Origin of the sequence: Chitinophaga varians, assembly GCF_014529945.1 — a bacterium.
Classification (GTDB): Bacteria; Bacteroidota; Bacteroidia; order Chitinophagales; family Chitinophagaceae; genus Chitinophaga; species Chitinophaga varians.
The window spans coordinates 1-115,343 of the sequence record NZ_JACVFB010000002.1; the positions used below are offsets into that span (position 1 = coordinate 1).

At 48.8% G+C, this 115,343-nt stretch carries 92 protein-coding genes and 4 tRNA genes (1 of these 96 running past the window's edge); 50 read left to right on the forward strand and 46 right to left on the reverse strand.

The genetic code is table 11. The features are described 5' to 3' along the window. Positions 1-858: 858 nt before the first annotated feature. The 3 genes from truA to ICL55_RS07760 form a co-directional block, all read right to left on the reverse strand. Positions 859-1,620, reverse strand: coding sequence for a tRNA pseudouridine(38-40) synthase TruA (gene truA / locus ICL55_RS07750; protein ID WP_188095773.1), 762 nt, complete (start codon positions 1,618-1,620; stop codon positions 859-861). A 109-nt stretch (positions 1,621-1,729) separates the two neighbouring features. Beyond that, positions 1,730-3,196: a proline and serine-rich protein 1 family protein gene (locus ICL55_RS07755; RefSeq protein WP_188095775.1), complete on the reverse strand. Its 1,467-nt coding sequence runs from the start codon at positions 3,194-3,196 to the stop codon at positions 1,730-1,732. Between the two features lie 36 nt (positions 3,197-3,232). After that, on the reverse strand, positions 3,233-3,730 hold the full coding sequence (locus tag ICL55_RS07760; protein WP_188095777.1) for a biotin/lipoyl-containing protein: 498 nt from the start codon (positions 3,728-3,730) through the stop codon (positions 3,233-3,235). 136 nt (positions 3,731-3,866) lie between these two features. Between ICL55_RS07760 and ICL55_RS07765 the strand changes: the two genes are divergently transcribed. Beyond that, complete coding sequence (locus tag ICL55_RS07765) at positions 3,867-6,410, forward strand: M1 family metallopeptidase (RefSeq protein WP_188095779.1); 2,544 nt, start codon at positions 3,867-3,869, stop codon at positions 6,408-6,410. 57 nt (positions 6,411-6,467) lie between these two features. Here the strand turns inward: ICL55_RS07765 and ICL55_RS07770 are convergent, their stop codons facing one another. The 4 genes from ICL55_RS07770 to ICL55_RS07785 all read right to left on the reverse strand — a co-directional run bounded on the left by ICL55_RS07770 (position 6,468) and on the right by ICL55_RS07785 (position 9,338). Continuing rightward, positions 6,468-7,382, reverse strand: a complete 915-nt coding sequence (locus ICL55_RS07770; protein ID WP_188095781.1) for a DUF1835 domain-containing protein — start codon at positions 7,380-7,382, stop codon at positions 6,468-6,470. Positions 7,383-7,409: 27 nt separating this feature from the next. Further along, on the reverse strand, positions 7,410-8,180 hold the full coding sequence (locus ICL55_RS35395) for a TPM domain-containing protein (RefSeq protein ID WP_188095783.1): 771 nt from the start codon (positions 8,178-8,180) through the stop codon (positions 7,410-7,412). A 36-nt stretch (positions 8,181-8,216) separates the two neighbouring features. Then, positions 8,217-8,675 (reverse strand): TPM domain-containing protein, encoded by a 459-nt coding sequence (locus tag ICL55_RS07780; RefSeq protein ID WP_188095785.1) that lies wholly within the window; start codon positions 8,673-8,675, stop codon positions 8,217-8,219. Between the two features lie 84 nt (positions 8,676-8,759). Beyond that, positions 8,760-9,338 (reverse strand): LemA family protein, encoded by a 579-nt coding sequence (locus ICL55_RS07785; protein WP_188095787.1) that lies wholly within the window; start codon positions 9,336-9,338, stop codon positions 8,760-8,762. A gap of 389 nt (positions 9,339-9,727) precedes the next feature. Here ICL55_RS07785 and ICL55_RS07790 point away from each other — a divergent pair, with 389 nt between their 5' ends. The 5 genes from ICL55_RS07790 (at position 9,728) to ICL55_RS07810 (ending at position 16,062) form a co-directional block, all read left to right on the forward strand. Continuing rightward, complete coding sequence (locus tag ICL55_RS07790) at positions 9,728-10,192, forward strand: response regulator (RefSeq protein WP_188091163.1); 465 nt, start codon at positions 9,728-9,730, stop codon at positions 10,190-10,192. A 130-nt stretch (positions 10,193-10,322) separates the two neighbouring features. After that, complete coding sequence (locus ICL55_RS07795; RefSeq protein WP_188095790.1) at positions 10,323-11,693, forward strand: dipeptidase; 1,371 nt, start codon at positions 10,323-10,325, stop codon at positions 11,691-11,693. Between the two features lie 96 nt (positions 11,694-11,789). Further along, positions 11,790-12,191, forward strand: a complete 402-nt coding sequence (locus ICL55_RS07800; RefSeq protein ID WP_188095792.1) for an RNA-binding S4 domain-containing protein — start codon at positions 11,790-11,792, stop codon at positions 12,189-12,191. A 77-nt stretch (positions 12,192-12,268) separates the two neighbouring features. Continuing rightward, positions 12,269-13,492 (forward strand): diaminopimelate decarboxylase, encoded by a 1,224-nt coding sequence (gene lysA, locus ICL55_RS07805; RefSeq protein ID WP_188095794.1) that lies wholly within the window; start codon positions 12,269-12,271, stop codon positions 13,490-13,492. Between the two features lie 224 nt (positions 13,493-13,716). Continuing rightward, positions 13,717-16,062 (forward strand): hypothetical protein, encoded by a 2,346-nt coding sequence (locus ICL55_RS07810; protein ID WP_188095797.1) that lies wholly within the window; start codon positions 13,717-13,719, stop codon positions 16,060-16,062. 52 nt (positions 16,063-16,114) lie between these two features. Here the strand turns inward: ICL55_RS07810 and ICL55_RS07815 are convergent, their stop codons facing one another. Both ICL55_RS07815 and ICL55_RS07820 read right to left on the reverse strand, forming a co-directional pair. Further along, positions 16,115-19,762, reverse strand: coding sequence for a BamA/TamA family outer membrane protein (locus ICL55_RS07815; RefSeq protein ID WP_188095799.1), 3,648 nt, complete (start codon positions 19,760-19,762; stop codon positions 16,115-16,117). Continuing rightward, the gene (locus ICL55_RS07820; RefSeq protein ID WP_188095801.1) at positions 19,759-20,610 is read right to left on the reverse strand and encodes a hypothetical protein; all 852 of its coding nucleotides are present in this window, start codon (positions 20,608-20,610) and stop codon (positions 19,759-19,761) included. Before ICL55_RS07820 ends, ICL55_RS07815 begins: the two co-directional genes overlap by 4 nt. Before the next feature lie 123 nt (positions 20,611-20,733). Between ICL55_RS07820 and ICL55_RS07825 the strand changes: the two genes are divergently transcribed. The 5 genes from ICL55_RS07825 to ICL55_RS07845 are packed head-to-tail and all read left to right on the forward strand — an operon-like array spanning position 20,734 to position 26,469. Beyond that, entirely contained in the window at positions 20,734-21,981 is a 1,248-nt protein-coding gene (locus tag ICL55_RS07825) for a Pycsar system effector family protein (protein ID WP_188095804.1), read from the forward strand. Positions 21,982-21,987: 6 nt separating this feature from the next. After that, positions 21,988-23,979, forward strand: coding sequence for a polyphosphate kinase 1 (gene ppk1, locus ICL55_RS07830; RefSeq protein WP_188095806.1), 1,992 nt, complete (start codon positions 21,988-21,990; stop codon positions 23,977-23,979). Positions 23,980-24,007: 28 nt separating this feature from the next. Further along, the gene (locus ICL55_RS07835) at positions 24,008-24,517 is read left to right on the forward strand and encodes a thioredoxin family protein (RefSeq protein ID WP_188095808.1); all 510 of its coding nucleotides are present in this window, start codon (positions 24,008-24,010) and stop codon (positions 24,515-24,517) included. 7 nt (positions 24,518-24,524) lie between these two features. Then, a complete protein-coding gene (locus tag ICL55_RS07840) occupies positions 24,525-25,034 on the forward strand; it encodes a DUF4442 domain-containing protein (protein ID WP_188095810.1) in 510 nt (169 codons plus the stop codon). Between the two features lie 28 nt (positions 25,035-25,062). Then, positions 25,063-26,469, forward strand: a complete 1,407-nt coding sequence (locus tag ICL55_RS07845) for an MBL fold metallo-hydrolase RNA specificity domain-containing protein (protein WP_188095812.1) — start codon at positions 25,063-25,065, stop codon at positions 26,467-26,469. A gap of 112 nt (positions 26,470-26,581) precedes the next feature. On the opposite strand, the gene ICL55_RS07850 is transcribed toward ICL55_RS07845, so the two are convergent. After that, the gene (locus ICL55_RS07850) at positions 26,582-29,749 is read right to left on the reverse strand and encodes a ligand-binding sensor domain-containing protein (RefSeq protein WP_188095814.1); all 3,168 of its coding nucleotides are present in this window, start codon (positions 29,747-29,749) and stop codon (positions 26,582-26,584) included. Between the two features lie 160 nt (positions 29,750-29,909). Beyond that, complete coding sequence (locus ICL55_RS07855) at positions 29,910-30,650, reverse strand: SDR family oxidoreductase (protein ID WP_188095816.1); 741 nt, start codon at positions 30,648-30,650, stop codon at positions 29,910-29,912. Positions 30,651-30,728: 78 nt separating this feature from the next. Here ICL55_RS07855 and ICL55_RS07860 point away from each other — a divergent pair, with 78 nt between their 5' ends. Further along, positions 30,729-31,118, forward strand: coding sequence for a winged helix-turn-helix transcriptional regulator (locus ICL55_RS07860; RefSeq protein ID WP_188095818.1), 390 nt, complete (start codon positions 30,729-30,731; stop codon positions 31,116-31,118). On the opposite strand, the gene ICL55_RS07865 is transcribed toward ICL55_RS07860, so the two are convergent. The 5 genes from ICL55_RS07865 to ICL55_RS07885 form a co-directional block, all read right to left on the reverse strand. Further along, on the reverse strand, positions 31,096-34,146 hold the full coding sequence (locus ICL55_RS07865; RefSeq protein WP_188095820.1) for a DEAD/DEAH box helicase: 3,051 nt from the start codon (positions 34,144-34,146) through the stop codon (positions 31,096-31,098). The genes ICL55_RS07860 and ICL55_RS07865 overlap by 23 nt on opposite strands. Before the next feature lie 338 nt (positions 34,147-34,484). Continuing rightward, positions 34,485-34,556 (reverse strand) — tRNA-Glu (locus tag ICL55_RS07870). A 92-nt stretch (positions 34,557-34,648) separates the two neighbouring features. Further along, the gene (locus ICL55_RS07875) at positions 34,649-35,332 is read right to left on the reverse strand and encodes a DUF1345 domain-containing protein (RefSeq protein WP_246496196.1); all 684 of its coding nucleotides are present in this window, start codon (positions 35,330-35,332) and stop codon (positions 34,649-34,651) included. An 80-nt stretch (positions 35,333-35,412) separates the two neighbouring features. Further along, on the reverse strand, positions 35,413-36,090 hold the full coding sequence (locus ICL55_RS07880; protein WP_188095822.1) for an SMI1/KNR4 family protein: 678 nt from the start codon (positions 36,088-36,090) through the stop codon (positions 35,413-35,415). A gap of 168 nt (positions 36,091-36,258) precedes the next feature. Then, a tRNA-Glu gene (locus ICL55_RS07885) sits at positions 36,259-36,330 on the reverse strand. Between the two features lie 140 nt (positions 36,331-36,470). On the opposite strand from ICL55_RS07885, the gene gap reads away from it, so the two are divergent. From gap to ICL55_RS07900, 3 genes are all read left to right on the forward strand, one after another. Next, a complete protein-coding gene (gene gap, locus ICL55_RS07890) occupies positions 36,471-37,487 on the forward strand; it encodes a type I glyceraldehyde-3-phosphate dehydrogenase (RefSeq protein WP_188095824.1) in 1,017 nt (338 codons plus the stop codon). A gap of 163 nt (positions 37,488-37,650) precedes the next feature. Then, positions 37,651-38,841 (forward strand): phosphoglycerate kinase, encoded by a 1,191-nt coding sequence (locus ICL55_RS07895; protein ID WP_188095826.1) that lies wholly within the window; start codon positions 37,651-37,653, stop codon positions 38,839-38,841. Between the two features lie 93 nt (positions 38,842-38,934). After that, entirely contained in the window at positions 38,935-40,353 is a 1,419-nt protein-coding gene (locus ICL55_RS07900) for a cation:proton antiporter domain-containing protein (RefSeq protein WP_188095828.1), read from the forward strand. A gap of 155 nt (positions 40,354-40,508) precedes the next feature. Here the strand turns inward: ICL55_RS07900 and ICL55_RS07905 are convergent, their stop codons facing one another. The 9 genes from ICL55_RS07905 to ICL55_RS07945 all read right to left on the reverse strand — a co-directional run bounded on the left by ICL55_RS07905 (position 40,509) and on the right by ICL55_RS07945 (position 48,517). Further along, positions 40,509-41,777 (reverse strand): lytic transglycosylase domain-containing protein, encoded by a 1,269-nt coding sequence (locus tag ICL55_RS07905; RefSeq protein WP_188095830.1) that lies wholly within the window; start codon positions 41,775-41,777, stop codon positions 40,509-40,511. A gap of 10 nt (positions 41,778-41,787) precedes the next feature. After that, on the reverse strand, positions 41,788-43,233 hold the full coding sequence (gene gatA / locus ICL55_RS07910; RefSeq protein WP_188095832.1) for an Asp-tRNA(Asn)/Glu-tRNA(Gln) amidotransferase subunit GatA: 1,446 nt from the start codon (positions 43,231-43,233) through the stop codon (positions 41,788-41,790). 51 nt (positions 43,234-43,284) lie between these two features. Next, positions 43,285-43,518 (reverse strand): Sec-independent protein translocase subunit TatA/TatB, encoded by a 234-nt coding sequence (locus ICL55_RS07915; protein WP_246496197.1) that lies wholly within the window; start codon positions 43,516-43,518, stop codon positions 43,285-43,287. Between the two features lie 200 nt (positions 43,519-43,718). Then, complete coding sequence (gene rplS, locus ICL55_RS07920) at positions 43,719-44,066, reverse strand: 50S ribosomal protein L19 (RefSeq protein WP_078670224.1); 348 nt, start codon at positions 44,064-44,066, stop codon at positions 43,719-43,721. Between the two features lie 152 nt (positions 44,067-44,218). After that, entirely contained in the window at positions 44,219-44,890 is a 672-nt protein-coding gene (gene trmD, locus ICL55_RS07925; protein ID WP_188095834.1) for a tRNA (guanosine(37)-N1)-methyltransferase TrmD, read from the reverse strand. 37 nt (positions 44,891-44,927) lie between these two features. After that, a complete protein-coding gene (gene rimM / locus ICL55_RS07930) occupies positions 44,928-45,452 on the reverse strand; it encodes a ribosome maturation factor RimM (RefSeq protein WP_188095837.1) in 525 nt (174 codons plus the stop codon). Between the two features lie 92 nt (positions 45,453-45,544). Further along, on the reverse strand, positions 45,545-46,003 hold the full coding sequence (rpsP, locus tag ICL55_RS35540) for a 30S ribosomal protein S16 (protein WP_078670222.1): 459 nt from the start codon (positions 46,001-46,003) through the stop codon (positions 45,545-45,547). Between the two features lie 108 nt (positions 46,004-46,111). Then, a complete protein-coding gene (gene ffh, locus ICL55_RS07940) occupies positions 46,112-47,437 on the reverse strand; it encodes a signal recognition particle protein (RefSeq protein ID WP_188095839.1) in 1,326 nt (441 codons plus the stop codon). 213 nt (positions 47,438-47,650) lie between these two features. Further along, positions 47,651-48,517, reverse strand: coding sequence for a sigma-70 family RNA polymerase sigma factor (locus tag ICL55_RS07945; protein ID WP_078670220.1), 867 nt, complete (start codon positions 48,515-48,517; stop codon positions 47,651-47,653). A gap of 363 nt (positions 48,518-48,880) precedes the next feature. On the opposite strand from ICL55_RS07945, the gene ICL55_RS07950 reads away from it, so the two are divergent. After that, complete coding sequence (locus tag ICL55_RS07950) at positions 48,881-49,261, forward strand: START-like domain-containing protein (RefSeq protein WP_169222820.1); 381 nt, start codon at positions 48,881-48,883, stop codon at positions 49,259-49,261. Here the strand turns inward: ICL55_RS07950 and ICL55_RS07955 are convergent, their stop codons facing one another. Continuing rightward, positions 49,262-49,876: a hypothetical protein gene (locus tag ICL55_RS07955; protein WP_188095841.1), complete on the reverse strand. Its 615-nt coding sequence runs from the start codon at positions 49,874-49,876 to the stop codon at positions 49,262-49,264. Positions 49,877-50,077: 201 nt separating this feature from the next. On the opposite strand from ICL55_RS07955, the gene ICL55_RS07960 reads away from it, so the two are divergent. The 3 genes from ICL55_RS07960 (at position 50,078) to ICL55_RS07970 (ending at position 53,959) form a co-directional block, all read left to right on the forward strand. Then, positions 50,078-51,535, forward strand: a complete 1,458-nt coding sequence (locus ICL55_RS07960) for an LptF/LptG family permease (protein ID WP_188095843.1) — start codon at positions 50,078-50,080, stop codon at positions 51,533-51,535. A 12-nt stretch (positions 51,536-51,547) separates the two neighbouring features. Then, positions 51,548-52,219, forward strand: coding sequence for a phosphatase PAP2 family protein (locus ICL55_RS07965; protein WP_188095845.1), 672 nt, complete (start codon positions 51,548-51,550; stop codon positions 52,217-52,219). Between the two features lie 117 nt (positions 52,220-52,336). Then, the gene (locus tag ICL55_RS07970; protein ID WP_223151388.1) at positions 52,337-53,959 is read left to right on the forward strand and encodes an ArnT family glycosyltransferase; all 1,623 of its coding nucleotides are present in this window, start codon (positions 52,337-52,339) and stop codon (positions 53,957-53,959) included. Positions 53,960-54,110: 151 nt separating this feature from the next. Here the strand turns inward: ICL55_RS07970 and ICL55_RS07975 are convergent, their stop codons facing one another. After that, entirely contained in the window at positions 54,111-54,836 is a 726-nt protein-coding gene (locus ICL55_RS07975; RefSeq protein WP_188095849.1) for a superoxide dismutase, read from the reverse strand. Between the two features lie 500 nt (positions 54,837-55,336). Here ICL55_RS07975 and ICL55_RS07980 point away from each other — a divergent pair, with 500 nt between their 5' ends. The 6 genes from ICL55_RS07980 (at position 55,337) to ICL55_RS08005 (ending at position 61,027) form a co-directional block, all read left to right on the forward strand. Next, on the forward strand, positions 55,337-56,059 hold the full coding sequence (locus tag ICL55_RS07980; protein ID WP_188095851.1) for a hypothetical protein: 723 nt from the start codon (positions 55,337-55,339) through the stop codon (positions 56,057-56,059). Positions 56,060-56,076: 17 nt separating this feature from the next. Further along, on the forward strand, positions 56,077-57,195 hold the full coding sequence (locus ICL55_RS07985; RefSeq protein WP_188095853.1) for a ThiF family adenylyltransferase: 1,119 nt from the start codon (positions 56,077-56,079) through the stop codon (positions 57,193-57,195). A gap of 13 nt (positions 57,196-57,208) precedes the next feature. Further along, the gene (locus tag ICL55_RS35400) at positions 57,209-59,380 is read left to right on the forward strand and encodes a sensor histidine kinase (RefSeq protein WP_188095855.1); all 2,172 of its coding nucleotides are present in this window, start codon (positions 57,209-57,211) and stop codon (positions 59,378-59,380) included. A gap of 15 nt (positions 59,381-59,395) precedes the next feature. Continuing rightward, positions 59,396-60,493, forward strand: coding sequence for a sensor histidine kinase (locus ICL55_RS07995; protein WP_188095857.1), 1,098 nt, complete (start codon positions 59,396-59,398; stop codon positions 60,491-60,493). Further along, complete coding sequence (locus tag ICL55_RS08000) at positions 60,477-60,896, forward strand: response regulator (protein WP_078670208.1); 420 nt, start codon at positions 60,477-60,479, stop codon at positions 60,894-60,896. The genes ICL55_RS07995 and ICL55_RS08000 overlap by 17 nt, the downstream gene beginning before the upstream one ends. A gap of 55 nt (positions 60,897-60,951) precedes the next feature. Next, positions 60,952-61,027: transfer RNA gene (locus tag ICL55_RS08005), tRNA-Ala, on the forward strand. Positions 61,028-61,114: 87 nt separating this feature from the next. On the opposite strand, the gene ICL55_RS08010 is transcribed toward ICL55_RS08005, so the two are convergent. The 7 genes from ICL55_RS08010 to ICL55_RS08040 all read right to left on the reverse strand — a co-directional run bounded on the left by ICL55_RS08010 (position 61,115) and on the right by ICL55_RS08040 (position 71,858). Continuing rightward, positions 61,115-62,110 (reverse strand): terpene synthase family protein, encoded by a 996-nt coding sequence (locus ICL55_RS08010; protein ID WP_188095859.1) that lies wholly within the window; start codon positions 62,108-62,110, stop codon positions 61,115-61,117. Between the two features lie 218 nt (positions 62,111-62,328). Then, positions 62,329-64,083, reverse strand: a complete 1,755-nt coding sequence (locus tag ICL55_RS08015) for an ATP-binding response regulator (protein WP_188095861.1) — start codon at positions 64,081-64,083, stop codon at positions 62,329-62,331. Positions 64,084-64,384: 301 nt separating this feature from the next. Continuing rightward, positions 64,385-65,971 (reverse strand): hybrid sensor histidine kinase/response regulator, encoded by a 1,587-nt coding sequence (locus ICL55_RS08020; protein ID WP_188095864.1) that lies wholly within the window; start codon positions 65,969-65,971, stop codon positions 64,385-64,387. A 44-nt stretch (positions 65,972-66,015) separates the two neighbouring features. After that, a complete protein-coding gene (locus ICL55_RS08025) occupies positions 66,016-66,603 on the reverse strand; it encodes a chemotaxis protein CheB (RefSeq protein ID WP_246496198.1) in 588 nt (195 codons plus the stop codon). Between the two features lie 19 nt (positions 66,604-66,622). Beyond that, positions 66,623-67,450: a CheR family methyltransferase gene (locus tag ICL55_RS08030; protein ID WP_343067726.1), complete on the reverse strand. Its 828-nt coding sequence runs from the start codon at positions 67,448-67,450 to the stop codon at positions 66,623-66,625. Between the two features lie 3 nt (positions 67,451-67,453). Continuing rightward, a complete protein-coding gene (locus tag ICL55_RS08035) occupies positions 67,454-67,828 on the reverse strand; it encodes a response regulator (RefSeq protein ID WP_188095866.1) in 375 nt (124 codons plus the stop codon). 1 nt (position 67,829) lies between these two features. Next, positions 67,830-71,858, reverse strand: a complete 4,029-nt coding sequence (locus ICL55_RS08040; protein ID WP_188095868.1) for a response regulator — start codon at positions 71,856-71,858, stop codon at positions 67,830-67,832. A 141-nt stretch (positions 71,859-71,999) separates the two neighbouring features. Here ICL55_RS08040 and ICL55_RS08045 point away from each other — a divergent pair, with 141 nt between their 5' ends. After that, entirely contained in the window at positions 72,000-72,407 is a 408-nt protein-coding gene (locus tag ICL55_RS08045; RefSeq protein ID WP_188095870.1) for a response regulator, read from the forward strand. Between the two features lie 281 nt (positions 72,408-72,688). Next, positions 72,689-74,983: a tetratricopeptide repeat protein gene (locus ICL55_RS08050; RefSeq protein WP_188095872.1), complete on the forward strand. Its 2,295-nt coding sequence runs from the start codon at positions 72,689-72,691 to the stop codon at positions 74,981-74,983. A gap of 156 nt (positions 74,984-75,139) precedes the next feature. Here the strand turns inward: ICL55_RS08050 and ICL55_RS08055 are convergent, their stop codons facing one another. After that, positions 75,140-76,363, reverse strand: a complete 1,224-nt coding sequence (locus ICL55_RS08055; protein ID WP_188095874.1) for an ROK family protein — start codon at positions 76,361-76,363, stop codon at positions 75,140-75,142. Between the two features lie 210 nt (positions 76,364-76,573). Between ICL55_RS08055 and ICL55_RS08060 the strand changes: the two genes are divergently transcribed. The 10 genes from ICL55_RS08060 to ICL55_RS08105 all read left to right on the forward strand — a co-directional run bounded on the left by ICL55_RS08060 (position 76,574) and on the right by ICL55_RS08105 (position 87,228). Next, the gene (locus ICL55_RS08060) at positions 76,574-78,433 is read left to right on the forward strand and encodes an FAD-dependent oxidoreductase (RefSeq protein WP_188095876.1); all 1,860 of its coding nucleotides are present in this window, start codon (positions 76,574-76,576) and stop codon (positions 78,431-78,433) included. 11 nt (positions 78,434-78,444) lie between these two features. Beyond that, on the forward strand, positions 78,445-79,377 hold the full coding sequence (locus ICL55_RS08065) for a DUF4434 domain-containing protein (RefSeq protein ID WP_188095878.1): 933 nt from the start codon (positions 78,445-78,447) through the stop codon (positions 79,375-79,377). Positions 79,378-79,380: 3 nt separating this feature from the next. Further along, positions 79,381-80,586: a n-acyl-d-glucosamine 2-epimerase gene (locus ICL55_RS08070; protein ID WP_223151390.1), complete on the forward strand. Its 1,206-nt coding sequence runs from the start codon at positions 79,381-79,383 to the stop codon at positions 80,584-80,586. Positions 80,587-80,588: 2 nt separating this feature from the next. Further along, entirely contained in the window at positions 80,589-81,833 is a 1,245-nt protein-coding gene (locus ICL55_RS08075) for a sugar MFS transporter (RefSeq protein WP_188095880.1), read from the forward strand. After that, positions 81,830-82,726 carry a DUF1501 domain-containing protein gene (locus ICL55_RS08080; RefSeq protein ID WP_188095883.1) on the forward strand — a complete coding sequence of 299 codons (897 nt, stop codon included), beginning with the start codon at positions 81,830-81,832 and terminating at the stop codon, positions 82,724-82,726. Before ICL55_RS08075 ends, ICL55_RS08080 begins: the two co-directional genes overlap by 4 nt. A 170-nt stretch (positions 82,727-82,896) precedes the next feature. Further along, positions 82,897-82,978 (forward strand) — tRNA-Leu (locus tag ICL55_RS08085). 226 nt (positions 82,979-83,204) lie between these two features. Then, positions 83,205-84,584: a trigger factor gene (gene tig / locus ICL55_RS08090; RefSeq protein ID WP_188095885.1), complete on the forward strand. Its 1,380-nt coding sequence runs from the start codon at positions 83,205-83,207 to the stop codon at positions 84,582-84,584. Beyond that, positions 84,574-85,278: an ATP-dependent Clp endopeptidase proteolytic subunit ClpP gene (gene clpP, locus ICL55_RS08095; protein WP_188095887.1), complete on the forward strand. Its 705-nt coding sequence runs from the start codon at positions 84,574-84,576 to the stop codon at positions 85,276-85,278. Before tig ends, clpP begins: the two co-directional genes overlap by 11 nt. Positions 85,279-85,535: 257 nt before the next feature. Continuing rightward, positions 85,536-86,777: an ATP-dependent Clp protease ATP-binding subunit ClpX gene (clpX, locus tag ICL55_RS08100; protein ID WP_188095889.1), complete on the forward strand. Its 1,242-nt coding sequence runs from the start codon at positions 85,536-85,538 to the stop codon at positions 86,775-86,777. A gap of 136 nt (positions 86,778-86,913) precedes the next feature. Then, the gene (locus tag ICL55_RS08105; RefSeq protein ID WP_188095891.1) at positions 86,914-87,228 is read left to right on the forward strand and encodes a YtxH domain-containing protein; all 315 of its coding nucleotides are present in this window, start codon (positions 86,914-86,916) and stop codon (positions 87,226-87,228) included. A 70-nt stretch (positions 87,229-87,298) separates the two neighbouring features. Here ICL55_RS08105 and ICL55_RS08110 read toward each other — a convergent pair whose 3' ends face one another. The 6 genes from ICL55_RS08110 to porX form a co-directional block, all read right to left on the reverse strand. Next, positions 87,299-88,177, reverse strand: coding sequence for a c-type cytochrome (locus ICL55_RS08110; protein WP_188095893.1), 879 nt, complete (start codon positions 88,175-88,177; stop codon positions 87,299-87,301). 443 nt (positions 88,178-88,620) lie between these two features. Next, on the reverse strand, positions 88,621-89,760 hold the full coding sequence (locus ICL55_RS08115; protein ID WP_188095895.1) for an acyl-CoA dehydrogenase: 1,140 nt from the start codon (positions 89,758-89,760) through the stop codon (positions 88,621-88,623). An 11-nt stretch (positions 89,761-89,771) separates the two neighbouring features. Next, positions 89,772-90,734, reverse strand: coding sequence for a ComEA family DNA-binding protein (locus ICL55_RS08120; protein WP_188095897.1), 963 nt, complete (start codon positions 90,732-90,734; stop codon positions 89,772-89,774). 66 nt (positions 90,735-90,800) lie between these two features. Then, positions 90,801-91,562: an MBL fold metallo-hydrolase gene (locus ICL55_RS08125; protein ID WP_188095900.1), complete on the reverse strand. Its 762-nt coding sequence runs from the start codon at positions 91,560-91,562 to the stop codon at positions 90,801-90,803. A 7-nt stretch (positions 91,563-91,569) separates the two neighbouring features. Further along, entirely contained in the window at positions 91,570-91,890 is a 321-nt protein-coding gene (locus tag ICL55_RS08130; protein ID WP_168871360.1) for a hypothetical protein, read from the reverse strand. A gap of 133 nt (positions 91,891-92,023) precedes the next feature. Beyond that, positions 92,024-93,577 carry a T9SS response regulator signal transducer PorX gene (porX, locus tag ICL55_RS08135; protein WP_188095902.1) on the reverse strand — a complete coding sequence of 518 codons (1,554 nt, stop codon included), beginning with the start codon at positions 93,575-93,577 and terminating at the stop codon, positions 92,024-92,026. A 343-nt stretch (positions 93,578-93,920) separates the two neighbouring features. Here porX and ICL55_RS08140 point away from each other — a divergent pair, with 343 nt between their 5' ends. The 10 genes from ICL55_RS08140 to ICL55_RS08185 all read left to right on the forward strand — a co-directional run bounded on the left by ICL55_RS08140 (position 93,921) and on the right by ICL55_RS08185 (position 104,870). Beyond that, positions 93,921-95,147 (forward strand): HD domain-containing protein, encoded by a 1,227-nt coding sequence (locus tag ICL55_RS08140; RefSeq protein ID WP_188095904.1) that lies wholly within the window; start codon positions 93,921-93,923, stop codon positions 95,145-95,147. 87 nt (positions 95,148-95,234) lie between these two features. Beyond that, on the forward strand, positions 95,235-96,284 hold the full coding sequence (lpxD, locus tag ICL55_RS08145; protein WP_168871357.1) for a UDP-3-O-(3-hydroxymyristoyl)glucosamine N-acyltransferase: 1,050 nt from the start codon (positions 95,235-95,237) through the stop codon (positions 96,282-96,284). A gap of 36 nt (positions 96,285-96,320) precedes the next feature. Next, the gene (locus ICL55_RS08150; RefSeq protein WP_246496199.1) at positions 96,321-97,739 is read left to right on the forward strand and encodes a bifunctional UDP-3-O-[3-hydroxymyristoyl] N-acetylglucosamine deacetylase/3-hydroxyacyl-ACP dehydratase; all 1,419 of its coding nucleotides are present in this window, start codon (positions 96,321-96,323) and stop codon (positions 97,737-97,739) included. A 5-nt stretch (positions 97,740-97,744) separates the two neighbouring features. Further along, entirely contained in the window at positions 97,745-98,545 is an 801-nt protein-coding gene (gene lpxA / locus ICL55_RS08155) for an acyl-ACP--UDP-N-acetylglucosamine O-acyltransferase (protein WP_188095906.1), read from the forward strand. Next, positions 98,529-99,149 carry an ABC transporter ATP-binding protein gene (locus ICL55_RS08160; protein WP_188095908.1) on the forward strand — a complete coding sequence of 207 codons (621 nt, stop codon included), beginning with the start codon at positions 98,529-98,531 and terminating at the stop codon, positions 99,147-99,149. The genes lpxA and ICL55_RS08160 overlap by 17 nt, the downstream gene beginning before the upstream one ends. 56 nt (positions 99,150-99,205) lie before the next feature. After that, the gene (locus ICL55_RS08165) at positions 99,206-100,507 is read left to right on the forward strand and encodes an MFS transporter (protein WP_188095910.1); all 1,302 of its coding nucleotides are present in this window, start codon (positions 99,206-99,208) and stop codon (positions 100,505-100,507) included. Positions 100,508-100,609: 102 nt separating this feature from the next. Further along, positions 100,610-101,449, forward strand: coding sequence for an MBL fold metallo-hydrolase (locus ICL55_RS08170; protein WP_188095912.1), 840 nt, complete (start codon positions 100,610-100,612; stop codon positions 101,447-101,449). Between the two features lie 54 nt (positions 101,450-101,503). Next, positions 101,504-101,884, forward strand: a complete 381-nt coding sequence (locus ICL55_RS08175) for a co-chaperone GroES (protein ID WP_223151392.1) — start codon at positions 101,504-101,506, stop codon at positions 101,882-101,884. A 269-nt stretch (positions 101,885-102,153) separates the two neighbouring features. Continuing rightward, positions 102,154-103,704 (forward strand): helicase HerA-like domain-containing protein, encoded by a 1,551-nt coding sequence (locus tag ICL55_RS08180; protein WP_188095915.1) that lies wholly within the window; start codon positions 102,154-102,156, stop codon positions 103,702-103,704. 119 nt (positions 103,705-103,823) lie between these two features. Beyond that, positions 103,824-104,870, forward strand: coding sequence for a Gfo/Idh/MocA family oxidoreductase (locus tag ICL55_RS08185; protein ID WP_188095917.1), 1,047 nt, complete (start codon positions 103,824-103,826; stop codon positions 104,868-104,870). Positions 104,871-104,950: 80 nt separating this feature from the next. Here ICL55_RS08185 and ICL55_RS08190 read toward each other — a convergent pair whose 3' ends face one another. Together ICL55_RS08190 and ICL55_RS08195 are read right to left on the reverse strand one after the other, a co-directional pair. After that, complete coding sequence (locus ICL55_RS08190; RefSeq protein WP_188095919.1) at positions 104,951-106,852, reverse strand: RecQ family ATP-dependent DNA helicase; 1,902 nt, start codon at positions 106,850-106,852, stop codon at positions 104,951-104,953. A gap of 35 nt (positions 106,853-106,887) precedes the next feature. Then, complete coding sequence (locus ICL55_RS08195) at positions 106,888-108,996, reverse strand: heavy metal translocating P-type ATPase (protein ID WP_188095921.1); 2,109 nt, start codon at positions 108,994-108,996, stop codon at positions 106,888-106,890. 131 nt (positions 108,997-109,127) lie between these two features. Here ICL55_RS08195 and tsaE point away from each other — a divergent pair, with 131 nt between their 5' ends. Then, a complete protein-coding gene (tsaE, locus tag ICL55_RS08200) occupies positions 109,128-109,565 on the forward strand; it encodes a tRNA (adenosine(37)-N6)-threonylcarbamoyltransferase complex ATPase subunit type 1 TsaE (protein WP_188095923.1) in 438 nt (145 codons plus the stop codon). Between the two features lie 40 nt (positions 109,566-109,605). Next, positions 109,606-110,823, forward strand: coding sequence for an alanine dehydrogenase (locus ICL55_RS08205; protein WP_169222864.1), 1,218 nt, complete (start codon positions 109,606-109,608; stop codon positions 110,821-110,823). Between the two features lie 78 nt (positions 110,824-110,901). Here ICL55_RS08205 and ICL55_RS08210 read toward each other — a convergent pair whose 3' ends face one another. From ICL55_RS08210 to ICL55_RS08220, 3 genes are all read right to left on the reverse strand, one after another. After that, on the reverse strand, positions 110,902-111,696 hold the full coding sequence (locus ICL55_RS08210; RefSeq protein ID WP_188095925.1) for an undecaprenyl-diphosphate phosphatase: 795 nt from the start codon (positions 111,694-111,696) through the stop codon (positions 110,902-110,904). A 79-nt stretch (positions 111,697-111,775) separates the two neighbouring features. Then, the gene (locus ICL55_RS08215; RefSeq protein ID WP_188095927.1) at positions 111,776-112,057 is read right to left on the reverse strand and encodes a DUF3098 domain-containing protein; all 282 of its coding nucleotides are present in this window, start codon (positions 112,055-112,057) and stop codon (positions 111,776-111,778) included. A 28-nt stretch (positions 112,058-112,085) separates the two neighbouring features. Beyond that, complete coding sequence (locus ICL55_RS08220; protein WP_188095929.1) at positions 112,086-112,958, reverse strand: cell division protein FtsX; 873 nt, start codon at positions 112,956-112,958, stop codon at positions 112,086-112,088. Positions 112,959-113,221: 263 nt separating this feature from the next. Here ICL55_RS08220 and leuS point away from each other — a divergent pair, with 263 nt between their 5' ends. Beyond that, a protein-coding gene (gene leuS, locus ICL55_RS08225; protein WP_188095931.1) for a leucine--tRNA ligase crosses the window boundary here: on the forward strand, positions 113,222-115,343 show its 5' portion. Its footprint extends 644 nt past the window's final position; only the first 2,122 of its 2,766 coding nucleotides appear in the window; it begins with the start codon at positions 113,222-113,224; its stop codon lies off the right edge, out of view.

The following is a 115,343-nucleotide window of genomic DNA, read 5'->3' on the forward strand; positions in this document are numbered from 1 at the left end:
GGCCGTACATCTTATCATTTCAATTTCGCAACTTCGCTTTCCGTTTGTTGCCCCGTTATCGTTGGGGTTGCAAAGGTAAGCAACTTTTCATTTCTACCAAATCTTTTTTCAAGATTTTTTATTTTTTCTTTTCGAAGAACAGTCAGCGCAAATACACTGCTATTCATTATTTGCAGCGATGCGCTGCTAATTCCGAAAACGTAAAAATGAAGTATGTGAAGAGCTTTTGTGTGCGTGCTTTCTATCAAAGCGGAGCGCAAAGGTAGGCGGATTTTTCATACTTCCAACTTTTTTACTGAACTATTTTTTCAATAAACGACAAAACACTTTACCACAAAGGGTTTCATCGGTAAAAATTTTTATCAGTGAATTGAAAAATGAGATCATAAATGACGACATCCACCAAAAAACATCCGTTGTTACCCCATTAGGCGTTCCCGTTATATGTCACGCGGTATGGCCGCGTTATGTAATCGCGTGGTATGCTCTCGTTATGTAGCGGCGTTATTAGGTCGCGGGGCAAGGTGTGTTGTATCGTTCCGTTGTATGACCGCGCTATGTGGTCTCGTTGTATGATCGCGTTGTATGATCGAGTTGAATGGTCGCCTTGTATGATCGCGTTGTATGGTCGCGTTGTATGATCGCGTTGTATGATCGCGTTGTATGATCGCGTTGTATGATCCGTTGTATGATCGCGTTGTATGATTGCGTTATGTTGTCCCAGGGCTTACGCCCTGGGCTATGATGTTATTCAAGCTCTTTCGCAGGAAGGTGCCATTATGGAACCACCTTTTTCGGTCAGGCCCTTTCCTGATATCATAAATCACAGATCTTATATCATAATACCATCGTTATATCTTACCTGATGAAGGATACCGGCTCCAGCAATCCTTCCGGATAACGTACGGTCATCAGGAACAGCCCCTGCGGGGGCACCGCAAAATCTGCACGGGTACAATCCCGGCTTTCAATCGCTGCCCGGAATTCGGGGATCGTCAGCTTCCCGCGACCCACCCGCAGCATCGTGCCCACCAATCCGCGCACCATCCCCCGTAAAAACCGGTTGGCGGTAACGTTATAGATGATACGCTCTCCTTCTACTGTCCAGAAAGATTCCTCTATGGCACAGATAAATGTCCTTACCTGCGTGTTCCGCTTGGAGAAAGTAGTGAAGTCACTGTATTCACGAATAATGCCGGCAGCTTCCTGCAACGCCTCTATATCCAGCTTATAAGGGAAGAAATACCCACGGTCCTGCATAAACGGATCCTTGTGGGTATACAAGGTATATTCATAAGAACGGCCCAATGCGGCAAAACGGCTGTTGGCATCTTCCGGTACCCGATACACCCCTTTCAGCACCACGTCGGCCGGCAAAATAGCGTTGATCTTGTACAGGAACTGCGGATGTAGCGGCACATCTGTATCAAAATGCAGGAAGTTTTGCCGGGCGTTCACCCCTGCATCTGTCCTGCTGGAACCAGTACTTTCAATCTTCTCCCGGAGCAACAGGCTCAGGGCCCTGTCTACCTCCGCCTGCACGGTGTGTGCATTCTCCTGTACCTGAAAACCACTGTACTGCGCACCTTTATAGGCCACTTCTATAAAATATCTGTTCATCGGGGGCGAAAATAATACAATTAAAAAAAATGAGCGAAGATGGGTCATCTTCGCTCATTCATCGGCCGAAGGCCAATTTATTTGTTTATATATCCATTTCCTCATTGGGCTATTTGTGCAACATCGCCCTGAAACGGCCTTTATAATAGCTTTCCGTCAGCAGCGATTCCAGTGATCCGTACTTCTCTGTATCGTAGGTTTTAGCGTAAGCCAAATCCAGCAAGCGATAACGGGCCTCATCGGAGCTTACCAACAGCGCCAGGGATTTCACCTGCGCGGTCTCAAGACAGTAATTGCGGGTAGACTTGCGGAATACATCAATCATGGTCTCATCAGACTTAGCGCTTACGAACTTCCGTAACACCTTGCGGAAGGTCGCTTCATCCATCACATTACCGCAGTCAGTATTGATCAGACGGGTACCGGCATCTTTCTTTTCGGTTGCTTCGGCCACCGCATCGTCATTTCTCTTCTTCTTTCTGGCAGGCGTTTCTGCGCCGACTGCCACGCCATAACCACTGGAGTCCGTGATGATATTGTTCGGATGCTCGGTGTCATCAAACAGCTTTCTTTTCTTTTTCTTTCTTACCGGCGCCTCCTCTGTAGCAGGCAGCTCAACTGCCGGGGCGGTGGTTTCTACCGGAACGGCGGCAGGAGCCGGAGTGGGTGCGGGCACACTTGCCTTACCTTCCTCCTGGAATTCGATGAAATCAGGATCTCCTTCCCTTTTCTTATGCTTTTTCTGCTTTTTCGGCGCAGGCTGCTCTTCTGCTTCCTGTTTAGGCTGATCGGCAACAGCCGCTTCACTGGCGGCAGCCTTGCTTTCTTCTGCCATAACAGACTTCAGTATATCCTGCTCTTCTTCGGAAAGAGGTTCCCGTTCTGCTTTATGTTTTTTGCCACGAGGCTTTTTCACCACTGTTTCTTCCGCCGGGGCGGCAGCTCCTTCAGTTGGTTTAACCGGCGCTGGTACGGCTTCTACCACTGGTTCTTCCCGGTCATCACCGGATACCACCACTTTATCAAGCGCGGAGGAAAATGCATTACCGGATTTAGCGGAAGATGGCTTACCCGGACCTGTTACCGTCGCTTTATGCGAGAAGGTATCTTCCAGCTCTTTCTGAAGGTTGCCCATCATCTCTTTACGGGTAGTATCTTCCGGGGCATTGGCCGCCACCGCTTCGGGAGCGGTTTCCTGTGCCGCTGCTGTGGCAGCGCTGCCATCGCCATTGTCGGCCTTGATTTCCCGGAATGTCTGCAGGTTATATAAGGCGCCTTTCTTCAGCAGGAAGCCCTGGTCATTTTTGGCGATCCGTACATGGAATTTCTGTTCCTGTGCAGGGCCTTCGCTCTGGGCATACCCTATAGACATTGGTACGGTGCCGCTTTCCAGCTTCGGAAGGATAATATATCCTCTTTCTGTAGAGCTCAGTACCTGACCATTTACCTTTACATAAAAAGGCTGGCCTTTTTCACTTTGTATATATACATAATGCTGCTGTTCCTGTGCCCATGCCTGGCCACAACAAAACAAACATGCCAGTAAGTATAATACTGTCCTGTATTTTAGAAGCATACTAAAAATTGGTATAAAACTGTCCTTACGCAAATATTATTCCAGTACGATCAGCACCTCCCCTTTTTCCACGGCGGTGCGCTCTGCGACTTTAATTTCCCTGACAACGGCATCTGAGGTGGCCTTGAATACATTCTCCATTTTCATGGCTTCCAGAATCAGCACCGGATCTCCTTTGTGGATAGCCTGTCCGGGGGTAACCAGCACCTTCAGTACCAGTCCCGGCATCGGGGCCTTGATATCATTCACTTTTTTTGCCAGGGCGTCTTTAATACCCATTGACGCCAGCAGCTGGTCTATCGGTTCTTCAATTGCTATCTCATACTGCTGTTGATTGATCTGCAGGGTCACGGTTTTGCTCTCTCTGTCCACCTTCAGCACCTGGGCCTGGTAGCTGTTGCCGTCCATAATGATGCTGTAATCACCTGAAGGCACCTGTACCGCTGACCAATCTACCGCCTGCCCGTTGCAGGTAAGGGTAGAATCCTGACTGATACTGAACGCAGACTTGCCGTTAACTGTTGCTTTGATCATAATTGCTGTATTTATTAGCCACTTGGTTCTGACAAAAATAGCATTTTTAACCACTTGGCTCATTATAAGGCCATTTGTTTAAATTTGACGCTTTATATAAGCAGAAGCTGATATATTTAATCAAAACAGTTTTTACATGAATCAATACTTGAAGCGGTCCCTGCTGGGTGTGCTGATCGGAGGGATGGCTGGCCTGGGTGCTACTACTTCCCTGATGGCACAATCCGGGAAAGCGGCCACCGATGATCCGGCCCTGAAGATCTACAGAGCGGCGGCCACCAAGGTCAATGACCTGGTGCATACTAAACTGGACGTACGGTTTGATTACCCTAAAAGGTACCTGTATGGTAAGGCCTGGATTACCCTGAAACCCCATTTCTATGCTACAGACTCCCTCACCCTCGATGCGAAAGGCATGGACATCCATGAAGTGGCCGTTGTAAAAGGTGGCAAAAACACACCGCTGCACTACAGCTACGATACCCTGCAACTGCACATCAAACTGGATAAAAAATATACTGCGACTGAGTCATATGTCATCTATATCAGTTATACCAGCAAGCCCAATGAACTGAAAGTGAAAGGCAGCGCCGCCATCACTGATGCCAAAGGCCTGTATTTTATTAACCCCGACGGTACCGAGCCCAATAAACCCACGCAGATATGGACACAGGGCGAAACAGAAGGCTCCTCTGTATGGTTCCCTACTATCGATAAAACCAATCAGAAGTGCACCCAGGAACTCAGCATGACCGTTCCCCAGAAATACGTGACGCTCTCCAACGGTAAACTGGTAAGTCAGAAAGCCAACACCGACGGCACCCGCACCGATACGTGGAAGATGGACCTCCCCCACTCTCCCTACCTGTTTATGATGGCCGTTGGTGACTACGCCGTTGTAAAAGACAAATGGAAAGGCAAGGAGGTGAACTACTACCTGGAAAAACCGTTTGAGAAATATGCGAGAAACATTTTTGGTAATACACCGGAGATGCTCTCCTTCTACTCCAATATACTGGGATATGAATACCCGTGGGTGAAGTATTCCCAGATAACCGGCCGTGACTATGTGTCTGGCGCCATGGAAAACACTACTGCCACCCTGCACGGTGAATTCCTCCAGAAAACAGACCGCGAACTGCTCGACAATAATAACTACAACGAATGCGTGATCGCACACGAACTGTTTCACCACTGGTTTGGTGACCTGGCCACCGCCGAATCATGGAGCAACCTTACCGTCAACGAGTCTTTCGCCGATTACAGCGAATACCTCTGGCTCGAACACAAATACGGAAAGGATGCTGCCGATGAGCACAGCTACGATGCCGCCATGTCTTATCTCTCCATGGTGCAGTACTCCGGCGATAAAGACCTGGTACGTTTCTACTACCACGACAGGGAAGACATGTTCGACCAGATCACCTATCAGAAAGGCGGCCGTATCCTTCACATGCTGCGTAATGCTGTCGGGGATTCTGCCTTCTTCAAATCACTCAACCTGTACCTGAAGACCAACGCCTTTAAAGCTACCGAAGCTCATCAGCTGCGCCTGGCCTTCGAAGAAGTGACCGGTCGCGATATGAACTGGTTCTTCAACCAATGGTATTTCGGTCAGGGTTTCCCGGAACTGGACATCAGCTACAAATACAACAACAATAAAGTCACCGTTATTATCCAGCAGATCCAGAAGGAAGCCAAGGTATGGCAACTGCCGCTCGCTATTGATATCTACAGCGCTGGCAAGAAAGAACGTTACAACGTTACAGTGGCCAACCGGGTAGACTCCTTCACTTTTGCCTATACCACCCAACCAGACCTGGTGAATGTAGATGCAGACAAGGTAATTCTTGCCAAGAAAGATGACCACCGCGATTTCTCCACTTATGTTTATCAGTATGCCCAGGCGCCGCAGTACCTGGACCGCCGCGTGGCCATCGAGGCAGCCACAGAAGAGCAGAGCCGCAATCCGGAAGCCATTAAGCTGCTGGTGCAGGCGTTGAAAGATAAATATCACGGGCTCCGTACATTGGCAGTTTCCTCTCTCAACCTGAAACTGCCGGCCGTAAAAACCGCTGCCGTACCGGTATTGGTGGAAATGGCCAAACAAGATCCCAGCACGCTGACCAAAGCCGCTGCCATCAAACAACTGGGCGATCTGAAAGATGCACAATATATCGCACTGTTTGAAGCCGCCACCAAAGACAAGTCTTATGCCGTGGAAGCCGCTGCGTTGGAAGCGTTGTCAGAGCTGGACCTTAACAAAGCCTATGGCATCGCCAAGCAGCTGGAAAAAGATACCAAAGGCAAACTGGTGAGCGCTATTGCCGGCGTATATGCCCGTCAGGGTAACCCGGACGATATCAATTTCGTGGCCACCAAATTCGACGAAACTTCCGGCCAGGACAAGCTGAATGCCGCATTCGACTATCTCGGCTTCCTTTCCAAAATCAACAACACCACTGCCGTACAGCGTGGCGTAGATCAGGTGAAAGCCATGACCGTGCAGTTCAACAACAGTCAGGTAAACAGCTATATCAGCAACTGGTTACAGGAAATAGCCCGGAAGAAAGACAGTGATGCCACCGCCGTTAGCGGCACTGATCGCGAGGGACTGCAACAGCAGGCTGCGTATATGCGTAAAGCTTCTGATGCCATCCGGACAGCTATCAAAGAATAGTTATTCACAGCACCATAAAACAAAGAGCGAAGGCCGGTTGGTCTTCGCTCTTTGTTTTTATTCTTTTTTCCCGATCCTTTGTTTCACCGGGTCCCACCACCAGGATGATTTAGCCATCCTGACACCGCCCAGCCAGCGGTGTTCCAGCGGAACGTAATCGAGATAATGTTCTTCATTGTTCAATACTTCACGCCCAAGGGCGGTGATGCCAATCATCTGGGCATCTTCCTCTATTACCCCGGCACGTTGCATCCTTTGCACGAGCAGGTCCAGCTGAAAATCGCCGAAGCCATAGATCCACAGTTCATCCCAGAAAGCAATGTAAAGGTCATAGCTCCTGTAGCGGCCCATGGATAGCTTCTGCAGGAAAAATTTTTCGATGGCACTGAGTCCGTTTTCCAGATTGGGAAACCGCTGCAGATGCGCCTGGATAGCTGCGGGCAGATGTTTGAGGTTACCTGCCGGCATGTGGGAGATAGCCTCCAGCTCCAACGGAGTGTCCGCACAGTAGGCGTCCCAGGCATCGAGTGCATGTTGGATATCTGCCGGTTGCAGCAGGACCCTCTCTTCCAGTAACCTCGGGAAGTCTGTCGCTTCCCGATGATGGGGCAGATCAACCAGGCTTACAGGCGGGAGGGTGTCGAGATTGGTTTTAAGGTAATGGATAATGAAGAGGAGATTGATTTGGCAGAAGAGGTCTGCTTCAAACCAGAGTACGATTTCATCAAATGAGCCGGAGTTTTTTAATTTCTCCAGCTCATGTACTACGTTAGTAAAATAAGTTTGTTTATCGATTCCGTAATGAAACTCGAGATGTTTGGCGCGGCTTTCAAAAAACGTATCAGCGTTTTTAGTGACTTTCACTTTGCCTTCGCTCATCATTTCCCTGCACACCACCACACCTCCTCTCAGTTTGCTTTGCCTTAGCAAGGATAGCGTAGCATCTCCGTTTAACACATACATGAATGACATATCTCAATTTTTCAAAGGTTTTCAGTATTACCAGCTGCCGCTGGCGCCTCCACCGCCGCCGGAACCGCCACCAAAGCCTCCGAATCCGCCGCCACCGCCGCCGCCGGACCAACCTCCTCCGCCACCGCGTCCGAAGCCGCCCATGCTGCCGATAACCGGCCATATCCAGCCTCCGCGCCTGTTGTAAGTGGTACCACCGCCACCACCGCCGCCGCGGCTGATAATGGATATAATGATCACAATTACCAGGATGAGGAGGAAAATGGCGCCCGGGCTGATACCCGGTTCGCTTTTTCGCGGATCTCCTTTATATTCTCCGGCTGCTGCCTTGATGATGGCATCAACCGCTTTGTCAAGGCCTTGATAGTATTGTCCTTCCCGGAAAGCGGGCTTGATGATCTGTGCTATAATTTCATTGGCTACCGCATCAGGTACAACACCTTCCATGCCATAACCTGTTTCGATCCTTATCTTCCTGTCTTCCATGGAAACAAGAATAAGGATACCATTGTTCTTGCCTTTTCTGCCAATACCCCAGTCTCTTAAAATTTTCAGCGATACCTGACTGACGTCATAGGGGCCGATAGATTTAAGGGTAACGATCGCTATTTGCGTGGAGGTGCTGTCGTCGTAGGCTACCAGCTTTTGTTCCAGCCGCTCATCTTCATCTTTCAGGAGAATGCCGGCAAAGTCATTTACTAAAGTGGGAGGATTAGGCCTTGGCGGAATATTCTGTGCTTTAGCCAGCAGTCCCGTCAACAATAATAATACAGGTAAAAACCAGCGTAATATCCTCATATTCTTCTATACTAAAAGTCGTTTAAAATAGTGGCATCAGATACTGAAAACAATATCATCCGGTAACTCGTTGGCATCGCCGGCCTCGTGCGGGAAGTGGGTGCGGAGGGATTCACCGATTTCACGGATACATGCTTCGATCCCTTCAATGATACGGTCGCTCTGAAAATGTGTTTTCAGCAGCATGGCCTCTTTCTGCCAGAAGTCGTCACCAACTTTATCATGGATGCCCTGGTCGCCGAGGATGGCGAACTGGTGATCTTTCAGGGCCACATATACCAATACACCATTGCGTTGTTTTGTCTTTTCCATACCGAGTGACACAAATGCCTGGCGGGCACGGTCCATGGGATCTACATAACTGCAATGGTTTTCTACAAATAACCGGATCTCACCAGACGTGAGCCGTTCGGCTATCCGGATAGCCTGCACCAATTTATTTTTATCCGCTTCGGAAAAAATCTCTCTTTTTTTGCTGAAAGGGAACAGACGCATGCTATTTCGTTATTGGGTTATTTAGTTATTTGGTTATTGCATACCTGCAATAACCAAATAACTAAATGATAAAATTCCTACATATTAAAATTTAACCTCGGGCGCTTTCTCAGAACCGGCGGCTGCTTCAAAGTAACCTTTCTGTTTGAAACCACCGAGACCGGCAACGATGTTGCCTGGGAAGGAACGTACGCTGCTATTGTATCCTTTTACCGCATCGTTGAAATCATTACGGGCTACGTTGATCCTGTTTTCGGTGCCTTCCAGTTGAGCCTGCAGGTTCATGAAGTTCTGGTTAGCTTTCAGTTCAGGGTAGCTTTCGGAGACAGCCAGCAAACGGCCGAGTGCCTGGCTTAACTGGCCCTGGGCAGCCTGGTATTGCTGAATTTTTTCCGGGCTCAGGTCATTGACGTCCACTTTGATTTGGGTAGCGCTGGCGCGGGCTTGTATCACCTGTGTGAGCGTTGTGGTTTCAAAGTTGGCGGCGCCTTTCACTGTGCTTACCAGGTTAGGGATAAGGTCTGCCCTGCGTTGATAGCTACTCTGTACTACACCCCATTTATTCTTCACGTCTTCGTCCTGTTTAACCAATCCATTGTACTTGTTGCAACCTAACAATCCCAGTAATACGATAACAATGATTACAATGATGCCTTTTTTCATCTGAATAAGAATTTAAGTTTTGTGCCTGCCGGAATGCAAAAGACGTTCCTGATTCCCGGCCTGCCGGTGTAAGTAGTTGTTTTCACGGTGAATGCTATAAAAAACACGGTAAACGCGCGTTTTTCATCCCTCCACGAAAATATGGAAACTAATGCACTAAATCGCTATTGCATAGGGAAACGATGAATTTAAAAAAAAGTTCATCCATACTTGAAAAATTCACACTAATACAGTATGTTTATATGTACCTTTATAGTAACGTTTATCGTTAGCCTTCTGCCGATAAATGCCAAAACGTGAATGGGGCAGGATAAATACTAAATCGATATAACTGGTTTCATTGTTTCTAACTCATTTATTATTACTAACTTGGAACTAAGTCTGCTTAAATGAGTGCACAACACATCCATATACTCTATATTGATGATGAAATACACAACCTGAATGCCTTTAAAGCTTCATTCAGGAGACTTTACAACGTTTTTACCGCTACCTCGGCGGAAGAAGCGGTGAAACTACTGGAAGAACAGGAATTTCACATCATCATTTCCGATCAGCGTATGCCGAAGATGACCGGCATCGAATTTTTTGAGTCTATACTGGAAAAATACCCCGAACCGATCCGCATGCTGCTTACCGGCTATGCCGACATCAATGCTGTAGTAGATGCCATTAACAAAGGCCAGGTGTATAAATACTTCTCCAAACCCTGGAATGAAGAGGAACTGAAGCATAATATTGAAAAGGCTTTTGAAGTTTATTCCCTGCGTAAGGAGAATAAGGAATTGACCGCCAAACTGCTGGACGTCAATGAAAAACTGGAGTTCCTGGTACGACAGAAACTGATCTCCTGATATTTAGATATTCTAATATTTTTTTATTTAAATATTTTCCCCAGCTCCCGAAGTAATCTGCAAATCCCAAATTCCCGAATGTTGTTTTTCCGTTAACTTGCACCCCATTGTGAACTTAATTTTCTGAATCATGCAAGTTTGGAAAGATTACCAGGCCCAACACCAGGATCGTTTCCTGGAAGAATTGCTGGAATTGCTGCGCATTCCCTCTGTGAGTGCTGACTCCCGCTTTAACGGCGACGTACAAAAATGTGCAGAAGCTGTAAAGCAACGCCTGCAGGAAGCTGGCGCGGATAATGTAGAAGTATGCCCCACCGCAGGACATCCCATCGTTTACGGAGAAAAGATCATAGATCCTTCTTTGCCTACCGTACTGGTTTATGGCCACTACGACGTACAACCCGCAGATCCGCTGGAACTGTGGCACAGCGGTCCGTTTGAACCTGTTATCAAAGACGGTAACATATATGCCCGCGGCAGTGCAGACGACAAAGGACAGTTTTACATGCACGTAAAAGCCTTTGAGACCATGCACAAAACCAACACCATCCCCTGCAATATCAAATTTATGATCGAAGGGGAAGAAGAAGTGGGTTCTGCTAACCTGGGCATCTTCCTGGAACAAAACAAGGAAAAACTGAAGGCCGACGTGGTACTGATCTCCGATACGTCTATGATCAGCCTCGAAACACCGTCCATCGATACCGGTCTCCGTGGCCTCTCCTACATGGAAGTAGAAGTGACAGGTCCTAACCGCGACCTGCACAGTGGCGTTTATGGCGGCGCCGTAGCCAACCCGGCCACCATCCTCGCCAAAATGATCGCTTCCCTGCACGATGAAAACAACCACGTGACCATCCCCGGCTTCTACGACAAAGTACAGGAGCTGACCGCAGCAGAAAGAGCCGCGCTCAACGCCGCTCCATTCGATGAGTCAGCGTACAAAAAAGATCTGGGGATCAACGATGTATGGGGCGAAAAAGGATATACCACCATCGAAAGGACCGGTATCCGTCCTACCCTGGAGGTAAACGGCATCTGGGGCGGTTACACCGGCGAAGGTTCTAAAACCGTACTGCCATCCAAAGCTTTCGCGAAAATCTCTATGCGCCTTGTTCCTAACCAGGACTGGCACGAGATCTCCGACCTGTTTGCCAAACACTTTGAAGCCATCGCCCCTAAGAGCGTGACCGTAAAAGTGAACAAACACCATGGCGGCAGCCCCTATGTAACACCGACCGACTCTGTGGCCTACAAAGCAGCCCACAAAGCCATCACAGCCACTTTCGGCAAAGAGCCCATCCCCGTTCGCGGCGGCGGCAGTATTCCGATCGTAGCCCTTTTTGAAAAAACCCTCGGACTCAAAACTGTTCTCATGGGATTTGGACTGGACAGCGACAACCTCCACTCCCCCAACGAGAAATATGGTGTGGCCAATTACTATAAAGGCATTGAAACCATCCCGTATTTCCATCAGTACTTTGCCGAGATGAGTAAGTAATTGATTTTTTCATTTTGATATTTTCTCATTTTTGAAGGCGGCCAGGCTGCTTGAAAAATGAGAAAATATCAAAATCAAAAAATAAACAAATGCGAGATGAGCAATACCGAAAAATTACGGGTGGATAAATACCTCTGGTCCATCCGTGTGTTCAAGACCCGTAGCCAGGCAGCAGAGGCCTGCGATGGCGGGAAAGTGAAGCTGAACGGCAATAATGTAAAAGCCGCCAAACCCGTGGCTATCGGCGACAACTTCGAAATCCGGACAGAAGGCCGCAAGTGGCTCATACAGGTGACCGGCCTCCTGGCCAACCGGGTAGCCTACAGCGAAGCGGTCAAATACTATGTGGACAACACCCCGGAAGAGGATAAAACCGCTCCCAAAGCCATAGCCGCCGTATTCCATACCGGCAAAAGACAAAGCAAAATAGGGCGCCCTACCAAAAAAGACCGGAGAAGCATCGAAGGATTTATGGAAGGCGAAGGAGAGGAAGACTGATTTCGTCGCTTCTTGTATAATTTCTCAGTTTTGCGTAGTAATTTTGCCTCCTCATTCTTAAATCAAGGAGTAAATCAATGCCTAAACAAAGCGACGTTCTTGCTACCGACTTTCTGGTGAAAATAGCAGAAGAATTTGGTACCCCGGTATACATATACCACGCAGAAAAGATCAAAACCCAATATGAAAAGCTCCAGAAAGCCTTTCATAAGGCCAACACCCGCTTTTTCTACGCCTGTAAGGCATTGACCAATATCAACATCCTGAAGTATATCAACTCCCTTGGTTGCGGACTGGACACGGTATCCATACAGGAAGTACAGCTGGGCCTCAAAGCCGGCTTTGATCCAAAAAATATCATCTTTACCCCCAACTGCGTTGACCTGCAGGAAATTATTGCTGCCAAAGAACTGGGCGTGATTATCAATATTGATAACCTCTCCATCCTGGAACAATTTGGCAACAAATTCGGCGGCAGCTATCCTATCTGCATCCGGCTCAACCCCCATATCATGGCGGGTGGCAACTTTAAAATCTCCACCGGACATATCGACAGCAAGTTTGGTATCTCTATCCACCAGATGCGCCACATCGAAAGGATCGTGAAATCCACCAAACTGAAAGTGACCGGCCTGCACATGCATACCGGCTCCGAAATCAAAGACGTGGACGTATTCCTCCGCGGCGTGGAAATCATGTTCGAGATGACCCAGCATTTCCCGGACCTCGAATCCATCGACCTGGGCAGCGGGTTTAAAGTGGCTTACCAGCAAGGCGATCCCGAAACAGACATCGACCTGTTGGGTAAAAAACTGAGCGACGCTTTCAACAACTTCGCCAAGAACTACGAAAAACCACTCCAGCTTTGGTTTGAACCAGGAAAATACCTGGTAAGCCAGTCCGGTTACTTCGTGGTAAAAGCCAACGTGATCAAACAGACTACCGCTAACGTATTTGTAGGCGTTAACTCAGGCTTTAACCACCTGATCAGGCCTATGTTCTACGATGCGTTCCACCTGATCCGCAATATATCTAACCCGAAAGGGACCGAACGTATCTATACCGTGGTAGGTAACATCTGCGAAACAGACACCTTCGGATGGGACCGCAAAATCAATGAAGTCAGGGAAGGCGACTACCTGGTGTTCTATAACGCCGGCGCCTATGGCTTTGAAATGTCTTCCAACTTCAACTCCCGCCTGAAACCCGCGGAAGTATTGGTGAAAGATGGCAAGCCCTTCCTGATCCGCAAACGCGATACCATTGAAGACCTGTTGAAAAACCAGATCGAACTTATTTAGCCATTTGATTATTTGGTTATTGGGTTATTTATAAAAAGCTGTTTATCAGCGTTAATAAAATAGCCAAATAACCAAATAATCAAATTTAAAATATTGGTCCTACCTTTACGTCTGCATACTATCTCCCCTTGTTACTCCTGCACTGTTTTAACTGTTACTTGTAATAGAACTTTTTTGCTGGCACACAAATGAACAGCCTTTGGTGATAATTTTATACCGTTTATATGAAGATTTTAACTGCAGATTCCAGTGTAATACATGATGAACAGGTAATTGAATCCAATATATCTTTCGTCCCCTTCGTCCGGTTTCTGAAGGAAAAAGCGGCGAACGAAGACGATCCACGCTCCGCGTTTTATCGACTGATCATACGGAAATTTGAAGGCCATCCTGAAATCCTCCAACCCATTCCGCCATCAACCGATCTTACAGCATATAAAGAATTCCTTGACCTGCTGACAGCCGCGATATTCCCTGTCACTACTGATACCACCCGCGATATCTACGGCATCGGCGTACCGTTTAAATTCGCCATCTTTTATTATTCCGACCTGTTCCGTAAAATGTTTACCGACAACGGACTGGTAGCCGTACCGCAGGGCATCTCGGTCAACAAAGTCAAAAAAGACAAACTGACCTGGTTGTATAAACTCATCCTGGAGCGGATATATCATTATCCGGTTAATTACCAGAATGAGATCATCCATCATATGGAGCTCCCCGACGGCACTAAAAAATATGTGAAAGTCAATATAGACCCGCGTTTTGTTGATGTAAAGGTGAAAGGCGAGACCCCGCCACCACTGGATTACAGCAACTACTGCACCTATCAGACCTGTCCCGACGTATTGCATGATATTATCCCCCCGGACAACTTCTACCTCGAAGGGTTTGTGATCTGGACCGTGGAAGACGTGACCCAGGCGGAAATCCTGAACAATATTAAAGGACTGGTGATGAACATGAAGGCCAGCAACGAAGTGGAAAGCTACCGTACGCTGGAAAAAATGATCCCTACCATTATGGGAGGTAAAGGGATTACCGCTCATATTGTGCCTTTCCCGAAAGTGAACGGCAAGAACGTGCTGGAAGAACAGTTTTCCAATGCAGATCCTATTCTCGGCGTTGGCAACAAAAAACAACAACAGCATTTCTTCCAGCTGCTGCTGGAGCACGCCGCCAAACAGCCTACGCCACTGATACTGCCAACGGTCAATGAAACCAGCCTGACACAGTATCCGTTTTTGAAATATCTGCCTATTAAAAATATCCAGAGCTTCATCCTCTTCCCTATCACCCATAAAAAAGAAATACTGGGTGTACTGGAACTGGCCTCTTCCACCCCTGGCGCCTTGTCTGCTGAACCGCTGTGGAAGCTGGAAAGCACCTACCCGCTGGTAGTCATGATGCTCAGCCGAAGCATGAGCATCCTCGATAACCGGCTCAACGAAGTACTGAAAGACCAGTTCACCGCCCTGCAACCTTCTGTGGAATGGAAATTCACAGAAGCGGCCTGGAACTACCTGCTCACTCCCCCAGAAGAGCGCAAAGACATCGAAAATATTTCTTTTGAAGAAGTGTACCCGCTGTATGGCGCCATCGATATCCGCAACTCCTCCGTGCAACAGGGCAATGCCCTTCGGGAAGATTTGCAGGAACAGCTGGAGTTGATTAAATACACCCTGCAACAGATAGCCCAGGAAGTACATCTGCCGCTGCTGGAAGAGCTGATGTTTAAGACAGAAGACCTCATGCAGGGCCTCAGCGATAACCTGACCGCCGGGGAAGACCTGAAAGTGAACGAGTTCATGGAACAGGAAATCCAACCCATACTCGAACATCTGTGCGAAGGCAGCGAAACGCTGAAGCCGGTACTGAACAACTATTTCAATAAGATTGACAAAGAACAGGGCCACGTATTCCGCCACCGGCGCGAGTATGAAGAAAGCCTGTCTGTCATCAACAGGGCAATCAGCCAGTATCTGGAAAAAGAACGACTGTATATCCAGCAGTCTTTCCCCTGCTACTTTGAAAAGTACCGTACTGACGGTATCGAATACACGATTTACATCGGGCAGTCTATCGCGCAGGAAAAGAAATTTGACCATCTGTATCTGCGGAACCTCCGCCTGTGGCAGCTTTCATCTATGGCCAGGATTGCCAGGCTGACCAACAAAATATCGCCACAGCTGAAAATACCGCTGCAGACCACTCAGATGATCCTTATGCACAGTGCGCCTATTACCATCAGTTTCCGTAGCGACGAACGCCGCTTCGACGTGGAAGGCGCCTATAACATCCGCTATGAGATCATCAAAAAGAGAATCGATAAAGTACATGTGAAAGATACCGGCGAACGTCTCACCCAACCGGGCACCATCGCCATGGTGTATTCCTATGTGCGGGAAATGGAAGAGTTTAGAAAGTATATCTCTTTTCTACAGGCGAAGAACATCCTGCTGCCGGATATCGAAATGCTGGACCTGGAAGAACTGCAGGGCGTCAGCGGCCTCAAAGCCCTGCGTGTGAGGGTGAATATGGACCCGGACTTACCGGAATCAGGCATCTGATAATTGATATAACTAAAAGACCGGAGCGATGGCCCCGGTCTTTTTTTATGCATCAGAATTTAAATCCTAGTGTGATGTACGGTATGGTTTCTTCACTCGAATGCCCTATTACTGCCGTAACAATCAGTGCGTTCACCGGCGCCAGGTATACCCCGCCACCATATCCGTCGTGCCATACATGCGAACGTTCATCGTCTTTCCATACGCGGCCCACATCGTTAAAGGCCAGCAGTCCTACTGTGGCCGGTAATACATAGGTCTTCAGATCAAACAGCTTCACTCTTATCTCTGTGTTGTTGTAGGCAGATGCACTACCCGCAAAGCGGTAGTTGCGGAAACCACGCAGGTTTTGTGTCCCTCCGATGGTAGCTGCCTGGAAGAACTCGTAGTCGCCCCAGATTTTGCTGCCACCAAAACGGCTAACGATCACAAAATTGGCCGGCATCCGGAAACTCATATAAAGGCTCAGGTCTGATTGCAGGCGGGTATAGTTGCGGCTATCGCCGTTGAGGCCTTTGCTGCCGGTCCAGGAGGTGGTCCATAAGATACCTCTTGTCGGTATCAACTTGTTATTACGGGTATCTACCTGTGCCACCAGTTTTAATCCTGCATAGGATTTATTGCTGTATACGCTGGCAGAGTCCAGTCCATTTTGAGCGAAATTGGTGATAAAGCGATTATCGTTTTCGTCTTTATTAAATGCATAGTTGTTCAACGTGGGGCCGTATGAGATACTGAAGTGATTACTCAGCGTAGTACGGAGCAAAGCTTCCAGCGAGTAGAGGTTAAACCGTGCGCGATAATAGGTAATGCGTTTACCGCCGCTTTTATCGAAAACCGTTTCATTGCCGAGGCCGAAGAAGTTGATAGTATTGTTCGGTGCTTTGGCGCTTGCTGCCAGCAAAAGATCTGATTTACCGATTACATCGGTGAATTCCCCATCGTATTTGAAATTCCATGCTCTGGTGGCCAGCGAGTGGGTAGCTGTAAAGATATGTTTGGCGGCATACGGTTCTTTACGGAATGAATGACGGATCATTTGTAACGCCACGCCGAGTTGAACACCATCGTCCCGGTTGTAGGCTCCTGCCAGCATCGGGAAAGTTTTGTTATACTGAAAGGCACTGCGGTTGTAGCGGATATTCTCCGGATCATCTGACAGGCGGCGTTGTGTATGACCATCGAGCTGGAAAGTATCCTTTCCGGTGCGCTGGTCGTATATCCGTATCCGTTTGCCGCCGCCGGCAGTAGAGCTGTCGATGTAGGTATCTGCATCTTTACCGCCGATGAGGCGTATCCGTATCGGCGTGCCGTGGTTGCCTTTGATCTCGAAGCGGTCGTGCCCACCCAGCCCGTATACGTTCACCTCTTTTGTCTCTTTGGGGTTGAAGGTGCGGGAATAGATGTTCTGCTCTACTTCTCCCTTTTTGCTGATCTTGAACATGTTCAGGGATACCGCGCCGCCTTCCAGCTTTTCCACCTGTATCAGTTCATTTTTCTGCGTAGCGGGTACGTCTACTCCTTTAGCCAGAAAGCGGTAGTATTTAAGCATGTTGTCTTTGAGGATGTCGCGGCGAACGGAGAGCCGGTGTAGCATCATAGGACCTACCTGCTTGCGGATAGTTTCCGGGAAAGCATTGACAGATGCCTGTATCACGCTGTCCGTCATTTTGCGGAGGAACTTGTCCGTTTGTTTTTCCCAGTCTTTTTTCTCCAGCTCATTCATAAAAGAGCGGTCGAAATAGCGGGCACTGAACTGGAAGCCATTCACATCCGGGATACGATCGCGGAAGCCCTGAATACCAGGAAGAATCCATGGCTTGCAGATCAAACGGGGCAACAGGCCTTCATTCACGAAGAACGCCTGGTCGCGGTCACGCGGCACCGGATAATAGTATTCCTGCCCTTTGTGTTTTTCCCGGTACCAGCGCCATTGGTCATCATGGCGGTCAAAGTCCATGATATAGGTATCGAAGATACGTGCGCGCAGCACGGCTTTCTGGTCAACGTGAATATCATTGTCACCCAGTACTTTATCGAGTACTTTAGGGGTACTGTAGGTTTTGTCTTTATCGCCGGTTACCGGTTCTCTTTCTTCCAACAGAAACACCTCATTACCGAATACATTGGCATAAGTACCGAGGGTGGTATCCAGTGGTAAATACACAAAAGAAGGATGGGTATGCGGTACCCCTGCCGCTTCCGCCAGTACGCTGACGGCCAGCGGGGCGTAAGGATTAGAGGCTGAAATCTGGTCCTGTACTACTTCGCGGGCGATGGTTTCACGCAGCATTTCCGGGATGGCCGCCAGTGGGAATTTCTTCAGGGAGCGCATCGCGTATTCTGTGCCGGAGCTGTCTGCCAGCCGGAGCGAGTGTGTTTGTTTACCGCCACCACGCTGTAAGATGGTATATCCTTCCTTCTGCAGGTCTATTACGGGGAAATTCATCGGCGTATTCCATACCTCCCGGTAGTTGTTGCCCAACAGGAAGCGATGGAATTTATTGACGTGGGCATACTGTGTATCAGCGGCTACTTTCACATATGCCGGCAGGTTGGAGGGTTCGCGGAATTGCAGTCCCTGGCTGCGGATATCCTGAATCCGCAGTACTGTATCGCTGAAAGCCGGTGTTGACAAGTCTTTCGCAAGAAAGTACTGCGCTCTCACCGTACCGTCGGACATGACTTCCAATGCGCTGAAACCATTCTCTGATGTAGCATACAATGACTTGCTGCCTTTTTTCACCCGGTTATTTTTAGCGCCGCTGCCACTCACGATATAGGTGTTGGGATTGTCTTTTATCAGCTGTAACGTATGATCGTGGCCGGACACAAAAACAACAGGACCATGTGGTTTAAACGCTTCCTCCACCCCTTTGATCATGTTCTGATATGTAGGGTTGGGGATATCTTCTGCTGTGCCAAATACGCCACGTGCCAGCGGATAGATAGATCCTATCACCGGCAGGGGCACATACAGCCAGGGTTTCAGGTCGGTGAGCGGGAAAATATGTTGTTTGATAGTATAGTAGCCACCATGAGGGCCATAACTGCGGAAGGGATGGTGCGTAGCAAAAATGAGCAGTTTGTTGCGGTTATTGGCAACGATATCGGCCAGTCTGCCCACTACCTCTTCCTTGTCCTTACAGTCGCAGGATGATGCTGCTCCCGGCTTCTGATAAGGGAATACCCACCATTCGCTGTCCATGATGATGAGGGTGATGTTGTTTGCCAGCTTTACTTCCACCGGGCCGGGGCAGCCGTCTTTAGGCTGGAAGTCCACGTTCTCCAGATGCAGGGAGTCTATATACTGTTGCTGGTTGCGGATTACCTGCCACCCATCGGGTTTACTCTTGTCCCAGTCATGGTTGCCGGGAACAAAAATGCCTTTGGCGCGGGTACCTTTTACCAGTCCTACCTGATAATCCAATATCTCTTTGGCCATCGGATAGGATTTATGGGACTCGTCCGGTAACCCCCGCGGGTATACGTTATCACCAAGGAACAGGACCGTATTAATATCTTCCTGTAGGTTGTATTTCTGTCTTACTGCGTCTACCACGGGGTTACGCCCGTTTTCGTGCAGTTCACCGGCATCGCCGATGAGGATAATTCTTTTAACGACGGCGGGCGATTGCGCAAACATGCGACCGCAGGTCAGAAAAGCTAGTGCGACAAGGATAATGGCTTTGTTGATCATTTGCGCTGGTAAGTGAATTTTAGAATATTGGCTGTGCCGTCATAACCGCCTTCATTGGAGATATACAGATCGCCGTTGGCCGCAAAGGTAAGGCCTTCCGGTTGGAGGAAGAGCCGATGTTTGAGGTTATAGGCTTCCTGTACATGGCCCTGCAGGTCGGTGATCACCAGCAGCCCGTTGACCGACGCCACGATATACAGTCTTTTCTCAATAGGATGTACGGCGGCGGCAGATGGTTTAAAGAAGCGCATGTCTGTACCGGCCAGTTTCGCTATCTCCGCATTGTTCAGCCGGTAGATAGGGACCGTGTCAAACGTGCGGGTAGTGAGGTCGAAACGGTAAGCGCTGGTCATGCCGTCTTTTTTATCATCATGTGCATTTTTAGATACCAGCACAATCGCGTGACGGGCGCTGTCGAAATAGGTGGTTTCAAATTCCCGTTTCCCTTCTTTGGGGAATTTGTAGTGGGTGCTGGAAACGCTGTCGGTAAAAAGCCCGTGTACTTCGTACAAGGAGCCGTTGCTTTTGAGCACAAACCAGCCGCTGTCTGTACGGCATATGTCTTCATAGTCTCCGTTTTTAGCGAATTTCCAGGAAGGATATGCTTTGGTGGTATGTACGTTGATCTGATACACCCGGCCTTCTTCGTCGTTGATCGCAATCATATTGTTTTCATCCGGGAAAGCTTCGATACCGGAGATCTCCTGCATCGATTCCCTGACCCTGTAACGTACCGGCGTTTTGAGGTCGTAGCCTGCCGGAGAGGCAAATACTTTCTGTTCCTGATCGCTGATGTTATTGCAGGAAAGGAACATTAACATGATTAGCAACAGGGTTGTTCTGTTCATACATCGGCTTTGTAGCATAAATTTAACTCAAAAATGCAGTAACTTCCCTCATGCAAAGGCGCAAAATCGGGGGAATGCACGCAAAAGTACCGCTTTCTCCCTTTGCCGGACAAAACTAAGAATATGCAGAACAGCTCACTCATCGATGCCGCCAGAGACTTTGTGATGGCCCAGTACCAGCAACATCCGCATCCTGAACTGGTATATCACAACCTAGAACATACGCTGCAGGTGGTAAAGGCAGCCGCTCAGATCGCCGCCCACTACCGCCTCCGGGACGAAGAATTACAAGCCGTTTACGTTGCTGCATGGTTCCACGATGCCGGCTATCTGATAGGCGAAGCCGGCAAACATGAAGAAAACGGCGCCGTGGAAGCTGTCAACTTCCTGCAAAGCCAGCAGGCACCGGAAAATATTCAGACGATGGTAAAAGGGGCCATCCTGGCCACTAAAATGCCACAGTCGCCCCATAGCCTGGTAGAACAGATCGTCTGTGATGCAGACCTGTTCCACCTCGGCTCTAAAGACTTCGCCGACCGCAATAAGCTGCTGCGCAAAGAGGTAGAGATGAGAACACAGCAGGAAGTACCCACCAGCACCTGGCTGGCGGGTAATATCAAATTCCTCACTGCCCACCACTACTGGACTGACTACGCGCAGACCTACACCAAACAACAAAAAGAAGAAAACCTGCAGAAGCTGTATAAAAAAATGGAAAAAAAATCTGCCGAAGCTGCTGAACAAGTGGCCACACCGGCAATTACACCGTCGGACAACGGCACCACGGCCGATGCCCAACTCCTGGAAAAAAACAAAAAGAAAGATAAAGATAAAAAGCCCGACCGGGGGGTGGAAACCATGTTCCGCATCACCTCCACCAACCATATCCGGTTGAGCTCTATGGCCGACAGCAAAGCACATATCATGATATCGGTCAACTCCATTATCATTTCCTTTATGCTCACCGTGCTGGTTAGGCGGATAGAAGACTATCCCAATATGGTTATTCCGGCGATCATCTTCCTGGTCACCTCTGTCACCACCATCATCTTTGCGGTGCTGGCCACCCGTCCCAATGTCACCAGCGGGACTTTCACCAGAGAAGATATCAACAACAAAAATGCGAACCTCCTTTTCTTTGGTAATTTTTATAAGATGAAGCTCGATGAATACGAGTGGGGAATGAGGAAGATGATGGACGACGCTGATTTCCTCTATGGCAGCATGACCAAAGACGTATATCATCTCGGGGTGGTATTGGCCCACAAATACAAACTGCTCCGCATTTCCTATAACGTTTTTATGTTTGGTCTGATTTCGTCTGTGCTGGCCTTCATGATCGCAGCCATCTTTTTCCCGGTAAAAGCATAAGTATTCATGGCCATTCCTTTATATAACCGCGATCTCAGCTGGCTGTCCTTCAACCACAGGGTATTACAGATGGCAGCCGACTCACAGGTACCACTATACGAACGTATTAAATTCCTGTCCATCTTCTCTTCCAACCTCGACGAGTTTTTCCGTGTCCGGATGCCCGCCATCCTGGCCATCAACAAAGTACTGGAACGTGATCCTGACGCCGCCGGCGAAGAGTCTCCCACACCGGAAACATTACAGGAAGTGATGGACACCATCAATCGTCAGCAGGAAGAATACGGGAAGATATTTACCGGTATGGTCTTACCGGCGATGCAGCAACAGGGCATCACGCTTTTTTATGGAACGGCGCTGGCGCCCGAACTGGCGGCCCGTACCCGGTCTTACTTTCAATCTACCGTACAAGCCTGGCTACAACCGGTATGGCTGAGCCAACGGCATAAAAAGTTCTTCCCGGAAAACAACGCATTATACCTTGTCGTGACACTCAGTCCGCAGGCTACGCCCGATAAGCAGGAGATAGTGCTGGTGAATATTCCCTCAGGGCTGAAACGTTTTCTGACACTGGAGGCACCTGACGGGAAGTTCCACATCGCTTTCCTCGATGATATTATCAGGGCCCATCTGCCCTATCTTTTCCGTGGGTACGTCATTCATCAGAGCTATTGCATCAAACTCACGCGCAATGCGGAAATAGATATGGATGAAATGAAAGGTGATGTGCTGGAAGAAATAGAAACCATGATCCGCAAGCGGGAACTGGGCGTCCCTACCCGTTTCCTGTATGATGCCACTATGCCGCTGTCGCTGCGCAACTTCCTGGCTGGCCAGTTTGAAGTAGCAGATAATGAAATGGTGCCCGGCGGCCGTTACCACAACCTGAAAGACCTGGCAGACCTGCCCATGCCGGCGGGCCTGCAGGGCGCCTTATATCCCAAAGCCAGACCGGTGGTGCAGCCGGAAGCAGCAGCGGCCGATTACCTGTTGGACCTGATACAGCGCAAAGACCTCCTGCTGCATCTCCCGTATGAGCAGTACGACCCCGTACTGCGGTTCTTCAGCGAAGCAGCCGTAGACCCGGATGTAGAAGAGATATACGTGACCCTTTACCGCATCGCCTCCGGCTCACAGATAGCGCAGGCACTGATCAGCGCCGCACAAAACGGCAAAGCGGTGACCGTGTTCGTGGAGCTGAAAGCCCGTTTCGATGAAGCCAATAACATCCGCTGGTCGAAGAAAATGAAGGAAGCCGGCGTAAAACTGATTTATAGTATCCCCGGTATGAAAGTACACGCCAAAACAGCGCTGGTAAAGCGCCGGCGCGGCTACCTCTGGGACTACTCCGGTCTGATTGCCACGGGTAACTTCAACGAAAGCACAGCACGGTTTTATACAGACCACGTACTGTTTACTTCCCATGCCGGCATTACCCGGGAAATGGAGCTGTTGTTCCTCTACCTGCAAAGCCGCGAGCAGCCGATGGCCTATCATTTCCTGCAATTTGAACACCTGCTGGTAGCGCAGTTTAACATGCTTAGCCGCTTTACCGATATGATAGACCGGGAGATCGCCAACGCCCAAAAGGGCCTGCCGGCGAAGATCACCGTTAAGATCAATAATCTCCAGGAGAAATCGATGATCGCCAAGCTGTACGAAGCACGTCAGGCTGGTGTGGAAGTGGATTTGATTGTCCGTAGTATCAACTGTTTGCAGACAGGTATTCCTGAAAGCAACGGTATCCGGGTGGTGCGTATTGTGGACCGTTACCTCGAACATGCGCGGGTGTTTATCTTCCATAACAATGGCCAGGAAGAAGTGTACATGGGTTCAGCCGACTGGATGAACCGAAACCTGCACCGCCGCATAGAAGTATGTGTGCCGGTATATGACGTTGCGCTCCGGCAGCAGCTGAAAGACATCGTGGCTTTACAACTGGCCGACAGCCGGCAGGCGCAGCAGCGCATTCAGGCTTATGTGCAAAATATAGTGTAAATTAGATAGGATGAATAAATCGATTTTTATGAAGAAGATGGTATGGACATTGCTGTTTGGGCTGTTCTTCGCCATACCGGCGACGAAAGTACAGGCGCAGACACATGACCTGGAACACATTTACAACCCATCCGCAGATGCCAGGGCGGATATAGCCGCTGCCGTTAAAAAGGCCGCTGCCGAGAAAAAACATGTGCTGTTACAGATAGGTGGTAACTGGTGCATCTGGTGCAAGCGGCTGTATAAATTCGTGGAGGATGATGCAGAGCTGAAAGCAGCCATGGACAAAAACTATGTGGTATATCACCTCAACTACAGCAAGGAAAACAAGAACCTGCCTGTCCTGAAAGAACTGGGATATCCGCAGCGCTTTGGCTTCCCTGTACTGGTTGTGCTGGATGCCAAAGGCAACCGGCTACATACGCAGAACACCGGCCTGCTGGAATCGGCAGACTCCTATGACAAAAAGAAGCTGACGGAGTTCTTCAAACAATGGTCTCCTGCCGCTTTGCTGCCTTCCAATTACGTCAACGAATAATACTGCCATGAATAACGGCATAACCACTTTCAACACGGATGCTGTGCATACTTTTATAAAGTTTGCGCAGCATCCGTTTAAGTTTAGGGCTTACCTCCTCTGGAAGCTGCCAGCCGCCTGGCTGGCTGGCGTACGGATGCAGGCCATCGGGGAAGATGCCTGTACTACCTCCGTACCTTTCCGCTGGTTGTCACAAAACCCCTTCCGTTCCACTTACTTCGCCTGCCTCGCGATGGCCGCAGAAATGAGCACCGGCCTACCTGCCATGATGTATGTTCAGAGTGCACCCAAACGTATATCCATGCTCGTTACCGGACTGGAATCCACCTTTGTGAAAAAAGCTACAGGCCTCACTTACTTCACCTGTAGCGATCTTCCTGCGCTGAAAGAAGCCATCAGCAAAGCCATGAACCAGGAGGAGGCAGTCACCGTTACCATGCGCAGCGAAGGCAGAGACAAACAAGGCACACTAATTGCCTCGTTCGCTGTCACCTGGTCTTTTAAAGGAAAATCATAAATGGTGGTCATCACCCTAAATCAAGGATATGAAAATAGCATTTCATGGTGCGGCCCGCACCGTTACCGGCTCCAAACATCTTATTACACTAAAGAACGGAAAGAAGGTCTTGTTAGACTGCGGCATGTTTCAGGGCATGGGCCCCGAAACCGATGACCTGAACAGGGACTTTGGTTTTGACCCGGCTGAAGTTACGTATATGGTCCTCTCGCATGCCCATATCGACCACTCCGGCCTGATTCCCCGCCTGGTGAAAATGGGCTACAACGGTGATATCTACTGCACGCCCGGTACCCGCGACATGACGGAAATCCTGCTCCTCGACTCCGCAGAAATACAGGAAGATGATGTGAAGTTCACCAACAAAAAAAGAGCAAACGAAGGCAAACCATATGTGCTCCCGCTCTACACCGTGGAAGATGCCAAAAGCGCGATCCGTTTTCTCAAACCTGTCAACAACTATAACACCTGGATCAACATTGATCCGGATATACAAATCATGTTCACCGATGCCGGTCATATCGTAGGTGCCGCCTCGGTACATCTGCGTATCACAGAAAACGGCAAAACGGAACAGATTACCTTCAGCGGTGATATCGGCCGGTACAATGACGCCATCCTCAAATCACCCGCTACCTTCCCACAGGCAGATTATATCCTCATCGAGTCTACGTATGGCAGCACGTTGCATGCCGACGCGGCTCCCGCCGATGCAGAATTACTGCGTTACATCAAAGAAACCTGTGTGGAAAAAAGAGGTAAGCTGATTATCCCTGCTTTCAGCGTAGGTCGTACACAGGAACTGCTGTATGCACTGAATAAAGCACAGCTGAATGGTACCCTGCCAAGCGTAGACATCTTCGTGGACAGCCCACTGTCTACTGAAGCTACTGCTGTTACCAAAGCACATCCGGAAGTATTTAACCGCGAAGTATCTGACGTGTTGAAACGTGATGACGATCCATTTGATTTTCCGGGATTACACTACGTAAAATCTGTAGACGAATCCAAAGGACTTAACTTCCGCAAAGAGCCTTGCGTGATCATCTCTGCCTCGGGAATGGCGGAAGCCGGTCGCGTAAAGCACCACATCGCCAACAACATCGACGAAGAAAGGAATACCATTCTCATTGTGGGCTATTGCGAACCGCAATCACTCGGTGGCCGCCTGATGCGCGGTGCGAAGGAAGTGTCTATCTACGGTACCCGCTACGAAGTGAAAGCTGAAGTAGGCGTTATCCGCTCCATGAGCGCACACGGCGACTATGAAGACCTCAGCCAGTGGCTCGCCTGCCAGAACCCGACCGACATCAAAAAATTATTCCTCGTACATGGTGAATATGACGTGCAGGTTATCTTCAAAAACTGGTTGCTCAAAAAAGGATTCCTGGATATAGAAATCCCGGAAAGACATTATGAGATCGGGCTGAGATAAATTACGATTTACAAATTACGAATGACGAATTGAGGGCTATCTTTTAGAGAGGTGACTAAACAAACTTCCAATAAGCGGGCCCTTAATTCGTCATTCGTAATTTGTAATTGATTTATTCATGTACATAAGGGAACCAGATATTAACCCTTGTCCCGGTGGCATTTCCGGCTCCATCATTCAGATCTTCAATATCAAAACTGGCATCCATATTAAAGCGGCTGTTGTATAACTGTAACCTGTCGCGTGTGATCTGCAGCCCGCGTGAGTAGTGTTGCTTATCCATTTTTCGCAGCGCTGCCGACCTGACCCTGCCGATGCCGTTATCTTCTATAGTACATAATACCCTGTCGCCTATACGGGCAAACATGATCCTGATTTTTCCCTGGTCAGGGATATGCAGAATACCATGCCAGATAGCATTTTCCACAAAAGGCTGCAGGATCATGGTGGGTATCTCCACAAAATCCGGTTCCAGTTCAGGGTCTACGATAAACTCATATTCAAAGGCATCTGCAAAACGCAGTTTTTCCAGTTCCAGGTAGTTGGTGAGCATATTGACCTCTTTAGACACCGGTATGTTGTTCAGCTGGGAGTTGTCCAGCACGTTCCGGATCAGTCGTGCGAAACGCGCGAGGTAAGCGAGCGCCTGCTCTGTCTCGCTCTTCATCATAAATGTCTGAATGGAGTTCAGCGCATTGAAAATAAAATGCGGATTCATTTGAGCACGCAGGGCTTTCATTTCCAGCTGAGCCATCTGTTGCTGGATGGCCGCCCTTTCACGGGCCTCTTTCTTTACTGAGGCAATACGCAGACGAATATACAGATACACCAGTCCAAGTGCCAGCAGCAGGCACAGTATACGGAACCAGGGCGTTTGCCAGAACGCCGGCCGGATAAATATTTTCAGTTCACTGATATGCAGCGAGGTGGTGCCGGCGGAATTGACAGCCCTTACCCGGAAAGTATAGTTCCCCGGGGCCAGGTTGGTGTATTTGGCCACCAGTATATTTTCCGCACTAACCCAGTCTTCGTCCAAGCCTTCCAACTGATAGAAATAGCGGATCTTCTCCTGATGATAAGACAGACTTTTGAATTCTATGCTGATGATATTCTGGCGATGATTCAGCTCTACCGGTTTATTATCCCGCAGCGCCTCTTCTATCAGCACAATGCTGTCCAGCGCCTTCATGTTCACGATGGTCACATCTGGCGGAGGTGGCGCCACCTCCAGCTTATTCGGTTCAAATACTACAAAGTGGTCTGAGGCTCCCACCAACAGCCGTCCGTCTTTCAGCCAGGAAATGCGGCGACGCACCTTGCGGGAGTTATCGATAATATCATCGTTCTGCGTAAAAGTCTCAAGGCGGCCGCGGGGGATCGTATACCGGTAAAAGCCATAGGGTGTGATAAACCAGAATTTCTCCGGGGTGTCTTCCCGTATATTCAACACCCATTCATCAAAGAGCTGTCCATCAATTCTGACGGGCACATAAGTGCCCTGGCGGGTATTGTACATCCATAGTCCATGGTCCGTTCCGGCCAGCAGCGTGCTGTCATTGAATCTCACCAACGAAGTAACATTGTTATAGCTGTGCTGCAACCATTCAAAATTCTGGCGGGCGACGATCCTGCGGGTATGCGGATTAAAAAGGATCAATCCGCCGCCGCTGGAAGCCAGCCACAGTAGGGAATCTCCTTCTGTCACGAGCTGCAGCACCGATAAAGGCCGCTTCAGGGAATCCGTGATCTCATGGTAGTAGTTAAACTGATTGGTACGCGGATTCCAGCTGGCCAGTCCGCGCTTGTAAAGCCCTATCCACACAGAAGTATCGCCCTGTACCAGCATGCGCAACAAAGTTTGTTCATGCAACGCCGGAGAAGTGAGATGCCGGATAAATCGCCCCGTAGCGGGGTTAAAGAGCGACAGGTTACCATTCTCCTGTCCGACGAGGATGATCCCATTTTTCAGTTCAGCGAAGGTCCATACCAGTCCTCTTTGTTCCGGAATAGTGGTAGTGGTATCTTCCCCATGAAAGTAGTTGCCCAGCAGCTGCAGGCTGGAAGACAAACGGCTGAATCCTTTTCCCCAGTATCCCACATATACGTCTCCGTTACTGGCCTGAAAAATACCTGTTACTTCCGCGGCCGGCAGCCGTTCTTTTGTCTTTTCAAAAACGGTGCGGTGGTCCAGCATCCGGAAAGAGGTATTGTGAATACTGAGAATATTCACTCCGTGGTCTGTGCCTATCCAGAGGTGGCCTTCACGGTCGCTCAGCATACAATTGGCCTCATAGTCGTAGTGAAACCCACGTTCATCGGTATTGTTGCTGGAGATGTTAAAATCAAAGCGTCGCAGGGAATCATTGAAGCGGAAGATGCCGCCTTTTTCCGTAGCCACCCATAGGTCTTTGTTACCATCCGTCATCACATCAAAAATATGATCGACTTCAGGGGTATTGAAGCGGTATTCCTGCAGCTTATTGACAGTGGGATCGTACTGGTACAGGATGCCCTGTCGGCCGGCAAGCCATATATGATGATGGTTATCGGTGTATATCTTTTTAAAGCTGTTGTGGATATCCAATACCGGCAGATGCCGGGGATTGTTAGCCGGTGAGAACAGCTGTTTCCTGTCACGGTCCAGGATGTAGAGGTTCCCGGTTCCGCTTATCCAGAGGTTGCCGGCTTCATCTTCCATGATGCCGTCCTGCATTTCAAGCCGGTCTGCCTCGGGTACCATTGCAGCTTTGTGAAAGCTGAAAGACGCTTCATCAAACTGCATGAGGCCATCGCGGGTGGTGGCCCATATGATACCGTTATGGTCCTGTATGATATTACTGCATTGCAGTCCTTCGGGTAGTTCCGCCCTGTTGGCCACTTTGAGTGTCCTGATGGCCATTGTTACCGGATCGTATACACGAATGTTGTCCGGAGTGCCCATCCATATGCGGCCGCGGTTATCTTCACAGAGACAGATATCATCATAATAAATAGAGCCGGGCACCCTGTCGAAATTGGCCATGGTCACCAGATTGGTACCATCGTACCGTTGCAGGGCGGTGCTGGCGATCCAGATAAATCCTTTACGGTCCTGCAGGATAGCCGAAACGTGGTTACTGGCAAGGCCATTGCTGATATCGAGGTGCCGGAAATGATAGGAAATATTTTCCTGCTGCGCGGTGGCAGGGAATGTGACAGACAGGCAACACAACAGGCAATATAGATACCTCTTGAGGTGATACCGCAATGGGGCGACGGACCAGATAAACTGTTCGATCATGGCATTCAGGAAAATAGTGGCTGTGGGATAAAAGTACTAAATGTTGCCCTGATATTTCAAAAATATCAAAGCAGAACGATAGTCCCTGCTTAGTTTTTCTAAAACCGAAAGCACCACCCCACAGCCACCCGTCTGAATAGTCCACAGCACAGGCCGGTAACTACAGGCTCATACCGCCATCCATCACCAGTTCGGCCCCGGTGACAAAAGAAGCTGCTTCGCCGGACAACTGTACCACCATCTTCCCAATGTCATCGGCTTTTCCCATGTGCTTCAGCGGAACGCGGTCAACGATCCACGATTTCACGCCTTTGAGTTGCGCTTCATCGTATCCCTGTTTATGCAGAATTTCTGTTTCAATAGGGCCGGGACTGATCGCATTCACCCTGATCCTGCGTGGCGCCAGTTCTATCGCCGCAATTTTCATCACCGCATTCAAAGCGGCTTTGCTGGAAGAGTAGATGGAGGAATTGGCCACACTCATGCTGGCCGTGTTGGATGACAGGAATATCACGGACGCGCCCTCTTTCAGGATAGGAATAAACCGGCTCAGTGTAAAGTAGGCACCTTTAAAGTTCACATCTATTACCTGGTCAAATACCTCTTCCGTTGCCTGTTCGATGGCCGCTCCCCCCAGGACGCCGGCATTGATGAACAGAATATCTACCGTCCCGAATGTTGCTTTGACATTGTTGGCCAGGCTTTCTATGTCTTTGAGGTTTCCCTGATCTGCCACGAGGCCGGTTACGCCCAGTTCTGCCGCGGCTGTTTCGATGGCAGCTTTCCGTCGCCCTGTAATAATGACTGTCGCGCCCTGCTGCTTCAATTCTTTGGCGGTAGCGTAACCAATCCCGCTATTGCCGCCGGTTACTACCGCTATCTTCCCTTTTAGTGTTTCCATGGTTCTTATGTTTAATTCATGGCAAAGGTATGAGCGAATTGGTATAACTTTGTAACCAGTATCACAGAGTATACCAGTATGACAGACATAAAACGATTGGAAGAAATAGCCGAAGTGCTGAGTAATCCCCGCAATCAGAAGGATGAATTACAGGCATTGCAGGACACGATTTATGTTATCGGAGGAAAATGGCGGCTGCCCATTATCAACTCCATCTGCAATGGCAACAAGCGTTTCCGTGAGATAGAGCGCAGTATTCCAGGCATCACCACACGCATGCTCTCACGGGAGCTGAAAGAAATGGAAGCGAATCAGTTGATCAAAAGAACGGTCACCCCCTCCTCTCCGGTGGTGGTGGAATATACGGCTACCGGCTATTGCCGATCATTCGGGGATATTATTCTGGAGATGATCAAATGGGGAAAGGCGCACCGGAAGAAGATTATCAGGAAGCCGGAGAAGGAGTAACAGCCCTATTCTGGGCCATTTCCCTTTCAGTAAGCCATTTAATATAACTGTATAGTTGGCCGGAAGGTGTTGTATTGCTTTTCGCTAATACTTCCTTACAGCCAAACAGGACAAAAGCATCTTTTGCTCTGGACACGGCCACATTCAGCATGTTTACGCCCCGGTCAAAAAAATATGCCTTGTTGACGTCGTTGGTACCATAAGTGGAAGAAAACAAGACGACGGAGCGTTCTGCACCCTGTAGCGCATGTACAGTGCCAATGGTCAGTCCTGACAAGTTAATGCCCGATTTTCGAAACGTCTTGACCAGTTCATATTTTTGTCCGGTAAAGGGGGTAATGATCCCGACAACATCTGCTAACCGAAGTTTCTTAACAACCCGCTTTTCCCTGATAGCTGACGCATTTTCTACCTCTTGATAGTAGGTAATAATTTGCTCCTGGTTAGTTAAGATCCATGTTGCAATTGCAGCAGCTTCTTCCTGATTAGCCCTGCTGGTACCTCTCATTTCTGAGATACCGTTGACAAGCTGAAACTGCATGGGTGCGAACGGTGCTCCTTTCGAAGGACCTTTTTTAGCTTCCAATAGTCCGTGATAAGCGAGTTTATTGCAGTATGTTATAATTTCATCAAAGCAACGCCGATGTTCTGTTAGCATCATTCCCCGCTCCATATCCGGATACAGCTGGTAAGGTGTTGCCTTTTGCGCCAATTTCATGATACTGCCGGAACTGCTTAAAAAGCCTTTAGTGAACAACTCACCAATCTCATGTTGGTCGTTAATATTGGCTATCACATTATAGCGAAAGAGGTTGGCATGGTCTACCTTGGCAGGTACATTCCATACCGGCTCTATCTGTAGTGTATCTCCCACCACTACTGCTTTTCGCGCCAATGCAAAAGTAGCCGCACCGACTTCCGGTGACACCTGCCCTGCCTCATCGACAATAAGCAGATCAATAAATGCCGCCAGAGGTGGCGTATCCCAAACACTTCCTGATCCACTTCCGCTAATATGCTTTGAATAAGTAAAAAATTTCGGTGCCATAAAAAATGTGGATACAAAGCAGGGACTTAGCATCGCAAATCGTTGCCAACGTTTTTGTGCATCGGTCGTTGTATTTCTGCGAACACGATCCTCCGCAACAACCTCCCCTGCTGCCAGTATCCAGCGGCCCTCCCAATAATGGACAGCCAGATAAAACATATCGTATTTCAATCCCATTTCCAACTCATCGTAGAAGAACAATTGCCGGTTATGTTCCGCTGCTTTAAATCCTTCATCATCGATAGGTGGATTTGCATGTATCCTACAATCTTTTTTCCACTGGTTCCAGAGCTGTGCATACTTTCTGATCTGTTGTATCAACTTCAGTTTCTCATTAAAAAAATGGTGAAAAGAGTTCATACGGTAAAAGTCCACCATATCATAACTTAAGGGACAATCGCGAAAAAGCCCGGATAACCGGAAAGCTCTTTTTTCCTTTACAAAACGAAGGAAGGCAAAGAGTTTTATCCAGATAGACTCACTATCCAGGTAATCAGCTATTTTTTGTTCAAGCTCCCGGAGAGCGGATTCAATTTGTTCAAGTTGTCCTTCATCCAGCTCATTGTAGTGAAACAGCTTAATATCGGCATGCGGTTTCAATGTTTCGATAAGGGAGGGAATTGTCTTATACTGTTGCCACAACCGGATGCCCTCTTCAACTTGTGCCTGCTTCTCTTTCAGTCTGCCCTGCAGCAACCGGGTAATGTCTTCAATACCCAAACCCTGGTGCTCCATACAACGCTCAAAGTTATCAATGTACTGAACTTCGGCAGTAGCGAGGTAGGAGACGTTTTCCTTGTCAATATGTGCACCCGCCAGGCGTCCGCCAATACGTTTAAGATGTGGAATATCCGGCGCCACGTTTTTTCCCTGTGCCGGGAGGTACAGGCCAAACCCTTTAATACCGGGCAACCAGCGCTCATACAGCAGTCCTGGCTTCGGTACGATGGCAGAAAAACTATCGATAATATTAGTAACCGCCTGGTTGTTGGTAGAGCAGGCAAGAATCACAGCCGGCGCATCTCCTTTAAGGGCGCTCCGTACAACTTCATTCGCCACCACACTTTGCAGTAACGTGGTTTTACCAGTACCCGGAGGGCCATTCACTGCAAGAATTTCACCATTGCCCAGCTTTTGCAGATGATATAAAGCCTTTCGTTGAGATACAGATAACGGATAAGCGTAAGCCATCTGTCCCAGGTGAAGGGCCAACGTCTGTTCAAATTCATTTGCAGCCATTAGTGGCCGAAGTTGGGTTTCAACTTTATGAGCCAGCCTTTCCAATAGTGCAGGCACTTCTCTTTCCCGGATCAGGTAATCATACAATTTGATAATCCCATCTGCCGCTGTCGTTAAAGGCTCATAGACTACAATCGTATAGGAAAATTCAACAGTGTGACTGGCTGCTGTATACTGCCAAAGAGACATTCCTGTAATCTTACTGAAAACAGCCTGTAAATAATTTCGATAATCCGGCCAACTGCCTTCATTCAAAAAAGGCATGGCAAACGCCGCGTCTACCGTATCCACGTCAGAAAAAATGAAGTTTACTGCTTCATTTACCTGAGGCTCGAGATGTGGCCGGGGAATATAGGGGAAAGTATCTTCATGTGGCTTTAAAAAACCATTCCTGTTTATTACAGCTCTTATCCAAAACGGATAGCTGACATCAGGCTCTCCGGAATACTTGGTATACTCCGGATCAGGACTTACGCGGAAAGGCGCTATTAAAATATTCGTCTCATCCAGATATTCCCATTCCGGATCTTCCTTGTCCTTTCGTCCTTTTAGATCATTGAGTTGTGCCTCTGCTTTATCTATCAGTACAGCAGCATGTTCCGTCGAAACATGCCCCTTTATGAAATCCACAACTGCTTTATGCAGATGAATGGATTTCCCCACCGGTATTTCTACACGGGATGCGTCTGCAAGAGAGCTTCGCCAATATGCGAGCAGCTGTATATGTTCATTATTTGCCAAAATGCAGATTTATTTTGGAGTATCAGTTTAGGGTGTGGATGAACAATTGTACATGGTGCCTGGTCATATTTGAGTCGGGAGTGTACGTTTGTTCCTGGTTATTTGGGTTACAGCACGGAAACTTTATTTGTGCGCACTTAAACGAATATAACAATAAACCCATTAGGAATCAAATCAGCGTTCTATTAGAATGGAGGGGTGCCTGCCGGTTATGAAGAAGTCCTGAGGATATTCACCAGCGTGAACTAACAAACTATTTTAGTTGCTGATAATACGCATGCGTCCATTTACAGCTGCACTAAAAAGAAAAAGCCTGCAAAATTTGCAGGCTTTCTTCGTACCACGTACGGGAATCGAACCCGTGATTCCTCCGTGAAAGGGAGGCGTCTTAACCCCTTGACCAACGCGGCATTTCCGTTTTGGGATTGCAAAGATAGGGAATTGTTTTACATCGCAAAATTTTTTTCAAATATTTTTTCGAAAGATGATCAACAAGATTATTTTACTTGTGAATCAGCCCTGCAATCAGGTTGATTGTCAAAGCCATCACAAACGTATTGAGCAGGTAGGATATCAGTCCGTGCACCAGCACCGTACGCCGGATGATACGATTCCCGATCTCCACATCTGATACCTGGAAAGTCATCCCTATCACAAAAGAGAAATAAGCGAAGTCCAGATAGTCGGGATATTTCTCCTGGGGAAAGTCGAGCCCGCCGGCATGACGGGAAGCATCATTTTCATCATCATCATAAAACAGGTGGGCATAGTGAAAGCTGTACGTAGTATGTACCAACGCCCATGAAGAAAGGATACCAACAATAGCCACCGGCAGGTAAATAACCGGGTCGGCCGGTTCTTTGGATACCATGACCAATGCCACGATGATCATACTGGCAAATGAAGACACCAGTAGAAAAGTAGTCACGAAAGTACGGCTACCGTCATCGATACGTGCCCATGCGCGAATTTCAGGTACCTTACGCCGCACAAATACCAGCCAGGCAGTAGCGATGTAGGAGAGCGCAAATACATCCCATAAAAGCACGGAAAACACCAGCGGACTGACAGGCACGCGGCATATTCGCAGTATCGCCCAGGCGAGCGCTGTAAGCCCCAGACTGATCATAATACGCCGTAAAGGATAAAGGCGGAGTACATCTTTGAGCATTCTCCGTTTTGCCATAAAGTTGCCGGTTTGAAGTATATGCTATTAAAAGTAGCATTTTTATACAGGGAATGAGTGTGGTATTTATCAGCAGGGTATCAGCCCATTGCCCGGTGTTGTAATAGTACGTTCTTTTTCATCACTCGCAGCCATGGGGTCATCACGCCAACGCGGCGTCTGCGCTTAGGCATTTTGAAATTTTTTTGCCAGCCAGGGTACCAGAAACGGACTGTTGGCTCTCCATGCTGACGCATACCATGTGTAGACCCGAGGTCCTTCTTGCAAAGCGCTGCTAAGGTGGAACCATAAAAGATAATATCATTTCCATACATGGACAACACCGGATGCCCAGGTTCATCAATCATCATAAAACGATGGCCCCATATTGGAAAGATGCGGGAAATGCCCCTTGCTTTTGCAATGGCTGGTGTTATCCCACAGTCCTCATACACCCATGCAATCATACTGCGAATACGGCCTATATCCTGAGGGTAAGAGTAAAACCTGTTGTCCTCCGATGTGGAACCATCCTCATAGGTATAGATAAACGGCCTGTCCACCCCATTCATCGTGCGGTAAAAATTACGGAGTGGTTCCGGAAACGGGAACCCCATTTCTTTTTCAAAGGCGTGTAGCTCTTCTTCGGAAAGGCCAGGCAGCCATTTGGTACCGGGATCTATGCTGGCATAGGGATCATTCGGCGCTAATTGCGCCCATTTAGCCTCTGTTTCGGCTTTTAAGCGTCTAAAGAAAGTAAGGGAGTTATCAGGCTTCATGGCATATAGGGTGATTCAAAACTCATTTTAAGATATTACTTATTTCCGGTCGACGGAAAAATAAGGGCTACTGAAAAACAATAGCAGTATTAAAACATAAGAAAGAAAGGAAATGTATATACACCTGATACAAAATAAAAAGCCGATCATAATGATCGGCTTTCTTCGTACCACGTACGGGAATCGAACCCGTGATTCCTCCGTGAAAGGGAGGCGTCTTAACCCCTTGACCAACGCGGCGTATCGTTTTGGGATTGCAAAAGTACACTATTGTTTTATATTTCCAAAAAAAATTTTGATAACTCAAATTTATATTGATTAATAAACGCATTGATTGTAAATTCGCCTTCGATTTTTTCATACTCAAATCACGACAAAAAATGGGAACTACTCTCAAAATTGGTATTAATGGATTCGGCCGCATTGGCCGGTTGGTATACCGCCAGATTTACAAAATGCCCGGCATTGATGTGGTAGCTATCAATGACCTTACCAGCCCAACCGTGCTGGCGCATTTGCTGAAATATGATTCAGCGCAGGGTAGGTTTGATGCAGAAGTTAAACATTCCGAGAACGCAATTAATGTGAACGGCGAAGATGTGAAGATATATGCACAAAGAGACCCGTCTCAAATTCCCTGGAAAGAGCACGATATCGACGTAGTGATCGAGTGCACCGGCTTCTTTACTGATAAAGACAAAGCTGCTGCGCACATCACCGCTGGTGCAAAACGTGTTGTAATTTCCGCTCCTGCTACCGGTGATCTGAAAACGATCGTTTTCAACGTAAACCACGAACTGCTGGATGGTAGCGAAACAGTTATCTCCTGCGCTTCCTGCACCACCAACTGCCTGGCTCCAATGGCCAAAGTTCTGCAGGACAAATACGGTATCGTTACCGGTCTGATGACAACCATTCACGCTTACACCAACGACCAGAACACCCTCGATGCACCGCATCCGAAAGGTGACCTGCGCCGTGCCCGTGCTGCTGCTGCCAACATCGTTCCTAACAGCACCGGCGCCGCAAAAGCAATCGGCCTGGTTCTGCCTGAACTGAAAGGTAAACTGGACGGTAACGCTCAGCGTGTACCAACCATCACCGGTTCCCTCACTGAACTGACTACCATCCTCAGCAAAAAAGTAACAGCAGAAGAAGTGAATGCAGCGATGAAAGCAGCTTCCAACGAATCCTTCGGTTACACTGAAGATGAAATCGTAAGCTCCGACATCATCGGTATCCACTACGGTTCCCTGTTCGACGCTACCCAGACTAAAGTAATGACCGTTGGTGATCACCAAATGGTTAAAACCGTGTCCTGGTACGACAACGAAATGAGCTACGTATCTCAGCTGGTTCGTACTGTGAAGTACTTCGCCGGCCTGATCAGCAAATAATCAGATCGTATTCCCGGCAGTCAATGCCGGGATACTTTTTACATTCCGCGGAACAACTACACCATAGCAGCAGCCAGGCCAGATACATTTGGTTGACACTCGCTTTGTGCTGTTGGCCCGCGGTTTTTTTTATGGCTAAACCCTTTCTCTTAAATCGCTACATATGAGCAAATTCTCCGACTATAACTTCAACGGCCGCAAAGCCTTGGTGCGCGTGGATTTCAACGTTCCACTGAACGATAAATTCGAAATTACCGATGACACCCGTATGCGGGCTGCCGTTCCCACCATCAAAAAAATCCTCAAAGATGGCGGGGCTGTCATCCTCATGTCCCACCTCGGTCGCCCGAAAGATGGTCCTACTGATAAATACTCTTTAAGACATCTCATTTACCACCTCATCTCCCTGCTGGGCGGTACTACCGTAAAATTTGCGGAAGACTGCGTAGGCCCTGTAGCTGAAAAAGCCGCTGCCGACCTGCAAATGGGTGAAGTCCTGCTGCTGGAAAACCTGCGCTTCCACAAAGCAGAAGAGAAAGGCGACGCTTCTTTCGCGGAACAACTGGCTAAACTGGGCAACGTTTATGTAAACGACGCTTTCGGTACCGCTCACCGCGCACACGCCTCCACCGCTGTCATCGCTCAGTTCTTCGCTAAACCGGACCGCATGTTCGGCCTCCTCATGGAAGCAGAAGTAACCAACGCGGAGAAAGTACTGAACAACGCTACAGCCCCTTTCACCGCTATCCTCGGTGGCGCTAAGGTGAGCGACAAAATCCTGATCATCGAAACACTGATGGACCGCGCCAACAACATCATCATCGGCGGTGGCATGGCTTATACCTTCCTGAAAGCTCAAGGCAAGGAAATAGGTAACTCCCTCTGTGAAAATGATAAACTGGACCTCGCCAACGAACTGCTGGAAAAAGCACATACCAAAAATGTGAAACTGATCCTGCCCGTTGATTCTGTAGCGGCAGATAAATTTGCTGCTGACGCAGCTACGCAGGTGGTATCGAACGATAACATCCCTGCCGGATGGATGGGCCTCGATATCGGACCCGCTTCTGTAGCCCTCTTCAGCGAAACTATCCAGGCTTCAAAAACCATCCTGTGGAACGGTCCCATGGGCGTTTTTGAAATGGAAGCATTCCAGAAAGGTACTAAAGGTGTTGCGGACGCTATCGTTACCTCCACTGCCAATGGCGCGTTCTCTCTCGTTGGCGGCGGCGACTCTGTAGCGGCGGTTAACCAGTTCGGTCTGGCCGACAAAGTTAGCTACGTGTCTACCGGTGGCGGCGCTATGCTCGAATTCTTTGAAGGCAAAGTACTGCCCGGTATCGCAGCCATCTGATTGTAACCATCATCACACATAACAGTATTACGGATTTGCAGGGAAAAGAATAGGTGTACCTGCAAATCCGTATTTACTTTTACAATTCACCTTATGAAAAAACGCCTCCTCCTCTACCCTGCTATCATTGGCGTGTTCGGGGTTTTGATATGGGTCATCCTCGAACAGGGAAGACTGCTGCCGGTAAAACAGGCGGCGCCCGTTGCCGCTGCTGCCACTACGGCGCCACACGCCGCTGCTACCAGCGACTGGTGGCAATACCTCGACAACCTGAAACATCCGTTGAGCCTGCTCTTGCTGCAGATCATCGTGATCATGCTGGTAGCCCGCCTGTTTGGTATACTGGCCAATAAAATAAAGCAGCCGGCCGTGGTGGGAGAAATCATAGCAGGTGTATTGTTAGGCCCTTCCCTGCTGGGATGGACCCTGCCCTCCTTTTCGGCTTTCCTCTTCCCGGTAGAGTCTCTGAAGACGCTCCAGTTCCTTAGTCAGATAGGCCTCGCCTTCTTTATGTTTATCGTAGGGATGGAGCTCGATATCAGCAAAATCCGGAACAAAGCGCACGATGCTGTGATGATCAGCCACGCCAGCATCATCGTGCCCTTTTTTCTGGGCGTATGGCTGGCTTATTATCTCTTCACCGACTTTGCGCCGGCAGGTGTCAGCTTTCTCGCTTTTGCCCTGTTTATGGGCATCGCCATGAGTATTACGGCTTTTCCGGTACTGGCGCGTATTGTACAGGAAAGGAAACTCACCGGCACCCCCTTAGGCACCATGGCTATTACCTGCGCCGCCGCCGATGATGTAACAGCCTGGTGTATCCTGGCCGTGGTAGTAGCTATTGTAAAAGCAGGAGGACTGGTCAGTGCGCTGATTACGATTGTACTGTCCGTCGTTTTTGTGACGATCATGCTCAGTATGGTAAGGCCCTGGCTGGCCCGCACGGTGAACCGGCATCTCGCTCGCGGACGCGAAAAAGCGGCTATTTCAGCCGTTTTCCTGACGTTGCTGCTCTCTGCCCTTGCCGCGGAAGTCATCGGCATACACGCGCTCTTTGGTGCCTTCCTCGCCGGGGTAATTATGCCACAGGAATCCAATATCAAACAACTGCTGACGGATAAACTGGAAGATGTCAGCGTGATGTTGCTGTTACCGATATTTTTTGTGTTTACCGGCCTGCGCACACAAATTGGTCTGCTGAATGAAACCCATCTGTGGGCCATATGCGGTATGATCATGCTGGTAGCGGTGGCTGGCAAATTTGGCGGCAGCGCCCTGACAGCCCGGCTCATGGGCCAGTCCTGGCGACAATCTGTTTCCATTGGCGCACTGATGAATACCCGTGGCCTGATGGAGCTGGTCGTGCTCAATATCGGTTATGATCTCGGTATCCTGTCGCCCGGCATCTTTGCCATGATGGTACTGATGGCGCTGGCCACTACCTTTATGACCGGCCCGCTGCTGGACCTGGTAGCTTTCAGCGAAAGGAAGAAAGGAATGCTGGCTGTGTAAAACATATAGGCGTTGCCGTAATGAAACCGCCGGCGCGAGCCATTTTCAATGTAATAACGCTGTCGGATATACGGCATCCCACACAAAAGAAGTCTATAAAAAAACCCGTGCTGGAGATACCAACACGGGTTTTTTATTTTCTTTTATGAAGATGACTACTTCTTGCGGGTAGACTTCTTTTTAGTCGTATGTTTTTTGGCAGCGGTATGTTTTTTCGTGCTGCTGTGTTTTTTGCTGCTGGCGGTAGTCGCTTTTTTGGCCGTTGTGGCTTTCTCAGCAGGCATTTTAGCCGGAGGCGGGAATTTGGATTTATCCACACCTACCGCTTTATCGTCCAGTGTCATTTGTACAGACTCTTTCAGCATCTCGTCTCTTTCAGCCATGAACAGCTTCATTTTTTCTTTCGGGATGCGCAGGTCGTAGTTATTTTCAGCGCTGGCCATCGCTTTGGCAAAACCCGGATTATAACGGTCCAGTTCTGCTACAGGCATGTCCAGTTTTTTGGCGATAGCCTCGAGGCGGTATTTACCGGTAACGTTGATTTCCACACTGCTGTAGATTTCATCTTCTGTCAGCGGACCTCTTGACACTGCAGCGGCAGCAGCAGGAGCGCTGGTATTGTCCGCTACAGGCATGCCGGGTTCGTCACTCACACCGAAGAAGTTGTTGAATCGATCGAGGATATAACCGGTAGCAATAAATTTGTAAACGTGGTTACGGGATTCTGCGGGCAGGAAATACTGCATACCCCAGAAATCTTCCCGACCGCTGGCCTTCATAGCACGCAATACGCCGCCAGGGCCACAGTTGTAAGCTGCTACTACCAGCAACCAGTCATCAAACTGTTCATACAGCTTGTTCAGGTACTGGGCGGCAGCCAGGGTGGATTTGTAGAAATCTTTACGTTCATCCACTTTTTTACCCACGCTCAGGCCGAAGATGCGGGCGGTACCGGCCATAAACTGCCAGGCGCCAACGGCTCCTACTCTGGAACGTGCATTGGTATTAAAGCTGGATTCAATAACAGCGAGATATTTCATCTCCTCCGGGATACCATGCTCACGGAAGATTTTTTCCACCATGGAGAAATAAGGCTGACCTCTTTCGACCATGGTTTGCAGATGCTGACTGTACCGGGTAGCGTAGTTATTTACATAACCGGCCACCAGGTTGTTATTGATCTGTTCGTATACTTTAGCGCTGCGAATGTTATTAGGCAGGCTCTGGGCAGCTTTTCTTACTGCCATAGTGGTGGGAGAAGGCGCTACAGAGTCTTTCGGCAAATGTACTTTGCGGAATTTCACTGTAGTGTCGGGCGAGACCAATGATAACGCCGTCTCTTTAGGTACACTGTTGCTACCCATTACTTCAACACTTCCCAAACTCAATGCTGGCAACAGCAATAGTAAAAAGATTTTTCTCATACAATTTATTTTAAACAATCGATGCCCTGTCAGTTGCCATCAGTTGATGGGCAATTTGTAACAAGGCCGCTTCGTCAAACTTCTTTGTGATGATCTGTACACCGTATGGCATTCCGTTTGAATGCCGGCCCAATGGCACTGAAATGGCCGGGACCCCTGCCAGATTAGCCAGTACCGTGTAAATATCTGCCAGGTACATGGCAATTGGATCTTCTGTTTTCTCTCCTAGTTTAAAGGCTGTCGACGGCACCGTTGGCATTAAAATGGCGTCGAATTCTTCCAGTATCTCGTTCAGCTTATCTGTAACTAATCTCCTGACCTGTTGTGCTTTGGTGTAATAAGCGTCGTAATATCCTGCGCTCAGCACAAAAGTCCCGAGTAATATACGACGTTTTACTTCTTTACCAAACCCTTCTGATCTGTTTTTTTTGTAAAAATCGATCAAATCAAGGTTTTTCTCATTCGTCCGGTGCCCGAATCTGACCCCGTCATAACGCGACAGGTTGGAGGATGCTTCTGCTGTTGTCAGCACATAATAGGTAGGGACCACATAATCCAGGTAATCAAAACCTTTACCGGTAACGGTATGTCCTTCATCTACCAGGCTTTCAAAGAGGTCTATATAGCTATCCTTCATTTCAGCATCCAATCCTTCATGGTACTGGGCATCTCTTAAATACGCAAATCTGTAACTTTTATTGTGTGACAGGTTTTGCTGGTAATCAGGGACTTCCCGCTGGGCTGCTGTACTATCAAACTCATCCGGTCCTGCGATCACCTGCAGAACCGCCGCCACATCCGCAATTACCTTGCCGAAAATGCCAATCTGATCAAAGGATGAGGCATATGCCAACAGGCCATGACGGGAGATGCGGCCGTAGGTTGGTTTTAAACCGATGATCCCGCAAAAGTCCGCCGGTTGGCGAACAGAGCCGCCAGTATCACTACCCAGACTAACCAGACAAAGGTCGGCCTGTACAGCTACGGCAGAGCCCCCTGACGAACCACCCGGAACCCGGGTATTGTCCAACGCATTCAGCGTGGGGCCATAAGCCGAATTTTCATTGGTAGACCCCATTGCGAATTCATCGCAGTTGAGATTACCAATAATGATGGCATCAGCGGCCAGCAGCCTTTCAATGGCTGTGGCGGAATAAAGCGAAGTAAACCCTTCCAGAATCCTGGAAGCGGCACCTACATGATGGCCTTTATAGCAGATCACATCTTTAATACCTACCACTACTCCTGCCAGTGCGCCTACCGGTTGACCGTTTTTTATCCGTTCATCCAGCTCCTGCGCTCTTGTCAGGGCTTCCTCCTCATATACTTCCAGGAAGGCATTTAAATGTTTTAACTGCGCTATCCGGTCAAGGTACAGACGTACCTGCTCCGTACAGCTTGTACTGCCGGCGTATAATGCTTTATGGAAAGAAGTTATACTGCTGAATTCAGTCAAAGCTAAATCAGTTAAAATATTAAAATCAGGAACAGTATGTGCTACGCCAGATTATGCGTTGTGTTGAGCATCAGTTGGCTTCGTGTCGGTAGTAGCAGGTTGTACAGGTTTTTCCCGCATACCTTCTTCAATTTCCTGGCGCACATTGTTTTTGGCGTCATTGAACTCACGGATACCTTTACCTAATCCCCTCATCAGCTCAGGGATTTTCTTGCCACCGAACAGCAGTAATACCACAACGGCAATCAACAGCAGTTCAGACATGCCAATATCCTGGAGAATCAAAAATGATGGTTTTACAAAAACAGCAGTCATCTTCTCAAATGTTTGTTTAAGTTATCTACGATAGTCAACAAAGATAGCTTATAAAATCCGCTTTTTCACCCGTAGGGGTTGTTAAAAGCGGAGATTTAATAGCATTTTAAGAACACGAAAAAAGCGGAACCATACGGTCCCGCCTGTAACTAATTTCCCTGTATTTTATACTAAACCCTTTTTTCTTTGATACGGGCTTTCTTACCAGCACGTTCACGCAGGTAATAAAGTTTCGCTCTTCTAACTTTACCTACCTTGTTCAACACGATAGCATCGATATGAGGAGAGTAAAGTGGGAACAGTCTTTCCACACCAATACCGTCAGAAATTTTTCTAACAGTGAAAGACGCAGTAAACCCTGTACCCTGGATTTTCACCACATCACCTTTAAAGGACTGAATCCTTTCTTTATTACCTTCCACGATTTTATAATTGACAGTGACGTTGTCGCCTGCTTTAAACTTAGGGTACTGTTTTTTAGCTGTCAGTTGTTCGTGAACAAACGAAATTGCGTTCATCTTTCAAATATTTATGGGAGTGCAAAAGTAAAACAAGAAATGGCATTTACCAAATTAAATCAGGAATAAATGTTGAGATTATCCACCTTTTTTCCGGACTCGCCTGTGGAAAACACAGACATTGCCATTTATGTCATTTTTAAGTGATTAATTTACAATAAGTCAGGTCTGCGAGCCTGGGTTCTTTCCACCGCCTGCTGATGCCGCCATTCTTCAATTTTTTTATGATCGCCGCTCAGCAACACGTCCGGTACTTTCCATCCACGGAAGTCTACCGGCCGGGTATACACCGGCGGCGCCAGCAGATTATCCTGGAAGGAGTCAAACAAAGCGCTGGTTTCATCGTTCAGCACGCCCGGCAGTAACCGCCCGATGGCATCCACGAGCACCGCAGCGCCCAGCTCACCGCCCGACAACACGTAATCGCCGATGGAGATCTCCCTGGTAATGAAATGGTCGCGGATACGCTGGTCAATGCCTTTGTAGTGACCACACAGCATCAATAAGTTGCCTTTGAGCGACAGCTGGTTGGCCATCTGCTGGTTCAGCGTCTCTCCGTCCGGTGTCAGGTAGATGATCTCATCATACTTTACCTTGGCCTGCAACGACTCAATCGCGTTGACGATCGGCTCCAGCATCATGACCATGCCGGCCCCGCCGCCAAACTGATAATCGTCGACCTGATTGTGCTTCAGATTGGAATAGGCCCTTAACGGGTGTACATGTACTTCCAGCATCCCCTTCGCCTGTGCCCGCTTCATAATAGAATGGGACAATGGGCTTTCAAGTAGCTCCGGCAGTACTGTAATGATATCTATCCGCATAAGTGATATGACTTTGGCCGCCCTACGGGTACGGCTGCTAAATATTTGTGTATAATTCCACGAGCCCCTCCGGCAGGTCCAGATGCACCACCTGCTTTTTATGGTCTACTTTCACGAGCGACTGCTCGTTGACCGGCAGCAGGGCTTCCTTCCCGTTGATCTGCACTTTTACCAGCACCTGCATCGGCATTTCGATCACCTCTTCCACTGTTCCCAGCGGTCCGTGATGGGCATCTTCCACAGCAAAGCCCAGCAGGGCCAGCGGCGAAGAAGAAGCGGTTTGTGCCTTAAAGTCTTCTTCCTGAAGGTATATCTGCCCGGGGAGCAACTTTTGCGCTGCCTCCTTGGAGTCGATACCTTCGAGACGGACATATACGTGCTCGGCGTCTTTAACTGTCACCTGTTGCAGGAAATAAGGGATAAAGCTGTTTTTCCTTTCTTCCAGGAAAATAGCGGTTACGCCTTTGAGGGACGATCTTTTGCCGAGGCTGTGACGCACCAGCAATTCGCCCTGTAATCCATGCGCAGACACCAGTTTTCCTATACTGAAATAATTATTCATCGTATTGAGAGAGTCCTGCTATGAAATTAAAAAAGGAAATATTTGCGAATGCAAACATTTCCTTTTTCAGGTATTGTTAAAACGTCGCCGTTTTATGCTTCTGTACCTTCTCCTTCTGCTGGTGCGGATGGAGCTGCAGGAGTGTCTTCTACCTTTCTAACGATTGGAGCAGCAACTCTTGCTTTTCTGTGACCGTCACGACGGGCAGAAACTTTCTGTTCGTGTTCAGCTTGCCATTGTGCAAATTTCTGGTAAGCAGTAGGCTCGTCGAACAGGTTCAGGGTAACACCTCTTAACAGGTGTTTCAAATACAATACACCTTTGAAAGACAGGATCCGTCTAACAGTGTCGGTAGGCTGAGCGCCTTTCTGCAACCAACGCAATGCTTTTTCAGTATCGATGTTGATAGAAGCCGGAACTGTTAATGGATTGTAAGTACCGATTTTTTGGATGAATTTACCATCTCTTGGAGCGCGAGCGTCAGCCACTACGATAAAATAGAAAGGCCTCTTCTTAGCGCCATGTCTCTGCAGTCTGATTTTTACTGGCATAAATAAGTCGAGTTATTTTTTGCGAGTTAGGAAATATTGTTTAATTAGGGATGCAAATGTAACTTTCTAATTGGTATTTGCAAAAAAAAGTTTGCGCGGCAGCATTTTTTATTTAACCAATCCTCTCAAACCCTTACCACCAGCGCCAAATTTGTTCATCATCTTCATCATCTGGCGCATTTGTTCAAATTGTTTCATGAACTGGTTCACGTCCTGGATGTTTTTACCGGCACCTTTGGCGATACGCTTACGGCGGCTACCGTCGATAATATCGGGATTGCCACGTTCGTCGGGGGTCATGGAGTTGATCATGGCTTCGATGCCTTTGAAGGCGTCATCGCTGATATCGAGGTCTTTTACTGCTTTGCCTACCCCGGGGATCATGCCCATCAGATCTTTCAGGTTACCCATTTTTTTGATCTGCTGGAGCTGTTCGCGGAAATCGTCAAAGTCGAACTGGTTCTGGCGGATTTTTTTCTCCAGTTTCTTGGCCTGCTCCTCGTTGAACTGTGCCTGGGCACGTTCCACGAGGGTGGTGATGTCACCCATGCCGAGGATACGCTGGGCCATACGCTCAGGATAGAACACGTCGAGGGTGTCCATCTTTTCGCCCATGCTCACGAACTTGATCGGCTTGGTAACGGTATAACGAATGGTCAGGGCCGCACCCCCGCGGGTATCACCGTCCAGTTTGGTGAGCACCACGCCGGTAAAGTCGAGGCGGTCGTTAAACGCTTTGGCGGTGTTGACCGCGTCCTGGCCGGTCATGGAGTCTACCACGAACAGCACTTCCTGTGGCTTCACGGCATTTTTCACGTTGGCCACCTCGGTCATCATCACCTCGTCCACGGCCAGACGGCCGGCGGTATCGATGATGATGATATTATTGCCATTGGCTTTGGCGTGTTTGACCGCGTTTTCCGCGATCTGCACGGCATTTTTATTTTCAGGCTCGCTATACACTTCCACGCCGATCTGTTCGCCCAGCACTTTCAGCTGGTCGATCGCCGCCGGGCGGTAAATGTCCGCTGCTACCAGCAGGGGTTTCTTCGCCTTTTTGGATTTGAGGAAGTTGGCCAGTTTACCGGAGAAGGTGGTTTTACCGGAACCCTGCAAACCAGCGATGAGTATAACGGAGGGGGTTGTTTTGATATCAATTTCGGATTCGGTGCCGCCCATCAGCTCGGCCAGTTCGTCTTTGACGATCTTTACCATGAGCTGTCCGGGAGAGATGGCGGTCAGCACCTTTTCTCCCATGGCTTTATCCTTTACTTTATCAGTAAATTCCTTGGCTATTTTGTAGTTCACGTCCGCATCCACCAGTGCGCGGCGGATTTCCTTAATGGTGGTGGCAATATTGATTTCCGAAATACGGCCTTCCCCTTTAAGCTGCTTAAACGCGGAATCTAATCTCTCTGATAATGATTCAAACATTGTTGATATTTTAAACGGACAGCAAAATTATTGTTTTCGGGTGAGAATATCCCAATAATCTTGGGATCCCCAAGATTATTGGGATGGTGTGCCGGAGCGGAGGGGTGCTGCGCCGGGGACGGGGAGTAAAAAAATAGCGGAGACAGGGAGCTGTTTCAGCTCCTGTCTCCGCCAAAGCGTTTATTTCCAACAATTCTGATTCGCAGGTAATGTCTATCCCAGGTAGTTCCGGAGCAGTTTGCTTCTGGAGGTGGTCCTGAGCTTAGTGATGGCCTTGTCTTTAATCTGACGGACCCTTTCGCGGGTGAGGCCGAATTTTTCCCCGATATCTTCGAGGGACATGGGATGTTCTACGGCAATGCCGAAGTACAGCATGATCACATCTTTCTGGCGGTCTGTGAGGGTAGACAGGGACCTTTCGATTTCCCGGCGCAGGGAATCATGATGGTCCAGTTCCTCATCAGCGCTGACAGCGTTTGGATTTTCGAGCACGTCCAGCAGGGAGTTGTCTTCCCCGTCGATAAACGGTGCGTCCATGGACACGTGGCGGGCTGCTACGCCGAGGGTGGCTTCTACTTCATCGGTGTTGATTTCGAGAATAGTGGCCAGTTCATCGGGAGAAGGCTCTCTTTCAAATTCCTGTTCCAGCTGGGAGTAGGCCTTGCTGATCTTGTTGCTGAGCCCTACTTTATTCAGGGGCAGCCTTACGATCCTGGACTGTTCTGCCAGTGCCTGCAGGATGGATTGACGGATCCACCATACGGCGTAGGAAATGAATTTAAAACCGCGCGTTTCATCAAAACGTTGAGCAGCTTTAATTAACCCCAGGTTGCCCTCGTTGATCAGGTCGCTGAGCGACAGACCCTGGTTCTGATACTGTTTGGCAACGGATACCACAAAGCGGAGGTTAGCTTTCGTCAGCTTTTCCAATGCTCTCTGATCGCCCTGCTTGATGCGGATGGCGAGATTGACCTCTTCCTCCGGCGTAATTAAATCCACCTTCCCAATCTCCTGCAAGTACTTCTCCAGGGACTGAGATTCCCTGTTGGTAATGGATTTAGTGATTTTAAGTTGGCGCATTGACATAGAGTCGGAACAGTTACAGGTTAAGAAAAAGTTAAGATTTGATGAATGCCTGACAAAAATAACTTTTTTTAGAAGCCGACCAAAAAAAATCTGTCGTTTTTAAATCATTTCCAAATAAAATCGATTGATCTTTAAGAGCTTATTATTTTCTTGTGAATCCGCCACCCATACGGTGTCGGCTGTAATCATCCGTCAGTATGCACTTACAAATAGTAATATTTTATAATATTTGTAAATTCTATAAGATGTTCATACATTCTTCGGATTAATTAAAAAAAAACCGTAAATTATTTTGACAGAATAAAATATTTTCTATAATTGCAACCAGATGATATTGATTTACTAATTATTTGAGAGATGTCTAAGAAAGTGCTTTACGAGTTGGAATTCCCGGTTAGGTGCTCCCCCGGTATCCTATACGAATTCCTGTCAACCCCCGCCGGTTTGCAGGAATGGTTCGCAGACAGGGTAGATTTCAGGGACAATGTTTTTTCCTTTTCCTGGAATGGCAGCGCTGAAGAAGCCGAAATACTGGAACAGGAAGAAGATGAATTCATCAAATTCCATTGGCTCCATGCCCCCCGGGAAGAGTATTTTGAGTTCCGCATACAAATTTCTGAAGTCACCAATATGACCATTCTGGTTGTTAAAGACTTCGCTGAAAAGAGAGAGATTAAAGACCAGAGCCAGCTTTGGGAATCCCAGGTAAAAGATCTGTTCCATCGAATCGGAAACTAATCACGGCCTTTTCACCGTCAATTCATTGAGTAGGGTCGCATAAGCCTCCACTATATCAGTAATTATTTCTCCCCAGCGTTCCAATGCAAACGGTTTCGCCAGTTTAATAAAGTTTTTCCGGCCAACCAACCTTTTCCAGTCTTCTAAACCCATATCACCTATGGACCGGTAATTTCCATTTTCGAAATCATGCTCCCAGGGATCTTCCGGCAGATACACCTGAAAACCGGCAGCCGCCAGTGGCTCATAAGCCGCCAGCAGTGATGCTTCAAACCGCTTTTTGACGGCTCCCGCCAGGTGCAGGGTGCAGCTAAAGTAATGCCCCCACCAGAACATACTGCGAAAGGCAAACACGTCTGTTTTACTGAAATACCGTGGATAGTCCAGGATGACCCATGGCAATGATTTATACTGCTCCCCTTTTGAGATTTTAGGGCCCTGCTGCAGCCACTCCGGTTCAAATGCGAAATCCGACGCCGCATCCCAGGCTGCCAGCGCTTCCTGCAAGCTTCCCATTAACAACATCACCTTTTCTATGGCCTTGTTTTTCAGCTCCATCACCCGGGGGGTAAATACAATAGCTGCCTCTTCTGGTGTCAGGTAAAAATTTTCCATATAATTTAACGGTATTTTCAGGGATGCTTTAACACTCCTTTGTGAATTCGTGCTACCTTTACGCTCGCAAAGCAGCAAAGTAAGCAAAGAACGCCAAGAAGAGTCCTTTTCGCCCGGTTTTCGTATAAACCTTTGCGTTTTTCTGTTGTAGCGTCCTTTGCTTACTTTGCTCCTTTGCGGGAAAAAAATCAGGCATTATCAGTGAAGAAACTCGATAAATTAATTATTAGAACATTTCTGGGCCCCTTCGTGGCGACCTTCTTTGTGACGCTTTTTGTACTGGTAATGCAGTTCCTCTGGAAGTATGTGGACGACCTGGTAGGAAAAGGGCTGGACACCATGGTGATCGTGCAACTGATCGCCTATACCAGCGCCACATTGGTTACCCTGGCCCTCCCCCTGGCCGTGCTGCTGTCGTCTATCATGACCTTCGGTAACCTCGGAGAGAGCTTTGAGCTGGTAGCCCTGAAATCGGCCGGTATTTCCCTGTTGCGTTTTATCCGTCCCCTCATGGTGGTGTGCAGCATCATCGGGGTCCTGGCTTTCCTGTTTGCCAACTACGTTATCCCCGTGGCCAACCTACAGGCGAAATCATTGCTTTACGACATCACTTACTCCAAACCCGCCTTCAACATCAAGGCAGGCGTGTTTTACCGCGATATTCCCGGCTATACCATCAAGGTAGCCCAGAAAGATAAAGACAACCAGACCATCCATCAGGTAATGATCTTCGATCATTCTACCGGTGGCGGCAGCGGCGATAAAATCATTCTCGCTGAAAAAGGCCAGATGGTGCTCACTGCCAACAAACGTTTCCTCTACTTCATCCTGGAAAACGGCTGGAGATATGAGGAAAAAGGCAATCGGGGTTATTCCGTTCCGGGCGACATGATCCGTTTCAGCTTTAAGAAATACAGCAAGGCGTTTGACCTGAGCTCCTTTGCATTTAACCGCCTGAATACCGATCTGTTTGCCTCCAACCAGCAGATGCTCAATATCAAACAGCTGGATTTTGCGATCGACTCCCTGCAGAAATCTCAGGTAGTTTTCGCCAAAACCGTTAACGCATATGTGACCGTGCGTTTTCCTTTCTTCCGCTGGAAAGACTCCGCCTGGGCCGCCACTGCACCGCCGCTGAAAGTGAAGGATTTTGAAGAGGTGGTCCCTGAAAAGAGCCGCCGTAATGTGCTGGACAGGGCCGAACAGAGCGTACGCGAAACTTTAAGTTCCCTCGAGGCTCCTACCAGAGAATATTCTGACAAGCACAGCGTTATATTAATGCATAAAGTGGAATGGCAACGTAAATTCACCCTGGCAGCAGCCTGTGTGGTGATGTTCCTGATCGGTGCTCCGCTGGGCTCCATCATCCGCAAAGGTGGCCTGGGTACACCGCTGGTATTCGCCGTGATCTTCTTCGTGATCTTTAATATCTTCTTTATGATCGGGGAAAAGATGGCCCGCAGCGGAGTGATGTTCACCTGGTCGGGCATGTGGCTCTCCAACATCGTATTGTTGCCTATCGCCGGCTTTTTAATTTATAAAGCCATGAACGATTCCAACTTATTCAATAAAGAATTTTATTTTCGCATATATCAAAAAGTAAAGAAGTTCTTACAAAAGTTTAAACGTAACAAGTTTAAAACGCAACCTACAATTTAAAAACCTACAGAATTGAAAACACTGTTAACACTGTTCAGAAAGAATGCTTATTTTTTTCTGCCCTTCCTACTGTGGCTCATAGTAGGGGGAGTAATGCTGGCAACCTACAGTCAACGTGAGTTATTTCTTGGCATCAACGGAGAACACTCATCGTTTGGAGATGTGTTAGTTACCGGGATCACTTATCTCGGAGATGGTATTATGTTTGGCTTTATCCTGTTGCTGATGCTGCTCACGCAAAAGTTCAGGGTGTTTTTCATCGGTCTGGCAGTATTTCTGCTGGCAGCCGTGGTAGTACAAGTGGCTAAACATTATTTTAATGCGCCAAGGCCCATCAGCTATTTTGGCGATGAAGCCGCTTCGCTGGTACATACCGTAAAATGGGTAACCGTACATAGCAGCTGCAGCTTTCCTTCCGGACACTCAGCGGTAGCTTTTGCCATGTTCAGTTTCCTGTCTGTCTGGCTGCGCAATAAAAAGCTGGGATTGCTGTTTATTGTATTAGCACTGACAGCAGGCTATTCCCGCATTTATCTGGCACAACACTTTTTTGCCGACGTATATGTAGGCAGCATCGTAGGGACCCTGAGCACTATTATTGTATGTGGGTTCTTTAGATTTCGGGATTCCGCCACTTCTCCGGAAGTATGTCCGGAAGCCGTGATGAACGCTAACGCCGCGTAAATCCAACGTTTTTCAAAGGAGCAAAGTTCGCAAAGATCAGCACCTTTGCGGACTTTGCTCCTTTTCTTTTTTGCTTTTTTGAGAGCCGTCGTGCGCTATTTTTTATAAACTGTGATGATGAAATACCTGTTGATTGCCCTTGTGGCAGCCCTGCTGTTTATACCATTTCTGGGGGCTGTGCACCTTTTTGACTGGGACGAGATAAACTTTGCCGAAGCAGCCCGGGAGATGATTGTAAGCCATAACTACAGTCAGGTCCAGATCGACTTCCGGCCTTTCTGGGAAAAACCGCCCCTGTTCATCTGGATGCAAGCCGGCAGCATGCTGCTCTTTGGTGTGAATGACTTCGCTGCCCGCCTCCCTAATGCAATCATCGGTATCGCTACCCTGCTGACCCTTTTCGCTATCGGTAAAAAACTGGCAGATGAGAAAATGGGCATGTGGTGGGCGCTGGTATATGCCGGCTCGTGGCTTCCCCACTTTTATTTCAAATCGGGTATTATTGACCCCACTTTCAACTACTTTATTTTCCTCGCCATCTATTTCGCCTACCGGATAGCCTACAGCAACCGCTCGTACCGTATGGCCATGCTGAGCGGTTTTTTCCTTGGACTGGCGGTGCTGACCAAAGGACCGGTGGCCATCCTCGTGTCTATGCTTACCCTGGTAGTGTACTGGCTCTGGAATAAATTCCGTATTGGTATCAGGCTGGCACATCTGGGCCTCATCGCCCTTTTTGCGTCCATCACTACGCTGCTTTGGTTTGGCTATGAAATCATCGCCCACGGCTGGTGGTTTGTCAATGAGTTTGTGACCTACCAGATCAGATTGCTGACCACCGAAGATGCCGGCCATGGCGGCCCGTTCTTCTACCACTGGGTAGTACTCCTGATTGGTTGTTTCCCTGCGAGCATCTTCCTGTTTTCGTATATCCGTGGCCGGAAAAAGACGATCTATGGTCAGCCCGCCGCTACCGAGCAGAAGGATTTTAAAGTGTGGATGTGGATATTATTCTGGGTGGTATTGATACTGTTTTCCATTGTGAAAACGAAGATCGTGCATTATTCTTCCCTGTGTTATTTCCCGCTGTCCTATCTGGCGGCGTACCAGGTATATAAACTGTCTTCCGGCAAACTGCGCCTGCGTGGCTGGAACATCGCCCTGGTATGCGTGGTGGGCATCCTGTTGGGTATTGCCATTGCACTGCTGCCGCTGGTAGGTGTATACAAAGACATGATCATCCCCTATATCGGCGATAAGTTTGCTGCCGCCAACCTGCAGGCCGGGGTATCCTGGTCTGCCGCGGAAACCGGCTACGGTATCGCCTATATGCTGTTGGTGATCATCAGCACGGTGTTACTGTACAAACGAAAAATCACCAACGGCCTGGTATGCCTGTTTGTAAGCACCATGGTGATCATTCCGGTAACAGTGGTGCATTTTGTGCCCAAGCTGGAGCGGTACTCTCAGGGCGCTGCCATCGACTTTTTTATTTCCCTTCAGGGCAAGGATGTGTATGTAAAAGCACTTGGCTACCACAGCTATGCCCAGCATTATTACACCCGGGAACAGCCCCATAGCAATAAAAACTATCCCAATACCGACTGGCTGCTGAACGGCGCTATCGACAAGCCTGCTTACTTCATCTGTCGTATTACCGACAGCGGGGAATTCATTCATCATCCTAATCTGGAGGTGATTGGAGAGAAGAACGGGTTTGTTTTCTTGAAACGTAAATAATCACGCAAAGGCGCAAAGCAGCAAAGAGCGCAAAGAATTCTTGAATTTAATAAGAAAGCAGAGGGGCGAAGATCAAATTTGATCTTCGCCCCTTTGCTTTCTTTGTTGCTTATAACTTTGCGCTCTTTGCTGCTTTGCGCCTTTGCGAGCACTACGCGTTGTTGTAACGTTTTTCCACCTCGTCCCAGTTCACCACGTTCCAGAAAGCATTGATATAATCCGGTCGTTTGTTCTGATACTTCAGGTAGTAGGCATGTTCCCACACATCGAGCGCGAGGATGGGCGTACCTTTTTCCTTCACGATATTATGCATGAGCGGGTTGTCCTGATTCGGTGTATTGATCACGGACAGTTTTTTGCCAGGGCCGGCGATCAGCCATGCCCAGCCGGAGCCAAACTGTGTCTTACCCGCATCATTGAATTTCTCCCGGAATTTTTCAAAGGAGCCAAAATCTTTGTTGATGGCCGCTTTCAGCTTTTCGGAAGGAGTTGTTTTTTTAGGAGACAGCAGTGTCCAGAACAGGGAGTGATTGTAGTGTCCACCGCCGTTGTTACGGATAGCTTTGTCTTTATCGGTTACTTTATGCAGTATTTCTTCCAGCGACAAGGTAGCGAAGGGGGTGCCATTGATAGCGTCGTTGAGATTTTTCACGTAGGCGCCGTGGTGTTTGTCATGATGCAGTTCCATCGTCATCTTGTCGATGTAGGGTTCCAGGGCATCATAAGCATAAGTCAGTGGCGGCACCACAAACGGGGCCTTTGGGTCGTCGGAGCTGGTTTTCGCAGAAGTAACGGGCACGGCCAGACTGCTGAGTGGGCCGCTGAGTGCAGCTACGCCAGCGAGGCTGGTCAGCTTTATGAATTCTCTCTTGTTCATATTAGAAGAATTGAAATTTGTTTATAGCAATAAGAGATACAAATCTAACGGTAAAGGGAATTCTTCGCAGCAAAATTTACACCAATGAATGCAGGTATTTTCACCAGTAAAATATTTACAGATACTTATACTGTTGACTACCAGTGCACCACATCTTAAGTAATTAGTATTTATTCAAAAAACGGGACATTCTTTATGGATTATTCTGGAAATAATACTATTTTACCATTACCTTCATGTGAAGATGTAGAGCTTTTTAATCTTTTTCAACAAAAATGGAACTATTTATCCCGGGAGATGCTAACTGCGGAGATAGAGATGCAATCCCATGCTATAATGGCCAACAATACTATGCTGTGTACACCCGCCATTGTAACAGCGTAGTAGGAAAGCGGTAGCTTTTTTGCTGACAATGCTTATAATAAAACTGCGTATATTTTTTTAAAAGCCACCCGACCCTGGCAAACTAAACTAAAAAAAATTTTAAAGCATTCCCATACATGCTCAAGGTAAGAGTATTTAAGGCAATCGAATATCCCGAAGAGTGTTTGCAATATATTGCAGGACATCGGAAAGTGCTGGAAGCTTATGGTGTCACAAAAGTTACCTCCGCAAATGTAGACTGGATGTACGAGCCTTATACTTACATTATTACCGTGAGCAATGATGATTATACAAAAACATACGGAGGCTGCCGGATACAGTTGGCCGGCGGCAGTGTTCCGCTCCCCATTGAAAGTGCCATCAACAATATGGATTCCAGGATATACGATATTGTAAAGGAATTAGCCGTTGGCGGCGGCACCGGTGAATTTTGCGGATTATGGAATTCGCGTGAGGTGGCTGGTTGGGGTATTGGCAGTATTGTCCTTTTCAGGGTAGTAAATGCCGTACTGAACCAATTACCTGTCAGTACGTTTTTAGGCTTTTGTGCACAGACGACTTTCCGTAACAGTATCCGTACCGGGTATCAGATTATGACCAATATCGGTAATCAGGGCACTTTTTACTACCCCAAGGAAGACCTGATCGCTACCGCGCTCATACTGAACGACCCCCTGGAGCTGAAGAGCGCTCATCCGGAAGACCGGGAAAGAATGATGAGTTTACGCAACAATCCGGTGCAAACGATTGTAGAAAAAGGGCCTAAGGGAGAAATGCAGGTTGACTACGACCTGAGGATCATGTCGGCAGCAACGAGCGACCTGCCGATATCCCGGTAGCAATAAATAACTTAACGATGAACAACGTACTAGTAGATGCGATAGCAACGAGCCAACAGAGATCATTAGAAAGGGACGTAAAGTTTTTCAGGTTAAAGGACCCCGCACAGCTGGACGCCCTCACCCAGTTGCTCGCCCAACAACCCGGTATCCGGGTCTTCGACGAAATACAGCCCCAGCTGGCAGAACTTATCCGCCTTCAACATCCCACAGAAAGATTGTCCGATGCTGCCATTGCCGAAAAGGTAGCCGCTCATCTGGGCAACACGCCTCCGGCCGCATATGGCGTATGGGTCTACTACCCCTGGTCGGGCTACGTGGTGCATATTCTTGACGAAGCCGAATTCATACATCTGCGCACCAGTCGCAATCAGCATAAGATCACAGAAGCAGAGAGAAAAACGCTGCAAACCAAAAAAATAGGAATCATCGGCCTTTCCGTAGGACAGTCCGTTGCCCTGGCGCTGGCCATTGAAAGACTATGCGGAGAACTTCGTATAGCCGACTTCGACAAGCTGGACCTGAGCAACATGAACCGCATCCGGACGGGGGTACATAATGTGGGCATCCTCAAAACAGTACTGGTAGCCCGGGAAATTGCCGAAATTGATCCATTTTTGACGGTCCATTGTTATGATAATGGTATTTCGGATGATAATATAGACGCTTTCCTGACAGACGGAGGGCAACTCGACATTCTCGTAGAAGAATGCGACGGGCTGGATATCAAGGTCCTGGCCCGCCAGCGGGCCAAAGCCATGCATATCCCGGTAGTGATGGATACCAGTGACCGGGGCATGGTGGATGTAGAGCGGTTTGATCTACAGCCTGATTTACCTATATTGCATGGACGGATACCGGAAGACATCACCGCCGCCCAGATCAGAAGCATGCAGGGACCGGAGAGGATGCAGCTGGTAGACCGTATCGTTAATTTCAACGCTATGTCAACCAAAATGCAGGCCTCTCTCGCAGAGATAGGCAAAACCATTACTACCTGGCCGCAACTGGCTTCGGCCGTGATGCTGGGAGGCGCCTCCATCGCCCATGTGTGCCGGGAAATGGGGCTGAACAGGGAGATTGCCTCCGGCCGTTATTACGTAGACTTTGAACAGATTTTTAATCACGATAAATGATCCGAAATAAGCTATGCGACTTCTGATCAGACCGGCATTTTACAAATTCGTATGTCTGTTGCTGTTAGTAACAGTTCGCTGGGTACCCGTTTGGGCAGATACTATCAGCATCTCCCGCAACTATCCTATTCAACTGGCTGAATATGGCCAGTTGGAATACCTGCTGGACCCGGCCGGCAATCTCACTTTTGCGGACGTGGAAGATTCCCCCGGCTTTCAGAAGTTGCAGAAACAGATTCCCAATTTCGGTCTCACCAAAGATGCCATCTGGCTTCGTTTTACCGTAAAGAACAACACTCAGCTGCCGGAACTGATGTTCAACATCACCTATCCGATCCTCGACCTGATAGACCTCTACTACCCTGGTCCTGACGGCTACGAAGTGATTCCCGGAGGGGAACTGCGGCCTTTCAAAAAAAGACCGGTCGTACACCAGAATTTCGTGTATAACGTCAGTATTCCTACCGGGTCTTCCAGTACCTTCTACCTGCGTATACAGAGCCGGGAAGCCATCCTGGTACCGGTGTACATTGGTACGGCCAGAGAAATATACAGCAAACTATATAACGACGACCTGCTGCTCTCTATCTATATCGGCATTATCCTCGTTATGATATTCTACAATACCTTCATTTTCTTTTCCGTAAAAGACTGGAGTTATTTTTACTATATCATCTATATCGCCTGTGTGGGATTGGCGCAGATTTGCCTGCACGGCTTCGGATACCGTTTCTTCTGGCACGAAAACCTCTACGTCACCGAGCAGAGTGTACTGTGGGCCGGCGCCTTGTCGGGCATCTCGGTACTGGTGTTTGTGCAGAGCTTCCTGCATGTACGGGAGAAAGCCCCCTGGGCCTACCGGATCATGACCCTGTTTGTGATCGTTTATTCCAGTACCATCGTACTGTCGTTGCTGGGATACTTCTCCATCGCCTATGCGCTGATCGATTTCCTTGCCATTACCGGTGTGAGCTTTATCCTGCTGTTTGCCATCATGCAGGCCGTCAAACACTCCCGCACCGCGAAGATATTCGTACTGGCGTGGACGGTGTTCATTCTCGCCATTATCTGTTTCGTATTGAAAGATGTAGGCATCATCCCCTATAATATCTTTACCAGCCACATTATTGTGATCGGGTCAGCGATAGAAGTCATCCTCCTGTCCTTCGCCCTGGCAGATAAAATCAACACTTTTAAAGCCGAAAAAGAAGCCTCACTGGCCATTGCCCTGGAGATATCCAAAGAGAACGAGCAACTGGTAAGGGAACAAAATATCATCCTGGAAGCTAAAGTACAGGAACGCACCGAAGAACTGCAAAACAGTAACCGGGACCTCAACGTGGCCCTTACCGACCTGAAAGACACACAGACACGGTTGGTCGAAAAAGAAAAAATGGCATCCCTTGGTCAGCTGACCGCCGGTATTGCCCATGAGATCAACAATCCGATCAACTTCGTCACCTCCAATATCAAACCCCTGAAGCTGGATATTGCCGACCTCCAGGAGCTGCTCAACCGCTACGGTGCGCTGGCCGGCAAAACCGATATACAGAATGAGCTGAAATCCATCGAACAATTCAAGCGGGAGATAGACATCGACTATATTCATGAGGAAATTTCCTCCCTGATCAAAGGCATTGAAGACGGTGCCGCCCGTACCGCGGAGATCGTGAAAGGGTTGCGGACTTTCAGCCGCCTCGATGAAAGCGATGTGAAGTCCATCGATATCCACGAAGGTCTCGACTCCACGCTGGTACTGCTGCGCAATGGTATTCCACCCAATGTGAGCATCATTAAACATTACTCGGAGCTGCCCAAAATTGAATGTTACGCCGGTAAAATCAACCAGGTGTTCATGAATATCTTCTCCAATGCCCTGAATGCGATCAAAAGCAAAAAAGAGCAGCACAACGAGTCTATTACGATCACCACCAGCCACGAAGACCAGTTTATCATTATCCGGATCAAAGATACCGGCATTGGCATGTCCGAAGCGGTGCAACAGAAGATCTTCGATCCTTTCTTTACCACCAAAGATGTAGGGGAAGGAACTGGCCTGGGGCTCTCTATCGTATTCAGCATCATAGAGAAACACAGGGGTAAAATCGTTGTAAATTCCACCCCCGGGGAAGGAGCGGAATTTATTATATATTTACCTCTCAACGTCACGATTCATCAATCCTAACCATAACACCCTTTAATGAAAGAAAACCGCATTAGAATATTATATATCGATGATGAAATCCATAATCTGAACGCCTTCAAGGCCAGCTTTCGCAGAAGTTACGAGATTTACACCGCTAACTCAGCGCAGGAAGGCAAACAGTTACTGAAGGAGATTATGGTCCATATCATCATAGCGGACCAGAAAATGCCTGTTTCTACCGGGGTGGAGTTCTTTAACGAAATCAAAGACACCCTTCCGGACCCTATGCGCATTTTGCTGACCGGTTATACCGATGTGGAGGATATCATTGATGCGATCAACAAGGGGCATATCTTTTCCTATATCAAAAAACCCTGGGATGAAAATGAGCTGCATAAAACGATCAACAATGCCTATGAGATCTATCATACACGCAAGCAGCTGAAGGAAAAGATCGTAGAACTGGAGAAAACCAATGATGAGCTGAACCGGTTCATCTACTCTACCTCCCACGACCTTCGTTCCCCGTTGATGTCTGTACTGGGCATTATTAACCTGTCGCGGCTCGACAATTCCGTGGTAGACCCCAACGGCTATATGAACATGGTGGAATCCTGTGTACTGAAGCTGGACGGATTTATCCAGAAAATCATCGAATATTACCGTAATTCGCGGCTGGAGATAGAATATGAGAAGATTGACTTCAACACCCTGTTGAATGATTGTATCACGGCCTTTCAGCCACAGAACACTGCCATCCGCTTCCACACCCAGGTAGACCAGGTAGCCGAGTTCCGCGGAGATACATTCCGGATCAGCGTTATTTTAAACAATCTTATTTCCAACGCTGTTAAGTACCAAAAACCGGAAGAACCTGAACCGATGGTCAATTTGTCGGTAAAAGTGGAACCGCATAAGGCCACCATCTGCATCCGGGACAATGGTATCGGCATCCTGAGCGAGCATCTGAACAACATCTTTAAAATGTTCTTCCGCTCCAAGAACAATAACAAACCAGGAAGTGGCATAGGCTTATACATTGTAAAAGAAGCCCTCAGCAAAATTGGCGGTACAATTAATGTAGAGTCCAAATACGGCGAAGGCACTCAATTTGAAATTACCATCCCGAACAGAAATGAATTCGATACCTGACCTGCGCGTCATATTGATTGATGACAATGAGATTGATTTATTGCTGCATGAGAAGTTGATAACGTTTCAACAAATCAGCAGAACGGTGATTTCATTCGCCAATGCCAACAAAGCACTGGAGTTTTTATCATCCAATATTGCCCTGCCTAAAATTCCCCCTACCATTATTCTGCTGGACATCCAGATGCCTGAAATGGACGGCTTTGAATTCCTGCAGGCTTTTGACACCTACCCTCAGAAAATCAAGTCGCAGTGTCATATCGTGATGGTATCTTCCTCCCTTGATTATGGCGATATCACCCGCACCAATGCCAATCCGCTTGTGATCAAATTACTCCGCAAACCCTTGCTGCTAAAGGAACTGAAAGAGACCGTAGAAGGAATTTTTAAAGATTTTGTGTAAAAAGTTGGCGGATTCGGAAAATTATCTATTTTTGCATTCCCGAAAGGGAAAATATGGGGGATTAGCTCATCTGGTAGAGCGCAAGCATGGCATGTTTGAGGTGAGCGGTTCGAGCCCGCTATCCTCCACCAAAAGATACTAAAAACCGCGCCTGGCGCGGTTTTTCTGTTTATAATAACATGGTCGCCTATCGGTTATTTTCCATGTTACCAACAACACTATTCTCCTTCTCCAATATTTAATTTCTCCAGGATATCATCCGCATCGTCTACCACATAACCATCCGTATTAATGTCGTGATAGCCATAGCGCTCCGAGTCGTTCAGGCTCCAGTCCAGATTTCCCCGGACAATGCCTATCAGCCCGTCGATATATTGTTGCACCGCAGGGCCCCACTCCCGTCGCGAAACGCCGGCAATGCTGCGGGAAAAAAGCTCCATATGCTGATTATGCAGTACCACAGCCTGATTAATGGCTTCCTGCAAAGAGAGGTCGAACAGCTGCTGTAGCAGCACGATGAGGTTGTGATAATCCTGATGGGCCAGTTCTTTTTTTACGCTGAGGATATCATTTGCCAGGCAGCCCAGACGGCCGCACAGGGTATTCAACACCATGTACTCCCTGCTATCCAGAAATTTAGCCGGTAGCTTGAGGTTACTCACGAACCGCACCAGCGTGCCGGCCAGCGCAGCGCCTCCGGCCGCGGGGCGCATCTTGAAATATTCATCCAGCGTAGGCCAGCGGCTGGCTTCCGCATTCCGTCGTTCCCAGGCTATCCCGTTGAAAAGAGAGCGTATATCCGCTGTAATCCGCTGTTGTAGAGATACAGCGCTGTGTTTTACAAACCGCCCCCACACATCTCCCAATGCCCGGAAGAAAGGTACATTGCCGTAATAATGTCCGTCATGTAGCACCACCAGGAATTCTCTCAGGAAAAAATCGGATACTCCCTTATCAGCATGATCCGCCAGATCATCCAGCCGGAAAAACAAAGTGAGGAGGTCATTGGCAATGCCCAGCCTCTCTGCGCTCCCTTCATAAAACCGACAGGTCATCGCAGCGAAATTATCCTTGTCATACCTTTCGTATTCTTCTTTGGAAAGCAGTTGATAGCTGGCAATCCATGAATCCGTGTGTTTGCGGACAGCCGGGAAATGGTTACTGATGAAAGGATGAAAAGGACAGTAAAGCGGTGGAATTTTCAGGTCATCCATTGACAATGCTGTATATCACAAAATAAATATTTCGCCGGCAAAATGGCAGCAGTCGTCATCTGCAGTGATAAGCAAACGGGGATAGGCCGCTACTGCCGTCTTTCTACAAGCGTTTTCAAATCAGAAAATAGCCCCTTCACCGGGGGAAACGGGACATGCACTGTCGGAATGGGATACTTTGGGGTTCTTGGGGAACAATTGTTTTTCCATCCTCTGGATCAGATTCCTGTTTCTTGCGGGCAGATGGGTTTAATTGCTTTTAAAAATTCATTTTCTGTAAATGGTTTCAGTAATACCGCTGAAATATCGGCTTCTTTCGCCCGTGCTCTTTCAGCCACGGCTGCGTCTCCGGATATCACCACCACCGGGATGGCGGCATCTGTTGTCCTGATCTGACGAAGCATTTCCTCCATGGATATGTCAGCTATATGCGCATCCAGAAAAACAATATCAGGCCGCTCGTATTGGATAATCTCTTTTGCTTCAGACGGATTATCTGTCAACCAAAGGGTAAAGCGCCTTGTGCGCGCCCAGCTTCTGAATGGGGATGTACTCAGGAAATCATCTTCCACCAGCAGAATTTTAAGATCTTGCAGCTGATCTGCCGTCGGTTCGGCCACTTCATCTTCAAACGTCGTTTCCGGGGCTTCTTCCACCAGCTCCGTCGGGACCTGATATTTAAACACAGTTGCCCATTTTTTTGTTTCGTCCACTGACAATTTTCCGCCCAACTGCCGGACAGCACTGATCACCGTTGGGATACCAAAACCATTACTACCCTTCACTTCTGCCAGGTCTTCCGCAAAGCCGGTCTCAATTCTCTTGCGGACTTCGGCACTCAGTCCGGCTCCATCATTGGCCACAATCAGCGTCAACACATGTGCATTGGAAAGACAGACTTCCACATGTACCTGCTTCCGGCAATACTTCAACGCATTGATGATGCTATTGGAGAATACTTTCGTTAGAAGATACCTGTTGGCCCTGATAATTTTAAAATCCGAGGGAGCGATTTTGTAGAACAATGTTTTTTTCATCCCTTCTGCCGTCAGCATATACATGCATAGAATATCTTCGGCCCAGTCTTTCCAACAAAACACAGAAGTCGTATTTCTGTCAATGCACGGTGTCGACAAGTCTTTGCACAACATGGCATCCACAATATCTTTGATCACATCTCCGCAAACCTTCATACCATATATCTCCCCCTTGTTGACCGGCACACTGGAAGTGGCTCTTTGTCCCAGCCGGCTGAATTTCTCTGAGAAACACGTTACGTTGGACAGGTAGTTTCTTATTTCATGTGCCGCCACTTTTGTGTTTCGCAGGATCTCGGTCTTCGTTTCCTTCAGACGCTCTATCTGCTTGGCCTGCAAGGCCAGTTTCCCTTCTTCAGCAGATAACCGCTCATCTGCAATTCTCACATAAAAAGAAATCGTATATCCTACCAAAAAAACCACTGCACACTGGATAGCTACCCGCGCCACCAGGATGCTTTCCTTAGGAAAAGGCAACGTTTTTACGAAGGGGAACAGATAATTAAGCTTCAATACCACCAGCGTCAGAATAATCATACTCAGCATGATGATTCTTTTTATGCTGTCTTTATAAATCAGAAAAGCCATCAAAAACAGGTACACCGCGATAAACTCAACCGATGCCAACTCCCCCATGATGGACCCAAAATAAAACGTGCTGCCGCAATGAATAGCCACCATACCGGTGGCAGCTGCAAAGTAATATCCCTGTCTGTTCAACAGCGGAATTAACAGCATCAGTAATCCTTCGGCTACCGGCATGTAAAGCATCTGGCTGATCCCGGAAACATAAAACAGGAATGGAGCAAGTACAAAAGCGAGGATAGCGGGAATAACCGCCATTCTGTTGACGATCAGAATACTTCTCCGCTGTTTTACATCAGTGGATGCAGCAGTACCTAATGCACAGATCGTGTTAACAATTGCGAGGCCCATGACAAAAGCGATTTAAGAAATGGTTATTCAGGATTTTCACACGTGATAGCGGCTACACTATTTACGTAATAATTTACGACGAGGTTTTTCGACAATCTGCTTTTCCCGGACAATCCGGGAAGGATTCCTAAATTAAGGAATATTATCAAATCTGATGCCTTCCTTCCGGGTAACCCATGGAAGGAAAGCAGACGGATATAGCGCTGGTTACGATTGCCACTGTCGGATATTTCATCTGATGTATTAGAGAGGCATGCGTTGATTTCAGGGTCAATACGGCAAGTACAGTTTTAACGGTTTATCAATTTACATTGGGCATTTTTATTTGTTGTACGGGCAACACAATAATAAAGGCAGTTCCTTCTCCTTCCACGCTGGTGGCGGTAATAACTCCCTGATGTTTGTCGATCACTTTCTTGGCGATGGCGAGCCCGATACCGGTGCCTTCGTAGTGATCTGCATTATGCAGGCGCTGAAAGATGGTGAATATTTTAGACAGGTACTTTTCGTTAAAACCAATACCATTATCGCGAATGGTTATACGACAAAAGTCGCCATCGACCCGCGGCGGGCTGTCGACCGTACTGCCGGCTATCGTTTCAGCAGAGATATGAATTTCCGGGGCTAAATCTTTTCGGGAAAATTTTAAGGCGTTGCTGATAATGTTCTGAAAGACCTGACGGATCTGCCCAGGAACAGCTTCAATATGGGGCAGTTTTTCCACACACACCACAGCATGTTTCTCCGTAATGGTCAGTTCCAGGTCGCTGATGATTTCCTGGACTACCACATTCAGGTCAGTCACTTCGTATATGCTTGCCGCTGATAGCCGTGAATAATTCAACAGGTCGTTGATCAGTCTGGCCATTCTTTCCGAAGACCCTACAATCCTTTCCATATAGGACATGGCGCCAGGGTCGGTTTTCAGGAAACGGTCGCGCACAATGGCGCCAAACAGCTGTATTTTACGCAGCGGCTCTTTAAGGTCATGAGAGGCTACAGAGGCAAACTGTTGCAGGTCGTGGTTACTGGCTTCGAGCGATTTGTTAATCTCTACCAGTTCCTCGGTCCTTTCCTTTACTTTCTGCTCCAGTATTTCGTTGGCCTGTTTCTGATGGGCTATATCGGTGAAGGTACCAATCCATTTGCTGATGCCGTTGCTTTCCCTGACAGGGATGATACGCAGCAGATGGCAGCGGAAACTATTGTCTGTCCTGTCTTTCAGGTAAACTTCCTTTTCCAGCGGCAAACCGGCACGTAAGGTATCATCGAGGCATTGCTGCAGGCTTTTATCCATCGGCTGGGTTTCCGGCAACTGCTGCAGGCTGTCGGCATATTTAAACCAGTTGCGGTTGGCATATTCTATCTGTCCGTCAGGGGTAACGGTGAAGGCTATCTGCGGCAGCACTTCCAGCATAGTATGCAGTTCGTTCACTTTTTCGCTCAGCGCTGTCTGCGCCAGCTTGCGGACTTCTACCTCTTCCTGTAGCGACTGATGTATCTGTTTCAGCTCTTGTGACTGCTGATAAAGCCGGGAGAAAGTTTTCACTTTCATCAGTAATACGTCCGGATCTACCGGCTTAGTGAGGTAATCAATACCGCCCGAGTCGTAGCCTTTTACAATAAAGCGTTTTTCTTTGTTGACGGCAGACAGGAATATGATGGGAATATCCTTCGCCTTGCTGTAGCCGGAAATGGCCTCCGCCACTTCGAAGCCGTCCATACTGGGCATCTGCACGTCCAGAATGATCAGGGTATAACTGTTTTTAAGTATTTTCTTTAACGCCTCTTCACCGGACAATGCCGTATCCACCTCGAACTGGTAAAGCTCAAGCGTTTTCCGGATGGATAAAATATTCTCTGGCTTATCATCAACAATCAAAATCATACACGAATATATTAGGCTGGGATTTTTTTTCCAATAACCATACCTCAACCGACCATCAGGCCGGCAAAATTATTTATAAAGGACGCCATATCAGCCGCTACCAGCACGTGATCTACCGGCACAGCCTGTATAGCATGCCGCGGCATAAAATCTACGACAGCAGTATCCGGGTCCTGTACAATGGTGATACCACCGGCTTCATGTACATCTCCCAGTCCTTCCACACCATCGCCGTTAGCGCCGGACAAGAGTACGGCCATTGTCTTCGCTCCAAATACGCCGACAGCTGAACTAAACGTAACGTCTATACTGGGCCTGCTGAAATTTACTTTTTCGGAATAATCCAGACTCAGGGTATGGTCTGTTTCCACCAGCAGATGGTAATCACCGGGGGCGATATAGATAGCGCCTGGCAGGAGTGCTTCTTTCTCTTCCGCTTCGCGAACGGGCAAGGAGGTTTTAACTGCCAGCAGTTCCGCCAATACGGAATCCGCACTGCTTTGCCGGTGTAAAACAATAATCACGGCCGCGTTCAATCGGGGAGACAGTCCGGGTAACAATGTCAGGATTGCCTGTAAACCACCGGCCGAACCGCCGATCAGCACCACACGGGAAGCTGTATCCATAGCCATAAGGGCATTATTTTGTTGATTACAGATGATGTTTCCGCCAGATTTTCTCTTTACTGTCCACTTGCCTGAACTGCCCTGATACACTGGTAAAGTTAAGCGATTCCTTACTTCCCAACGCCAGGAAGCCCAGCGGCTCCAGACTATCACCAAACAGCCGCAGTACTTTATCCTGCAGTGTCTTATTAAAATAGATCAGCACGTTCCGGCAGATGATCAACTGAAATTCATTAAACGAACCGTCCGTGACCAGGTTATGGGGAGAAAAAATGATTTTCTCTCCAAGGTCCTGCCTGAATTTGGCGTACTCGTAATTAGCCGTATAGTAGGAAGAGAAATCATGCAATCCGCCCGCCTCCATATAGTTGCGCGAATACTGCTGCATCTGCGAAAGCGGGAAAATGCCTGTCCTTCCTTTTTCCAGCACACTGGTATTGATATCTGTTGCATAAATCACCGACTTATGCAGCAGGTTAGCTTCTTTCAGCAAAATAGCAAAAGAATACACTTCTTCTCCGGTGGAACAGCCGGCATGCCATATCCGTATCAACGGATAAGTGGCCAGTACGGGCAACACCTGTTGGCGAAGCATATAATAAAACTGCGGATCACGGAACATCTCCGTTACGTTCACCGTGATCTCTTCCACAAAGCGCAACGCATAGCCTGCGTCAGCAATAATACGGTAGCGGAATTCGGCAAAACTGGGAAAACGGTCCAGCTGAAAAAGATGATTTACCCGCCTGTTGATGGAAGCATGGGCATATTCGGTAAAGTCATACCCGTATCTTTCCAGCACATCGTTGAGTAACATACTTACTTCCTGTTCACTAATATGGTTTCTGTTCACAGCTTACACAGATAAATATTGTTGTAGCTGCGACAACAACACATCTACATCAACTGGTTTTGAAATATAGTTGTCAGCCCCCGCTTCCAGGCATTTCTCACGGTCTCCCACCATAGCCTTGGCTGTTACCGCGATAATCGGCAGATGCTCCTCTCCCTCTTTCGCCCGCAGCGCTGCAATTGTTTCGTAGCCGTCCATGTCTGGCATCATAATGTCCATCAGCACTACGCCTACCTGATGATCGCCTTCCAGCAGCGCCAGGCCTTCTGCTCCCGTAGAAGCAGCAATACTGGGTATTCCCCGGGAGCGCAACACCGCTTTCAGCGCAAAAATATTGCGGGCATCATCGTCAATAATCAATACTTTTTTCTGCTCCATATCATTTCATTCCTTTATCGTATAGCCATACACGTAACAACGAAATCAACTGATCAACATCTACTGGTTTGGAGATATAATCTGAAGCACCAGCTTTCAGGCATTTCTCCCGGTCTCCCATCATGGCCTTGGCCGTAACGGCAATCACCGGCAGATGGGCCGTAGCCGACTGTTTCCGGATAGCGGCAATGGCATCGTAACCATCCATTTCCGGCATCATCATATCCATCAGCACAATGTCTACGGCATGTTCGCTCAGCTGCTGCAGCGCCTCTTTACCATCCACGGCGGAGAGCACTTTCATCTGATGCATCTCCAGCGCTTTCGTGAGCGAGAAGATATTCCGTACGTCGTCATCGGCAATCAGCACCGTCTTTCCTTTCAGCACTTCGTTGAGCAACGACATCTTGCCGTTGCCGGTCTGCGCGGCGGCATTGTTTTCCGACACCAGATGCAGGAACAACGACACTTCATCCAGCATACGCTGGTAGGAATGCGCTGTTTTTACCACAATGGAATCTGCGTACTGCCGTATCCGTTGTTCTTCCGCCCGGGAAAGGCTCTTACCTGTAAATATGATGATAGGCAGGTTTTCCAGCCCTTTGATCTCCTTGACAGTTTCCAGTGTTTCGTATGCCTGCTGGTCAGGAATGCCCATATCCAGTATCACACAGTCCACATCTTTTTGTTGCAGCAATTGTACGCCGTCAGTAACGGTACTGCTGATTTCTGAATTCACCTGGTAGTTGCCGAGGAAGTATGCCAGCGCTTTAGCGTGTTTGGCATTTTCTTCCAGTATCAGCACTTTTTTGGTGGACCGCTGGAGGACAAATTCCAGTTTCTCAAAAATGTGTTGCATGCTTTCCATGGTCACCGGCTTGCTCACAAAGTCGACAGCCCCTTTCATGAGGCTCTCCTTTTTTGCTTCCAGCGAAGAAATGATGTGCACCGGTATCGGACGGGTGGCCGGATCATTTTTCAATTCTTCCATTACCTGCCAGCCGTCTTTCACAGGCAATTGTATATCGAGCAAAATACCAACAGGCCTGTATTTACGGGCCAGCTCACCCGCCATGTCGCCCCTCACGGTAACGACCCCTTTATATCCCCGCTGACGGGTAAAGTCGAGCAGGGCTTTTGCGAAGTAGGTGTCATCTTCCACAATCAGCACGGTGGAGTCGCCGGGTTTGATATACTCCCGGTCATCGGGAATATCAGCAGGGATCAGTGGTGCCAGGTAGGATATGCCTCCGTTGGCAGCCAGTCCTTCATCAATCACAGTCGGCTCTTTAAATACTGTTGGAGAAGACAACGGCGCCACCGCTGTTTGCTCATTTTTTCGTGCTACCGGTACCGTTACCGAGAACTCGGCGCCGTCTTCCCCATTGCTTTCGAGGGAGATGTGCCCACCCAGCAGCTTGGCCAGTTCCCGGCTGATAGACAGTCCCAGCCCGGTGCCGCCGTATTTTCGACGGGTAGATCCATCTGCCTGCTGGAAGGCCTCGAAGATCACCTGTTGTTTTTCTGCCGGGATACCGATGCCGGTGTCTTTTACCGCAAAGCGAATAGTACCGGGTGTTTCACCATTTTTCACTGACAAGGTAACAGTGCCTTTGGCGGTAAATTTCAGTGCGTTGGAAAGAAGATTTTTCAGTATCTGCTCCAGTCTGATCTGATCTGTTTCGATAGATGCCGGTGCACCGGGCATAGCGGTCAATTGTAATGTCAGGCCTTTGTCGCGTGCAATCGGCTCAAACAGCGCCTGCATATTGGAGAATATATTTTCGATATACACCTGGCTGTATTCCAGCTCCATCTTACCGGATTCTATCTTGGACAGGTCCAGTATCTCATCAATCAGTGTGAGCAGACCCTTACCGGAAGAATTGATGACCTGCGCGTATTCCACCTGATCGGCATTCAGGTTATGGTCGTGGTTTTCAGACAACAACCGTGACAGCAGCAGGATCGAATTGAGCGGTGTACGCAGCTCATGCGACATATTGGCGAGAAACTCCGATTTATACTTGGTGCTGAGTGCCAGCTCTTCTGCTTTTTTGTGGATATCCAGATTACGTTCCACGATGATCTGGTTTTTCTCTTCCAGCAGGCGGCTCCGCTCTTCCAGTTCAGCGTTCGACTGCATCAGTTCTTCCTGTTGCACTTTCAGCTCTTCCTCAGACACCTGTAGCTTCTGGGTTTGCGCTTCCAGTTCGGCGTTGAGGCTTTCCAGTTCGCTGTGTTGCACCTGCAGCTCTTCTGCCTGTGACTGTGTTTCTTCCAGCAGTTCCTGCAACCGTATTCTGCTGCGGGTACTTTGTATGGCCAACGCGATACTGTTGGCGGCCTGTGTCAGGTATTGCATAGCGCTTTCACTGAAAGGAAACAGCGAGCCGATTTCCACCACCCCTTCTGCCATGCCGGCATGTATCAACGGCATAATGAGTACGTGGCCTGGCTGTGAGGAAGTGGCGCCTCCGGCGATATGCAGAAAATTATCCGGCGCCTCCCGGAGATGTATCAGCTTGCGTTGTTGTAGTGCTTGTCCCATCAGGGTTTTACCGGGAGTAATGATGGCCGGCGCCGGGAACTGCTCAGAAAGAGCGTGGCCGGCGGAGAAATGCAGATCACCATTCTGGCGGATATACAACACGCCTGTTTGTGCGCCGATATATAGTACCAGATCAGACAAGGCATCTTTGGTGAGAGACTGCATGTCTCTTTCCGTCAGCAGCGTTTCATTGATTTTATTGAGTCCGGCCTGCACCCATATCTCCAGCTCATTTTCTTCCCGGAAAACTTTCAGGTCTGCCGCCATTTGCACCACAGCGTTACCCAGGGTATCCTCACTGCTACGGGGTTTCACCGCAATATTAAAATCCCCTTTCCCGATACTATCGGCCGCAGAAGCCAGTTCCTGGCCTGTCTGATCGATAGCGGCCAGTGATTTCGACAGACTGCCGATAGCATCTTTGGTATGGATATCCGGGGCCTCTCCGCTCATGCCTTTGGCAATTTTATCGGCCGCCGTACGCAGAATGTTCAGGCTTTCCGTAATCGTGTTGGCGGTATAGGTAACGAAGGCGATCACGATCACCACAACTAATACCAGGAAGATGAAATAGCGCGTTTTGAGATCATTTTCTTTTTGTGCGATAGTACGTGCTTCTTTGCTGACCTTATCTACAATGCTGCGTTGCAGCTGTTTGAGCTGGTCTACCGCCATGCTGGAATTATCCCACCACGAGTCGGCATTAAAGAGCGTGTCTATCTTCCGGTTTTTGACGGTGTTGCTAATGAAATCGGCGGTGATCACAAATTCATTGCTTTTCTCCACTTTCAGTAGTGACGCAGCATTGGCGGGAGATGACTTATCAAGGAATTCAGCCCGCAGCGAGGCGTACATGTCGTTGTTGTTTTCGATGCGGGAGAAGTCATCGGGCCACACTTCTTTTTTCAGGATGAAGTAATAAATATCCATTCGTATGAGTCCCTGATAGGCGGCCATCTGCGCCAGCAGGTACTGGGAATTGAGATCCTGCTGCAGCGGCTTCAGTACACCGATATCAGGCGTACTGGCGTGCGCGAGATTATTGAGCCGGAAAATCAGGTTGGAATAATAATCCAGTACTTCCCGTTGCGGCATGTTCTTGTTGTCGATCTCCTTCCTTTTTTTCGGGAGCGTGTTGAGCAGCGAATAAGTAAAAAAACGGCTGTCGGCTGCCAGCAGTCGGGATTTCACCGCGTCGATGGCGAGGTCTGTTTTGGCGCGCTGCATCAGCAGGTCATTCATAGAGTAATTGCCCAGCACGTAGTTCACGCTGGAGCGGCGTTCCATATGTATTTCGTCTGCCACCTTCATCACGGTGGCGGCTGTACTTACGTCCTGTAGCAGGTTTTCGATACTGCGGATATCCTCACTCTGTTTGTTGTATATCTGGATACCCAGATAAATAAGGCATATCAAGGGAACAATAGCAATCAGGAATAACTTCCTGGGCAGGGGCAGCTGCATAAAAAATTTCTTCATCCGCCTGAGCTCGTTTAATTTTTATCAGGAAAAATATAAATACCGGGTAAATGGCATCACAAACCGTATACCTAACAATAAACCAGTGCTATGAAAATAACAACAAAATCATAAATTTGTCTTTATTCTAAATCTCATATAGTGAGCAGCTGTAAATATTCCTCTGTACTTTTAATTGACGATGACGTGGACGACAGGATGATATTTGGCGACGTATTGAAAGAGTTGGTGCCGGATATTATTTACAATGAAGCCATTAACGGTGAAGATGCCCTTGCCCGACTGGAAGAAGGTTTAGTACCGGATCTTATCTTCCTGGACCTCAATATGCCGCGGGTAGATGGTAAACAGTTTCTGGCTGAACTCCGGCAGATTGAACATCTTCGTCATATCCCTGTTATCATCTATACTACTTCCTCCCATGAATCGGATAAAAAGGAAACCCGCGCACTGGGAGCATCCTATTTTATTACCAAACCGAATAGCCTGCATGAACTGAATCAGCTGCTGAAGGGTATCCTGGAAGAGACGATTCAATATTCCCTGTAGCCGTACCGCATTAAAAAAGGCCTTGCAAGGAATTGCATGGCCGGATATTTATTATTGTTAAGATATTCGGTTTTTTGTCGCAGGACGACCTGACAGGATCTTGAAAAGTTAGGCCCCAAACACTTATCCATGGCCCACCTCCTGTACAGGCAGTGTTGTATTACAGCATCCTGGTCAATCCAATAAATATATATAAACGATTTTAATATCCAGAAATTATTTGTGAAGCAGAACAACCTGCTTCAAACTTAATAAATTGCACGTTCTAATCTAATGGTATTATGAATCTGGAAGAACTGGAAAGGTTATATCAGGAACAGGCATACACGGTAGCGACGATCGAACTGGAATCATATCTGGAAGAGCACCCGGCCGAAGCGGCAGCGTGGTATCTGATGGGCAAGTGCAGGCTGGAAATAGCCAAATCCGCTGAAGACAGGGAGGAAATGACCACTGCATACCAGACCGCATACGAAGCATTCAGCAAAGCATTGGAATATGACCCTCAACATATCCAGGCCAGGATTCACCGCGCCTGGATGGGCGCCAATGTCACCAACGATAAAGTAACAGAAACACTGGAAGACTGCCAGTTTATCATTGATCAGGGCGATGAAGAACTGATCACCAAAGCCCTGCTGTACCGCTTTCAGATATGGGTGCTGCAAAACGAAACGGAAAAAGCCCTGGCGGATATGCACCGCAATCTGGAAATCTACCAGTCGCTCTACAACGACGACCTGCCACAGCTCAACGTAGCACGGTTCCAGTGTTACACCCGCATCGGCGACGTATACTATCACAACGAGAACAAACCCACGGCGCTGGACTACTATCGGAAGGCTTTCCAATGCACCGTCTACAATAACCGCACCCTCTCTACGTTGCATTTCGCCCTCGAAATGGCAGATTACGACTTCGCCGCAGAAATGCTGCACATCGCCAGCACTTCCGGTGAACAGGAAGAAGAGGACATGCTGAAAATATTGCATCAGGTGAAAGCCCTGCTGGACCAGGGTGTACGGCATCCGGCGCTGGCACGGGAATTTTGCTGGGGCACCATCGATTTCTGGCATCAGTTCTATGGCGAAGATGAAGCCGAAGGCACACTGGAACAGATTTCCACCGGTAAACGGTTTATCGCCCTGTATCCGGAAGAAGGTTATTTTTATCACTTCACCGCTACCGCCCTGTTTAATATCGGCAGCTACAGCGAATCACTGCCGTATTATGAAAAAGCAATGGCCATCCGGCCGTACCCGTCGACCATCATCCGGTGGTATTATGCCCACTACAAAACACATGGGCAGTTCCCGGACAACTGGACCGACATCGATTACCCGATCGCATACGACTGGTATTCCGCCGGCGTGGTATGTAATGAACTGCTGCAGGAAGAACAAAGCTCAGGGACCCGTCAGATACTGACACAACTAAAAAAGTACCTGTACAAAAAGGCCTACGCCCTGTATTACCCGTACTGGTATGAAAATTCAGGTTCGTCCTACGCCGGTCATCCGCATCATTTCGCCATGTGCTGCAACAATTACGGCATCACCCTGTTTGAACTGAACGCATACGAAGAAGCCATTCACATCCACAGCGTAGGGTACAACATGTCCCCGTTCTGGGAACAGCTGGAATCCCGCGCAGATGCGTTCCACCAGCTGGGAAAATATGCCGAAGCCGTGGCCGACAGACAGATGATCCTCAACACCTTCATTTCCACCCTGCCGCTGGTATATTACGTGTCTATCCATGAACGTATCATCGAAGACCTGACCGCACTGGAACGCTTCGATGAAGCCATGGCCCTCTACAATAAAATCCTGACGGAATATGAAGAGTGGATCACCAATGATATGGAGGAACTGGAAGAGGAAGAAAAAGAAATCATCATCTACAACATAGACCGCATTAAAACCGGCCGCGCCTTTATCAAAACCAATAGTCAGGATGACCTGCACGAAAGGATACAGGCACTCGAAAAACATCTCGAGGAAAAACCCGACGACAGTGACGCCTACTTCAACCTGATGTATCTGTATTATGACAATGCTCAGTATGAACACTGCATCGGCGCTGTCAACAATCGTATATCCATCGGCGGTATTCCGAAACTGCCGCTGGTATCGCAAATGAAGATCTATTACTTCAGGGGCAAAGCAGCACTCAAACTGGGCCGGTACGAAGCAGCCATCCAGGATATGTTGCAGACCATCGAAATCATGTCCCATGGTGATGAATCAGACAACTCCCCCAACAACCGGTGCGGCGTATACGCTTTCCTTGCAGAAGCTTATCTGGGGATGGAAGACTACGACAACAGCCTGCAATATGCCAATCAGTGTGTTCAGACCTACAAAGACATGAACTGGAGCTGGGACGCAGAATCCTCCGCTTTTTACTATACTATGGCGCTGGCGCAGGAAGGGAAAGGTGATGTGAGCGCCTGCCGTAAAACCATCGAACGTATTCTGGAAAAAGACCCGGGCTTTCAGCCGGCGCTCAGCAAAAAGGCAGGATTGAAAAACAGCAGCGGACTGTTTTCTTTTCTGAGGAAAAAGAAAGATTAAGTGCACGCAAAGGCGCAAAGCAGCAAAGACGCCAAGAATAAATATAAGCGAGCAGAGAAAGCAAAGGAGGGGAGATCAAATTGGTCTCCCCTCCTTTGCTTTCTTATTAATCTTAAAAAATCTTTGCTGCTCTGCTGCTTTGCGCCTTTGCGTGCACTAATTGATCAGTACTTTGTTCCGCACCAGCAAACACGCGCCGATGATACCGGATTTTTCGCCCAGGCTGGAGATACGCAGTTTGGTATCGTTGTTAACCAGGCTGAGAGAATATTTATTCACGGCGCTTTTGATGGGCAGCCGGATATAGTCCTGTGTGGCCGCCAGGCTTCCGCCCAGGATGACCAGTTCAGGGTTGAAAATGTTGATCAGCAAGGCAATACCACGGCCCAGGTTCTCTCCTATTTTGGCGATCAGTTCAATCGCCAGTACATCATCGTGAATGGCGGCATCAATGATGTCCTCCAGCTGGATGTTATCTGGCGCGCCGGGTTTGCGGCTCAACATCGACGAGGACCCTTCACGTAATTTCTCCTGGAACATGCGGGTGAGCGCCCATCCGGATGCTTCCGTTTCGAGGCAGCCTTTTTTTCCACAGTGACAGATGATTTCATTGTCGAACAGCGGAATATGCCCTACTTCACCGCTATAGCCTGATTTCCCGTAATACAGCTGGCCGTCTATCAGCACGCCCATACCGATGCCATAATCGAGGTTCAGGAAAAGCACATTGCGTTCGCCGTGTACCGCGTCGGAACAGAATTCGCCGTAGGCCATGGCGCGTGAGTCGTTTTCCAGAAAAACACGGATGCCCACCTTCGTCTCGATAATTTTACTCAGCGGCTCCTCATCGAAATAAAAGAAGCTGTAGCTATAACCGGTAGCGTAGTTAATACGACCGGAGAGGTTGATGCCAATGCCCAGTATTTTTTCCTTTGGCACCGGCAGGCCGTTGATGAAGTTGCTGATAAGTGTGCAAAGCTCCTCCAGGGAAGCTTTGTTGTTATCCAGTTTATAGGGAATGTTCTCTTCCGTGCAGATCAGGTTTTTCTGCAGGTCAGACAACCCCAGATTAAGGTGGTGCTGTTTTACGTCTACCCCGATAAAAAATGCAGAATCAGGTACCAGTCCATACAAATTGGGCTTACGTCCACCGGTGGACTCCACTTTTCCGTAGTCTTTTACCAGTCCGTCCTGAATCAGGTCGTTGAGCAGGGTGGTTACTTTTGGAGCGCTGAGGTTAAGCTGCTTGCACATGTCAGCAATGGTGGCATTGCCGATGTTGGCGAAGTAGGCCAGGGCGGCTTTCTTCAGGTGAATGTTCTTATAGGCTACCCCGGTAACATTTTCATTGTTCAGTTCTTCGAAAAAGGTTTTAGCCATATATAGTCTGCTTTACTTGATTGAGGGGCCAAGTTAATAACGTTATTCTTAATAATTATTAAAAGCGGTCGCAATCAAACTGGTTATTTACAGAAACATGTAATATTTCAAAAATTATTTTATTATTTAGCAAGAATAAATAAAATTTATTAATTAGTATTACCAGTTAATAATTAAATTTTTTATTTTAGTCGTCTATCCCAGCGCTTTATGATTGATATCAGACGAATTTTTATCAGCCAACTTCTTTGTTTCCTGACCTGGCAACTCAGCGCCCAGTCGCTGCAAACCGACCTGCTCATCATCGGCGGCGGCGCCAGCGGCACCACAGCCGGCATACAGGCCGCCCGCATGGGCGTACGCGTCACCATCCTGGAAGAAACCACCTGGCTGGGAGGCATGCTCACCTCCGCAGGCGTTTCTGCCATCGACGGCAACAATGCCCTGCCGTCAGGCCTCTGGGGCGAATTCCGCGAAAAGCTGCACCAGCATTACGGCGGCCCACAGGCCGTCGCCACCGGCTGGGTAAGCAACACCCTCTTTGAACCGGCTGTCGGCAATAACATCCTGCAACACCTGGCCGCAAAAGAAAAGCAGCTGCAAATCCTTTTTAATACCAGCTGGACCGGTATCAAAAGAACCAACGGCCGTTGGCAGGTTACTTTCATCCGCAACAACCGACAGGGCACTATCGAAGCCCCCCTCCTCATAGACGCCACCGAACTCGGCGACATCATGGCCGCTACCCACACCGCCTACCGCACAGGCATGGACAGCCGGCAGGAAACCGGCGAAGCGGTAGCGCCACTCCAGGCCAATAACTACATTCAGGTGCTTACCTATGTGGCCACCCTGAAGGATTACGGTACCGGGGCAGATAAAACCATTCCCCGCCCGGCAGGATATGATCCCGAAATCTTCCGCTGCTGCTGCGCCAACGAGGATCCTTATAGCGGCAACAGTGGTAAAATGAATTGTGATCATATGATGCAATATGGCAAACTGCCCAATCATAAATACATGATCAACTGGCCCGGTTGCGGCAACGACTACCCGCTCAACGTCATCGAAATGACCCGCGAAGCCCGCACCAAAGCTTTGCAACAGGCCAAACTACATACCCTCCGTTATCTCTATTACCTGCAAACAGCCCTGGGATATAAACATCTCGGCATCGCTGATGATGAATACCCTACGGCCGACAAACTGCCCATGATCCCCTACTATCGGGAAGCCCGCCGCCTCAAAGGCATGGCCACCCTTGGGTTTAATCATGTGGCCCACCCGTTTGACCAGCCGGAAGCCTATTACCGTACAGGCGTTGCCGTAGGAGACTATCCTATCGACCACCATCAGGAAAAAGACCCCGCTGTACCTAAAATAGATTTCTCCAAAGCCAAAGTACCATCTTACAATATCCCCCTCGGGTCGCTGATACCTGCTACTACAGAAGGTTTGATCGTGGCAGAAAAAAGCATCAGCGTTACCAATATCGTTAACGGCGCTACCCGCCTGCAGCCAGTGGTACTACAGCTGGGACAGGCGGCCGGCGCATTGGCGGCCATCTCCCTGCAACAAAAAATACAACCACGGCAGGTAGCCGTCAGACAGGTACAGGAAGCCCTGCTGAAAGCCGGCGTATACCTCATGCCGTATATCGACGTACCGAAAGAACATCCGCACTTCGCCGCCATACAACGTATAGGCGCCACCGGTATCCTCCGCGGTACAGGCATACCCTATACCTGGGCTAACCAAACATGGTTCTATCCACAGCGGCCTGTTAGTGAATATGAATTTACCCAGGGACTGCTCACCTACTATCCGGAGGCCCGGAAACTGACGCCCACCGGGCAGGACCTCACGCCGGCATTCCTGATAAAAGCCTGGCAAACCGCCGGCACCACCATCACCTACGATCAGCTCACAGCGGCCTGGTCTCAGCTGCAATTCAGTACCACACTGCGCAACGACCTGCCGCTCAACCGTGAAATGGCCGCTGTACTGACCGACCATTTCCTTCACCCGTTCGATATTCCCGTGTCCTTCACCGGCGCGCTTCAACCATAAAACAACGTATCATGAAAATAACAGGCACTTTCCTCGACGAAATCAGTCACGATATCCCGCACCAAAACTGGGGCCGGGCAGAATGGGACGCCGACTTCTCCCATATGAAAGCCGTCGGCATAGACACGGTATTCCTCATCCGCAGCGGCTTTCAACGCTGGCTCACCTACCCTTCCAAAGTTGTTATGCAGGAAGAAGGCGGCTACGAGCCCCCGGTAGATCTGGTGAAGATGTTCCTTGAACTGGCAGACAAACACCATATGAAATTCTACTTCGGCCTTTATGACTCCGGTAAATACTGGTGGAAAGGCGATTTTCAGAAAGAGGTGGACATCAACCTGAAAGTCATTGATGAAGTATGGAAAAATTATGGTCACTATAAATCCTTTCAGGGCTGGTACCTTACACAGGAAGTCAGCCGCCGTACTGGTAAAGTAATTGACCTCTATGCCAAACTGGGCAAACATTGCAAGGATATCTCCAACAATCTGCCTACCCTGATATCCCCCTGGATAGATGGTAAAAAAGCGGTCATGGCCGCCTCCTCCACCATTACCAAAGAAGACGCCGTGTCGCTGAAACAACATGAAAGTGAATGGAGCGAAATATTCGACGGCATCAAAGGCGTGGTAGACGCCGTCGCCTTTCAGGATGGCCACATCGAATTCCACGAACTGCCCGATTTCTTTGCTGTCAACAAAAGAATGGCCGACCGCTACGGCATCCAATGCTGGACCAACGCCGAATCCTTCGACCGTGACATGCCCATCAAATTCATGCCCATCAAGTTTGAAAAGCTGCGCATGAAGCTGGAAGCCGCCCGCAAAGCAGGTTATGATAAAGCCATCACCTTCGAGTTTTCGCATTTCATGAGCCCGCAGTCGGCTTACCTGCAGGCCGGGCACCTCTATAACCGCTATAAAGAATACCTCAAAACCCTCTGATCAATGAACAGGACAATGGAATTTCACGATTATGCCACGTTGTATCGCAACAACCTCCTGAATGATGTCATCCCTTTCTGGATGCAGCATTCACCTGACACCACCTACGGCGGTTTCTTCACCTGCCTGGACCGGGATGGTAAAGTCTTCGACACCGATAAATTCATCTGGCTGCAATGCCGTGAGGTATGGTGTTTTGCCATGCTGTATAACAAAGTGGAACAAAAACAGGAATGGCTGGACATGGCCATCATGGGGGCGGAATTTCTCCGGAAACATGGCCGCGACAAAGACGGGAACTGGTATTTTTCCCTTACCCGCACCGGCGAGCCGTTGATCGCCCCTTACAACATTTTCTCCGACTGCTTTGCCGCCATGGCCTTTGGGCAACTGTATCAGGCTACCGGCAACAAAGATTACAGCGATATCGCCATCACCACTTTTCATCATATTCTCCGCCGGCAGGACAATCCGAAAGGACATTATTCCAAAGCCATTCCCGGCACCCGGCCTTTGCAGAATTTCGCGCTGCCCATGATACTCTGCAACCTCGTGCTGGAAATGGAATCCCTGCTCGACAAACAACTGGTGGAAGACACGATCCAACAAGGCATTCACACGGTAATGGAAGTCTTTTATCAGCCAGACACCGGCCTGATCATGGAAAACATCACGCCGGACGGCCAGCTCTCCGACTCTTTCGAAGGCCGGCTGATCAACCCTGGCCACGGACTGGAAGCCATGTGGTTTGTGATGGACCTCGCTACGCGCAACAATGACATCGCCCTGATCACCAAAGCGAAAGACAACGCCCTCTCACTGCTGGAATACGGATGGGACCAGGAACACGGTGGCATCTTCTATTTTCTGGACGTACAAGGTTATCCGCCACAGCAGCTGGAATGGGACCAGAAGCTCTGGTGGGTGCACATAGAAACCATTATCAGTCTACTGAAAGGCTACCTGCATACCGGCGATGAAAAGTGCTGGGAATGGTTTAAAAAAGTGCACGATTATACCTGGAAACATTTCCCCGATCCTGAAAAAGGCGAATGGTTTGGTTATCTTAACAGGCAGGGACAACCACTGCTTCCGCTCAAAGGCGGGAAATGGAAAGGCTGTTTCCACGTGCCAAGAGGGCTTTACCAAAGCTGGAACACGCTGCAACAACTGGCAGCCAAACAAGCAACATCTACACAACCAAAATAGTTATGGCGGTAATATCCACAACCAACCAGCCACAGGCCACGGTCACCGGCAGCCGGCAATCTTATATGCCGGCCCTGATTTCGCTGGCGGTACTGTATTTCATGATGGGATTCATCACCTGCCTGAATGATACGCTGGTACCTTTTTTCAAGAAAGGATTTACACTGACTTATTCCCAGTCTTCGCTGGTGCAGTTTTATTTCTTCCTTACCTACGGCATCATGTCGGTGCCCGCCGGCAGGATTGTAAGTCGCACCGGCTACAAAAAAGGCATGGTACTGGGCTTTGCTATCGCAGCCGTAGGCGGATTGTTATTTTATCCGGCATCGGTATACCATCAGTATGTGTTATTCCTGGCGGCATTGTTTGTGATTGCCATAGGCATCGTACTGTTGCAGGTGGCCGCTAATCCTTATATCACAGCGCTGGGGCCGGCCAATACAGCTTCTGCGCGGCTCACGCTGATACAGGGAGTGGGATCTGTAGGCACTACCGTGGCGCCATTGTTCGGCGCCCATTTCATTCTGGCCCGGCTGGAAGAATCGCATGCTTCCAGTGAGGCCGTGAGGTATCCGTATCTGGGCATTGCGGCGTTGTTGTTGCTGATCGCGTTGATCGTTTCGCGTTTATCCCTTCCCGTTATCAGCACGGGCAGTACCGGTAAAACAGGCCACGACGATAGTAAGGGGGTTTTCTCCTACAGAAACCTGCGCTTCGGTATTATCGGCATTTTCGTATATGTGGGAGCGGAAGTATCTATCGGTACGTTCCTGACCAACTATATCACCGACCTGCTGGGTGTTCCGGAGAATGTGGCCAATAACTACGTCGCCTTTTACTGGGGAGGAATGCTGGTAGGGCGTTTGCTGGGCGCGGGATTGTTACGTGTGTTACCACCGGCCAGGGTGCTGGCCGTGTGCGCCGTAGGAGCCGTGGCCCTGATACTGGTGTCTGTCAGCACATCCGGGTTACTCGCTGTCTGGAGCATGATTGCAGTGGGGTTATGCAACGCCATTATGTTTGCCACTATTTTCTCTTTGTCGGTAGAAGGCGTAGGCCGTCATACGACTACGGCATCCGGGTTACTGTCTACCGCCATCTGTGGCGGGGCCGTGATTTCCTATGCTCAGGGCCTGCTGAAAGACCATGCCACCTGGCAGATCGCTTTTCTGGTGCCGGTTATCTGTTATCTCTACATCCTGTTTTATGGTCTGAATGGGCATAAAGCATCAAAACAGCCAGTATGAAAAGAAGAGATTTTTTAAAGCAGTCCGGTATGGCTTCCAGCCTGCTGTTGTTGCCCTCTTTTATACAGGCCGCGGTGAGCGGCCGGCAGGTGGCAGCCGGGCGCCGGGTGATATTTATTCACCTGCAGGGTGGCAATGACGGGTTCAATACCATCGTTCCCTATAGGCAGGAACGTTACTACCAGCAGCGGCCGCAGCTGGCCATTCCGGCGGATGAAGTGTTGCCCGCCGGCAACGGCTGGGGTTTTCATCCGGCTTTGCAGGAGCTGGTGCCGGTCTATGAGCGGCGGCAGCTCCTGGTGTTGCAGCAGGTAGGTTATCCCGATACCGATCTGTCTCATTATCATTCCGGTCAGATATGGCGTACCGGCTGTTGCCAGGGGCTGGAGGCCAATCACTGGCTGCCGGATTCCGTGTCGGTAGCGGATTATGGAGCGCAGGATTTTGAGCAGGCTTTGGAAGATGTTACCCACAGGATCATACAGGGAGATGCCACCCGTATTTATCATGTAGCACTGGATGGATTTGATACCCATCAGTTCCAGCGGGTGCAGCACGACCCGCTGCTGGCCACCTATGCGCAGGGCGTAGGGCGACTGATGCAACAGTTGGAACAGGGCGGCCAGCTGGATAACACCCTGATCGTCACCTGGTCGGAGTTTGGCCGCAGCCTTACGGAGAACGTGCGCCGGGGTACCGACCATGGCGACGGCAATCAGGTACATATTTTCGGCAGCCGTCTGAAGCAGTGGGGTATTGAGCCTTGCCAGCTGGAGGATGGCCGCCTGCCGGTACGAACAGATTTCCGCAGCGTATACGCCACCATTGCCAGTCGATGGCTGGGAACAGACAGCAGGCTGAATAACCGCTTTCCGGCTATGGGCTGGCTATAGCGGACATTCCCGACGGCTTTCCCCGGGATTCTGTGCACAAATTTTTTTAATTCATAGAAAATAATACCTTTGCAGTCCTTTTTGAGTAAGAAAGGACTGCTTTTTTACTTATTTTCGCGCGGCCCTTCGGGGTCTGACGCCAAAAGCAAAAGTTCTTATTTTTATCAGTTCCGGGTGTGGTGAAATTGGTAGACATGCCAGACTTAGGATCTGGTGCCGCAAGGCATGGGGGTTCGAGTCCCTCCACCCGGACATATACTATTAAGTGGCAATGTGTCAATATGGCAACGTGATAATGCTATGCTTTCCTTCACTTTCATTGTCACTGCGCTCCTATCTGACGCGCTCTCACCTAATCAATTGTCTTTTATTATTTTTTAATTTCCTGCCATTCCTGCTTGCCGTTGTGACTTCATGGCAGAAAATCAAACAAGGAATCATTATTGCTTCTTAAAGAACATTTTTATACAATTCAATTATGGCAACCGTTACCAGAGAAAACATTGGTTTATTGAACGATAAGATCACTGTGAAAGTGAGCCAGGAAGATTACCTTCCTAATTTTGACAAAGCAGTAAAACAATTCAGCAAGAATGCAAATATCCCCGGCTTCCGTAAAGGAATGGTACCTGCCGGTATGGTTAAGAAGATGCACGGTCCTGCCATTTTCGGCGACGAGGTGCTGAAAACCGTGGAAAAAGAGCTGATGGGTTATGTACAGGCAGAGAAACTGGAAATCTTCGGTCAGCCGCTCTCTCTGGAAAAAACTGCTAAAGACCTCGATTTCGCTAATCCACAGGAATACGCTTTCGAGTTTGAAGTAGGCCTGAAACCAACTTTTGACGTTACTCCCCTCGAGAACAACAAAACCACCCTCACCCGTTACAAAGTAGCTGTGACTGATGACATGGTAAACGATGAATTACAGCGTTTACAACTGAAAGGCGGCAAACCTTCTGAGTCTGAAGCCGTTTCTACTGAAGATGACATCATCAATGTTACTTTCGCAGAAGCTGATGCAAAAGGCAACCTGGTAGAAGGTGGTATCACCAAAGAAAACAGCCTGCTGGTTAAATACTTCACGGACGCTGTTCAGGCTGAGCTGAAAGGCAAAAAAATCAACGACAGCATCGTGATTGAACTGGGTAAATCTTTTGATGAACAACGTCTGGGCTGGATCCTGAAAGATCTGGGCTTTGAAACCGGCGATAAAGAAGCCGCGAAGAAGCACTTCCAACTGACCATCACCAAGATCACCCTGATCGAAAAAAGAGAATTGAACGAAGAATTCTTCAAAGAAGTTTATCCTGCTGACAGCATCACCACGGAAGAAGCTTTCCGCGCTAAACTGAAAGAAGAAATCGCGAAATACTGGGATTCAGAAAGCCGTAACCACATGCACAACGACCTGTTTGAAGTGCTGGTTCATGAAACGCCGATCGAATTACCAAAGGATTTCCTGAAACGCTGGCTGCAGGTAGGTGGTGAAAAACCTAAAACCGCAGAAGAAGCTGAAAAAGAATTCCCGGGTTTCGACCACCAACTGCGCTGGACACTGATCAGCGATAAACTGGTTCGTGACAATAAACTGGAAGTTTCTTTCGAAGATCTGAGAGAGAACGCCAAACAAAAAGTACTGGGCTACTATGGTGGCGCCGCTGCCGATGGAGCTGAATGGCTCGACAGCTACCTGGACCGCCTGCTGCAGGACGAAAAATTTGTTGACCAGACTTACCGCGAAATGATCACTGCCAAGTTGTTTGACTGGGCTGAGACCAAGGTGAAAGTGAAAGAAGAGGAAATCAAAGCAGAAGAATTTGTTAATTTACCTCATAAACATCACCATCATGAACATTAATAACGACGAATTCAGAAGATATGCCATTAAACACCGCGGAATCAGCAGCCTGGTAGTAGACAGCTACGCAAAGAGCCACTCTATTAACAGCCTGACTCCCTACATCCTGGAAGAACGCCAGATGAATATGACGCAGATGGACGTATTCTCCAGGCTGATGGCTGATCGTATCATTTTCCTCGGCGACCCGGTAAATGACTATGTGGCGAACGTAATCACCGCACAGTTACTGTTCCTGGAGTCTTCCGACCGCAACCGCGATATTCAGATGTACATCAATAGCCCCGGAGGCAGCGTATACGCAGGCCTGGGCATTTATGATACCATGCAGATCGTTTCTCCTGACATCGCCACTATCTGTACCGGTATGGCCGCCTCCTTCGGCGCTGTACTGCTGGTAGCCGGCTCTAAAGGCAAACGTACCGCCCTGAAACACGCCCGCGTAATGATCCACCAGCCTCACGGCGGTGCTGAAGGCCAGACTTCTGATATCGAAATCACTGCCCGTGAGTTCGTTAAGCTGAAAAAAGAGCTCAACGAAATCATTGCCGGCCACTGCGGTCAACCCGTGAAAAAAGTGGAAAAAGACTCTGACCGTGACTACTGGATGACCGCTGATGAAGCTAAAGAATACGGCATCATCGACGACGTTCTCCAGAAAAATCCGAAAAAACAGCTGGATACACCGCAGTAATTCGGTGACCGGGAATCAAGGCACGACAGATATAGCATAATTCTTAATTGTTAAATCCTGAGAACACTTGATTTATCCCGTAAACATCACAACATCCGGACTGATCAGGAACACCCTGGCCGGTTAAGATAACTTTAACAGTCCCGCCTCAGGCGGGGCTGTTTTATTTTCCGCCCACCCGGATTTTTAGTGTAAATTTGTAACCCTGTAACGAGATTGCAGGCATTGAGATTCGTCGAAAAATAATTTATTCTGAAATGAAAGAATCGAAAATTCGTTGTTCTTTCTGCAGCCGCTCCAAAGATGATGTGCAGATATTGATTGCGGGTGCTGAAGGACATATCTGTGAAAACTGTGTGGCTAATGCACAGGAGATCATTGACGCGGAGCTCTTCACTCCCGGCAAAAAGTCTGCTGCCCCCGCCGCCAGCGCTATGCCCAAAGTAGCCAAGCCCATGGACATGAAAAAGTTCCTGGATGAATATGTGATCGGGCAGGACGATGCCAAAAAAATACTGGCCGTAGCGGTATACAACCACTACAAAAGACTGAACCAGCAGATAGGTGACGATGAAGTGGAAATCGAAAAATCCAACATCATCATGGTCGGTGAAACCGGTACCGGTAAAACATTGCTGGCCAAATCCATCGCCAAACAGCTGAACGTGCCCTTTACCATCGTAGACGCTACCGTATTTACAGAAGCCGGCTATGTTGGTGAAGACGTGGAAAGTATCCTCAGCCGCCTGCTGCAGGTATGTAACTACGACGTGGAAGCTGCCGAACGCGGCATCGTATACATCGATGAAATCGATAAAATAGCCCGTAAAAACGATAACCCTTCCATCACCCGTGATGTAAGCGGCGAAGGCGTTCAACAAGGCTTACTCAAACTGCTGGAAGGCGCCGAAGTACTGGTACCCCCGCAGGGCGGCCGTAAACACCCTGAACAGAAACTGATCAAGCTGAACACCAGCAACATCCTGTTCATCTGCGGCGGCGCATTCGACGGTATCGACCGCATCATCAGCAGAAGAGTACAGACACATTCCATCGGCTTCACTGTCAACAAAGACAAGGAAGAAGAGAACAGGAAACAGATCCTCCGGTATGTAAATTCCCAGGACCTGAAATCTTTCGGCCTGATCCCCGAATTACTGGGACGTCTGCCGGTAGTGACCTATCTCAACTCACTGGACCGCGACACACTGAAAGCGATCCTCACAGAGCCGAAGAATGCACTGATCAAACAATACAAAAAACTGTTTGCGATCGAAAATATAGCACTCCATGTGGAAGACGAAGCGATTGAATACATCGTGGACAAAGCCATGGAGTACAAACTGGGCGCCCGTGGCCTCCGGTCTATCTGCGAAGTGGTACTGAGCGATGCCATGTACGAACTGCCATCCGCTAATGAAACCACCTTTGCGCTGACGAAAGAATATGCCCAGGCTAAACTGGAACAGTCTACCTTATCAAAGCTTAAAGTAGCATAACCAATTACGGATTACAAATGACGAATGAAGGGCTTTTTATTGCCAGGTTACGAAAGTAGCTGCCCTAAAATGGATCCTCAATTCGTCATTCGTAATTCGTAATTGTCTTTGTAATTAACCTTTAAAACCCACTATTATGCAGGAACTTATTCAGCAATTACAGGCCAAAGCCGGCCTTACACCTGAACAGGCAGCCCAGTCGATTGAAGTGATCAAAGAATACGTGAAAGGCAAACTTCCTCCCTTTATTGCGGGTACTGTAGATACCTGGTTTGCCAATATGTCCGACAAACCCGGCGAAAAGAAAGATGGTCTGATGGACAAAGCCAACGACTTTCTCGATGATGTAAAAGACAAAGCGGAAGACTGGAAAGACAAAGCGGAAGACTGGGCAGAAGATGCTAAAGACAAAATCTCCGACTTCTTCAATAAAGACAAAAAACAGGCATAACCAGCCACCCGGAAGATATACATGAAAAGCCCCATTGACGCGGTCAATGGGGCTTTTCATTCGTACGGACCTATAAACTCTTCAAATACAAAAATAACGCCTGCAACTCCTCATCTGAATATTGCGCTGTCATGCTCCACGGCATGTCTTTATTCTCCAGCTTCAGGCCTTCAGGCGTACTACCCGTGCGCAACGCCGTGATAAACTCCTGCGCGGTCCATTTACCAAGGTGACCTTTGGAGGTGATATCAGCCACCTTTTTACCACCGGGAATAGGACTATCACCACCGGTAAATTTAGGGTTATGGCAGCCCGTACAGGACACAGAGAGGTATTCTCCATACTCTTTGGTGACCGCCACAGGCACGGTGCCCGGCTGCTGGTAGGAATGGTCTATCATCTCCGCCGGAAAAAGCGGTAGCTTACCCAATACCGCCAGCACTTTACCCACAGGCCCCGTCTTCATGGGAGGCAACGTTCTGTTGACCACCGGTTGTGCTTTACAAAAGGCAATAAGGGCCGCCACGTCCTTATCGGACAACTTCGCAGACTCATAAGAAGGCATCAGCTTCAGGGTCTTGTTATCCGTACCCAAACCATGGCGCAGGGCTTTGAGCCAGTCCTGGTCAGTATAACCAGCAGGACGGCCTCCCTGCCCACCAGTGAGGTTGGCTCCTGCCAAAAGACCTATGGCCGGGTCGTTAAGGAAAACCTTGCCGCCCAGATCGGCACCATGACAATCGCCGCAACCTTTGATGGCATACAAATGAGCACCGGCAGCTATCGATGCAGAATCGTGTGGAATGGCTATGGGCCGCACGTCTACGGCATATTGTTTATTCACATGCGTGCCGTACACATAAAAGAAAATACCGAAAACAATCAGTAACAGGACTGTAAGGCCCAGCAAAACAATGCCAGTCCATTTCAGGATTTTGGGGAACATCATGATAACAATTGTTGGTTTAGGAATCAGTCGGTAAAATTAAAGCGGGAAGTTTTGCCGGATATCAGTAGTACTACTCATTTTTAATGTGGAAGGAGACTGCTTTTAACGTAGGAAAGCATAACGTGGATTACAGGTCGTAATACTATAAGTAAGATGAAGATAAGGCTTTTCCAGTATAAGAAAGCACCCGTATTAAAGGGTGCTTTCCAGTGCGTAAAAGTGTTTCAAATCTTTCTTTGATTTTGTGTTAAGGTTGATAAACGGTAAAGAGTGATGAATTAACCCAAATTTAACGTTCCTTTTGCAATATTAAATAACACTAAAGGGGTAATATTTCATTTTATTGTCAAAAAAGATAAATGGTTTGCCGCTTATCTTTTTTTAAATTAAAAAAAATTCGCTTATCTCATTCCCATCAAAATCAATATTCAAAAATACCGTAGTTATCTTAATGCCTCTCTGGCGATCACAATCTTCTGGATTTCAGAGGTCCCCTCCCCAATGGTGCATAATTTTGCATCACGATAATATTTTTCTACCGGAAAGTCCTTGGTATAGCCATAACCACCGAAAATCTGCACGGCGTCATTGGCCACTCTCACTGCTACTTCGGATGCGTAGTATTTGGCCATGGCGGCTTCTTTCGTCATTTTCACCCCACGATTTTTCATATCCGCGGCCTGCAAAGTAAGCAGGGTGGCGGCTTCTATCTCCGTGGCCATATCTGCCAGCTTAAAAGAAACGCCCTGGAACGATGCGATAGGCTGATCAAACTGGTGCCTTTCTTTAGCATATTTCACCGCAGCGTCACGGGCGCCCATCGCAATGCCCAGCGATAAGGCCGCGATAGAGATACGGCCTCCGTCCAGTACTTTCATGGACTGTATAAAGCCATCCCCTTCTGCTCCCAGCATATTAGCGGCCGGAATGCGGCAATTATCAAAAATCATTTCTGCTGTTTCCGAAGCACGCATGCCCAGTTTGTTCTCTTTCTTTCCGCCGCTGAAGCCCGGTGTGCCTTTCTCCACCACAAAAGCGGTCATGCCGTGGCTGTCGCGCACATCACCGGTACGGGCTATCACTACCGCCACATCACAGCTTTTACCGTGCGTGATCCAGCATTTGGTACCATTCAACACCCAGTGGCCACCGTCTTTTTTCGCCACACATTTCATATTCATGGCATCAGATCCGGTGTTGGGCTCTGTGAGGCCCCATGCTCCAATCCACTCAGCAGTAGCGAGTTTGGGCAGGTACTTCTTTTTCTGTTCTTCATTGCCAAACTGGAGAATGTGTCCTGTACACAAGGAATTGTGTGCCGCCACACTGAGGCCGATAGCGCCGCAGAAGCGGGCAATCTCGCTGACAACGGTCACATATTCCAGATATCCCATGCCGCTGCCACCATATTCCTGTGGCACCAGCACCCCCATTAATCCCAGCTCGCCCAGTTGTTTGAATAACGCCACAGGAAATTCCTGTGTTTCGTCCCACTCCAACACGTGCGGTACTATATGTGTTTTTCCGAAATCCCGGATCATTTGCGCGATCTGTTGCTGCATATCCGTAGGCTCAAAATTCATAACGTGCGGGTTTAAAAAGTGATTACAATGTAATGTTCAATTTTACGATAAATAACGTCATCCACCAACGGCAGCTGCCGAAGCTCTTCAACATGCCTGAAATGCCCGTGGGCACTGCGATACTGTACAATAAGACGGGCTAGTTTATAACGTATATATGGATGTGCCGCCAAAGATTTTTCATCTGTGAGGTTGAGGTCTATTTTTTTTAGAGATCCGCTACCGATCTGCAAAAAAGGTTGAATTTTTTTAAAGGTGCTGTCTGGCAGGCCATAACATTCGCCCACCTGGGTAATGTCGTAGAAGCCTCCCAGCTTCTCCCGGAAGGCAACGATACGCCTTGCAAAACCGGGACCTATGCCCGGCAATAGTTGCCAGTCGGCCGTATCAGCGGAATTCACATCTATTACCCGTGGCGGTGGTTTACGATGCCAGGCGGTGTAATGATAGGCCGTATCCCTGCGTTCCGCATGCATGCCGCTGTCGGGCCGGCTGGTAGCGACACTGCGTATAATCCTTACGTAAGGCTGCAACTGCCGGCATAAGGAGGGAGAAAGTCCGTATATGCGTTCCAGATCGGCAGCCGAGCGGAACCGGCCCCCCTTCTGCCGGTAGCGATCGATGGTGGCCGCTGTCCGGGCGCTCACCCCCAGTCGCTGCCAACCTTCAGCGGAGAGCGTGTTCGGATCGAAATAAAACAAGGTGGCCGGTACAACGGCAGCGGCTACACGTCCGGCTGGCCGGTCTGATGGCCGGTCTGATGGCAGCGGTTTGCTGGCCGCTTCCGCTGCGGCAGCTTCCAGCGAACGCAGCGCTGCTGCGCAGCCGGCCGTATCCGGCGGAGCGCTCCGATGGAAATAAAACCACAGATCAGGCACCCGGCCGGTAAACCATACCAGCAGTAGCAACAGGACAATACCTGCCTGCTCTTTCCGGGAAAAACGGAATAATTCTTTCAGGGAAGTTTTGGGCATATGGGGTTACTTGTCCCCAAATTAATGCACCGTCGTCAGGAAAGTGTTAACAGGAAGTAAACGCCGTCATATTTCCAGCGTAAGACCATCATAGGCCAGCGCCATACCATCGGGCAGCTCTTTCATCACCTCATCATGCAACCCCATCTGGTGACTGATATGCGTGAAGTACACCTGCGGCACTTCCAGCTCACGGCCCAGTGCTATGGCCTCTTCCAGCGTAAAGTGGGAGATATGGGTTTCTTTTCGCAGTGCGTTCAGCACCAATACTTTTGACCCGCGGATTTTTTCCTTTTCTTCCGGCGCAATGAAATTGGCGTCGGTGATATAGGTGAAGTCATGAATGCGGAAGCCCATGACCGGCATCTTATAGTGCATTACCTGTATAGGCGTGATCGTGAGGCCATTGATCTGAAACGGCTCATCATCAATGGTTTTGAGGTTGATTTCCGGAATACCGGGATACTTGAAATCAGCAAAGGCATAGGCAAATTCCCGCATGATAATGTTCTGCGAGAAATCAGTCGCATAAATATCAATGGCGCCCTGCTGGAAATAGTTGAATGCCCGGATATCGTCCATCCCGGCTATATGGTCCTTATGAGAGTGTGTGATCAGTACCGCCTCCAGGTGTTTTACCTGTGCCCGCAGCATCTGATAGCGGAAATCGGGGGTAGTGTCTACCACAATATTGCCTGCCGGCGAGGAAATAAAAATACTGCTTCTCAGGCGTTTGTCTTTGGGATTGGAAGATGTGCATACTTCACAACCGCAAGCGATGACCGGTACTCCCTGCGATGTGCCTGTTCCAAGAAATGTAACTTTCATCCTAGCATTAGTTTTCTGGTGCCTCTTCCCCGAGCGCGGCTGCATCATCAGCATCCGGTACGGGCTTACTGTTCAGGATCTGCTTGTAGAGCTTGTGCGACTCTGCGGTGAGCAAATCCTCATCCAGCGGCAGCGTGGATAAAATATCCAGCAGCGTGTTTATACGTCCTTCCAGGTTCAGGAACTTATTGATCACCACAACCTTCCTGTCTTCAAGGATACAATAACCGGAAGTGAAAGAACCTTTTTCAAAACGCAATATGTACTTGGCATCTTCAAAAATCTTCTCCAGCTTAGTCAGGTTATTAGGTGTGATCTTAATATTCATACCACAAATTTAAACAATTACGAATTACGAATTACGAATTACGGATGGAGGACATTTTTATGGCCATGTTACTAAAAAACTGCCCGAAATCGGGTCCACCATTCGTAATTCGTAATTTGTAATTTATAATTGACTATTTGGATACCATTCGCACTACGGGCACGATCATCTCTTCCAGAGAGATGCCACCATGCTGGAAGGTATTGCGGTAATAGTTCACAAAATAATTGTAGTTGTTGGGATAACACAGATAACCATCACCACGGGCGAAAATATAGGATGAGTTGACATTAGGTTTAGGCAGACCGGCGTCTCTCGGATCGCGGAAAGCCAGGACTTCCTTGGGATCGTAGTTGAGATTACGCCCGTGTTTATACCGCAGATTGGTAGTCGTTTGTTTGTCGCCGATTACTTTTACCGGTGTCTTCACCCGCACGCTACCGTGGTCGGTAGCGATGATCAGGTTAATTTTTTTATCACCGATACGTTTCAGCGCCTGATGCAGCGGGCTGTGTTCAAACCAGCTGGCGGTGAGGGAACGGTACGACGTTTCATCGCTGGCCAGTTCCTTCAGCACTTCCATTTCCGTGCGGGCGTGGCTGAGCATGTCCACGAAGTTGTATACAATGATGCTCAGCGGATAATCCAGCAGGTTGTGGATATTACTGAGCATATGTTGCGCATCGGTATGGTTGGTTACCTTGGTATAAGAAAACCGGGCGTCCATTTTCAGCCGTTGCAGCTGGGCCGCAAAGAACTTCTCTTCATACAGGTTTTTCCCGCCTTCTTCGTCATCATTCTTCCATTCTTCCGGGAATTTATGTTCGATATCTACCGGCAGCAGGCCCGCGAAGATGGCGTTACGGCTGTATTGTGTGCTGGTAGGCAGGATGCTGTAAAAAGTATCTTCTTCCACCATGCGGAACGATTCCTGGAAAATGGGCAGGATAGCCTTGAACTGGTCCAGCCGTAGGTTATCTATCAGCAGGAACACATTAGGCACATCAGGGTCCATGAAAGGAACGATCTTTTGGGAGAAGAGTGTATGAGACATCACCGGGGCATCTGCCGCTTTGGGATGCAGCCAGTTGGAATAATTGCGGCTGATGAATTTGGCGAATTCTGTGTTGGCCTCAGCTTTCTGTGCGTTAAACACTTCCAGCATCTCCGGGCTGTTGGCTTTGGTCATCTCCATTTCCCAGTAAACGAGCTTTTTGTAGATATCCATCCACTCGTTATGGTCCGGGTTGGAATTGAGTGCCATAAACAGGGAGCGGAACTCCTGCTGGTAGGCGGTGGTGGTTTTTTCGGCCACCAGCCTTTTGTTGTCTATGATTTTTTTGAGCGATAACAATACCTGGTTGGGATTGACCGGTTTGATCAGGTAATCGGTGATCTGCGAGCCGATAGCGTCGTCCATCACGTTTTCAGCTTCATTTTTGGTGATCATCACTACTGGTATCTGCTGATCGATTTCCTTGATTTTGCCCAGTGTTTCCAGGCCGGTGAGCCCCGGCATGGATTCATCGAGCAATACCACGTCTACCACCTGGTCTTTGAGAAACTCCAGCGCGTCGTAGCCGTTGGTGAGCGCGGATACGTTATAACCTTTGCTTTCGAGAAAAATAATCTGGGATTTGAGGGATTCTATTTCATCATCTACCCACAGTATGTTGATCTGGCTCATAGTTCGTTTTATGGTTGCGGAAAACAGAAAATTACCGCTATTTTTTGGCAAAAATCATTCCTCCGATCACCCGTTCCGGTAATTATATGTTAAAAATGGGCTATGCGGCTAAAATCCGGGATGGAAAAAAGCGGGTCGGTCCTTAAAGTTGTTTACCTTCGCATACAACATTTTTCTACCTGTAACCTACCAATTGTTTTTTACTGTGAATAGGGGTTTTCTCTATTAAAAGCGTCATTATAAGTAAAAAAAATACATATAATTAATTCATAGTGTAGTTTTGCATAATGGCACTATGGATTTCAGGTGCGCTGAGGCATTTGAAATTGAATAATCTGATGCAATGACCGAACGCAAGCGAAAAATTGTTAATGATCCGGTGTATGGCTTTATTACCATAGATCACCCGTTGATTTTTAACCTCCTTTCCCACCCCTGTTACCAGCGTTTACGCCGGATACACCAAATGGCCCTCGCGCATTTGGTCTACCCCGGGGCCATGCATACCCGTTTTCATCATAGTCTTGGCGCTTATCACCTGATGACGATGGCGCTCCGGGAGCTGAAAAGCAAAGGTGTTGATATCTCACCAGAAGAAGAAGTGGCTGCCAAACTGGCTATTTTGCTGCATGATATAGGCCATGGCCCATATTCCCATGCGTTGGAAAATGGCATTATTGAGGGCGTGTCCCATGAAGCTATTTCGCAGTGGCTGATGGAAGACCTCAATCGGCAAATGGATGGCGCCCTGTCACTTACCCTCGATATTTTTAACGGCCGTTATCATAAGCAGTTCCTGCATCAACTGGTTTCCAGCCAGTTAGACGTGGACCGGATGGACTATCTCAATCGCGACAGCTTCTTTACCGGTGTAGCGGAAGGCACGATCGGGTATGATCGTATCATCAAGATGCTGACCGTGCATCAGGGAGAGCTGATGGTGGAGGAGAAAGGGATTTATTCCATTGAAAAGTTCATCGTGGCCCGCCGGCTGATGTACTGGCAGGTATATCTGCACAAAACAGTGCTGAGCGCGGAAAACATGCTGGTAAAAATCCTGCAGCGGGCGAAGGCCCTGGCCCAGGATGGCCAACAGCTGTTTTGTTCACCCGCATTATCCTATTTCCTGTACAATACCGTCAGCAAAGACAACTTTGAGCGGGAACCGGATTGTTTGCGACTGTTCTGCATGCTGGATGATTATGATATTATGGGCGCCATAAAAGTCTGGTCAGAGCACCCGGACAAAGTACTGTCACTATTATGTAAATGGCTTATTAACAGAGAGTTGTTCAAGGTGGTGCTGACCAATGAACCGTTTGACTACACGGCGGTTGACCTGCTTCGTGAACAGGTGGCACAAAAATGGCAGATCACAGACAGCGACCTTGATTATTTCGTTTTCACGGACGTGGCCTCGCTGAGAGCCTATAATGTGAATGATGAAAAGATCAATATCCTGTTTAAAGACGGAACTGTAAAGGACATTTCCTCGATAGACAACGCATTGATTAGTCACACGCTGGCTATACCGGTAAAAAAATTCTACATTTGTCATCCAAAAATCTAGGCTAACAAGGTTTTACAAGCTTTAAAACATTAAAGAATAAATTCATGCATTCCGGAGTAGGCCTGGAAAACATTACAAATATTAATTATGCAGTTTAGCGCATTACAGTTAGCGACCATGTTAGATGGTACGCTGGAGGGAAATCCGGACGTGAAGGTGAGCAACATCGCCAAAATCGAAGAGGCAGGCGAAGGCATGCTCAGTTTTATTGCCAATCCTAAGTATGAAGAGTTCATATATACGACGAAAGCATCCATTCTGATCGTGAATGAAAGCCTGGTGATAGAACGCCCTATCCATTCCACATTGATCCGGGTAAAAGACGCCTATAGCAGCTTTGCCCTGTTATTGGAAAAATACCGTTATCTGACCGGTAATAAATCCGGTATCCAGCAGCCTTCCCACATTCCCCAGTCGGTAAAGATGGGGCAGAACGTATTTGTGGGCGCGTTTGCCTATCTGGGCGAAAACGTGGTACTGGGCAATAACGTAAAAATATATCCTGGTGTATACCTGGGCGAGAACGTGGTGGTGAATGATGACGCGGTATTATATCCGGGCGTAAAAGTATATGACAACTGTATCGTAGGCAGCCGTGCCATTCTCCATGCCGGTTGTGTGATCGGTGGCGACGGATTCGGCTTTGCGCCGCAGCCGGATGGTTCCTATAAAAAGGTACCGCAGATCGGCAACGTGGTGATCTATGACGACGTGGAAATTGGCGCCAATACTACTATTGACCGGGCTACGATGGGCTCTACGATCATCCGTCAGGGAGTGAAGCTGGACAACCTGATCCAGGTAGCGCATAACGTGGACATCGGCATCAATACCGTGATCGCCGCGCAGACCGGCGTTTCCGGCAGCACCAAAATTGGTCAGAACTGCGTGATCGGCGGCCAGGTAGGCATGGTAGGCCACATCCACATCGCTGATGGCACCAAGATCAACGCCCAGAGCGGACTTTCCAAGTCTATTACCGTTCCCAACAGCTCTCTCACCGGTTCCCCGGCCTATGATTATAAAAGTTCGCTGAAAAGTCAGGCAATTTTTAGAAATTTGCCGGACCTTGAAAAACGCGTGAAAGAATTAGAGGAGATGGTAAAACAACTGTTACAGGAAAGAGCAGGGGTTTAATTATTCTGAAGATCAAACAGTTATACATTAGTTAATATGATGGAAAATCAACAGTTGCAGAACCAGCATACCCTGAAAGGCGACATCAGCATTTCGGGCGTAGGTTTGCATACAGGAGCCAGTGTAAACATGACGCTGAAACCGGCCTCTCCAGGTTCCGGCATCAAATTCCAACGTGTAGACCTGCCTAACCAGCCCGTTGTAAAAGCGGACGTGGACTACGTAGTAGACACCGCCCGCGGCACCACGCTGGAACATAACGGCGCCCGCGTAAGCACGGTAGAGCACCTGCTGGCGGCCCTGGTAGGTACCGGTGTTGACAACGTTCTGATTGAGCTGGACGGCCCGGAAATTCCGATCATGGACGGCAGCTCCCTCCCTTTCATTGAAGCGATTGAAAAAATCGGCATTCAGGACCAGGACGCCAAAAAGATCTATTACACTATAGATACCAATATCAGCTATTACGACGAGCAGAAAAAAGTAGAGATGGTGGCCTTACCGGCACTGGACTACAGCATCACCTGCCTGATCGACTTCAACTCTCCCGTACTGGGCACCCAGCACGCGAAAATGAAGAACATCGAGCACTTCAGGAACGAGATCGCGTCTTCCCGCACCTTCTGTTTCCTGCATGAGCTGGAGTATCTGCTGAGCAATAACCTGATCAAAGGCGGCGATATCAACAACGCCATTGTGGTGGTAGACCGCGCGGTGAATGAAGAAGACATGACCCGCCTCGCCAAAGCGTTTAACCGCGATACAATGTCAGTACAACGCGAAGGCATCCTCAACAACATTGAGCTGCGCTTCCCGAACGAACCGGCACGTCACAAACTGCTGGACGTGGTGGGCGACCTGGCACTGATCGGATATCCTATCAAGGCGCATATCATCGCCAACCGTCCGGGTCACGCTTCCAACGTGGAGTTTGCCCGTAAGATCAAGGCATATATTAAAAAGAACAAACACAATAAAGACGTTCCGGTATATGATCCGAACCAGCCGCCGATCTTCGATACCCCCCGTATCGAAAGAACGCTGCCGCACCGTTATCCGATGCTGCTGGTAGACAAAATCATTGAACTGGGCGAAGAAAGAGTCGTGGGCATCAAGAATGTGACCTTCAACGAACACTTCTTCCAGGGCCACTTCCCCGGCAACCCGGTGATGCCAGGCGTTTTACAGCTCGAAGCACTGGCGCAGGTAGGCGGTATCCTGGCACTGAACCGCGTACCAGACCCTGAGAATTACGACACCTACTTCCTGAAAATTGACAACTGTAAATTCAAACAGAAAGTCTTCCCAGGAGATACCATGATCCTGAAAATGGAACTGCTGAGCCCCATCAGAAGAGGGCTCGTGGAAATGCGGGGAACGGTTTTCATCGGCAATAAAGTTGCTACTGAAGCCGACATGATAGCACAAATTGTAAAAACCAGAGAAGGCAAATAACAGCAATGATCCACCCGCTTACATACATACATCCGGACGCCAAGGTGGCGCCTAATGTTAAAATTGATCCGTTCACCGTCATCCACAAAAACGTAGAAATCGGTGATGGTACCTGGATTGGCTCCAATGTGACCATCATGGAAGGAGCCCGCATCGGTAAAAACTGCCGCATCTTCCCAGGCGCCGTTATTTCTGCCATCCCTCAGGACTTAAAATATGCGGGTGAAGAAACCACTGTGGAAATAGGGAACAACACTACTATCCGTGAATTCGTGACTATCAACCGCGGTACGCGCGACAAGTGGAAAACCAAGATCGGCGACAACTGCCTGATCATGGCTTATGGCCACATTGCGCACGACTGCGAAGTAGGTAATCACTGTATCTTCTCCAATAACACCACCCTGGCAGGACACATCACCGTGGGCGACCACGTGGTACTGGCCGGTATGGTGGCCATCCAGCAGTTCTGTAAAGTAGGCGATCACGCCTTCGTTACCGGCGGCTCCCTCGTTCGGAAAGATGTACCTCCTTATGTTAAAGCTGCCCGTGAGCCCCTCTCCTATGTGGGCATCAACTCGGTAGGCCTGAAAAGAAGAGGTTTCTCCCTGGAAAAAATCAATCATATCCTGGATATTTACCGCGTGATTTTTGTGAAGGGCTATAAATTATCCAAGGCCATCAGCATCATCGAAGCTGAGTTTCCCGCTACAGATGAAAGAGACGAAATTCTGTCCTTCATCCGTGAGTCCGGCCGTGGTATTATGAGAGGTTATACTTCCCATTCCAATGACGATATCTCTTGACCAAACAGGTAAACGTTTCAACTACGACTGGATATTTCGTGGTGTGAGCCTTACCTTCCGGGAAGGAGAACGCTACGCGATTCTGGGGCCTAACGGTTCAGGAAAATCCACTTTACTACAGGTTATCAGCGGTGCCGTTCAACACAACGAAGGCACTGTACAATACAGCACACCGGAAAAACCCATCGCTCCCGATGCGTTTTTCCGGTACTGTGCTATTGCGGCTCCCTATCTCGAGCTCATAGAAGAATTTACCCTCACGGAGATCATCACCTTTCACACCCAGTTTAAATCCTTGCTGCCCGGCATCACCCCCGCCATGGCCATGGAAATGGTAGGACTGGAAAAGGCGGCCCACAAACAGCTCCGGAATTTTTCCTCCGGGATGAAACAGCGTATCAAACTGGCGCTCGCCATTCTCAGCGACGTACCCGTGCTCTTACTCGACGAACCCTGCACCAATCTCGACGCCGCCGGCGTGGCCCTTTATCAGGGACTGATCAACCAGTACGGTGGCAACCGCCTGATCATCGTCAGCTCCAACGATGAACAGGAGTATTTCATGTGCAAACACCACATCCGTATCACCGACTACAAACAATAATGCTGTCGTATCGCGATTTTGTTATCTTCGTTGCCAACTAACCGTCTTCGCGATATATGATTACTGCCGGCAAAAAAGTCCTTAACGGCTGGGCCATGTATGACTGGGCCAACTCCGTATACAATCTCGTTATCACTACTACCTTCTTTCCTATTTATTTTCTCGCCGTCACCGACGAGCACGTATCCTTTATGGGCATGCGCTTTGTCAACTCTGCCCTGTATAACTATACCATGGCAGCGGCTTTCCTGTTGGTAGCGATCGCCTCCCCCATCCTGTCATCTATTTCCGACACCCGGGGCAATAAAAAGAACTTCCTGAAATTTTTCACCATCCTGGGCTCCGTGTCATGCGCGACCCTTTTCTTCTTCACCAAAAGCACCCTCTGGCTGGGTGTGCTGGCTTTTATGCTGGCCACCATGGGCTATTGCGGCGGACTGGTGTTCTACAACTCCTATCTGCCTGAAATAGCCGCCCCGGAGGACCGTGACCGTATCAGCGCCCGTGGCTATAGCATGGGATATATCGGTAGCGTATTACTGCAACTGGTAGGCTTCGCCCTCGTGATGACCCTGCCCTTCGGACTGGATGAAGGCACGGCCGTAAGAGGCACCTTCCTCCTGGTTGGCGTATGGTGGCTGGGATTTGCCCAGATCACTTTTGCCACGCTGCCTGCCTCCAGGGCCACCGTCACCAAACACAATGCAGGAGCCATTACCGAAGGATTCAGTGAACTCCGTAAAGTATATGCACAGGTAAAAACCATGCCGGTGCTGAAACGTTTTCTGCGTGGCTTCTTCTTTTACAGCATGGGCGTGCAAACCGTAATGATGGCTGCTACCATCTTCGGCAGTAAAGTGCTGCGCCTGCCATCCGACAAGCTGATTGGCACGGTAGTGATCATCCAGGTGGTGGCTATCGCCGGCGCGTGGGGCATGGCCCGCCTTTCCGGCCTCTTCGGCAATCTTCGTGTATTGATTGGCGTTGTCATTGTATGGATCGGCATCTGCATAGCCGGCTACAAGATGCAAACCGCTACAGACTTCTATCTGCTGGCCACCGCGGTAGGTCTGGTAATGGGCGGCATACAGTCGCTCAGTCGCTCCACCTACGCTAAACTAATGCCCGAAACAAAAGATACCGCCAGCTTCTTCAGCTATTACGACGTAACGGAGAAGCTGTCCATCGTGATCGGTATGTTTTCTTTTGCTTATATTGATGATTACACGGAAAACATGCGTAATTCCGTACTGGCGCTGGTCGTATTCTTTGTGATCGGCCTTGTATGGATCATCTCCGCATTGCTGAAACAGCGGCAGCTGGCCAGTATGGAAACAGTTGATCATCTGGTCATTTAATCATTGGGTTATTTGATCATTTAAGGAGTCTTCCGTGGTCAAAACAGCTGAATAATCGAAACCCAATAGCTAAATGATAAAATAACCGAATAACTAAATGTTATGAAATTATACACCATCGAAACAGGCTTCTTCAAACTGGACGGCGGCGCCATGTTTGGCGTAGTGCCTAAAACACTATGGAACAAAACGAATCCGGCCGATGAAAACAATCTGTGTTCCTGGGCCATGCGTTGCCTGCTCATCGAAGACGGCAACCGCCTGATACTGATCGATAATGGTATCGGCGATAAACAGGACGCCAGGTTCTTCAGCCACTATTACCTCCATGGTGATGCGACGCTCGATAAATCCCTCGCTGCACACGGCTTTCACCGTAATGATATCACAGATGTGTTTTTAACACACCTCCATTTTGACCATTGCGGCGGCAGCATTGTACGCGAAGGTGATAAACTGGTGCCTGCTTTCAAAAACGCGACCTTCTGGAGCAACGAAGACCACTGGAAATGGGCGACCGTACCCAACGACCGGGAGAAAGCTTCTTTCCTGAAAGAAAATATCCTCCCTATCCAGGAGAGCGGTCAGCTGAAATTCATTGCCCATCAGGAAGGGGTGGCCTTTACCGATCATATGAGTATCCGGTTTGCCAACGGCCATACCGATGCCATGATGCTGCCACAGATCCGGTATAAAGACAAAACCATCGTATACATGGCCGATCTGCTCCCGTCTGTCGGGCATCTGCCGCTGCCTTATGTGATGGCTTACGATATGTTTCCGCTGACTACCCTGACGGAAAAGAAAAAGTTCCTGCAGGAAGCGGTAGACAACCAGTATGTGCTGTTCTTTGAGCATGACCCTGTCAATGAATGCTGTGTGCTGCAAACCACCGAAAAAGGTATCCGGGCAGGGGAAACATTTGCGCTCAGCGCGTTGTAAACTGTCAGTATGTCACAGCCCCCGGGCCTGCATCATTTTTGATCTGCACACCACATGGCTATACATATTACACCGGATAATAAACTCAAAAAACTCATCGTAGTTGGCGACCGAGTACTGATTAAGCCAACGACGCCGCATGACCGTACCAAAAGCGGACTATACCTGCCTCCCGGTGTGCAGTCAAAAGAAAAGGTACAGAAAGGATATGTGATCAAAACCGGTCCGGGTTACGCTATTCCTGTTCCTGTGGAAGACGAGGACTCCTGGAAACCGGAAGAGGACAAAGTCAAATACATCCCGTTACAGGCCAAAGAAGGCGATCTGGCCATCTTCCTGCTCAGCGGTTCTACGGAGATCGTGTATGAAGACGAGAGCTACTTCATTGTGCCACAGGGAGCCATCCTGATGCTGGAAAGAGAAGAAGACCTTTGAGCATTTAGGGATTTTGATATTTTGATATTTAGTTCCCGCCCGCTGGGCGGGATTTTTTATGGAGATTATTTGATGATAGCGAGATGAATTCTGCCAGGCGGGATTTCTATGTAGATTATTTAATTACAGCGAGATGAATTCTGCCCTCCGGGCGGGATTTTTTGTTTATATTATCGGAAGATTATATTTCCTTTCGGGCAGGCAAACTGCCATCCAACGGCAGTGATTGCACCCGGTTTTTGTTATCTTCATAAAAAACAATTTACACCATGGCCAATAAAGAAGCATTTCTGGAGTCCATTAAGAACGGCTATACATTTAAAGGCGAGCATTTCAAATTAGGATGTGCTATGCTGGATGGTGAAGTGATCAGCGGAGCTGATGTATTCCTCCCTTTGAAAACCATGAACAGACATGGTTTGATTGCCGGTGCCACCGGTACCGGTAAAACCAAAACGCTGCAGGTAATCGCCGAAGGCCTTAGCGATGCCAGCGTTCCCGTGTTACTGATGGACATCAAGGGCGACCTTAGCGGTATCGCTGCTGCCGGCACTGACAACCCCAAAATTCAGGAACGGTACCAGAAAATCGGCGGCTCCTGGTCACCCGCCGCCTACCCCTCCGAGCTGCTGTCTCTCAGCAACGAGAAAGGTGTCCGCCTGCGTGCCACCACGAGCGAATTTGGCCCCATACTACTCTCCAAAATACTGGAACTCAACGATACACAAGCCGGCCTGGTAGCCATGCTGTTTAAATATTGTGACGATAATAAATTGCCCCTGCTGGACCTGAAAGACTTCAAAAAGGTATTGCAGTTTGCTTCTGATGAAGGCAAGGCAGACCTGGAAAAAGACTATGGTAAAATATCTACTACCTCCACCGGCACTATCCTCCGTAAAGTGATAGAGCTGGAGCAACAGGGCGCTGATCTTTTCTTTGGAGAAAAATCCTTTGAAGTAGATGACCTGATGCGCATCAGCGATGATGGTCGCGGCGTAGTGTCCATCCTGCGGGTGGCCGACATTCAGGACCGTCCCAAACTCTTCTCCACCTTCATGCTCAGCCTTTTGGCAGAACTCTATGCCACGCTGCCGGAAGAGGGAGATCTCGACAAACCCAAACTGGTGATGTTCATCGATGAAGCGCACCTGATCTTCAATGAAGCCAGCGACGCGTTATTAAAGCAGATCGATACCATCATCAAACTGATACGCTCCAAAGGCGTGGGCATTTTCTTCTGTACCCAAAACCCTATGGACATCCCGGCTTCCGTGCTTGGACAACTGGGCCTCAAAGTACAACACGCCCTGCGCGCCTTTACCGCCAATGATCGTAAAACCATCAAACAGACCGCGGAAAACTATCCGTTGTCTGATTTCTATAAAACGGACGACCTGCTCACGCAGATAGGTATTGGCGAAGCGCTGATCACCTGCCTCAACGAAAAAGGCGTACCCACGCCGCTGGCCGCTACGATGCTGGTATCGCCACGCTCCCGTATGGACGTGCTCACCGATGCGGAAATAGACACCCTTGTCAACAATTCCAAAATGGTGAAAAAGTACGCCGAAACCATCGACAGCGAAAGCGCCTACGAGATACTGACCGCCAAATTGCAGGAGGCAGCCGAAAAAACAGCCGCAGCCGCCAGTTCCGGCTCATCTGGTTCCGGTAAACAGAAAGAAGAGAAAAGCCTGCTCGAACAGGTAATGGGCAGCTCCGCCATGCGACAAGCTGGTCGTACAGCCGCCAGCGTTATCACCCGCAGCCTGCTGGGCGCGCTGGGCCTCGGCGGCAGAAGCAAGAAGTCATTTTTCTAAGCGCAATAACAGCCGGTGATGATTTTACGGAGAAAGGATTTGTGCGAAAAAACTGATCGTTTTTTTATACTTTAATCCGGATAATACTAACCGGCTGCACGCCGATTTAAACGATAATTATGAGTAAAGTGATCAAAACGGGCATCTGCTCCTTCGGCATGTCCGGACAAATTTTCCATGCGCCTTTTATATATGTGAATCCGGGCTTTGAATTTACAGCCGTGGTAGAACGCAGCAAGGACCTGGCCAGACAAAGATATCCTAACGTAAAAGTATATACGTCTGTTGCCGACATGCTGGCGGATAAAGAGCTGGAACTGATTGTGGTGAATACTCCCAACTACACCCACTTTGAATATGTGAAAGCTGCGCTGGAAGCAGGTAAAAACGTGATCGTGGAAAAACCGTTCACCGTTACCACCGCTGAAGCCGAAGCACTCATCGCACTGGCGAAAGAGAAAAAACTGCTGCTCAGCGTATATCACAACCGCCGCTATGACAGCGACTTTAAAATCGTCCGTAAAGTACTCAACGAAGGCCTGCTCGGCGATGTGCTGGAAGCTGAAATTCACTACGACCGCTTCAAGGAAGAACTGAGCTATAAAAAACATAAAGAAGTAGCGAATCCCGGCACCGGCAGCCTCTATGATCTCGGTTCCCACCTGATAGATCAGGCACTACAACTGTTCGGATTTCCAAAATCCGTCTGGGCAGATATCCGGATCATCCGCAAAGACTCCGTGGTAGATGACTACTTTGAACTGGTACTCTTCTACGACACGCTGCGTGTACGCCTTAAATGCAGCTACCTCATCAGAGAAGCACTGCCTTCCTATCAGATCCATGGCCGCATCGGCTCCTTCATCAAAACAAAATCCGACATACAGGAAGCACAACTGCAAAGAGGTCTGTTGCCCAACAGTCCGGACTGGGGCGCCGAAGCACCGCACGAATGGGGACTGCTCCATACCACCGTCGACGGCAAAACAGTAAAACAATACCTGCCCGGCACCAGCGGCAACTACATGGACTACTATCAGGGCATCTATGAGGCCATCGCTAACAATGCGCCTAACCCGGTAGATCCGAAAGATGCAGAAAATGTGATCAGAATTATTGAAGCAGCCTTCCAGAGCAGTAAAGAAGGCCGTGTGATTTCATTGTAATATTTCGTCATTTGGTTATTTGATTATTTGCGGATGCCCGGGCATACCTCAAATAATCAAATAACCAAATGCTTAAATCCCTATATACATAGTTTTCCTTCCTCATCGCGGCGCAGCAGCCCTTCTTCATTCATGAACTGCAATACCGCCATCAGATCGCTCCTGCGGATATCAGGCAGCTGCTGATGCAGCTCTGCAAACAGCAGCGGTTTATCTTTCAATATCAGGGAAACGTTATCGGCTATACGTTTAAATGACGACGCGTCCGGCGGTGATGATTTTTTCTTCAGACAGACATCGCAGATACCACAAGGCGCTGCGTCTTTTTCTCCAAAGTAAGCCACCAGCTGCTGTGTGCGGCAGGTATCACCGTGACGGGCATACGCAAACATAGCGGCAAGCCGGTCGGCATAAACTTTCTTGCGCACTTCCACCCGCGCCATATTAATACGCAGGTTGGATGCCGATACCCTTTCCTGTAAGAAACAGAGCTGAGGCTCATCCCGCCGGGCGTGATAGTGAATAATGCCGTATTGATGCAGTTGCTGCAATAAAGCAGCGATGTCATCGTCCTCCATATACATGATCCTGCCTATCTGTCTTTCGTATATCGGCACAGCATGATCAAAAATACCTTCATAGGTGCGCAACAACACCTTGATGATCTCCTCCAGCGCGGGATACGCGTTTTCAAAAGCATACAGGGATTCCTTATTGGTCACGAATTCCACCCGCGAAGGAAGGAACACGCTTTCGCTCAGTTGCAGCACCTCTTCCTGTTCCAGCAGTTTGATAGCGCTGTATACCATCGTCAGGTTGAGCTGGAAGGTGCGGGCGAAATCATTGATATCAAAATCAAAATAAACGCCTTCCGCGCTTCCTACCGGTACCTGTAAATAGTTGACAACGCATTGATACACTTCCCGCACCTGCTCCAGCGTGGGAAACTGCAGGGCAATGCGTTCCTGCATTTCCGCCAGTTCTTCTTCATTGTACAGCAGTACGGCATACGCCTTTTGTTCATCCCTGCCTGCGCGGCCGGCTTCCTGATAGTAGGCTTCCAGACCGTCGGGCATGTCGTAATGCACTACTATTCGTACATCCGGCTTGTCGATGCCCATGCCGAAAGCATTGGTACAGACCATCACCCGGTTTTCGTTATTGATCCATGCTTCCTGGCGGGCAGCCCTTTCGGCCTGTGGCAGGCCGGCGTGGTAATAGCTGGCAGATATGCCCTGTAGTTGCAACAGGTCGGCTATTTCTTTGGTCCGCTTGCGGTTACGGCAATACACGATGCCGCAGCCGGGCACGCGGTCCAGTATATGTTTTACTTTATCGATTTTAGTGGCTTCTTCCAGCACACTATAAGAGAGATTAGCGCGGGTAAAGCTTTTGGTAAACACCTTAGCTTCCTTCATCAGGAGCTTATCGCAGATGTCTGTCTGCACCCTGGGCGTGGCAGATGCGGTGAGCGCCAGTACCGGCGCCTCCGGAAAGTAGCTGCGGATATCGGCTATCTTCAGATAAGCCGGACGGAAATCGTATCCCCACTGGGAAATACAATGCGCTTCGTCTACCGCGATCAGGTTCACCGGCAGACCGTCGCAATATGTCTGAAACAATTTGCTTTGCAGTCGTTCCGGCGATACGTACAGGAACTTACATCCTCCTCTGCGGGCGGCTTCCAGCACACGTTCCACATCTTTATACAACATACCGGAATAGATGGAGTACGCCGTGATGCCTTTCTTTTTGAGGTTGGCCACCTGGTCTTTCATCAGTGCGATCAACGGCGTGATCACGAGGCACAGCCCCGGTTTCATCATGGCGGGCACCTGGAAACAGATGGACTTACCGCCGCCGGTAGGCAGCAGCGCCAGTGTATCCTGGCCTGCCAGGATACTGTTGATAATATCTTCCTGTAATGTACGGAACTGGTGATAACCCCAGTATTGCTGCAATATGGCTACGGGTGTACTCAAATCTTTCGCTGAATAGTGCGTTCGCAATTTACTATTTAGGACGCACTTACCACCCGTTTATACCGCAACCGGACAGAATTGATGGCCAACACCACATCAGAGAGGCCCATCACACCCGCGCCCACAATAGGATTGAGCAATCCGAGAGCAGCCACCGGAATGGCCACCACATTGTAAACAAAGGCCCAGAAAAGATTTTGTTTGATGGTCAGGTAGGTATGTTTCCCCAGTCCCAGCGCCAGCGGCAGCGAGCCAAGGTTATTATTGAGCAGTACTACGTTAGCGCTCTGCATGGCCACCTGTGTGGCATCGCTGAGAGAGATACCGATGGTGGCTTTGGAAAGCGCAGGGGCATCATTGATACCGTCGCCCACCATGGCGGTAGGAGATTGCTGCATGAAACGGTCGATCTGCTCCAATTTCTGTTGCGGCGACTGTTCTGCATATACCTCCGTGATACCCAGTGCAGCAGCCAGTTCCCGGCATTTGCGGGAGGTGTCGCCGCTGAGCAGCACCGGCTGAATACCGGAAGCTTTCAGTTGTTGAATCACGGTAGCTGCTTCGGGGCGTATCTCATCGGTGAAATCGAGCCACCCCATGAGTGCACCGTTGCATATCAGGTAAAGATTATGACTGTCGTCGGCTGTAAGTCCTGCTGCCATGCGGAAAGAGCCCAGCTCCCATTCGTTGCCTTCTTTGTCTTTGGCGCGCATGCCCAGTCCTTTATGCTCACGGACCTGTTGCAATGGCACTTCTCCTGCCGGTTTCCACATCGCGGCCACTGACCGGGCGATGGGATGGGAAGAGTATTTCTCCAGGCTGTAAACGATCTTACGGAAAGCCATGTCTTCCATCGTGGTATGATAGTGACGAAGGGTCAGCTTACCGGTGGTCAGTGTCCCTGTTTTATCGAATACGACCCGTTTGATATCTTTAAAGAGTTCCAGGGTATGTCCTCCTTTGATCAGGATACCGTTGCGGGCAGCACGTCCCAGCCCGACCATGACCGCTGCCGGCGTGGCCAGTCCCATCGCACAGGGACAGGCTATTACCAGTACGGCGATGCTGCGCATCATGGCAGTACCGAAGGTGGTATGACCGATAAAATACCATCCCAGGAAAGTGACAATGGCGATGCTCAGTACCATCGGTACAAAGATGGCGCTGATACGGTCGGCCAGCCGCTGCATAGGCGGCTTATCGCTCTGGGCCTGTTTTACCAGTTCTATGATATATGACAGCACGGTATCCTTACCGGTAGCGGTGATGTATACTTTGATGCTTCCGTCTTCCAGGATGGTGCCGCCAATTACCTTGTCTTTTTCTTTTTTGCTGACAGGATCACTTTCCCCGGTGATCATGGATTCGTTGATATGACCGCTCCCCCAGTAGATAGTGCCGTCCATGGGTATTTTATCACCGGTGTTGACCAGCACACAGTCGCCCGGACGGAGCGTCCGGTTATCTACTTCGTGGATATGTTCATGTCCGTGGTCGGTATTGATCAGGCGGGCCATGGTGACCTGCATGCGGGCCAGTTCCGTGATGGCGGTAGTGGTTTGTTTAACAGATTTTTCCTCCAGCAGGTTACCCAGGAATACGAGGGTGATAATAGCCGCTGTGGTTTCGAAGAACAGATAATCCGGGTTACCATTGATCAATGCGCCGATAACGCTGTAGATGAAAGCCGCTGAAGCGCCGAGGGTTACCAGCACGTCCATATTGGCCATACGGTTCATCAGGGAGCGGACGGCGCTCTTGCCAAAATGCCACAGTCCGGTGATAAATACCGGGAGTGTAAGCCAGCACTGTGTCCAGGGGTTGTGCAGCCAGTGCCAGTCGACCCACATGTGCAGCAGCAGTGGCAGTGTAAATATTAAGCAAAAGAAAAATTTAAAGGTCAGGGTTTGGTAAACCGGTACTTTAGCCGGTGCCTGGTCGGGCAATACCACGCGGAAACCGAGATCGTTGATACCGTTCAGCACTTCCGCCGAATCGGCGCCGGCGGGAGCGGTGAAACTCACCTCTTCCGTAGCAAAGCTGACATTGATATTTGCCATGCCTTTTTTCTCCAGGTATCGGGACACACTGAGCGCACAATTGGTGCAGTGCATGCCTTCCACCTTACAACTTACTGATGTCATGGTGTTTCCTTTTTTCCGGGTACAAAATTACCCCATGACGCGCTAAGCCGGTCAATTATTAATGCAACAGCGTATAGATTTAACATATCCCTGCAGCCTCCAAAAACAGCTATAAATCGCTACATTTGCTTATGCAATGGACATTTACGCTGGAACAGCTGCCGGACGTAGCCGGTGCTTTCTGGAATTATTTTGGCGATAAGCAGGTATTTACGCTCAATGGACCCATGGGTGCCGGTAAAACCACGATGATCAAAGCTTTATGCGCGGCCAAAGGCGTAGGCGACGCCACCGCGAGCCCTACTTTTTCCATTATCAATGAATACGGTTACCTGGACCCACAGGGGAAACCGCGCCGCATCTATCATTTGGACCTCTACCGGCTAAAAGATGAAAACGACGCTATCAGTGCCGGAGTAGAAGACACGCTCTACCAGGACGCCATCAGTTTTGTGGAATGGCCCGACGTAATAGCCCCTCTCCTGCCACCGGATACCATTCACCTGCAATTGGAGGTGTTACCCGACCAAAAAAGGGTGCTGCGCGAAATTTCCGCATCTGACAAATAGTGTATCTTTACAAATACAGAAAAACAACATTGACCGTTTTATGGAGCAAAGGCAAAAACCTGTAGTGAGTGCTGGCTTTACTTATTCACCACTGGAAGAAACGCTGGATATCCCACAAAAAAATTCCCGTTTATTCATCGGTATACCCAAAGAAACCTCCTTCCAGGAAAACCGTATTGCCCTGACGCCTGACGCGGTAAGCATCCTGGCTGCACACGGACATCACATCGTGGTGGAACATAAAGCCGGCGACGGTTCCCACTATTATGACACCGACTACTCAGAAGCCGGCGCTGAAATCGTTTACGATAAAAAGGAAGTTTTTAAGGCGGAGATCATCGTTAAATCAGCTCCGCTGAATGATGAGGAAATAGAGCTGCTACATCCCCACCAGATCGTTATCTCTCCCATCCACCTGGCCGCGCTGAAAGCGCCACAGGTGCAGAAAATGATGGACAAACGTATCACCCTGCTGTCTTTTGAAAATCTGAAAGATGATGCAGGCACCTACCCCATCGTCAGAGCGATGAGTGAAATTGCCGGTGGCGCCGTGATGCTCATTGCCGGTCAATACCTGAGCAATGGCAACAAAGGCAAGGGTATCCTGCTGGGTGGTATTACCGGCATCCCCCCTACCAAGGTGGTGATCATCGGAGCGGGCATTGTAGGTGAATTTGCCGCCCGTACCGCTATGGCGCTGGGCGCTTCGGTAAAAGTCTTCGACAACAATATCTATAAGCTGAAAAGGCTGCAAAACAATATCGGCGTACGGGTATTTACCTCCGTTATACAGCCAAAAGTGCTGGCCGAACAATTACGCAATGCCGACGTGGCCGTGGGCGCCCTCTCCTCCCAGAGCGGCCGCACCCCCATCGTTGTGACCGAAGCCATGGTCAGCAACATGAAAGCCGGCTCCGTTATCGTAGATGTGAGCATAGACCGCGGCGGCTGTTTCGAAACATCCGAAATCACCAGCCACGAAAATCCCGTTTTCAAGAAATATGACGTGGTACACTACTGTGTGCCCAATATCCCCTCCGGCTTCGCCCGTACCGCCTCCGAAGCGATCAGCAACGTGTTGATGCCGCTGCTGGTGGAAGCAGCCGATGACGGCGGCTTTGAAAACCTGGTATGGATCAAGCGGGGCGTAAGAAACGGTATCTATCTGTACAAAGGCGCGCTGACCAATTACCATCTCAGCGAAAAATTCAAACTTAAATATACGGACCTGGAGCTGCTGCTCGCAGTGAAAGGATAGCCGCTCCCCTGATAAAAGATAAAAGCGAAGCGCCGATGATACTGTATCATCGGCGCTTCGCTTTATCTTAAACCGGGATTATAACTTTTTCCCCATCAGGATAGCGATAATAATGATGCCGCCAACGATGATACGGTAGTAGCCCCACATCTTGAAACCATATTTTTTGAGGGCGCCGATAAAGAATCTGATAGCCAGCATAGCCACCACAAAAGCGACGATATTACCTACCAGCAGCAGCTTCAGGTTTTCCGGATGCGCCATCAGCAATTCTCTGCCTTTGAGCAGTTTATACCCCGTGGCCGCCGCCATGGTAGGCACCGCCAGGAAGAAGGAGAATTCGGCCGCTTCGCTGCGGGTAAGCTTCTGCTGCATACCCCCGATGATGGAGGCTGCGCTGCGGCTTACGCCCGGAATCAGCGCCAGGCACTGGAAAAAACCGATGCGCAGGGCGGAGAAAATACTGATCTTCTCGTCGGAGTCGATCACCGGATTGCGGAACCAGTTGTCCACAAACAGTAACACGATACCACCCAGGAACAGGGTGACGCCCACCGTCAGCGGACTTTCCAGCAGCTCGTCTATTTTATCGCTGAAGAGGTACCCCGCAATCAATGCAGGAATCACCGCCACAGCCAGTTTGAGGTAAAATTGAAATCTGTTTTTATCGAAAACAAGGAATTTACGCCAGTATAATACCACTACGGCCAGAATGGCCCCCAGTTGTATCACCACTTCAAACAGCTTGGTAAAATCATCTTTGTTAATACCCAACAGGGAGCTTACAATAATCATATGCCCTGTGGACGAAATGGGCAGAAACTCAGTCAGCCCTTCCACAATGGCGATAATGATGGCATGGAAGAAGTTCATTAAAATCAAGTATGGTTAAAAAGTGATAAAAAAAGCGATGAGGGCATCATCGCTGTTATAATATGATTGTTGGCTCAAATTACTCTTTTGTTTTTGGACGGGCCATGATGGCATATACTTCTATCAGCAGGCCCAGTACGATCACGATGGGCGCCAGGGTGATACGACGGAAGCTGTACACCTCGTCCAGATCGAATTTATTGGGGTCGTTGCTGTTTCCACCCATCATGAGGAGGAATCCGATAACAACTACCACAATACCCGCCATCATGTACTTATAGTTTTCTTTAGGAAAGATAGGCCGGCTGTCGGTCACCTGGGTATCTTTTGTCACAGTTGATCTGAGCGTTTCTTTAGCCATAGTATTTATTTGTTAAGATGATGTTGTATTAATAAAGATCGTCCAGTTTCAGCCGCAGGTATTTCATGACCGAGCGGTGGGTACTGAACAGGGAGATAGCGATGCCCACGACAATCATGCCCAGGAAAAGCAGGGAGATCATCACGTTATCACGTAAGCCATTCAGCTCCGGCAGCGCCTTATCGGCAAATGACAGGATGCCTATGAGGCCGGCAATGGCAATGAGCGCACTGATAGCTCCGTTGGCAACACTGCGAAGGTCGAATGGTTTGGCGATAAACCAGCGGGTAGCGCCTACCATCTGCATCGTCTTGATCAGGAAACGATTACTGAACATCGCCAGCCGGATGGTATTATCGATCAGGAAGATGACCACCAGCGCCAGCAGGCAGCTGATAATCAGGATCACCATCCCTATTTTATTGACGTTTTCATTCAGTTTCTGCACCAGGCTGCGCTGATAGGATATCTCGCGGACGATGTTCTGTTGCGTGAGATTGTTTTCAATGACTTTCAGGCTGTCTGTATTGACATAGCCGGCGTTAGCCTTGATATTGATGCTGGCATACAGTGGATTGTACTGTAGCAGCTGGATGAAATCCTCACCGAAGTCCTTTTTAAAGCGCTCGGCAGCCACGTCTTTCGATACGTATTCAATGGATTTGATATACGGTTTATGAGCAATGGAATCGCGCAGGGCCAGTGCCTGGTTCTCTTTCACATTATCTCTCAGAATCACCTGAATTTCAATATTTTCCTTGAAATACTTGCTGAGTTTGCTGGCATGAATGACCACCAGCCCCAGTGTACCCAGTGAAAATAATACCAGCGCTACCCCAATGATGGAGTAGATATAGGACGGTTTGGATTTTTTTGCTGATGATTTCCCGGATTGCGCCATTAATCTTGCAGTTTATCGGCGAAAATAATAAAAATTAGTAGTTATGTGTTTAATTTTGCCAGTCCAACCTGTCACTGGCAGCAATATATGTTAAGAAAACGGCAATATATAAAGATGTTGGGGGATGTCATTGCTGTATTAATATTTTTAACATTATTTTGCCGAAACGGCATCATCCGATTTTAAATTTATAACTGATAACGCGGTAAAGCCCGGATGTATTGTTTATACCCCGGTCGATTATCGTTCATCTACATTGAGATATGGAATACAATTTCAGGGCAATCGAAAAGAAATGGCAACAGCAATGGAAGGAGTCCCACGCTTATAAGGTAAGCAATGACAGCCCCAAGCCCAAATGTTATGTGCTGGACATGTTCCCCTACCCTTCCGGGGCAGGTCTGCATGTTGGCCACCCGCTGGGTTATATTGCAACGGACATCTATTCACGCTATAAAAGGCTAAAAGGCTTTAACGTGCTGCATCCTATGGGATACGACGCCTTCGGCCTGCCAGCGGAGCAATATGCCCTGGAAACCGGTCAGCACCCTGCTGTAACCACCGCCCAGAATATCAAAGCGTTCCGGGAGCAGCTGGACAATATCGGCTTTTGTTATGACTGGGACCGCGAGGTAAACACCAGCGACCCGTCTTACTATAAATGGACCCAATGGATTTTCCTGCAGCTGTTTGAGAGCTGGTACAACCGTATCACCGCGAAAGCAGCGCCCATCAGCACCCTGACAGCCATCTTCGAACAGGAAGGCAACAGCCGTCATGCCTGCCCGGGTGACCGTCAGCGCACCTTCACCGCTGCTGAATGGAAAAACTACTCCGAAAAAGAACAACGGGAAGTGCTGATGCAATACCGCCTCGCCTTCCTCGACTACGCCGAAGTGAACTGGTGCGCTGCCCTGGGCACCGTACTGGCCAACGATGAGGTGATCAACGGCGTGAGTGAACGCGGTGGCTTCCCCGTCGTAAAAAAGAAAATGCGCCAGTGGTTCCTGCGCATCACTGAATATGCCGACCGCCTGCTCACCGGCCTCGAAACGGTTCAATTTAGCGATGCCATGAAGGAAATGCAGCGTAACTGGATCGGTAAGAGCCAGGGTGCCGAAGTGACCTTCTCCGTAAAAGGCTCCGACCATACCATCGAAGTATATACCACCCGCCCGGACACCATCTTCGGTGTGGACTTCGTGGTGATCGCTCCGGAACATGAGCTGATACAACAGATCACGTCCCCGGCACAAAAAGCCGAGGTCGAAAAATACCTCGAATACGTACAAAGCCGTTCCGAAAGGGAACGTATGGCAGACGTGAAACAAATCACCGGCTGCTTTACCGGTGCTTATGCCATCAACCCGCTCAATGGCCGTGAAATACCGGTATGGACCGCGGAATACGTGCTGGCCGGCTATGGCACCGGCGCCGTAATGGCCGTTCCCTGCGGCGACCAGCGCGACTTTAGCTTCGCCCGCCACTTCAACATCCCCATTACCAACATCATCGGGGATGCCTTCAATGGTGAAGAAGCCAATCCCACCAAAGACGCCCAACTGCAAAACAGCGGCTTCCTCGATGGCATGGACATGAAACCTGCCATGGACGCGGTGATCAACAAACTGGAGGAAATGCAGATCGGCAAGCGCCAGATCAACTTTAAAATGCGTGACGCCGGTTTCAGCCGCCAACGTTACTGGGGCGAGCCCTTCCCGATCGTATTCAAAGACGGAGTGGCCTACCCGCTGGACGAAAAAGACCTCCCGCTGGAACTCCCGCACGTAGACCAATACAAACCCGGAGAAGAAGGTGAAGGCCCGCTGGCCAATATCACCGACTGGGTAAACGTAGCGCCAGACGTAAAACGCGAAACCAACACCATGCCTGGCTACGCCGGCAGCAGCTGGTACTTCCTGCGTTATATGGACCCACACAACAACGCCACCTTCGCCGACCGTAAAGCCACCGATTATTGGAATCAGGTGGACGTATACGTAGGCGGCACGGAGCATGCCGTAGGGCACCTGCTCTACTCCCGCATGTGGACCAAAGCGCTCTATGACCTGGGCCACATCGGATTCGACGAGCCATTCAAGTCACTGATCAATCAGGGTATGATTGGCGGTAGCTCCAGACTGGTATATCGCATCCGCGGCACCCAACAGTTCGTTTCCCATGGCCTGAAAGACCAGTACGAAACAGATCCGCTGCACGTAGACGTAAACATCGTAGACGGCCTGGAACTGGACCTGGAAGCCTTCAAAAAATGGAAAGCCGATTACGCTGACGCCACCTTCATCCTGGAAGATGGGAAATACATCTGCGGCGTACTGCTGGAAAAAATGAGTAAACGCCTCTTTAATACTGTCAACCCGAACG

Bases quoted from the DNA above. Each gene is read 5' to 3' on its own strand.
- rpsP (WP_078670222.1), bottom strand. From the start codon at position 46,003: ATGCCAGTAAAAATCAGACTGCAGAGACATGGCGCTAAGAAGAGGCCT.
- gap (WP_188095824.1), top strand. From the start codon at position 36,471: ATGGGAACTACTCTCAAAATTGGTATTAATGGATTCGGCCGCATTGGC.
- ICL55_RS08120 (WP_188095897.1), bottom strand. From the start codon at position 90,734: ATGCCCAAAACTTCCCTGAAAGAATTATTCCGTTTTTCCCGGAAAGAG.
- ICL55_RS08165 (WP_188095910.1), top strand. From the start codon at position 99,206: ATGATTACTGCCGGCAAAAAAGTCCTTAACGGCTGGGCCATGTATGAC.
- ICL55_RS08175 (WP_223151392.1), top strand. From the start codon at position 101,504: ATGGCTATACATATTACACCGGATAATAAACTCAAAAAACTCATCGTA.
- ICL55_RS07820 (WP_188095801.1), bottom strand. From the start codon at position 20,610: ATGAACAGAACAACCCTGTTGCTAATCATGTTAATGTTCCTTTCCTGC.
- ICL55_RS08110 (WP_188095893.1), bottom strand. From the start codon at position 88,177: ATGATGTTCCCCAAAATCCTGAAATGGACTGGCATTGTTTTGCTGGGC.
- ICL55_RS08220 (WP_188095929.1), bottom strand. From the start codon at position 112,958: ATGGCGCAATCCGGGAAATCATCAGCAAAAAAATCCAAACCGTCCTAT.
- ICL55_RS08210 (WP_188095925.1), bottom strand. From the start codon at position 111,696: ATGAACTTCTTCCATGCCATCATTATCGCCATTGTGGAAGGGCTGACT.
- clpP (WP_188095887.1), top strand. From the start codon at position 84,574: ATGAACATTAATAACGACGAATTCAGAAGATATGCCATTAAACACCGC.
- ICL55_RS07945 (WP_078670220.1), bottom strand. From the start codon at position 48,517: ATGCGCCAACTTAAAATCACTAAATCCATTACCAACAGGGAATCTCAG.
- ICL55_RS08105 (WP_188095891.1), top strand. From the start codon at position 86,914: ATGCAGGAACTTATTCAGCAATTACAGGCCAAAGCCGGCCTTACACCT.
- ICL55_RS07790 (WP_188091163.1), top strand. From the start codon at position 9,728: ATGAGTGCACAACACATCCATATACTCTATATTGATGATGAAATACAC.
- rplS (WP_078670224.1), bottom strand. From the start codon at position 44,066: ATGAACGCAATTTCGTTTGTTCACGAACAACTGACAGCTAAAAAACAG.
- ICL55_RS07795 (WP_188095790.1), top strand. From the start codon at position 10,323: ATGCAAGTTTGGAAAGATTACCAGGCCCAACACCAGGATCGTTTCCTG.
- ICL55_RS07950 (WP_169222820.1), top strand. From the start codon at position 48,881: ATGTCTAAGAAAGTGCTTTACGAGTTGGAATTCCCGGTTAGGTGCTCC.
- ICL55_RS07905 (WP_188095830.1), bottom strand. From the start codon at position 41,777: ATGAGAAAAATCTTTTTACTATTGCTGTTGCCAGCATTGAGTTTGGGA.
- ICL55_RS07755 (WP_188095775.1), bottom strand. From the start codon at position 3,196: ATGCTTCTAAAATACAGGACAGTATTATACTTACTGGCATGTTTGTTT.
- ICL55_RS08205 (WP_169222864.1), top strand. From the start codon at position 109,606: ATGGAGCAAAGGCAAAAACCTGTAGTGAGTGCTGGCTTTACTTATTCA.
- clpX (WP_188095889.1), top strand. From the start codon at position 85,536: ATGAAAGAATCGAAAATTCGTTGTTCTTTCTGCAGCCGCTCCAAAGAT.
- ICL55_RS07850 (WP_188095814.1), bottom strand. From the start codon at position 29,749: ATGATCGAACAGTTTATCTGGTCCGTCGCCCCATTGCGGTATCACCTC.
- ICL55_RS07985 (WP_188095853.1), top strand. From the start codon at position 56,077: ATGAACAACGTACTAGTAGATGCGATAGCAACGAGCCAACAGAGATCA.
- ICL55_RS07995 (WP_188095857.1), top strand. From the start codon at position 59,396: ATGAAAGAAAACCGCATTAGAATATTATATATCGATGATGAAATCCAT.
- ICL55_RS08020 (WP_188095864.1), bottom strand. From the start codon at position 65,971: ATGATTTTGATTGTTGATGATAAGCCAGAGAATATTTTATCCATCCGG.
- ICL55_RS07825 (WP_188095804.1), top strand. From the start codon at position 20,734: ATGCAGAACAGCTCACTCATCGATGCCGCCAGAGACTTTGTGATGGCC.
- ICL55_RS07895 (WP_188095826.1), top strand. From the start codon at position 37,651: ATGAGCAAATTCTCCGACTATAACTTCAACGGCCGCAAAGCCTTGGTG.
- rimM (WP_188095837.1), bottom strand. From the start codon at position 45,452: ATGAATAATTATTTCAGTATAGGAAAACTGGTGTCTGCGCATGGATTA.
- truA (WP_188095773.1), bottom strand. From the start codon at position 1,620: ATGAACAGATATTTTATAGAAGTGGCCTATAAAGGTGCGCAGTACAGT.
- ICL55_RS07955 (WP_188095841.1), bottom strand. From the start codon at position 49,876: ATGGAAAATTTTTACCTGACACCAGAAGAGGCAGCTATTGTATTTACC.
- ICL55_RS08170 (WP_188095912.1), top strand. From the start codon at position 100,610: ATGAAATTATACACCATCGAAACAGGCTTCTTCAAACTGGACGGCGGC.
- ppk1 (WP_188095806.1), top strand. From the start codon at position 21,988: ATGGCCATTCCTTTATATAACCGCGATCTCAGCTGGCTGTCCTTCAAC.
- ICL55_RS07800 (WP_188095792.1), top strand. From the start codon at position 11,790: ATGAGCAATACCGAAAAATTACGGGTGGATAAATACCTCTGGTCCATC.
- ICL55_RS08215 (WP_188095927.1), bottom strand. From the start codon at position 112,057: ATGGCTAAAGAAACGCTCAGATCAACTGTGACAAAAGATACCCAGGTG.
- ICL55_RS08060 (WP_188095876.1), top strand. From the start codon at position 76,574: ATGATTGATATCAGACGAATTTTTATCAGCCAACTTCTTTGTTTCCTG.
- ICL55_RS07855 (WP_188095816.1), bottom strand. From the start codon at position 30,650: ATGGAAACACTAAAAGGGAAGATAGCGGTAGTAACCGGCGGCAATAGC.
- ICL55_RS07900 (WP_188095828.1), top strand. From the start codon at position 38,935: ATGAAAAAACGCCTCCTCCTCTACCCTGCTATCATTGGCGTGTTCGGG.
- lpxA (WP_188095906.1), top strand. From the start codon at position 97,745: ATGATCCACCCGCTTACATACATACATCCGGACGCCAAGGTGGCGCCT.
- ICL55_RS08070 (WP_223151390.1), top strand. From the start codon at position 79,381: ATGAACAGGACAATGGAATTTCACGATTATGCCACGTTGTATCGCAAC.
- ICL55_RS08065 (WP_188095878.1), top strand. From the start codon at position 78,445: ATGAAAATAACAGGCACTTTCCTCGACGAAATCAGTCACGATATCCCG.
- ICL55_RS08035 (WP_188095866.1), bottom strand. From the start codon at position 67,828: ATGGAGCAGAAAAAAGTATTGATTATTGACGATGATGCCCGCAATATT.
- ICL55_RS07835 (WP_188095808.1), top strand. From the start codon at position 24,008: ATGAAGAAGATGGTATGGACATTGCTGTTTGGGCTGTTCTTCGCCATA.
- ICL55_RS08150 (WP_246496199.1), top strand. From the start codon at position 96,321: ATGATGGAAAATCAACAGTTGCAGAACCAGCATACCCTGAAAGGCGAC.
- ICL55_RS07860 (WP_188095818.1), top strand. From the start codon at position 30,729: ATGACAGACATAAAACGATTGGAAGAAATAGCCGAAGTGCTGAGTAAT.
- ICL55_RS08010 (WP_188095859.1), bottom strand. From the start codon at position 62,110: ATGGATGACCTGAAAATTCCACCGCTTTACTGTCCTTTTCATCCTTTC.
- porX (WP_188095902.1), bottom strand. From the start codon at position 93,577: ATGAGCCAGATCAACATACTGTGGGTAGATGATGAAATAGAATCCCTC.
- ICL55_RS07840 (WP_188095810.1), top strand. From the start codon at position 24,525: ATGAATAACGGCATAACCACTTTCAACACGGATGCTGTGCATACTTTT.
- ICL55_RS07980 (WP_188095851.1), top strand. From the start codon at position 55,337: ATGCTCAAGGTAAGAGTATTTAAGGCAATCGAATATCCCGAAGAGTGT.
- ICL55_RS07975 (WP_188095849.1), bottom strand. From the start codon at position 54,836: ATGAACAAGAGAGAATTCATAAAGCTGACCAGCCTCGCTGGCGTAGCT.
- ICL55_RS07880 (WP_188095822.1), bottom strand. From the start codon at position 36,090: ATGAAGCCTGATAACTCCCTTACTTTCTTTAGACGCTTAAAAGCCGAA.
- ICL55_RS08080 (WP_188095883.1), top strand. From the start codon at position 81,830: ATGAAAAGAAGAGATTTTTTAAAGCAGTCCGGTATGGCTTCCAGCCTG.
- ICL55_RS07760 (WP_188095777.1), bottom strand. From the start codon at position 3,730: ATGATCAAAGCAACAGTTAACGGCAAGTCTGCGTTCAGTATCAGTCAG.
- ICL55_RS08025 (WP_246496198.1), bottom strand. From the start codon at position 66,603: ATGGCTATGGATACAGCTTCCCGTGTGGTGCTGATCGGCGGTTCGGCC.
- ffh (WP_188095839.1), bottom strand. From the start codon at position 47,437: ATGTTTGAATCATTATCAGAGAGATTAGATTCCGCGTTTAAGCAGCTT.
- ICL55_RS08185 (WP_188095917.1), top strand. From the start codon at position 103,824: ATGAGTAAAGTGATCAAAACGGGCATCTGCTCCTTCGGCATGTCCGGA.
- trmD (WP_188095834.1), bottom strand. From the start codon at position 44,890: ATGCGGATAGATATCATTACAGTACTGCCGGAGCTACTTGAAAGCCCA.
- ICL55_RS07970 (WP_223151388.1), top strand. From the start codon at position 52,337: ATGAAATACCTGTTGATTGCCCTTGTGGCAGCCCTGCTGTTTATACCA.
- tsaE (WP_188095923.1), top strand. From the start codon at position 109,128: ATGCAATGGACATTTACGCTGGAACAGCTGCCGGACGTAGCCGGTGCT.
- ICL55_RS07815 (WP_188095799.1), bottom strand. From the start codon at position 19,762: ATGATCAACAAAGCCATTATCCTTGTCGCACTAGCTTTTCTGACCTGC.
- ICL55_RS08130 (WP_168871360.1), bottom strand. From the start codon at position 91,890: ATGAATATTAAGATCACACCTAATAACCTGACTAAGCTGGAGAAGATT.
- ICL55_RS35395 (WP_188095783.1), bottom strand. From the start codon at position 8,180: ATGAGGATATTACGCTGGTTTTTACCTGTATTATTATTGTTGACGGGA.
- lpxD (WP_168871357.1), top strand. From the start codon at position 95,235: ATGCAGTTTAGCGCATTACAGTTAGCGACCATGTTAGATGGTACGCTG.
- ICL55_RS35400 (WP_188095855.1), top strand. From the start codon at position 57,209: ATGCGACTTCTGATCAGACCGGCATTTTACAAATTCGTATGTCTGTTG.
- ICL55_RS07785 (WP_188095787.1), bottom strand. From the start codon at position 9,338: ATGAAAAAAGGCATCATTGTAATCATTGTTATCGTATTACTGGGATTG.
- ICL55_RS07845 (WP_188095812.1), top strand. From the start codon at position 25,063: ATGAAAATAGCATTTCATGGTGCGGCCCGCACCGTTACCGGCTCCAAA.
- ICL55_RS08075 (WP_188095880.1), top strand. From the start codon at position 80,589: ATGGCGGTAATATCCACAACCAACCAGCCACAGGCCACGGTCACCGGC.
- ICL55_RS07810 (WP_188095797.1), top strand. From the start codon at position 13,717: ATGAAGATTTTAACTGCAGATTCCAGTGTAATACATGATGAACAGGTA.
- ICL55_RS08050 (WP_188095872.1), top strand. From the start codon at position 72,689: ATGAATCTGGAAGAACTGGAAAGGTTATATCAGGAACAGGCATACACG.
- ICL55_RS07765 (WP_188095779.1), top strand. From the start codon at position 3,867: ATGAATCAATACTTGAAGCGGTCCCTGCTGGGTGTGCTGATCGGAGGG.
- ICL55_RS07780 (WP_188095785.1), bottom strand. From the start codon at position 8,675: ATGCGTCTGTTCCCTTTCAGCAAAAAAAGAGAGATTTTTTCCGAAGCG.
- ICL55_RS08055 (WP_188095874.1), bottom strand. From the start codon at position 76,363: ATGGCTAAAACCTTTTTCGAAGAACTGAACAATGAAAATGTTACCGGG.
- ICL55_RS08015 (WP_188095861.1), bottom strand. From the start codon at position 64,083: ATGGGCCTCGCAATTGTTAACACGATCTGTGCATTAGGTACTGCTGCA.
- ICL55_RS08125 (WP_188095900.1), bottom strand. From the start codon at position 91,562: ATGAAAGTTACATTTCTTGGAACAGGCACATCGCAGGGAGTACCGGTC.
- ICL55_RS08160 (WP_188095908.1), top strand. From the start codon at position 98,529: ATGACGATATCTCTTGACCAAACAGGTAAACGTTTCAACTACGACTGG.
- ICL55_RS08115 (WP_188095895.1), bottom strand. From the start codon at position 89,760: ATGAATTTTGAGCCTACGGATATGCAGCAACAGATCGCGCAAATGATC.
- ICL55_RS08180 (WP_188095915.1), top strand. From the start codon at position 102,154: ATGGCCAATAAAGAAGCATTTCTGGAGTCCATTAAGAACGGCTATACA.
- ICL55_RS08195 (WP_188095921.1), bottom strand. From the start codon at position 108,996: ATGACATCAGTAAGTTGTAAGGTGGAAGGCATGCACTGCACCAATTGT.
- lysA (WP_188095794.1), top strand. From the start codon at position 12,269: ATGCCTAAACAAAGCGACGTTCTTGCTACCGACTTTCTGGTGAAAATA.
- tig (WP_188095885.1), top strand. From the start codon at position 83,205: ATGGCAACCGTTACCAGAGAAAACATTGGTTTATTGAACGATAAGATC.
- ICL55_RS08140 (WP_188095904.1), top strand. From the start codon at position 93,921: ATGACCGAACGCAAGCGAAAAATTGTTAATGATCCGGTGTATGGCTTT.
- ICL55_RS07770 (WP_188095781.1), bottom strand. From the start codon at position 7,382: ATGTCATTCATGTATGTGTTAAACGGAGATGCTACGCTATCCTTGCTA.
- ICL55_RS07875 (WP_246496196.1), bottom strand. From the start codon at position 35,332: ATGGCAAAACGGAGAATGCTCAAAGATGTACTCCGCCTTTATCCTTTA.
- ICL55_RS08040 (WP_188095868.1), bottom strand. From the start codon at position 71,858: ATGAAGAAATTTTTTATGCAGCTGCCCCTGCCCAGGAAGTTATTCCTG.
- ICL55_RS08000 (WP_078670208.1), top strand. From the start codon at position 60,477: ATGAATTCGATACCTGACCTGCGCGTCATATTGATTGATGACAATGAG.